The organism is Marinifilum sp. D737 (genome assembly GCF_026672275.1).
GTDB lineage: Bacteria > Bacteroidota > Bacteroidia > Bacteroidales > Marinifilaceae > Marinifilum.
In genome coordinates this window covers 1-100,453 of record NZ_JANQCD010000017.1, presented here as the reverse complement: position 1 = coordinate 100,453, position 100,453 = coordinate 1, and the positions used below count along the sequence as shown (strand labels likewise).

Here is a 100,453-nt window from a genome sequence, read left to right as displayed (position 1 = left end):
CCGATTATGAATTTTGTTGCATTTGGCTCCCAAATGCTTACAAATTCTATTTCGGGACGAAGCTTCCCCTCCCGAATACTTTCGGGATTTCTAAAGGTTTTCTGCGGGTAAGCAGCTTGTCCTTCCAATGCCCCATTGATCTGATATCATTTTCCATTTATTTTTTGATACAGCCCCGTGAAGATCGTAAGTCCTGTTTCGATAATTTCGTCAGGAAAATCATAATCGGGATGATGCAAGGCTGCCTGGTCTACTCCAGCTCCCAAGCCAAAAAATCCGCAGGTGTATTTCTGAGAGAAATAGCCAAAATCTTCGGACCACTTGAAGGGTTTATCCAGATATTGATACGAAAGATCGTGCTCTTCGGCCAAATCCTGAAGCATATCTACACATTCATCTTGATTTACCGTTGCAGGGAATTCTTCGTGATAGGCAATGCTGCATTCCAGATTTTCTTCGGCAGCAATTCTGTTTACAATCTCCTCCGACTTTTGGCTTAAAACCTTCATATCGGCATTCTCGAACGACCGTAGGGTAATGCCCATTTCGCCACTACCGGCTGAGGTTCCAAAGGACTGCTCTCCCATACGAATGTAGATAAAAGTAAGCAGGGTAAGATCAGTAAACAGGGCTTTGTTGTTGAGCAAATCGTTTAACTCACGACTAATTTTTGAGATGGCAATGGCCGGATTTCTTCCCTTTTCAGGCTCTGCTGCATGCGATGTTTTTCCTTTCAGTCGAATGGTCATTCCTTTCGATGCTGCAGAAAAACTTCCTCGTCGCAACAATATGGTATTGGTTTCCTGCCCGGGAACATTGTGCAGGGCAAACATGTAATCGGGGTTCAGATCGGCAAATTTAGGATGAAACAATACATCCTTTGCTCCCTGCTCCACCTCCTCGGCTGGTTGAAAGAGCAGAATTACCTTGCCCTTTCGCGGAGGATTTTCTGACAATTGCTGCGCCAAACCAGCCAGTATGGCCATGTGTCCATCATGTCCGCAGGCATGTGCTACTCCATTGTAAATTGAGGCATACTTTAGCCTCGTTTTTTCTTCTATTGGCAATGCATCCAACTCTGCACGAAATACAGTAGTCTTGCCTGCCTCGGTTCCTTCAAATACAAATGCTCTGCCTGTATCTCCCAAATGAATGATTTCATGAGGTTGATATTCGTCCATAAAATCGACAATGATTTGAGCAGTTTTGTATTCTTTGTTCGATAATTCGGGTTGTGAATGCAATTGGTGCCTTAAGGCTATGAGTTTTGTGTTCATTTTATTAGGCTTTGTGTGTTAAAGGTAAGTGAAAGATAGTGATAAATTGGGTTATTGCCTCATGCGAAATACCTCACCCTAGCCCTCTTTCACTATATTCATCGGGAGTGGAATGAGGTATAAAAAGAAAAAGCCCCACATAAAATGCGGGGCTGTATATAGAATCGTAACGATCTTATTTTTTAGGAGGCTTGTAACCTCTTTGTTTTGCAGCTTCTTCCAAACGTTGTTGGAATTTCGATTTCTTCACTGGCTTCTTCTTGTTTGCCTCGATAGTAGCCAATACTTTGTCTTCGTCAACCATGTATTTGCGGATTGCCCAAGTTTGAGCTACAGTAAACAATGTTGCAATAAAGTAGTAATACGAAAGACCTGATGCATAACCGTTAAACCAGAATAGGAACATTAGCGGCATTAAGTACATCATGGTTTGCATACCTGGCATTTGTTGCGACGACTGCATTTGGCTGTTCATACGAGTGTAAACCAAGTTGGTAATTGCCATCAACAAACAGAATAAACTGATGTGATCACCATAGAATGGAATATTGAATGGTAAATCTAAAATCGAATCGTATGATGATAAATCCTCAGCCCACAGGAAGCTTTCTTGTCGAAGCTCGATAGACGATGGGAAGAATCGGAACAGTGCAATCAGGATTGGGAACTGTACCAACATTGGCAAACAACCACCCATTGGGTTCACTCCTGCCTTTTTGTACAGTGCCATGGTTGCCTGCTGGCGCTCCATTGCCTTATCCTTAGGAATTCTTTCGTTGATTTCATCAATTTGTGGTTTCAACACCTTCATCTTCGCAGTCGACATGTACGACTTATAAGTTAAAGGAGCCAAAATCAATTTGATTAAGATGGTTAAAATTAAAATAATGATACCGTAGTTACCAATATGATTTTCCAAGAAGTTGAAAACAGGGATTACAAACCACTTGTTTACCCAGGCAAACATTTTCCATCCCAAATCAACTAATGAATGCAATTCAATATCCTTTCCATACTTACGTAAAGTTTTGTATTTGTTAGGACCAAAGTAGAATTCCATTGGGTAGTTCTCTAATTGAGATCCCTGGTATGGTAATGAAATTGCAGCTGAAAAGTTCTTCAAGATTGGAGAATTTTCATCCATATCAACCGACTTCAACTCGATTCCTTTGAAAGAATCATCAGCAATCAGTACTGATGAGAAAAATTGCTGCTTAAAACCAACCCATTTTACTTTTGTAGATAAGCTTTCCTCATCTTCTCCCGATGGAGACATACTATCTACATCATCCTCGAAAAATTTATAAGAGATATTGGTATACTGATTTTCGAACTTACGTCCTTTTTCCTGGCTAGGAATATCAGCTGCCCAGTTGAAAGTCAAATCTCTTTGATTCAAAGCAATTACATCCTGCATTCCTACTACATTGATATCAAAACCAAGCATGTAAGAATCTGGCTCCAATGAATACTTGTACTCAATGTATTTGCCTTCGCCAGCATTTAAACGCATGCTAACCACTTGTTGAGCTGTTGATGCATCAACTGTTTTAACCGAATTTAAAGGAGTAAAGTACAAATCCTGAGTATTGATCGCTTTGTTCTGAGCATAGAAAGCCAATCCGAATTTGGAATTTTTCTCACCCCAAAGCATCAACTTCTCTGCATCATGAGTTTTGTAATCTTTCAACTCAATGTTAGCAATCTTACCCCCTAAAGTATTGATGCTAATTTTCACCAATTTGTTTTCAAGGGTAATAACTTCCTCTTTTTGCTGAACTGCTCCGGCAAATGCTCCATATTCACTTTGAAGTGCGGCAGTATCTTGTTTCTTTTCTGCGTACTGCTTTTTTAAGGCCTCGACTCTTTCCGTTTCCAATTGCTCATTACGCAATCTTTCAACACGGGCAATCGAATCTCTGGTCTGCATGGCTTTGATTTCTTCCTCCGATGGTTTTGTCAGGTATGTATACCCGATCAAAATCGCACCGATGATAACCAAGCCCCAAATCGAATTTCTATCCATATTCTATTATTTAATCTTTTCTAAGTAATGTGTTATAATCTACAGATTACTTTTCCATTGCTACTTTTACAAACTCAACAAACAATGGTTGAGGTTTGATAACCGTACTCTTGTATTCTGGGTGGAATTGTACACCAACAAACCATTTGTGACCATCCAACTCAACCGCTTCAACCAAACCAGTATCCGGGTTCATACCTACAGCTTTCATACCTGCAGCTTCGAATTGCTCCAAATATTCGTTGTTGAATTCATAACGGTGACGATGACGTTCCGAAATTTCTTTCTGTTTGTATGCAGTAAATGCTTTCGAATCTTCTTTTAAGATACAGTCATAAGCTCCCAAACGCATAGTACCACCTTTTTCGGTTACATTCTTCTGCTCTTCCATTAGGTTGATAACCGGATGTGGAGTTTTAGGATTCATTTCCAGAGAATCTGCACCTTCCAATTTTAATACGTTACGCGCAAACTCGATTACTGCAACCTGCATCCCTAAACAAATACCCATGAATGGGATGTTGTTTTCGCGAGCATATTTTACAGCTAAAATCTTTCCTTCCAATCCGCGGTGACCGAATCCTGGGGCAACCAAAATACCTTTCAAGTCTTTCAACTCTTCCTGGTAATTGGCATCATTCAATTTCTCTGAATGAACCCATTGAATTTTCACCTTACACTCGTTCACCGATCCTGCATGAATAAATGATTCAGCAATCGATTTGTAAGCATCGTGTAGTTCAACATACTTTCCAACCAAACCAATCTTCACCTCTGCTTTCGGATTCTGAAGACGAGTCAGGAATTTTGTCCACTCTTTTAATTTTGGCTCTTTCTTCAAGTCAAGTCCAAGCTTTTCACAAACGGTTTGATCCAGCTTTTCTTCGCGCATTTTTAATGGTACTTCGTAAATGGTTGATACATCAATAGACTGAACTACTGCTTTTGGATCAACGTTACAGAACAATGCTACTTTTCTACGAACATCAGAAGTCAATTCGTGCTCTGTTCTTAATACCAATACTTCTGGTTGAACTCCTGTTTCCAACAACGACTTTACTGAGTGCTGTGTTGGTTTGGTTTTCAACTCGCCCGAAGCTGCAAGGTAAGGAACCAAAGTCAAGTGAATTACCAGAGCATCGTGTCCAAGTTCCCACTTTAACTGACGAACCGCCTCGATATATGGTAATGATTCAATATCACCTACAGTACCACCAATCTCAGTAATTACAACATCATACTTGTGTTTGGTTCCCAACAGTTTGATGTTTCTTTTAATTTCATCGGTGATATGAGGAATAATCTGAACTGTTTTTCCTAAGAAATCTCCTTTTCTCTCTTTATTGATTACGTTACGATAGATTCTACCTGTAGTAACGTTGTTCGCCTGAGATGTAGGAGCATTTGTAAAACGTTCGTAGTGTCCCAAATCCAAATCGGTTTCTGCACCATCATCGGTAACGAAACACTCACCATGCTCATATGGATTTAATGTTCCTGGATCTACATTCAAATATGGATCTAACTTTTGGTTAGTTACAGAGTACCCTCTAGCCTGCAATAATTTAGCTAGCGACGATGCTATAATTCCCTTTCCCAATGATGAGGTTACCCCACCTGTAACGAAGATGTATTTGGTTGTTGACACTTTATAAACTTTTTTAGTTGATTTATTAAAGCTGCAAAAGTAGTCAAATTATAGGTTTTTAGGAAACAAATTCAATGTTTCAAACTATCATTTGTCGATTTCTTTGCGCAAAGAATAAATTCTCAAACATGAAAAAAGCATTCCCCGCTTCGAGAAATGCTTTTGAACGCATCTATATAATACAATTTTATGATACTAAACCATCAATAACTTTGAGCTTTTCATTCAGGATAGCAAGATTTTGTTTTCCTCGCTCAATCTTCTCCTGAATCTCGCTCACTACATTCGAATTCTTTGATGAAGAGAAAAATCCCACATTGTTTTCCCACAGGGCGATATCACTTTCCAATTGCCTGATTTTATTTACAATCTTATTTCTCTCGATAATGATCTTATCCTCAGAATTGCTCATGGTCAAGAAAGTATCAATCTTTGACTTAAATTTCTGTACCTCCTTGTTGTCACTATCCATATTCATTCTATCATACAAACCATTAATGGCTTTTCTGAATGCTTCCTGCACCTTATCCTTCTTCTTATATGGCACGTGACCAATTTTCGACCACTCTTTTTGGAACTGACGCAATGCATTTAAATTACTATCATTATCTTCTCCAAGTTCGAATGTCTTCACTTTTTCTATTAATGCTTCCTTCAACTTCAAGTTCTCCACTTGTCCGGCATCCGCATTATCGAAATGTTCCGATTTATTATTAAAAAACTTATCGCAAGCGGCACGAAAACGAACCCAAAGGTCCTCGGAAACTTTTCTAGGCACAGGACCAATATTTTTCCATTCTTTCTGTATGGCAATCAATTTATCCGTAGTCTCTTTCCAATCCTGACTATCCTGTAGACTTTCCGCAATAGCACAAAGCTCCTTCTTTTTCTCCAAATTCACATTCAACTTCTCTTTCAAAGCCATGTAAAAGTCTCGCTTCCTATCGAAATATAAATCACAGGCCGCTCTAAACCTTTGATAAATTCTATTATTGTCTTTTTTGGGTGCGAAACCAATGGTTCTCCATTCTTTTTGAAGATCAATGATTTCTTTCGAGCTGGAATTCCATTCTTTATGAGAACCTATGGGTCGATTGGCTATTTCTTCTGCTTTTTCGCAAAGAACAGTCTTTTTGGCCAAATTATTTTTCTGCTCAGATTTCAAACCTTCGTAATACTCCTGATGTTTACGATTAATAACGGTTGTCGCTTCTTTAAATCTTGACCATAACTTTTCTTTCTCTTCACGTGGCACAGGTCCAATTTCTCTCCACTGTTCATGGTATTTTTGAAGTGTATTAAATGCCTTTACTATCGAGGATTCATTCAACAACTTCTCCGCTTCTTCGCAAAGTTTAATTTTCGAAGTCATGTTCTTTTTCAAATCCAGATCACGAAGCTCCTTATTGATTTTAATGTAATCATAGAAATTCTCAACATGATGGTGGTAGTTATCCCACAAGTTTTTTAACGCTTGTTGTGGTACCATTCCAATTTCGTGCCATTTCTTTTGTAAAGCCCTAAATTCATGGAAAGTTTTATCGAATGATTCTTTACGGTTTACCAGCTCTTTAATATCCTCAATGATCTGGTATTTCTTTTTTAGGTTATCTTCCTTCTCCTGTTCTACATTGCGGTTTAATTCTGATTTTTTCTCCTTAAACTTTTGCAACATTTCACGAACCTGAACTTCCAACTCATCCGTACCCATATCAAATTCCTCTTCAGCACCACCACCTGCAACAAACTTTTGCTTCGCAGCTTCAACTTCTTCTTTGTGCTTTTTGTAAAAGTTTTGTTTTATGGCCTCTACTTTTTCTTTTATTGCCGATAAGGATTCATTTTCGAGAAGTAATACCAAGCGATTCTTCAGTTCACCTTTCTCCATTAATGTGTAGTCAGGTTCTTTTTGAAGTTCTGAATTCTTCTCTGAATCAGAATTATCTTCTGAAAGGCTATCCTGTTTAGATTCCGAGGATTCTTTACTAAGATTATCTTCTTTTAAATTTTCGGTTTCATGAGAATCTGCAACATTATCTTTCGCTTCTAAATTTTCATTCAATTCATTCTCATGTGAGGGATTTGACAGGTCTGGTGCTTTCATGTAAATTGAGTTAGATTAAGTTTCGAACAAGGCAAAACTCGCGTTAACAATACCACCTAAAAGAAAACTTTTAAGCCTACTCTTACGAATTTAACTAATTAAGTGCTAATCCTCAAAGATTTTAAATATTTTCTTTCCCCTTAAAATAAAGAGGTTCATACAATGCATGAACCTCTTAACCAAAACAAACTAATTAACTAAGCTAAATTTCTCCTCTTATTCGGAAAAATACTTCTTCTTTAAACCTTACTCTTTATTATGAATATTACCCATTCGAGCCTTTTATTATTTCCTTTATTTGATCTCGATATTATGAACCTCAGGCTTTTTTTCTTCAACCTTTGGAAGAACAATATTTAACATCCCATTTATTACTTCGGCTGAAATGTTCTGCTGATTGATTGTATCAGCCAACTTGAAGCTACGCTCGAATTTGTACACTCCGAATTCTCTTCTCAGGTACTTTGTATCTTCCTTTGTGTCTTTTTTCTCTGCCGAAATTTTAATGGAACCATTTTCCACCTTAATGCTCACATCTTCTTTTGCAAAACCTGGAATAGCGACCTCTATTAAATAGTAATCTTTCTCTTCGACAACATTAGTTGCCGGACGAAAACCACTTTCTCTTTCAACAGCAGCTTTAAAACTATCCTGAGTTTCTTTAAACAATTGATTCATTAATTGATTTGTAAAAAAATCATTTGGTCTTTTTCCATATCTTAATAATGTCATAACTCTAATCTCCTATACTTTTTATTAATTCTTCGGATCCGGATTCCGATTGTTTACTTTTTCAAATTCGATGACCAATCTTCAAATGGCATACCATCACGAAAAACAATTCAAATCGTCAGTTTACCCCTCACTTCTTCATGTCATCTTGTCTCCTTTTGCACAAAACAACATGTCACTTTGTCCACTTTAAATGATTTACCATCTTCATTTTCTATTTTCTTGCATCACTTGTATGTGATATATACTTTTACACAAAATTTAGAATTAATGAGAATCGATATATTAACTGTTGTTCCAGAATTATTGGAAAGTCCTTTGAATCATTCTATAATTCAACGAGCAAAAGATAAAGGCGTAGTTGAAATACACATACACAACATCCGTGATTTTTCGGAAGACAAACACAATAAAGTTGATGATTACGCATTTAGTGGCGGAGCTGGCATGGTAATGCGATTAGAGCCAGTTGTTAAGGCAATTGAACATTTAACCGATCAAAGGGAGTATGATGAAATCATTTTTACTACCCCAGATGGTGAACAGTTCGAACAAAAAACTGCAAATACGCTATCACTAAAGGAGAATATTATAATCCTTTGTGGCCACTATAAAGGAATTGATCAAAGAATCAGAGATCATTTTATTACCAAAGAAATTTCGATAGGAGACTTTGTTCTTACCGGAGGTGAACTTGCTGCTGCAGTAATTACAGACAGTGTTGTTCGTTTGATTCCTGGAGCAATGAACGATGAAACTTCAGCTCTTACCGACTCTTTCCAAGACAATTTGTTGTCGCCTCCAATCTATACCAGACCTGCTGAGTTTAGAGGTTGGAAAGTACCGGAAATATTACTTTCGGGTGACCATAAAAAGATTGAGCAATGGCAAGAAGAACAAGCCTATTTAAGAACTAAAAAATTACGTCCTGATTTATTGGATGAATAAGAAAGGCTCCTTAAAGGAGCCTTTTCTTTTTATTAATAGTTTTTCGCTTTTTTCTCGAAATATGCTTGAGGATGTTCACATGCAGGACAGTTTTTAGGAGCTTTACTACCTTTATGTACGTAACCACATTTGCGACAATACCACTCTTCCTCTTCTTCCGATTCGAATACTTTCTCTGCTTCAAGATTACTTAAAAGCTTTAAGTATCTCTCTTCATGCATTTGTTCAACCTTAGCAATTAATTTAAATGCCGTAGCAACTTTTTTAAATCCTTCCTCTTCAGCAATACGTGCAAACTCAGGATACAATTCAGTATACTCTTCGTTTTCTCCACAAGCTGCTGCTTTTAAGTTTTCTGCTGTTGTACCTACTTTTCCAGCTGGATAAGCAGCTGTAATTTCTACATCACCACCTTCTAAAAAGCTAAAAAAGCGCTTAGCATGCTGCATTTCTTGCTCTGCAGTTTCTAAAAACAAAGCTGCAATTTGCTCGTAACCTTCCTTTTTTGCCTGCTTCGCAAAGTAAGTATATCTACCTCTAGCTTGAGATTCACCAGCAAATGCTTTCAAAAGGTTTTTTTCCGTTTCGGTTCCTTTTATACTTTTTTCCATGGTATTATTTTATTTTGATTCTGTTATACGAATATCTTGATTTTTTACTTCAACATAAAAGAAATCCAATACTAATCAAACAATTTATACTGATTACAAAAAAGCTTAGCATTCAAATCATGTCTGATTTCAAGTATTGTAAGAAAAATAATCACCAAACTAATTAAGTAAATAGATTAAATCAGGATGTATTTTTTAAAAAAAAGTACAATTATCCAAACACACCCCCTAATTTTAAAACCTTTGCGTTAATTTTTTAGTGTTTTTATTAAATATACCCCTATTTTTATTTGTTGTTTTGGATATTTTTTAACTATTTTTGAATCATACCCCCATTAGTTAGGGTTAGAATTAGAAATTAGTTGATTTGCACCAACACTTACCCCTTTTGTAAAGGGGTAAGTGTTATTTTTTTAGTAAAAACCACAATTTATTTAATCGAGATATTACTATTTACCTTAATTATTAATCTAAAACCCATTATTATGATGAGAACTAAAAAGTTAACCACCTTACTTATTGGAGTTATTATCAGCACAAGCTCCTTATTCGCTCAAAATGAAAAAGGCGAAATTTCCCTGGGGGCTGACCTTATGAGCAGATACATTTGGAGAGGTACTCAATTTTCAACTGGTCCTGTAATTCAACCAGGAATAGAATACAATAAGGGAGCATTTACAATTGGCGCATGGGGATCTTATTCCTTCGACGGTGATAATGACGGAGCAGAAGCAGACATTTACGTTTCGTATCGTTTTGCAGACGATTTATTTACTGTAAGCCTTACCGATTATTTCTTCCCAAATGATCAGATTGCAGCAAACAACTCTTATTTCGATTTCCAAAAAGAATCAACAGGTCACATTCTTGAAGGAAGTATTGCTTTTAATGGCACAAAAAGCTTTCCCATTAGCATTATGGCAGCAATGAACTTTTGGGGAGCAGATCAAGATGAAAATGGTGATCAGCAATATTCCTTATACATTGAACTAGGACATAGCTTTACCTATAAAGATGTAAATATTGACTTGTTTGCGGGTTTCACTCCTATCGATGCAGATGAGGACAAAGGAGAATCCGGTTTTTACGGGGATACAGCTGGTTTTGTAAACTTAGGCTTTACAGCATCAAAGGAATTAGCAATTACTGAAAAGTTTTCGCTTCCACTTTCAGCTTCTGTTATTGCTAACCCAATGGCCGAAAATCTATTTTTAGTGTTTGGAGTATCATTTTAATCGCAATATTTTTTCCAATTATTTAATTGATTAGCTTAGGACAAAGAAGGGCATTCAAAATTTTGAATGCCCTTCTTTCTTGTTCTTTTATATATCCTTTATGGTATTCTCATAAATTTATGAGATTGTAAAGAAATATTCCATTTCGGATTATTCTTCACGTACTCCACTATTGGTTTCACATTGTGAACATACTGACTCCATTCAGACTGAAGATACAATAAGCAATCTTCGCCTACATTTTTAGCCAACTCTTCTGCCCATTCGAAATCTTTTTCCAAATCGTAAATAATAACCTTAAGCTCATTGGCTTTTTGATAAGACGATGGTACTGGCAACTTATTTCTCTTTGGCGATAAACAAATCCAATCCCATTCCCCACTAATTTCGTATGCCCCGGAAGTTTCAAGGAAATTCTCAATATTGTGTTTCTTTAGTTCTGTACACAAAGGCTCCAAGTTATACAAAGATGGTTCACCACCAGTTACAACCACCGATTTAGCAGGAGATTCAACTGCTTTTCTCACCACCTCCTCAACTGAAATTAGTCTATGTTCTGCAGGATTCCATGAGATTTTACTATCACACCAACGACATCCAATATCACAACCACCAATACGAATAAAATATGCAGGCTTACCGGTATGATACCCCTCACCTTGAATGGTATAGAAATCCTCAACCAGAGGCAAATCTGTTCCTTTGTCGAATATTTCTTTGTACTTGTCTTTCAAAACCTTCTTCTTTTCTTGTAAAACAATTTTAAAGCTGTGGCTGTTTAGCAAATTGGGCTACAAAATTAGAAGCTTTTTAAGGAATTCAAAATCAAAGCAAGAGATTATTTGATATATCACCTCCAAGCTTAATTCTTAATCAATTGCTTCCAATCAATTTTATATACAGCTTGTGCCTGCTTTGTTGCTTCTGTATTTATAAGCAACTCATTGTCATCAGTAAAAACAACACCTTCTGTTTGAGCTCCTCCTAATGAACTCAAATCTAATCGTAAATATTTTCCTCCAAAGAAGTCAGAATCAAGAAAATTAAAAAAAAGAATCATGTAGGTTCTATAGTTTTTATAGCCAATCAAAGCTACAATCTTACCATCTCGACTAATATCTGCTCCCGTAACCATAAAATCGGTATCAAATTCGGCTTTTGGACTCAAATCGTGATGCTTAACAGATTTTTCCATCACATACATTCTGGTTTTATGATTTTCCCAATTCTTGGTAAAGAAATACAAAGAATCTCCATAAGATAGGAAAGCTTCACAATCAAAGTTATGATTGTGCTTTTTACGCTTGAACTCCTTCTGATCAGCCCACGTAAAACCAATCTCATCAGCCTTAATACTTACCTCAGGCTTGTCATTAATTTTAGATTTATCTACTCTGAAAACTTTTAAATTCTTGCGAGTTCCATTATTATTTCCAAATTCTCCAATGTAAAAATATTTCTCGTCTTCAGCCAAAGCCTCCCAGTCCAGATTCGAACCTCCCTCGATATGCAGTTGTTGCTTTAACTCTCCATTTTTATTGTAAGCATATAAGGTAGCAGCTCCTCCACTATCATTATTCACCCAAATCAAATCATTATGCCAAATCATTCCCGATTGCTCATCTACCTTCTTTGGCAATTGATCTGAAAGTAAAATTGGTTCGTATTTTACCCAGTTGTAATTTTCTTTCTCACCACTTATTAATTCCTCTTTATTTACTTGAGAAGATTGACGGCAAGAAACCAGTATAACAACTAACAGGCTTAATGTGTAGGTATAGTATTTCACAATATATTGTTTTAGTGCGAGGCAAATCTGTGAATTTTTATCGAATATTAAAAATATTTAGAATAAGTCAACTAAATATCTGCAATATGACTTTGCAACAACTCAAAAAGCTTAACTCTATCGATGGGCTTTGTAATATATGCAACACAACCAGAATCTATTGCTTTTTGCCTATCTCCTTTTAATGCATAAGCCGTTTGTGCAATAATTGGCACACTTGGTTTTTGTTCCAATATTTTTTTAGTTGCATGATATCCATCCAAATGAGGCATTTTAACATCCATCAAAACCAAATCAATTTCCGGATGCGATTGCACCATACCTACTGCAGCAACACCGTTCTTTGCCCACAAAATCTTTGCTTGGGTAGGAATTAATATCTCATCCAGTAAATCAAAATTTATCTCAACATCCTCGACAATCAAAATACTTTTACCTTTCAAGTTTGGTGACTTTATGGAGCTTAGCATTTCGCATTCCTTAGAGTCAGGTATGCTTACCACATCGTTTAATTTAAAATAGAAACACGATCCTTTGCCTTTTTCAGACTCCAACCAAAGTTCACCACCCAATAAATTTGCTATTTCTTTACAAATTGCCAAACCAAGGCCAACACCAGATTGCAATCCCCAATATGGCTCTTCTACCTGGCGGAAAATATCAAATATAACTTCTTTATGCTCTTCAGAAATACCAATTCCAGTATCCGACACAAAGAATACAATATTATTATCATGAATCTTGCATCCATAATCAATTTGCCCTGAATCTGTATACTTAATGGCATTATTTAGTAGATTTGTTATCAACTGCATTACTTTGGTCCTGTCCGAGGTAATAAAAATATCACATTCGCTGCAGGACTTAAAGTTGATTCCCAATTCTGTTTTATTGAACTTTTTCACCTCAGCTTTTACATACTGCTGGATGGTATTAAACATTTCAAGCAATGAAAACTGATCAATATTTAATTTCACCTCCTTAGCTTGCAATAACGAAACATCGAAAATAGATTCAATAATTTTTAGCAGGTGTTTGCCACTGGCTTTCACAATACCATTCCATTTCTCTATTTTATCGGGTGGCGATTCCGGTTTCAACAATGTACTAAACCCAATAATCGCATTCAAAGGCGTTCTTAACTCATGAGACATTGAAGCTAAAAATGTTGATTTTAACTGATCACTCTCTTCGGCCTTTTCTTTTGCAAAAATCAGTTCCTGTTCGTACCTCTTTCTACTAAGAACCCCAGCCAACATATCTGCAAAAGTTTTAATATGAATCACATCGGTTTTATTCCACTTTTTTGATTGAGTTACTACATCAAACACTACACAGCCAAGTATATTTTCCTGGGTAATTAACGGAAACACCAACAGAGACTTAACTACTTTCCTGGGATCATATTCGAAATTCCCAAATGCATGAGATGGTAATTTTTTAATATCATTTACTACAAAATTTTTATGCTTTCGAAACCTTTCTATCCACCAAGAAAAACCCTCGCTCAACATCAACTTTGGGTTATCAAACCGAGCTACCTTCTCATTGGAAAACCATTCATGTGTTCTTTCCAAATATTTTTGATTCTTGCTTACCAAGTACATGTAGGCTCTATCAGCCTTTGTATGACTGGCAATTTTCTCTATCGCGGCATCAATCGCTTTATTAATATCCTCAACAGAAGCACTCACTAGCTCGGCAGATATTTTACTGAGAAGTTTTTCGATCCTTGTCTTTCGGGCCAATTCACTCTCTGCTTTTTTCTGCTTGCTAATGTCGCGAACTACCGTCTGAATATACTTTTCCCCATTAAGATCGATAAGGTTTGCCGTTAACTCAACAGGAAACTCCAATCCATCCTTAGTGCAATGCCATGTACGCATAAAGAAACTACCCAATTCCTCAATAATTTCTCTTATTTCAGAGACTTTCTCTTTGCTCAATACACCTTTGCGAACAATATCTTTTGGACTTAGATTTCTAAATTCCTCTTTGGTATAACCATAACGATCAACAGCTGTATCATTTACTTCTATAAAATTCTCAAGACCTTCACCTTTCCATGGATGTACAAAAACTGCTTCATTTAAGGAATTAAACAACAAACGAAACTTACTCTCGCTCAATGTCAGCTTTTGCTCTACTAATTTTCTATCCGTTATATCAGTAATATATCCTTCTATAAACAAAGGTCTACCCAAACGATCTTTTATGGTTAGTCCTTGCTCGAAAACCCACTTTAGTTTCCCTGATTTTGTAATGATTCTATATTCCAGAGAAAATCGTTGGTCTTTTTCACCAGCCTCATCAACTTCTTTACTTACATATTCTCTATCATCGGGATGAATAACGTCATTATAAGATATACTCGCATTGTAATTCAACTCTTCAGAAGTATAACCTGTGAGTTCATTCACTCCTTCACTTACAAACAACATCGTCCAGTATTCATCAACCAAACAGCGATATGCCATCCCTTTTAGATTTCCAATTAAAGTCGTTAACCTTCTTGTAGCTTCAATCACTTTTCGCTGCGAACGTTTTTGCTCTGTGATGTCTCGTATGATTACCGTAACCTCTCTTTCTCCAATCGAACTTAAACGAAATTCATAAAAGCAAACACCCTTATTATCAATATTTTTTCGATAATCAAATATTTGAACTTGTCTTGAATCAAAAGCATCTTCCATAGCCTCCAAGAATTTTTCTCTCAACTCTTGATCGAACAATTTCCTGATATTCAAATGATCAATACTTTGGGGATATGTAAATAATCCATTAGGCTTTCCGTGCAAGTCAATAATCTTGCCATCTCGCGTTATCCGAATAATTAAATCAGGTATGGTTTCAAGCAAGGCTTTGGCTTTGGCTTCGCTATTTTTAATCTGCTGATCAGCATCAATTTTTGCTGTAATGTCCTCAAAAATCGTAAAAACCTTTGTAGGTTTACTGGTCTGCCTATCCAACATTGGCGTTGCTGTAACACTTATCCAAATGTAATCCTGCTTTTCCGGATTAAACACACCTAAAGTAGTCCGCGTAATTTCTTTTCGTGTATCCAATGCTAGTTTTGCAGGATGAGCATTTGCATCCATCGGGGAACCATCGGGCAAAATATTATTTATTCTTGGCTCAAAGCTGTCAACTCCGAGTAAATCTTTAATGGGCTGTCCCAATATATTCGATGCCGCTGGATTTGCATAACTTATTTTTCCATCTGCATCTCTGATAATAATACCCTGTCCTGTAGATTTAAAAAGTAGATTGTACTCGTCGTTGGTTCTGGTATTTTTAAGCTCATTTGCCAAATAAGTATTTTCAGAATCCAGAGCAGATATCTGCATTTGCAATTGCTCTATCTGTTCCTGATACTCAAACAGTCGCTTTTCAAATTCATCCGGCGATATATTCTCAAAACTTTCCGACATTCCTGATTTACATTAAATACCAAATTCGCAATCCATACTAAGTTAGTAAAAATCACGTCAAGTATTTAATCTAATTGGCAAAAGAGTTCAGGAATTAAATTAAATGTAGTATTCGGAACTATGCTTTATTTCTTTAATAACAAATGTACTATTCAGCACACCAATATTTTTTATTTTAGATAACTTATAACGAACAAATTCATGATAATCTTCAAGGCTTTTTACATGAATTTTTAAAATAAAATCGACCTGACCTGCCATGTGGTAACACTCTTGAACCTCCTTTAAATCCTGAATTTGCTCTTCAAATTCATCAATAAATGTCTCATCGTGATAACGCATGGAAACCTGACAAATGGCCGTAACACTTCGCTCAATTCTTTTTTTATCGAGAATGGCCACATATTTTTTAATGAATCCCTGATTTTCCAGTCTTCTGATTCTCTCATACACGGGCGAAGGAGTTAGATTCAGCATACTTGCAATCTCTTTTGCCGTTTTTTTTGAGTCGGTTTGCAATATTCTAAGAATGGTTTTATCTGTCTGATCAAGCTTATCCATAAAAGAAATTTTTACTCTGATTTATAACGTTTGCGGAAACGTAAAAGTAGTTTTATCTATTAAGCGTCACAATATCGGTAATTTTTACTTATTTAAACAAAAACACTATGTTTTTTATCGGAAAGACCTTTACTTTGTCAGTATATAACACTGGAAACAACAACAAATACTCATATAATGTCGGCTATTTAATAGCTAAACAAACACAACACACTTAACTAACAATTAGGGTTAATATGAACACCTTTATTCTCTCAGGATAAAGGTGTTTTTTTTAATTCATATTTTCCCAAAAATGAAAAACTCTCTTTTTTTTACCAAACAAAAATCATTTCATAAAAAATGCGCCTCAAAACTGAGACGCATCCTTATATTTTAATATCAGGTTCTATTTCTTTAAGTCGTAACCATCCATTTTTCCTTTCTTAAGTGCAGGAATTCCATCAATCATCCAAACCGGAGCAGGTTTTCCTTTCAAATAATAATCGAAGAATTGCATGGTTCTAATTGATAAGTCCATTCTATTCGGACGTTTTCTTAGGTTATGCTCCTCGTTGTTGTAAGTTAGCATCCAACATGGTTTTTGCAAACGTCGCATTGCTACAAACAACTCAATTCCCTGGTACCATGGCACTGCACCATCATTATCATTATGCATGATTAAAAGCGGAGTTTTAATTTTTGGCGCAAAGAAAACCGGCGAATTTTCGATGTACTGCAAAGTACTGTTCCAAAGTGTTCCTCCAATTCTACTTTGTGTGCGCTCGTATTGGAACATACGGCTCATTCCACTCCCCCAACGAATTCCACCATAAGCTGAAGTCATGTTACTAACCGGAGCTCCAGCCATTGCACATTTGTACAAGTCGGTTCTGGTTACCAAATAAGCAATTTGGTATCCACCCCAACTTTGTCCTTGCAAGGCAACATTTTCTTTATCGATAAAATCATAACGATCCATCATTGTCAATGTTCCGGTAACAATTGAACTATAAGCCGATTCGCCCGGATATCCAGGCTTGTGATAAGTGATATCCGGCATAAAAATAAGGTAGCCATTACTTACACAATAACTTGGATTAATGATAGACCAGTTTGGTTGTGGCACATGGTAATTGTGTAAACGATCGGAAGTTCTTTCGTAAAAATACACCAACATTGGGTATTTTTTGTTTGGGTCGAAATCTTCTGGTTTGTATAATAAACCTTGCAGCTTTTCTCCATCTCCCGATGTCCAGTCAACCAATTCAACACTTCCCCAGTTGATATTCTTCTGTTGCGGATTGGCATCAGACACTTGAGTTTGGTTGGCAAAATTCAAGTTACTGATCCAAAGGTTTGGATAATCAACGAAAGTTGATCTTTTAAACATGATTTGTTCAGCAGATTTTGCCTTCTCAACTGCATACAACTTTGTGTCCTCGAATAGAATTTCTTTCGGATCGTCTTCCTTTTGCAATTTAAAATAACCAGATTTTTTATTGAACTCGTGGAATGCCCCTAACAAAACCGGCTTCTTCAAATCAATAAACAATTCCTCATCGTCAAGTTTCACGTAATCGAAACGGATGTTGTTCCTGCGCCCATAACCGTTTGTTAGGTTTATTGCAGGCTTGGTTCCCGAAGGATCAATCATCCAAAAATCATAACGATCCTGAATAATTACATTCTTATCGCCTTTGGTCCACCCAACTAATCCATACGGGCTTGGATCGTTTGGAGTATCATGTGTTTCACTGTAGAAATTAGCATTGATTTTCTCAGTTAAAGCAATTGTTTTTTTGCTTTCAAGCTGGTAAGAATACCAAATACTATCCTGCGTTTCGTACCACAATAAATATTTCTGTGCAGGAGAAATGCTCACATCTGAATTTTTCTTTTCCAGGATTAATTCTCTTTTACCAGTGTTGGTATTTACAAGGTAATAATCGGAATACCAATCGTCCCACGAAGTTAATTGTTGATATGGCAGAGGTGAACTTCCCAATGCCAATTCAGAGTTTCCATGATCATACAATTCAACACTACGCATATCTTTATCTGCCAGCTGAACCAGTTTGTTGTTTTTGGTATGGTAAACAGCCATCCATGTGCGCTTTTTCTCTTTCTCGGCCTGAACTTTTTGCTGTGGCTGCAGCAATGGATCTTTCCAGTTCCATACATCTACATGGTATTTCTCCTCATCCAACAAACTATCCTTCACCTCTTTTTCCGGCTTTGGAGCAAGGCCAAAGTAAAGTTTCTCCCCATCTCTCGAGAAAGATATTCTTCCATTTTTACTTACTGTCCAATTCACCTGAACCTCACGAGACAAAGTATCAACAATACGCTTGCTATTGTTTTTCAGGTCGCCATAATACAATTCGTAACATTTGTTTTTGCTTGTATCGGCAGAGAAAATAAAGGAAATCTGGTCTCCATTTGCAGCAATTGTAGCTTTATCCGCTTCTCCCACTTTCTCGAATACCTGATTTACTTTCTCTGTTTTTCCATCGAAGGTTTTAACCAATACAGTTTGGGTGCTATCACCAACCGACTGAATAAAGTTTACAGCATTTCCATTTCTGGATAGCGCATAATTGGTTACATCTTCAAAGTTAAATTCCTTACCATTTACAAAGTTCTTGATAATAAGCTTACCCTTTTTAATCTTGTCTTTACCATTCTTTTGCTTAGGCTTTTTAACTTCTACAGAGTCCTTCGCTAAACTATCTTTTTTTTCCTTTGGCATTTCCAGGTAGTAAGCCATCCAATCCCCATTTTCCTCAGGCATTTGGAAAGACTTTAACTCTGGTAATTTCACCAATTCTTTATTGCTTAAATTCCAAATTCCAATAGAATCTTTTGGCAAATCCTTCTTGTCAACTTTATCTAATTTAGCCTGACGAACTGTGTCGTACTGAGCTTTAATTCTAAAAGTTAAGATTTCCGATTTTGGTGAAAATTCAGCATTAAAACCTCTGGCAATAGAATCTAACTTTTTCGTTTTTATCTGATACAAATAAAGAAATCCGTCCCCTTTTTGTGGATTTACTTCATAAGATATCCATTCTCCATTGTCAGAAACCTGCTGGTTCTTTAAATTTTTCCATCCATCGTAATCGGTATGCTTCAATGGAACTTTTTGCGCATAAGCTGTTGCCTGAACCATAAGCAAACAGACCAATACGGCTTTCAATAAATTTTTCATTTGTTTTTTAGTTGTAGGTTGATTTATAGGTTAATTTCCAATGAATCTAACGAGTACAAATAAAGCTCGGATTCATCAAGTCCTTCTTGTTATATTTTAATTCTATATTGGTATTATATTGCAATACTTTACCTCCCGAAGCTTTAACAATTGCATGACCAGCAGCTGTATCCCACTCCATAATCGGACCAAACCTTGGATAAACATCTGCCTCATTTTCCGCAATCATACAAAGTTTTAGTGAACTTCCTTTCGAAATTAACTTCACCTCTTTTTTATCTTGCTTCCAATTCACAATAAACTGTTTGGTTTCTTCATTCATATGCGATCGGGAACCAACAATAAATGTTTCACTGCGATTTTGTTCCAAAGGAAGTTTGTGAGCTTTTTGAACCAAGGCATCCAAATCTTTATCCCAATCTCTTATCTGATCCACTCGATAAGCACCTAATTCCATATCAGCAAAATACAGCTGTTCATATACAGGAACGTATATCACACCAGCCACTGGGGTTTCCTTAATAACCAGAGCAATATTCACCGTAAACTCATCATTCCGCTTTATGAATTCTTTGGTTCCGTCAAGCGGATCAACAATCCAACATTGCTCCCATTTCTGCCTCTCCTCATAATTCAAATGCTCACCTTCCTCGCTTAAAATAGGAATTCCCAAGTTTTCGATAACAGAAACTATGGCATTATGAGCTCTTTGGTCAGCTATGGTTAAAGGTGTATTATCCGATTTTAATTGTATCTCAAAATCTTTGGATTCATATACTTTCAGGATTTCTTCTCCTGCCAATAATGATGCCGAAATGGCTTCAATCAAAAGCTTTTTTCTTCTACTAAAATTCATGAATAGATTGTCGTAATATTACTTTATTCTATGCGCTTATCTATTAATAAAAATAAATGTATGACAGAATCAAAACTGTAAAAATCATGTAAATGATTGTTAGGGGAAATCCTATTTTGAAGAAATCTTTAAACGAATAACCTCCCGGACCGTAGACCATGATATTCGTTTGATATCCAATAGGAGTCATAAAATTAGCTGCAGCTGCAAAAGCCACAATTAGTACAAATGGCTCGGGATCCAAATGCAAGCTTAAGGCCATTGTTAATGAAATAGGGAAAACAATTGCCACAGCTGCCTTATTGGTAATGTAAGCAGCTAAAACAGAGGTAATCAAGTAAATTCCAAACAGCACTCCCACCTTACCCAATGGAAGAAATACGGATATTAATAAATCTGCAATAATCTCTGCCAATCCTGATTTTATCATGGCGGTTCCAAAAGCCAGCGAGAGGGATATGATCAGTGCCAAATTAAAATCTACCATCCTGGCAATATCCTTAGGGTTGGATATCTTCAAGCCCAAAATTACAATGATCATTACAATCAAGGTCATAAAGAGTGGTACAATATTTAAAGCGGATAATATTACTGCCAAGACTGTTCCTCCCAGCAATAAACCAATTTTATATCCTTCCTGCTTTCTGAATTCTTTTACTTTAGAGATAAAGTAAAAATCTTGAATACGATGCGTTCTTTCTACAAAGTCATCACCACCAAGCAACAACAGAACGTCACCAGCACGTAATTTTACCTCTCCAATTTTTCCACTAACTCTGCCTCCATTTCTATGGATTCCAATTACCGCAGCATCGAATTGCCCTCTAAAATTGGCCTCTTTTACAGTTTTTGAAATCAGGGTTGAATTGTGGGAAATAACAATTTCGACAACCTCGATATGCTTCTTATGAGTAAGCATGCCTACTGTTGGAAGCGTTAAACCTGAATTTGGCAGCACCAAATCTGCAATGGTTTCCGTGTCGCCAGCAAATAAGAGCCTATCTCCTTCCTCCAATCTAAATTCATGCGAAACTGCTGCAACTCTTACTCCTCCCCTGTTAATCTGGAAAAGATAAAGTCCTTTTAAGTTTCTAAGGTCTGCCTCTTCAATGGATTTCCCAATCAAATCGGAATTGGGTTTAACATGTGCTTCTACAATATATTTCCTGGTATTTTCAGAAAAATCGCCTAAAATATCCTCCTTTTCAGGAAGTAATTTTTTACTTACAAACAATAAATAAGCGGCCCCAATAAACATCATTGGCACTCCTACATAAGCAAAACTAAACATGCTTAAGGATTCCAAACCCGTTACAATGGTTTGGTCTTTAACCATACCGTTTACAATTAGGTTTGTTGATGTTCCGATAAGAGTTATACAACCACCCAAAATGGCTGCATAGGAAAGCGGAATTAGTAATTTTGATGGAGAAATATTGTTTCGCTTGCTCCAACTGTGCACGTAAGGCATCATTACAGCAACCAATGGAGTATTGTTTAAGAATGCTGAAAATCCACCAACCAAAAGCATCATTCGGGCCATAAAGGCTTTGTAGCCATTTGCTCGTTGAAATACTTTATCAAAGAGAGTTTCTACAATTCCCAAATCCCTAATAATGTCACCAATAAGAAGCAACATTAAAATTACAACAACCTGATCGTTGGCAAAGCCACTAAGAATTTCTGAAGGTGTTAAAATCCCACTTATCCCTAAAATCACCACACCTATTAAGAATGTAAAGGCAGGACCAATCCATTCTTTGTAGAAGGAAATAAGAATAAAAACCAATACGATTAATACAATGATCGCATCAAGTGAGAGCATAGATAAATTTTTGGGTACATTTCAAGATACGAATATACAAAAATACCTTCAGGTACGGATGTCTTTCTCACACCTTTGCATAAATGTTATACAAGCTATTTTTATGAAAGCAATTATTATACTTTTGTGATAAATTGAATATTACAATGATAGAGCTTAAGACAGATACAATTGTTAAGCATTTTAAAAATCGGAAAATCGAAATAGAAAGAAAGGTATTGGAAATTCCAAAATCAGAAATATTACATTTTCTGAACAAAGAAGAGTTCAATTCGCATTGTAGAAATGCTTGTCCAAACCACAATCGCAAATGGACTTGTCCGCCCAACTGTCCAAATTTTGAAGACTACTCAAAATCTTATTCAAAAATTCAATTGTTCCTATTTGTTACTTCAACAAAACAATTTGATTTTCTGTCTCAAGAAGAATGTTCACTTGGGGCATACAATTTTACCAAAGAAGAGCTACAAAATGATCTGCGTATAAATGAACCCATTGATGGCAAAATGATAGCAGCCAACAGTTGTGAAATTTGTACTAGCTGCTCAATAATCAAGGGAAAATCATGTTATTTCCCTGAAAAAATGCGCTATAACCTGGTAGCTTTCGGATTTAATGTAGGAAAAATACTCACTGATTTGTTTCAACATGAATTAAAATGGTCTGCAAAAAATATCATACCCGAATATGTAAGTAGTGTTGGAGCAATCTTAAAAAAATAGTCTGATATTATACAAAAACCTCCATGATGAATCAGGAATAACACCAACTGCAATGAAAGTATTTTACTTGATATGGGTAATCATCTATCAGCTTCAGCCACAAGTCGCAAAAGGTCGATCTCCAAAGACATTGGCTTCTGGCTACCGGCCTCAACCACTTCTTGATACTTACAATCAGTTGTTGGCAGTTGACCTTTGACCTTCGACAGTCGAAGGCGTTCGACCTTCCTGCTTTGCTGGTCCCGATCACCTGGAATTTTACGTCGAACTCACCTTTAATAGACTTTCAGAAAAAAAAGCTCCCTTTTGAGGAGCTTTTCATTTCATTAAAAATACCTTATTGTGGATTCCGAACCGATATCTGTTCACTTACCGACAATACTCTCTTGTTTTGATAAGATGTAGATTCTATGGCAATAAGTTTCACATTCTTTATCAGCTGAGTTCCTTTGCCAACTTTGAATTTGTATTCTGCAATGCCATTTTTTGATGGCAGTTCTCCAAAACCTTTAGCATCTGCAGGAAAATATTTTCCTTCTATCAGTTCTCCAATGTAGTAAACTACTTTTTTTCTACCATTGCTTAATCTAAATCTTAAAATATACTCTCCGCTTGTTTTTACTCTATCAATCTTATCGACAAGAATTTTTGGAGTAGATTTAAGCTTATTGGAATTGTTGATTTCTTTTAATCCTGTCGAAAGCATATTATCCTTATATACCATCTCGGATTTTAAATTTCCGGATTCCCAATATTTCCTCTGGTACCCATCCTTCTTACCAAGTTTGTAATCGGTTTCTCTGTATACTTTTCCACTTTTGTAATACCAAATTACCTTACCATGCTTTTTACCATCTTGATAAGGGATATCATACTGTTTTTCTCCACTCTTATAAAACGTATTACTTACCCCCACTTTTTTGCCATCCTTAAAAGTGACAATGGATTTGATATTTCCATTCTCGTACTTGTATTTCTTGACACCATTTTTGGGTTGTTTGTAAATAACTTGGTTTTCCTTTTTTACTTCTTCTTGCTTTTTTGTTTCCTGTTTTTTTGCTTCACGACTAATTGTCTTAATTGAATCAACTGCTGAAACAATCAAATCGCATGAGCTAAACATGATGACCACAAGGGACAAATGAATTATTTTTTTCATTTAAATGTTAGTTGGTTAGTTGGCTTCACAAGTTAACTAAAATTATCATAAATAATACTAAACACTTACTATTTCAGATAGTTTTCCATACAGCACATATCCTTCAACTTGATCGAAGCCCAAGGATTCAACCAGTTTTTTATATACCGCTACTTGTTTTACGTGAGATTTTAATTTCTTTTTTCCAAACTTGTAATCAATCACAATGGCATTTTTTCCTTTTCGGATCACCCTATCAGGACGGTACACTTCACCATTCCCTTTTAGAATATCTCTTTCATTCACAACTTCCCAATCTTTAGAGAACCATTTCGCAACCCGATCATCAGCCAGCAATGTTTTTGCAAATGCCAAGACTTCGCTAGCTTGTTTATCATCTAACTTTCCTTCAAATTGAAGTTGTGAAACTGCCTGGTCCAAATCTTCAGCATACTCTATTAATTGGAAAAGCTGATGCAAGATATTACCTCTACTCACAGGAGAAAAAGACTCCACTGATTCAGCTTCTGAAAAATCAAAATAATCTGCAGAATGAGATCGTAACTTTAACCTATCATCCAATAATGAGGCTGGATATTCTATCGACTTTTCTTTTGGAGCGGAAATACTTTTATTCTCCTGACTTGGTAAATTCCCCATCTCAAAATATTTATCCTCCTCGTTCCAAAACTCACCAAGAGATAGTATTTTATCGCCATAAAAATCACTTGAAAACTCATTTGCTTCCTTAAAAACAAAATGCAACAAATCTGCTACTGTTTTTAGCTCTTTGTTTTTGTTTATTGGCGAGTAGCTAATAAATACCTCTTCTGCCCTGGTTTGAGCTACATACAATAAATTCAGATTATCGATGTATGACTGCAGCTTCTCCTCGAAGTATTCCTGATAATATATGGTTTCGCGCAAGGAACTGCTGTAGCGAACTGGCAAAACATCTAAAATATCAAAACCTTCAACCTTAGGCTGGCACCATAAAATATTGGTATGTCGGGTATTATCCAAATCCCAATTTGCAAAAGGCAATATTACAGCTTTAAATTCCAAACCTTTAGATTTATGAATTGTCATGATTCGGATGGCATCCTGTTCATCGGATACCGAAATTACCTCTTTGTCTTTTCTCTCCTCCCAATATTGTACAAAGGAATTCAAATCTGGTGAATCACTTTTTGTAAACCCTAAAACCAAATCTTGAAATGCTTCCAGGAAAGGATAATCATCCGGGTTTTGATTCAAACCAAATATCTTAATCAACTTCTCGGTTAAATCGTACAATGGCTGACGTTTTAACTCTCCAATATGATCTTGGAATTCTTTTGGAAAAATGGAATTAAACTGATCCTCATCGGCAATCACATACAAATCATCAGTACTTGTTTTCTCAGATTCCTGAACGTACAAACGATACTCTTGCTTTAAGAAACCAATGTTTATTTTATCATCAGGATAAACCAAATAATGAAGCAAATGAACTAAAAAATTAACTGTCGATGAGTTCTTTAAATAAAGGGAATCATTGGAAATAACATCGTAATTGATACTCTCTTTTGCTTTTTCGCTTGCGCGATAGGCCATTAAGGTATCGGCTACCAAACCTCCCTCTTTGCCATTTCTTACCAAAATTGAAATGTCTCTTGCCTTGTAACCACTGGATTGTAATTCCTCTATTTTCAAAGGTAAATCTTCCAAAACCTGCTCTACCCAATCCGATTCATTTTCCTTTTCAAGAAAATGTGCTTTAACATATCCCGAGGCTCCTTCCCCTTTATCAGGGATATGCTGATATACATCCTGGTAAGCACTTACAATTTTTTGTTTCTCATCCTCCATTCGATCAGAAATCTCGGCAGGAATCGATTCATTGTAGTGATTTTGCATGATTTGAGCTCCCAATGCGAAAGTAGCATTGTTAAAATCAATCACATTCCTGCTACTTCTCCAATTGTAATTTAAACTTAAGCCATTCACTCCATAAGCGCTAAAGTCTGCATCCAACTGATTTGCCAATAGTTTCCAATCTCCATTTCGCCATCGGTAAATGGATTGCTTTACATCTCCTACTACCAGTGAATGTTGATCTTCAGCCAAAGAATTTCCAACCAATGGTCTGAAATTATCCCACTGCATAGATGATGTATCCTGAAACTCGTCAATCATAAAGTGCTTGTACACATTACCAATTTTCTCGTAAATGAAAGGAGAATCATTGTTTCCGATAATGTCTCTTAACAACCTGCTTGCATCTGATAAAAGGAAGATATTCTCCTCTTCGGAGTACTCACGAACTTTCTTCGAAAGGTCAGTAAGAATTCCCAAAGTATAGATGTAGCTTAGTGTTTTTTCGGTTGAATTGTACAACATCGATTGCTCATCGTAATAATTTACTACAGCTTTAAGAATATCATTCAGGCCAGCTGAAACTGCTGTTTCAACAGCCATCTTGGTTTCTTTTCCAGCTTTACCTGCAACCCATTTTTTGGGAGTATCAATTGCTGTCCTGGCTCTTGCGCCAGGTTCATATTTTCCTCCTTTTCCCAATCGTTCCAAATAGCCAGCTACTCCTGTTTTACCGTATGAAAAATCGGCAACACTTAAGGAGTGATTCTCCATAATTCGTGTTGCTTCTTCCCCTTTTTGGGCAAAAAATTGTTCAAATTCCTCCTTAATCTCATTCAGAATTTTTCGGTAAGAACTTAGAAACTTTTTATCAGATAATTTTTCGATCAAACTGTTCGAGAAGTTTTGGAAATCTTCCTTGAACACTTCACTTCCAAGCGTTAAAATATCCTGCTTAAAATTCCAGGTTTTTCCATCCCTGATCTTGGATTCTGCAAAAGATGAAAGCCAGCTTCTCAATTGTGAATCCTTGTCGACATCCTGCAACAAATGATCTATAACATCACTCAAAACAGAAGTCTGATCCAACTCGATATTGTAGCCCATTTGCAGGCCAATTTCACGGGTAAACGAACGCACAACCTTTTGAAAAAAACTATCAATGGTAGTTACCGAAAATCTTGAGTAATCATGAAGCATTCGATTCAATATCTCATTTGCTCTCCTCTTCAACTCTTCAGAATTAAGTTGATTCGCCTCACACAATTCTTGGGCATATGGCGATTTTTTCCCGGATGAGATGATATGAATCTCTTTTAAAATCCTCGATTTCATTTCATCGGTAGCTTTATTTGTAAAAGTAACCGCTAAAATATTCTTATAACTTAAAGGATCGCTGAAAACGATGCTTAAAAACTCACCAGTAAGTGTATACGTTTTTCCTGAGCCTGCTGATGCTCTATATATATTAAGTTGTGACATTCAAAATTGCTTTATGCCGAAAATACAAATAATCTTTTCAGTACAGTTCTTCATAAACTATAAAATTAATATCAGATCCTTTAATTGTAAAATTCATCTTTTTGATAAATAAATTTCATTAACCTAATATCCTGAATAGTTTAATTTTAAATAATCAATTGAAATTAAACAAAAATCTCTACAACCAAATAATAACAAATCATCCTACACTATTGGACAACACCTTTTATATATTAACAATAATTTCAACATAAAAACTCAACTAAACACACCTAACTCTTTGATATTGTATCATTAATCATTTTTAATTAACTTATTGAAAGTTTTTAAAACATTCACTTTAAACCAAGCAGTTATGAAAAGATTTTTTACTCTATTTCTTTGTTTTATATTTTTAACTGGCTTTACTTATAGCCAGAAAAAAGAAATTAATTCAGAGGGAAAATACAAAGGAATTATTCGAATTAAGTTTGAGCAAGCTGAAGATCAAAAAGTTCAAACCTTACATCAACTTCTTCAAGAAGCCAAAGATGTTAAACTCAAGCAAAAACCAGCTTTTGTTAAAACCAATTTTGAAAGTGTAAATAGGGTTAATGAGCAATTCAAAGCACACAAAATGAAAAGAGTTTATCGTCATGCAGGTAAACACGAAGCTCGACACAAAAAATTTGGCTTACACCTTTGGTACGAATTAGAATTTAATTCGTCAACTCCTGTAAAACAACTAATCGAGTCATACAATAACATTGCTGAAATTTCGATTGCAGAAGGTGTACATGCAGTGAAACATGTTGCAATGGATGATGGAAAGAAAATAGCTCCTACAGCATTGCCTTCCGGCACAAATGATCCACTATTTGGAGATCAGTGGCATTACGAAAATACTGGTCAAAATAATGGTACCCCCGGTGCTGATATTAGCTTACTGGAAGCCTGGCAAATTGAAACTGGAAATGCCAATGTAATTGTTGCCGTGGAAGATGGTGGTGTAGATTTCGATCATGTCGATTTAGCAGCGAACATGTGGGTAAATACAGGTGAAATACCTGGCAATGGTATTGATGATGACAACAATGGTTACGTTGATGATATATATGGTTACAACTTTGGTGATGACACTGGAGAAATATACGTAGGTGACCACGGAACACACGTTGCAGGAACCATTGCTGCTGTTAATAATAATGGTGTTGGCCTTAGTGGTATTGCAGGTGGTAGTGGCAATGGCGATGGTGTTAGAATCATGTCATGCAATGTATTTGCTGCATCAACTGGTGGGTTTGCTGAAGCATTTACCTACGCAGCAGATAATGGTGCCGTTATTTCCCAAAACAGTTGGAGTTACCGATTTCCATATTACTACGATCAGGCTGTGCTTGATGGAATCGATTATTTTATAGCAAATGCGGGTGGTCCAAACGCTCCAATGGATGGTGGCATTGTAATATTTGCTGCTGGTAACGACAATTCACAAAGCAGATACTATCCTGCTTATTATAACAAAGTGCTATCTGTAGCAGCAACAAATAAGAATGATGTTAGATCATACTACTCTAATTATGGCGATTGGGTTGACATTGCAGCTCCTGGTGGAGAATTGGAAAATACCAATGAAGATCCAACTGCAGTTCATAGCACATACCCTAACGATCAGTATGGAGTAATGCAAGGAACATCTATGGCTTGTCCACATGTTTCGGGTGTTGCAGCATTAATCGTTTCAAAATATGCAGGTAATATTACTCCTACCGAACTTTGGAATAAACTGGTTGATAATACTGATAATATTGATGCTTTACAAAGTGCAACACACGCAGGTAAACTAGGTAGTGGAAGACTAAACGCTTACAAAGCATTAAGTGATGATAATCTACCATCTGTTCCTTCGGGACTAACAGCAACCAACGTAAGCCAAACCTCTTTTACCATTGAATGGAACGCAGTGTCGGGTGCCACAAGCTACGATTTACAAGTAAGAGAACAAGGTGGAAGTTGGCAAGATTATAATACCACAGCTACAACTCATGATTACACCAATGCCACCGCCGGTACAACTTACGAATTCCGTGTTAGAGCTAATAATGACGCCGGATCGAGTGGTTATTCCGCAATTGCTAGTGTAACAACTGAAGCTGCTCCTACTGCTCCTGACACTCCTGCAAATCTTACTGCATCAGCAATTACCTACAACTCAATGACTATAAGTTGGGATGCTGTAACAGATGCGGATGATTACGATCTTGATGTTCGTCCGCAAGGTGGATCCTGGTCTACCATTAATCAAGCCGGGACTTCATATGATTATACTAGTCTTTCAGCTGAAACAACCTACGAATTCCGGGTTAGAGCTAACAATGAAATAGGTTCCAGTGCATATTCAGCTGTAGAATCTGCAACAACTCTTGAAGCTCCAACTGCTCCAGAAACTCCTGTAAACTTAATGGCTTCATCAATTACTTACAATTCGATGACCATAAGTTGGGATGCTGTAACAGATGCTGATGATTACGATCTACAGGTAAGAGAACAAAGCGGAAGCTGGACTACCATTAATCAAACGGGAACTTCGTATAACTATACAGGACTAGCGGGAGAAACAACTTATGAATTCCAGGTTAGAGCTAACAATGAAATAGGTTCCAGTGCATATTCAGCTGTGGAAGCAGCAACAACTCTTGAAGCTCCAACAGCTCCAGAAACTCCTGTAAACTTAATGGCTTCATCAATTACTTACAATTCGATGACCATAAGCTGGGATGCTGTAACAGATGCTGATGACTACGATCTTGATGTTCGTCCGCAAGGTGGATCCTGGACTACCATTAATCAAGCCGGAACTTCGTATAACTATACGGGACTAGCAGGAGAAACAACTTATGAATTCCGTGTTAGAGCTAACAATGAAATAGGTTCCAGTGCATATTCAGCTGTGGAAGCAACAACAACTCTTGAAGCTCCAACAGCTCCTGGTATTCCACAGAATGTAATTGCTTCAAACATTACCTACAATTCATTTACAATAAGCTGGGATGCTTTAGCTGATGCCGATGATTATGATCTTGATATTAGAATCGATGGTGGTAACTGGACATCATTCAATACAAGTGCAACATCTTACGATTATACAAATGCTGATGCCTCTACAAACTATGAATTCAGAGTAAGAGGGAATAATGAAGTTGGACCTGGTGAATATTCTAGCATTGGAAGCTTGACTACCGATCCTGTTCCAGCTCCAAACACCCCAACAGGATTAAGTGCATCAAACATCGCATCCACCTCATTTACACTCAACTGGAATTCCATGCAATTTGCCGATAACTATGATATTCAAATCAGAGAATTAGGTGGCGCCTGGGAATCTTATTCAACAGCATCAACCAGTTTCGACTATACCAGTGCTTTGGCCGAAACCACATACGAATATCAGGTAAGAGCAAGCAATTCAACTGGAGATAGTGATTATACTGCCATACAATCCTTAACTACATTAGGAGAATCTCCAACTCCTGAATATTGCGAATCTTACGGTCAAAATACTCAATATGAGTATATCGATTTGGTTGAGTTTGCAGACATGAGCAATCCTTCAGGAAATGATGGTGGTTATGGTGACTATACCGGACTAATCGCAAATGTTGCTCCGGGTGGTTCCTATACATTAAACTTCTCTTTGGCGTATACCAGAAGAACCTATGCAGCCAACTGGAAAATTTATATTGATTTTAATCGAGATGGTAACTTTAGCAGCAATGAATTGGTTGTTTCAGGATATACAATCAGTTCTGGCATATCATCTAAAAATGTAAATGTTCCTTCTGATGCTGCAATTGGACATACACGCATGAGAGTTATACTGAAGCACAGAAGAGCGGCTTCTGATGGCTGTCAAATCTTTAGCCAGGGTGAGGTTGAAGATTACACGGTAAACATTTCGAATACAGCTCCTGCAAATATTGCTAAAAATTCATCATTCGGATTACCATTAAGTGATACACCTCCTGTTGAAGAACTAAAACTTTATCCTAATCCTGCCAAAGACTATGTGAACCTGTTTATCCAGGGTAACATTCAGTCCAGAGTAAAAATTAGCTCGATTACTGGCAAGGTGATAAAAGTGTTAACACTGGACATTGAAAATAACACGCTTGATGTTTCAGACCTTCCTTCAGGAATTTACTTCATATCCATTGAAGATGAAGAAGGTGTGATGACAAAGAAACTACTAAAATTATAATTTGAAGGACTAAATTTAAAGGCAGGTGTTTTACACCTGCTTTTCTTTTTATTAAGCCTTAACTTTCGCAACTTTTTATCTTTCACAACGTTTCTATAATACAGCCTCTCTCAATATTGATTCAATCAATACTACAAGTGTTCTTTTAAGCATTAAAACGAATGAACTATGAAACATTTATTATTTATTCTGGTTGCTCTCTTTTCATTAGCGGCTTGCAGTTCATACTCTTCATTCAATCAACCTGAAATTGTAAATGATAATACAAGTGAGCTTGCAACAAACGAACTTACAGATAGTACAGAATACGAATTATTAATTTTAGATATTGGTTTCGAGAACTGGTTTGTCACACGAAATATGCCAGGCTCAGCACACTCCAATAGCTATTATAAAAATTGGAATCACAGGTATGTTATAGAGTGGAATATAAAACACTCACAAGGACACCCATATTTCGAGAATCATATCTACTACGATCCTTTCGAGGATTATGGTTTTGATATCAATTACAAGTTGTATCACTATTTTCAGTTTGTTGAAGAAAAAACTGGCGTCACCCTAGTTCAAAGGGGAAAATAAGTGCAAAAAAAAGCGGAAGACCATCAATCTTCCGCTTCTGTTTTTTATATCAATTCAATTAAAACTTGTAAGCCAAACCTACACCAACAATCTCCTTAAATTGAATTCTAGGACCTCTATTATTTCCTTCTACATCGTAATAATCAATATCATCATCGTAAACCAATGAAGTATTTACAGTTGCAGTCAAGAAACTGTTAATTTTCATGTTCAACAGTACTTCCCAGGTCACATCAATATTCCCAAAACTATCCGAATAACCGGTAAATAAATCCAGCGTACTTTTTAAATTTACATTTTCCATGATATCTTTATTCAATGATAATTTGGAATATGCACCAAATTCACTTCTGAATTTATCTCCAGGATCAACACCAAAAGCACCTTTATCCGAAAGATCATCATCATTTACCACAGTCATTTTTCCAGTAACTGGTGAAATGTATGCTGAAAACACATCACTTGGTTTGTAATCCATACCCACCGATAGGTTCATGTAGGCAGGAGCTAGAAAATTCGAAATTTTCACATCATCCACTCCTTCTTCACTACTGTAATTATAACCTTTGGCAAACTGCGTCTTAAAATCAAAAAGAGCTGTATAAAACCAATGCCCACCATTTTTATAACCATACTTGGTAAAGTATTCCAGTTTATCGATACTCTTACGCACTCCTTCGTCGCCTTGCTTTACCAATCCATATTCCAGGTTCAATTTATTCTCCCAACTGTTTTTTCCTTTGTTGTAATTGGCGAACAAATTTAATTGAGAATTTGTAGAAATCGCATTATCTCCACCACCAGACCAGTTGGTTAAAGATGTTTGAGAAAATGATATTGAAATCAACCCACCCTTTTTCCAATAGGATGTATCTTGTTTTTCCTGAGATATTGCAACAAAACAAATCATTGCAGCAATAAATGTTAAACCTAGTTTCTTCATGTGTTAAATTTTAGCTTTGTTTATTAGTTAGTTAGAGAGAGAAATCTCAGTCTTAAATTACAAACGAATTTAACGCAAATTATGCATCAAAAAAAAATTCATAAGAAATTTTATCATTGAAATTTACAATTGCCTATTAAAGAATATCTATGATCACTTTAAAACTTGTTATTACTTAACAACTCCTTACCCCAATTATTCTAATGAACAATTGTTGTCTGCGAGAACAACAAGTGCCCACAACCAAGTCGGGATTAACTCGCATGTATATTCATATGCAATAAAATAGATGAATCCTGCGAGTTAAAAATTGATTGTTTGCCACATCTGTAAAAAATGAATACTTTTGCTCCTTGAAAAAACAAGGAGATTTTATTTAATGAAGAAAAAAGTTGTAATCGGACTGTCGGGAGGAGTAGACTCAAGTGTTGCTGCACATTTGTTAATTGAGCAAGGCTATGAGGTTGAAGCTCTGTTCATGCAAAACTGGAATGATACAGTTGGATTAAAATCGGAAGAATGTCCGTTCGAAGAGGATGTTTTGTTTGCACAAATGGTTGCTAAAAAACTAAATATTCCTTTTCACTTTGTGGATTTGAGTACCGAATATCGTGCGCAAGTAATTGATTACATGTTTGCCGAATACGAAAAAGGGAAAACTCCTAATCCTGACGTATTGTGTAATCGTGAAATTAAATTTGATGTTTTCTTAAAGAAAGCATTGGAACTGGGTGCCGATTACGTTGCAACAGGACATTACTGCCAGAAAGAAACCATTGTTAAGGATGGCAAAGAAGTTCACCGTTTAATTGCTGGTGAAGACAACAACAAAGATCAGTCTTACTTTTTGTGTCAGCTTTCGCAGGAGCAATTGTCGAAGGCCATGTTTCCAATCGGACATATCGAAAAACCTGAGGTAAGAGAAATTGCCCGAAGAGAAAAATTGGCATCGGCCGAGAAAAAAGATTCACAGGGAATTTGTTTTGTGGGTAAGGTTGATTTGCCTGTATTTCTTCAGCAAAAGCTAAAGGCGAAAAAAGGAAGAATCATCGAAATATCTGCCGATAAGGCAAAAGAAATTATTCCACAATCAGAGGAATTGAAAGACATTGCACAACCCTATCAGTTTTCTCCTGAAATGGGAGAAGAGGTAGGAACACACAATGGAGCTCACTTTTTTACCGTAGGTCAGCGTAAGGGACTAAATGTTGGTGGAAAAGCAGAACCTTTGTTTGTTATTGGTACCGATGTAAAGGAAAACATTGTTTACGTGGGAATGGGACACGAACATCCACTTCTAATGCGCAAGGCTTTGTTTATTCCTAAGGAAGAAATCCACTTTATTCGCGAAGATTTGCGTCCGACAGAAAACTGTGAAAGAAGATACGATATCAGAATTCGTTATCGCCAACCTTTACAAGGCGGAAGCATTCATTTTAAAGAGGAAGGATTGTACATCCACTTTGATGAACCACAACGTGCCGTTGTTTCAGGACAGTTCGCTGCCTGGTACGATAAAGGTGAATTGATTGGTTCGGGTGTGATTGATTAAATTCTACGATAATATTTTAAAGCCATTCAGAAAATGAATGGCTTTTTTAATTCTCCTCTGGATTAAAATCTGTCTCATAGATTCTATAATCGAACCTACCAGACCTTACCTTTAGAGGATATTCATAATAGTCAGATAGAGCAAAGCCAAAGGTTCCTGATATAATTATGGAAGATTTGTCTTTGCTATGCCTTACATTTCTAAAATAAACCTGTCCAATTCCTTTATTATTGGTCGATGATAAATAATTAGCTTTTAGGTAAGCAAGATTGTTCGTCCCATCTAAACTGATTTTTTGCCCATTCAAATTGATTAAATCTTCAAACTGAATCATTCCAAGTTCAGTTAAATGAAACTCAATTGCCAACTGTTCTTTATCAACATTTCCTACGAACCTAAGTCTTAAGCTATCCTTTTCTTGCCAAACTTTTATGGAAGGTTTATCACTGGCATAATATGGGAAACCAATGGTTACAGACGATTCCCAAATATTATCACCAACATACGCTCCAGCTACATTGTTTCCATCTTCGGTATATTTAGGCAATCGAGGATCAATGGGATCGGGTACAAATTCGGCAGTACAGGATGCCAAAATTAAAACAACAAAACACAAAAACAGACCGAAATTATTTAATTGATATTTTTTCATTGCCGATATTAATTTTGATTCCAACTGCTACAGAAATATTTTTCAAATCATGAGCCTCATCCTTAAAATTGCCCAAATCATCTATTTCATGATAATCAAGCATAGGAAGAACCCCATAGGTAAATCTGGTGTACAAACTCCATCTTTTTTGATTAAAAAAACTAGCTCCAAAAATTAAAGCCAAATCAAATTTGTTGTAGGTATCTTTCCACTCCTCTACATTCGAATCTATCATCCAACTTGGCTCCAAGCCAGTTTGAAAGGAAACATTATCCGATAATGAATAATCGAATACCACAGGAAAAGACAAATAGTTAAACTTAAACTCGTACTCCTCCCCAAACTTCTGACGATAGCCTTTTCTACTAATGTTTAGCTCATTAATTAATGATAATTTTTCTGTATTTCGGAAAGGATAATACTGTATGGAAATACCATAATTATAGCCCAATAAAGCTTCCTTATTTTCTATTGATATATCATTACGTATGTTAGAGTAAGCCAAATTAGAATGTATGTATAATTGAGCTTCTGCTTTAACCGTAAATACAATCAGGAGGATTAGCAGGAATCCAAAGGTTTTTGCTTTCATACTATGTTTTCTTTGGCAATTATTCTTTTAACTAATTGATATATAAAATGATTATTAAAACTTAACACAATCATAAATGTAACGATAATATTTCTAACCTATCTAAGTGACTATTAATTAAGCTACATATAAATCAATGTTTTTCTGCATCACCAAGAGATCTTCACAAAAGTACCTGATGATTCATACAGTTTTTACCAACAAAAAAAGTGCACCTACTGGCACACTTTAATTTATTATTGATTTGTATTATTATGTCGAAATACGAAAAAACTTCAAGCACAAATTTCTCAAATGCTAAATTGATTCTCAATTGTTTTAGATCAATCTGTGTGAATTCGTGTAATACCGATTATTAATTTGTATAAGCCATCGGTGCGTTTCACTTCTAATGCCTAACAAATTATATATCGGCATTATACCTAATCTATTCGAGAGCTTAAAATAGCTCTCTATTTTTTTAATATGGTATAATTTGTGATTTACAGTTACTCTTTTAGCTTTTTCGAAACATACACGAAAAACTCAATTGCCGCAATAAAAAGCAAGGTATAGCCAAACAGCTCACTTCCCTCTTCCACTGCATTTTTTACCCAACGTTGCACTGGTTCCAACTTATCAACATCGAACAAGGCACGCCATACTTTCTTGGTTCCAAACAAACGTGAGAAAACAAATACACTTAAAAAACCTGCAATAAAGGTTCCGAATGCGGGTGTTGTAAAAAACTCCTCAAGGTTTTCCCAAATTTGCTGGCGTTTGCGATACACCAAAAAGATGGAAAACAGCATTACAAACAATGCAAATGGAAACCAGGCTCCGTGATAGATCTTATCGAAATAAACATCGAACTCGCGAATTAAGGCTACCAAAGCACCTCCTCCAAACAGGTAAGAAATGGCTTGATGTCCCCTGGAACGAATCCCCGCCAAAATAAACACAATACTGGTTAGCAACAAATACATTTGCTGCATCCACTCGGTTTGGGAACCTTCGCCAAATTTTCCCCCATCGATAAGAATACCTGCATCGCTTTTAATGATTAATGCCGATGCTACTACAGGAATGGCATATAGAATTACCCTAACTGCAGCAAAAATAATTGGTTTTAAATTCATCTCTTATATTTTTTAAAGTCTCAAAAGTCTAATAGTAAACACCTCTCTGTCCTACCGGACATCTCTCCTGAAGGAGAGAATTTTGGTCTGTGCAGACCATGAAGTGCAATTCATTATTCATTATTCATTATTATCTCTTCTGCTTTCTGCAGTTGCTCTGGTTTACCCAAATCGAACCACAAATCTGATTCATCATTGTAGGCCAACATTTTTTCAGTTTTTGCCAATCGCAGATACAAATCGATAATGGAGAATTTTCCCTCTTCTTCTATCAAATCAAAGAGTTTTGGATCGATTAAATGAATGCCACTAAATGCCAATGGCTCTGATTCATTCATATCAGCTCTAGCCTGCTTCACCTCTTCGGTCTTGCAATTCTTCCAACCCGTTAGCTGTTTCGCATGGTTGAAATACAAATAACGACTGCCTTCGCGCTTTCGCATCACCATACTTACCAAAGCTTTCGCTGATTTATGTTCTTTAATCAAATCAGCCAAATTAATGGAAGAAAGAATATCTACATTATAAATTAAGACTGGAGCTTCGGGAATGAATAATTCTTTCGCCTTCTTTAATCCTCCTCCAGTATCTAAAAGCGCTTCTCTTTCATCTGAAATGCGAATGTCGGCTCCAAAATAATTCTTCTCTTCTAAAAACTTCTCAATCAGATCTGCAAAATGATGCACGTTAATCACAATACGATCAACGCCTAAATCTATTAATTTTATAATGGCTCTTTCGAGCAGAGGTTTGCCGGCAAGTTCAACCAAAGCCTTTGGTTTGGTATTGGTATAAGGCTTTAACCTTGTGCCCAATCCTGCGGCAAATATCATTGCATTCAACATTCTTTTCAGGTTACAGTGATCAGTAAACAGTTATCAGTAACTATCTGTAAAATATTCTGTCTTTATCTATTTCTATCTTTTTCGCCTTGCAAAGTTTCTTGGCACTTTTCGCTACTCTATTGCATTTCGGACAAACAAATTGTTCCGTTTTACAAACCTTCTCCGCATACTCTTCCGGTGACAATTTACAACGCTTCTTACTCATTTTAACTCCCCTCTATTTCTCTTTCAATATGTCGCAAACTAACATTCACATCAAATTTTTCACGCAAATGTTTGGCTAAACTTTCGGCTGAAAAAACTGAGCGATGTCGACCTCCCGTACATCCAAAACTCACCTGTAAATTGGTAAATTTTCTCTTGATGTACTTGTCAACACTCATATCTACAATCGCATAAACCGATGTAAGGAATTCATCCATTTCACTCTTTTCCTTAAAAAAGTCAATTACCGGCTGATCTTTTCCTGTCATTTCCACATACTCCTTATACCTTCCCGGATTATGAATGGCACGACAATCGAAAACGAATCCTCCTCCATTGGTTGACTTGTCCAATGGTATTCCCCTGCGATAGGAGAAACTGTTGATTTCTACATGTAGTTTTACCTCTTCTTCCTGGCCTACTTGCTGTAAAAATTCCGAACCTACCACTTCATTTAGCGCTTTGGTTAACTCCGGTAATTCCACAGGCATATCCAATCTTCCCAATATGGTTTCCAGGTTCTTTAATGCATATGGAATCGATTTTAGGAAATGTTCTTTTCTTTCGTAAAATCCACGAAAACCATAAGCTCCCATGGCCTGCATAATGCGAATCAACACATATCCCTGGAAAAATGAGTTGAAGGCTTTCGAATCCACCTCTTGTACTTTCTGAACCTCTTGAAGATAATGGTCAAACAATTCATCTCTTACCTCCTGAGGCAAATCTGCTTTCGCATCGTATAGTAAGGATGCCAAATCGTACTGTAAAGCTCCTTTTCTTCCTCCCTGGTAATCGATAAACCATGGTTCACCATTCACCAACATGATATTTCTGGACTGAAAATCGCGATACAAGAAGTAATCTCTTGGTGCATCCAGGAGGTAATCCGAAAATTTCTGGAAGTCATTTTCCAGTAATTGCTCATCAAACGGAATCTTGGCCAATTTTAGGAAATAATACTTGAAGTAATGTAAATCCCAAATCATCGATTGCTTATCGAAGCTATCACGTGGATAACATGCCGAGAAATCCAATCCTTCTCCACCTTCAACCTGAAAACGCACCAGCTGACTGATGATTTTCTTGTAAATCAAGACCAAATCGGTAGCGAATCCTTCACCAACACGAAGGTGCAATATGTAATCGAACAGGGTGGTTTTTCCCAAATCCTGCAAAAGGTACAATCCATTTTCATCATCTTGATGATAGATTTCGGGAACTGGTAAATTTTTAGATAAAAAATGCTTGCTAAAACTTATGAAAGCATGATTCTCTTTTAGGTCGGCATTAAAGGCTCCAAGTACTGTTCTCTTTTCACCAATAATTCGTATATATTCCCGGTACGAACCAGATTGCGGAAGAAGTTCTGTTTCAACAACTTTATCTCCTGCCCATTTTTCAAACAAGCTGATTAACGCGTTTTTAGTTTCTTGTTTCAATTCAATATTTTTTTGAAGTTATCCTGATATGCGGATTTACAAATTTATAAAAAGATATAACACAGAAGTATTTCAATTAAAATTGCGGGTAACATATTCAAAACTTTAATTTTTTTAAGCTCTAAAATGCTTATCCCTAAAGCAATTATTAACACCCCTCCTATTCCTGTTATTTCATCGATTACAATTTGGGGAATAATGTCGCCAAACAAAGCTGCCAAAAGGGTTAAGCCTCCCTGGTAAATTAACAGGGGCACAACCGAAAACAAAACTCCTATTCCCATTACTGCCGCCAAGGCTACCGAGGATATGCCATCCATTAATGATTTGGTTAGCAATAAAGTTGGTTCTTTGCCCATGCCTTCCTCTAAGCTTCCAACAATGGTCATTGCACCCATGCAAAAAAGCATAAATGCAGTCAGTAAGCCTGTTGAAAAATTGGCATCTCCACTGCCAACTCTTTTCTTCAGGCCTTCACTTAAGTTCTCAACTCGTTCTTCCAAACGCAGCAACTCTCCCAACAAAGATCCCAACACCAAACTAAACACCATAATCAGCAATTCGTTTGCTTTTAGTGCCATGCTAATTCCCAGGTAAAGGGTAAATACACCAATTGCCTGGAATACAATTTTAAATAAACGTTCAGGAATTTTTGCCCGAAATAAAAGTCCGATGCTTCCTCCTAAAATTATTGCTCCAACGTTGACCAGAGTTCCTATCATAAATCTTCATTTTGATATCGAAACAACTAATTTAAATAAATTAATGGAAGCAAGGTATAGAATTACAAAAAGAGGCTGTCCAAAAAGTAATTCATCTGCATACTCAACGACTTTTACCCTTACATTCCCTAAAGGGAAGTCGTTTAAATCCAGGCTCCTTTTAGGGTTGTGGTAAAACTGAATTTCAATTGATTAACAAACGCACAACTCTTCTGCCTACTAATTATTAATAATGGCTTCAATATTTGCCCTGTCGTTAATATCAGGAAACTTTCTTAATATTTTCCTTGCCAGATCCTTAGCTTCTTTCCTTTGTCCATATTTCACACGTAAATTCAGCAAGGCTATATAATAATTTTGATCTTCCGGATTGATCTCAATGGCAGACTGCAAATATTTAACAGCTTGCTCTCTATCTTTCCTAAAATCGTACATCATGGCTACATTGTAGAAAATGCGTGGATTATCAGGAGATAATTTACTTGCCTTTAGCAGATACTCCATTGACTCATCATATCGTTGACGCTCCGATAAGAATAAGGCATAGGTAAACATGCTTGCACCATCGTTGGGAACATGTTTCAGGTAATCTTTCAATAAAATTTCTGCCTTTTTGTGCTCTCCTTTGTTGTTGTATAAAATTGCCAAATTGATTTTTACAGGATGCAGTAATTCATCTTGCTCAATGGCTCTTTCATAGAATTCCTCAGCCTTATCAGTCTGATTGCTATTGTAATAGAAATTTGCCAAATTAAATTTTCCTGAAGGGAAATCAGCATTGTATTCCAATGTTTCCAAATACTCTTTGGTCGCTTTTTTTAGCTGTTCGTGATATTTCTGAGGAATTTGATCTTTGGCAATCGCACTCAGTTTTGTTGCACTCGCCACTCGAATTGCTTTGGAAGGATCGCCAAGCATTTCCAGAACCTTATTGAATGATTGCTGGTCATCCATCTGAAGGTTTTGAATGGCGTTGTATCGAATATGACCATTGAAATTATTTAAGGCCTCGAACAAAATCTCTTTGCTTTGAGATTGATAATTGGCTCCGAGCAATTGAATTGCCGTGGCACGAATAATTTCAGGGTACACTTCATCATTATAGATGTGTACCAAACCATTAAAACCTTCCTGACTGCCTGTTTGCGCTTCTTTAAATACGGTTCCGTATTGTGCAGGACGACTGATCCCGTGCCATTTGTTTACGTAATCAATGGCCCATTTAGTTGATTTATCAGCATGGCACTGGTTACACGCATTCGGAGTTCCCAGCTTTTCCGTTAAGTCTGGTCGTGGAATTCTAAAACTGTGGTCGTTTCGGTAATCTGGTCCCATATAAAAACGTGCCGGCATGTGACAGTTGATACATCTTGTTCCTTCTCCAACTTCGAATTTAACGCCATCGTCAGCAATTACGGCCTTACCAATTTCCCCTTTCGATTTATGAAAATGATGATTGTAAGTATCGTAATCATCAGCGCGATGACATTGAGTACACAACCTGTTATCTTCAAACAAACGTTTTGTACTGTGAACATTGTGACAATCGTTGCACTTTACATCACGCATGTACATTTTACTCTGAGTGAATGATCCGTACACATAATCTTCATCCAAGATCTGACCATCAATAAAATAGTCTTCTCCTGTTGGCAAATCCGGAATGGTGTGATTGTAAAGATCTGCAGAGTGATGGTAATCGGATAAAGACCCTCGACGAGAATGACAACGCACGCAAAGATCAACATACTCCTTATTGTCAATTCCACTGGTTTTAACCACCAAGCCAAAATTGTTATCCGTTTCACGGGCATATTCAGCCTTGTTGGCCCACTCAAGGTGTTTGGAAGCTGGTCCGTGGCAAGCTTCGCAGCTCACATCTATTTCGCTCCACGTTGTGTGATAGGTATCGGTTTTAGAATCGTATCCTTTTACCAAATTGGTAGAATGACAATCTGCACACATCCCATTCCAGTTTTGAGCCTGGTTGGTCCAATGCAACCAATTGTCATGTTTGATGATTTCATCTTTGTACACGGCATTGGCCATATGATACCAAACACTATCCTTCGAATTCCATGTTAATGGCAAACACTGAAATCTTCCTTTGTCGAATTCAACCAAATATTGCTGTAATGGATAATATCCAAATACGTATTTAATTTCAAACTCCTGCAATGTACCATCTTCTCCATCTGTTAAAGCAAAAAAACGATTGTTCTTCTTGTACAACTTATGGGTCATTCCATTGTACTCAACTGTTTTATTGCTAAAATCTCCCAATACGGTAGAGTCATTGGCATGATCCATTGCCTTGTCGTGGTCAGACCCTACCCAATCGTTGTATTCGTTTAAATGACACTCAATACAAGTTTCCCGTCCTACATAAGTAGCTTCATGTGAAACATTCTGCTCACTGCCATAGGTTTTAAGCAGCAGATACATTGGAATCGAAAGTAATGCTACCAGTATAGCTAAAAAACTAATTCGTTCTGTTCTTTTTCGATTTTCCATTATGCGTAGGTTAACTGCGATTTGTTATAACTTGATCTTTTCACCGGCTTTCTGGTATCTACCAATATTTCCCCCTTTTCAATGCTTATAGGAAAAATATCTAAAGGTCGTGTAGCGGGTGCCGATAGTACTTCCCCAAATTTATTAAACTGTGAAGCATGACACGGACAATTAAATCCTCCGGTTTTAGAATTTGCATTTACCACACATCCCAGGTGTGTGCATTTTACCGACATGGCCAGAAATCCACCATCCTCAAATCTCTTCAGAAAAAATTGGCCAGTAGAAAATGGATATAGTCTATTTTTTTCGAATGAATCAGCTTTTCCTGCATTAAACAAATCTTTGGAAGAAGAAGTATCAATTTTATTTACTCCATCTTTCAGCAAAAATATTGCTTCTATCGATGCTGCAACTATTAATATGCGTTTTATGAATTTCCTTCGGTTCAGTTTCATCAGTCTCTCTATTCAAAAATTAAAATACCAGTTGCATTCCTTCCCCTCTTAGCAGTAGTGAAATGATTAACATGCATACATAAGACGATAACAAAATGCTGGTACACGCCATGATCATTTCAGTATTATTGGCCTTATGTTTTTTATACCAAAACAGCAAATATCCCGCAAGGGGTAAAATATACAGTAAAAATGGAATTACACCGGTACTTACTACACCAGGCAAACCGGAAAACCAAATATCGAAATGCAAGAAGTGATCTAAAGCATAGATTAATATGAAGGTAAATACAAAGCCAATTACACTTGATTGAATACTCATTTTCTTGCCAAGTGAAGAATTAAACCAAACTCCAATGTTTACATTCTTGTATCGAAAGTAAGGCAGGCCAAAAAAGAACAAGGCCACAGAAAATGGTACTATTACAGCACCAAAAAAAGGATGCAAATGCAATAGAAGTTCTTGAGCGCCCAAAAAGTACCAGGGTGCTTTACTTGGGTTAGGACTTTTTAAGGGATTGGCTTGTTCCAATAAGGGTGCTTCATAAAAGACCGATACGACAAATAATCCCCCAATTACAATACTGGCAAGCATGATCTCTTTCCACAATAGATTTGGAATAACATCTACAGTCTTTTTTTCTTCCGTTTTGGGCAATGCAACACCGCCAGCTTTACGCACCAGCCAGAAATGCACACTCATTAAAATCACAAAAAGCAAAGGAATAATTCCGGTATGCAGTGTATAGAAATTAATTAAGGTGTTGCCATCAACAGACTTGCTTCCACGTAGCAGGTATGCCAGCGAATCACCAATTAAAGGGATGTATTCTACAATTTGAGTAATTACAGTTACTGCCCAATAGGCCAATTGATCCCAAGGCAAAAGGTAGCCTGTAAAACTTGAGGCCAATACCAAGAAGAAGAGCAATAAGCCATAGGTCCAGTTTTCTGCTCTTTTCTGAAAAATACTTTGTGAGTAGTATACTCGAATCAAATGCAAAAAAGAGACAAGAACCATCAGTTTTGCCGATAGGTGATGTAAGTTTCGAATGAACTGTCCAAGCAAAGTATTGTCTCTAATTCCAATAATGGAATCATAAGCATGTTCTACTGTAGGGATGTAAGAAAACCTAAGAATTAAGCCGCTTAATGATATGATCACAAATAGCAAGGCAAGTATTCCTCCCAATCCAAATGTTCTGTTGAATTTTATCGCTCTGCTATCAATTTTATTTGGATGAAGATGTAGTATAAACCTCTCAAGAGATGAAGGGATTCTCTGCCCATTTTCCTTATTCGCCATTACTAAAACCTGCTTTTGATGTAAGGATACAAAGAAAGCGAAAATGCATTGAATGTGAAAAAAAGAAACAAAGCACTCTTTGAATAGGAATTACTTGTTGAAAGTTTGACACTGCCTGGATTTATTCCAGGCATATGCCATTAAAATGCGATTCATTGACATTTTCAAAAACCACACCCCATTGGAATTTTCATCAATTAGTTAAAAATATTCCAGGTAAAAAAAACGCTCTTCACCAAGGTAAAGAGCGTTTTTAATGGTTCAAGAGAACCTATATCAGTTGTATGTTATCCAAATAAACGGAAGCCTTTCTTTTTCTTCGACCTACCATTTTTGTTCCTTCCCTGTATTCCTTCGTAGATTTCACCCCAATCGGGTAAACCGCCATAGTTCATGTCATCGATGTACATGTCGGCTTTGATTTTACGGCTGATGCTCTCATCGAAAATCTCTTCCGGGTAGTTCTTGTTGATGGCGTAAAATTCCAAACCTTTGGAACGGCAATATGCTACGGCTTCGTCCAGCTCCCGGCCAGCACGATAGGTCCACAAAATCAACCTGTGTCCCTCTTCCTGCAATAGTTTAAGGGTTGATGTGGCAAAAGGAATCTCCTTCCCCAGTTTGGGATATTTTTGTTCTACTATGGTTCCGTCGAAATCTACTGCTATAATCATAAATAAAGTCTAAAAGTTGAATGGTCGAATAGTTTAATCCCGAAGCCTCGGGACCAGCATCCCGAATCATCGGGAGGAAGTAGAAAAGTAGAAAAGTGGAAAAGTATAATCCCGAATCCCCACCTCCTCATTATTCATTATTCATTATTCATTACTAATTATTCATTGCTAACTGCTAAAGTAGAAAAGTTAAATCCCGAAGCCTCGGGACCAGCATCCCTAATCATCGGGAGGAAGTTAAAGAACCAACTCCCAACCCCCACCTCTTCATTGTTTACTGATAACTGCTAACTGTTTACTGATAACTGCTAACTGTTTACTGATAACTGTTTACTGTATTAGTTTTTTGAGAATTTTGATAGCAATCTCTTACGCCAGTTGTGGTTCCCATGATCTTCGTCGTAGTAACCATTGCCATAGCCATAGCTGCCATAGTTGTTGCCATAGCCATAACCATTGTAAACGGCATCATTCAACACAATACCAATCTGAGAGATGCTCTCCTTTTCTGCCACCTGGTTGATGTATTTGATTTGGTTTTTGTTGGAATATCCCTGACGCAAAACGAACAGGTTGGCATCGGCATGTTTACCGGTTAAAATACCATCCGTAACCAAAGTTACAGGAGCATTATCCAATACGATATAATCAAACTCTTTCCTGGCTTCTTCAATGAATTTTCCAAATTCCTCATTACCTAACAATTCAGCAGGGTTTGGCGGAATAGGTCCTGAATTTACAAAGGATAGATTATTGATTTCTGTTTTGTGAACAATCTCTTTTAGTGTATGGTGACCAATTAGATATGTTGATAAACCAGATTTGTTGTCCACATTAAAAACCTTGTGTAAACGAGGTTTACGAAGGTCGCAACCCACCAACAATACTTTTTTGCTGTCCATGGCAATAATGGTTGCCAGGTTAACAGAATTGAATGTCTTTCCTTCTCCTGGAATCATGGAGTGAAGAGCCAGTACTTTACAATCCTTTTGTTGTTTGAACATGTATTGCAAATTGGTACGCAATCCCCGGAAGGATTCAGCGATACCCGAACGCGGATGCTTTACAATGGCCAATTCCGATTGGTAACTGTTGTGAGCAATCTCTCCCATAATTGGCAATTTGCTCTCCTTTTCAATGTCTTCTTTCGATTTGATGCTATCATTAAAATAGTCCCCAATTACAATGATTAAGAATGGCAATGCCAGCCCAAAAATCAATCCTACCATTAAGTTCAAAGCAGTTTTAGGACCTACTTTCTTTGCTGTTCTTACACGGGCAGGATCCAATACCCTGGCATCAGAAATGTTCGATGCAGTGGTAATGGCCGCTTCCGCTCTTTTCTTCAAAAGGAAAGTGTACAGCTCATTGTTCAAATCGAAACTTCGCTTGATGTTCACCATCTGTTGCTGAGTTTCGGGTAATGAAGCCAGCTGCATACTCACTTCGTCCATTTTTCTTTGTAGTGCCTTGAATTCTGTTTCCGTATTGTGCAATAAGTTTTTCACATTCTCTTCCAATACAGAAAGTGTATTTTTAATCTCCTCATTCAATAGAATCAAACTTGGATTCTTCTCTTTGGCAATTTGAGAAAGTGTAGTTTTACGAGAGTACAATTCTCCCAGCTTTACAATTTGAGCATTCAAAGCTGCATCGGCAATTCCCATAAAAGAAGGAGCTACAATCTTATCCATGCTTTCTGCATCATTCATATAGCTTAGCAGATTTTTGTAATACTCTACCTTCAATTTTATGGCTGTTTCCTGTGCATCCAATTCCGAAATTTTCTCAGAAACCATTTCTGCCTCCTTGCTCAAATCAATGGTTTTGTTTTTGGTACGAAAATCTGTAAAATTCTTACCTGCAGTTTTTAAGGAATCCACAATTCCACTTAGTTGATCATCTATAAAACGAACCGTATTCAAGGAAGTTTTGTTTTTTTGTTGCAAACCAAACTGCATGTACACTTTTGTTAGTTCGTTCAGATAATCTACCTGGCGAGCAGGTTTATTCCCTTGTATTTTTAATTGGATGAGATCTGATTTTTTATCTACAAGACTAACATTAAGTCGTCTTACATAACTCAACGCAAGACCTTCAATTTCGTTAAATACAAAATAATACTTGCCCGAAGGATTTTGCTTTTTCTTGTTAATGGTGAAAGAGAAGTATTCATTCTCAAATAATTTTCCAAATTGTCCATTGCCTGAAAACTCAATCTCTTTTATGCCCCCTTTTGAATATACTTTTCCATTTGCACTAATGTTATAGCTATTTTCACTCTCAGGAACAATATAAATCTCCAAGCCTGTTGGATTGATGATTCCTGTCGGAATCACAACTTCAAAAGGAGCATCCTTATACAAATCACTATCCAAAACAGTACCTTCCTTATACCAAGTAGTATTCCACTCCAGATTTTTCAGAGTTTGCAAGTTAATGGTATACGATTTTAAGATCCCTACATGGTTCTGAATATTGGTTTTACTCCCCAAATCCATGCCTTCAAACAGGTTCTCTACGCCCATTCCTTTCGATTCCTCCTCAACCAACACAACAGATTGGACATCGTAAACCTCTTTCGAATATTTGCTGATGGTGTATCCCAGTGCGATTCCCAAAAATCCACATAGCACAAACCAGTGCCATTTGGAAAGTAAACGATATAAAAAATCTTTGATGTTGGTTCCTTCTTCCATTTCGAAGAATTCCATCATTTCGTTCATGTTGTTGTTCATAGAGATAATGTATATTTCATGCCCGCACAGAGGCGGTTATTTTTTAATAAAGGTTTAGGGTTAAAAAGTGGAAAAGTTAAAGAGTAGAAGAGTAGAAGAGTAGAAGAGTAGAAGAGTATAAAAGTATAATTCGCTTAATAGTTCATGGATTTTTTTAGTTTAACTATACTTCCTGCTAGTAATTTACATTCGTTTCGCAATGCTTCAGCGTTTTCCTTCTCAATGTACTCCATATCTTCAGCCAGATAAAGCATGCTACGCACTTCGCCACATGACGATTTTGCAATGTCTAAAAAGCGTTTAAATTCGGAATTAGACTTTCTCTCAAATCCTTCAGCGATATTATTCATGACAGAAACTGCAGCCCGCTGAATCTGATCTTTAAACCCATAATCCCTGCAAATTTTGAACTGATTGTAGATATCATTAACAAGCTTTCGGGATTCCTGCCAAATCATTAAATCCTCAAAATATTTAACTGTAGCCATTTTTTCCGTTTTAACTTTTCTACTCTTCTACTCTTTAACTTTTCTACTTTTTAACCCTTATACTTTTTAACTTTTATACTTTTTAACTTTTGTACTTTTCTACTTTTATACTTTCCTACAACACATTCAAAATCAAAATCAGTGTCGAAATCGTAGACAGGAACAAGGTATACATTGGTGAATTCAATTTCACGTTCTTGTATTTGTCTGGTTCTACATAGACTACATCATTGGGCTGCAGGAAAAATGCATCTGAGGATAAGAATTTCTTGTTGGTTAAATCCAAACGATAGGTTTTTGCTCCCTTATCGGTGGTTCTCATCACCAATACTTTCTGGATTCTACCGTAATCGGTAATTCCATTGGCCATCGATATTCCGTCCAGAACGGTCATATTGTTGTTGTAATTGTAATACACTCCTGCCTTTTTCACCTCTCCCAGAACCGTAATTTTAAAACTCAAGAGTTTTACTTTTACGCTAGCATCCTTTATATATTCGTCTGCCCGAAGCTGAATGGCTTCCCTGGCCTGGTTTAAAGTTTTCCCGGCAACTCCTACCTTACCAATTACAGGCAGGCTTATGTCTCCTGACAAATCCACAAGAAAACCATTCAAATACTGAGAAGAAGGTTCTCCGAAGTTTTGCTGTGTACCTCCACTAGCCCCAGCGGTTTTGGTAGGATTGAACATAGCATTCACCTCGGGACTCATGGACTGGATGTCCACATACAAATTGTCGTTGGTTTTGATCACATATTCTGCAATGGTTCCAGGCATGCCTTCCAGCAATTCTTCATCACTGGTATTGTTCAAATAAACCAAATCCTTGCTGGTTTTACAGGATGAGAAAAATAATCCTGCCATCAAGAGAATAAAAAGGAATTGTTTGTTCATGTTTATTGTACTATAAATGTAAGTCTGCAAAAATAGGAAAAGTAAAGTAAGAATTATTAATAAATAGTTAAAAAGTCCAATGTCTAAAATCAATCCCTCTTCGCGTAAAGCCAGGGCGGAAAAGGAAGGTCCAAAAGTCTTGAAAAGTGAAGAGGTAAAAATGTGGAAACGTGAACACTTTTTAAAATCATAATAATCACAAAAGCCTTAACAATCTGCGACTTAAAAACTCAACCATCCAACTTCCAAAATCGACCTATCTATATAATCCTTATCAATTACTCAATGTTTACTGATAACTGATCCCTATGCTAAGCTGCCTTCCTTCTCCTTACCCATCCAAAAGGAAAAACAAATCGAATTACTCTTCTTCTTTTAGCCATATGAATTACCCACATGGTTAAGACTATTGCAAAACCAATAACTGCTGCAAACAAAATTTCCGAATGCCAATCTCTACCAAAATAACAAAGAACTACAAAAGCAATATTGCCAAATATAATTCTAAAACTGGCACCTTTGTGAGTGAACCCTGCTCGCAACAACAAATGATGAATGTGCGATTTGTCGGCATGGAAGGGAGATCGCTTGCGGGAAATGCGAACCATCATCACTCGAATTACATCAAATAATGGTACAATCAAAATTCCAAAGGCAACTGCCGGTGATGCTCCAATCTGCCATTTCAGATTTTCCGCTCCATTTAGCTGTATAAATTTCATCACAAAATAGCCCAAAACCAAGCCAACTATCATGGAACCCGTATCACCCATAAACAGTTTATTTCTCCTGCTGTATACATTAAAATAAAAGAAACTGCACAGGGCTCCCATTAAAGAGACTCCTATTAATGACTGGGTATAAAAACCATTAATCACAAACCATATTGTAAAACTTCCGGAACAAACCAAACCGACACCCGATGCCAATCCATCAATTCCGTCTATTAAATTGTAGGCATTGATAATTACCACCATGGCAAATACACTTATCAATAGACTAATGGGATAGTAAATTTCATGCAAGCCCAAAAAACCATGAAAATGATCCAAGCGAACATCGGCAAAGTAGACCATAATCAAGCTGACCACTACCTGGCCCGCCAACTTCTTTACAGGATCCAGAACCAATACATCATCCTTTATCCCAAAGAAAAAGAGGATGACCATACCGCCCATTAAACAATGGAAATCATTTGTATCTGTGCCATTCCCAAAAAAGTTCATGCCGAGCATAAGGCTGGCAAACAGAGCAACCCCTCCCAAGTTAGGCACCCATCCAGAATGAGAACTACGAGCAATTGACTCTGCACAAAGGTTTTTTGCCCTCGCAACCGTTACGATAGAGGGAATACTTAAGTAGGATGACATCCACGAAATTAGAAAGGCAAATGCCAAAAATAGAATATCTTCATGTGATAACATGATTAGAAAAGTTTTGTGGTTTAAATCGTAAATAAGGTTAGGTATTGGAGAATTAATCCAATAGTAAGATTGTATAAAGTACTTTAAAATACCTTACTGTATGAGGCTACAAGAATACCAATCAATTATTTATTGAGTAATAAATGATTGGATTCTTTTTATTATGAATAGATAAATCGTTTTATAATTTTCCTAAAATCAATTTCCAGGTAAATTTTACCAAATGCCATTGACGGAAAATTCGAATGGGCTGCTTTACCAAACGATAGGCCCACTCTAAATTATTTTTCACATACCAATGAGGTGCCCTTTTCACATTTTCAGTATATACATCAAAGCTGCCCCCCAAACCTTGATAAACAGCTGAATGAATCTTCTGCATATCTCGTATCAATAACTCCTGTTTAGGAGATCCCATTGCCACAAAAACAATGTCTGGCTTTTTTGCTGCCACATCTTTAATAAGGTCTTCACGTTCTTTTTCTGATTGCAAATATCCATTACGAAAACCAACAATATTAATCCCATGAAATTGTTTCTTTACTTGATCGATCGTTTGTATTATTACCTCTTGTTTTCCTCCAATTAGGTAAAAACTTTTTTCATAGTAATAGTATTTAACGACATCCAACCAAAGCTCACAACCTGGTATTTTAATCACATCTTTCAATCCCTTTTTTTTCAATGCCCAAACGGCACCCATTCCATCAGAATAACCAATATTCCGGTTAATTAATGATCGTGTTAAATCATTTGCATGCAAAATCTTTTCTGCATTAACAGCTATTAATGCTTTTTTTTGATCTCCTGCGAGCTTGATCAAAGATTCACGATCTGAGAATCCGAATGTTTTTACATCATTTAATGATCTGTAATTCATAATAAAAGTAGGTCTGAATATGATAAAAGATTACACAAAAAGGTTATCAATTATTTTGATTTGAATCCATTTTATTATTGTAATCAAATTATCTATAGTGAAGTTTTTTTAATTCCTGTCTAAAATATAGAAAGACATGGCGTAAAACATGAAGGCATTACTCCAACGCATGTAAGAAATTTTAGAACTGACACCTTTTTTTAACTGGTAATAGAAATAACCTTTCTTATCCTGCATGTTTTCAATGGTCCAATCCAAAACCTTATCCGCCAATTCCTGGTATTCTTTCATCTTTCCAAGTCTTGATAATGTAACCAGCAATTGACCAGGACAGTGAATATCTATTGGATAGGTCTTGTTGTGATAATATTTTGGTGTACCGTCATCCTCAAAAAAATTCTGAATATAGAACTGAAAACCTCTTTTAATATTTCCCTCAAAAGAACGGTCTCCGGTACACTTCTGGTAAGTAATTAAAGCATCCAAATTGTACCCAGTATGGAAACTATCTATCCAATTTTGGACAGGGAGTTCACCATAAACCCAAGAGCCATCTTCTTGTTGCGCATTGATACATGCCAAAACCGATTCTCGAGCTGCTTCAACAAACCGTTTCTGCTTAGAATATTGGTAACAAAGCGCCAGTGTTTTACTTCCTAACAGAGAGGCATTATACACAGTATCGTTTCCCTTCAAAGGAGAATAGGAAAAAAGAAAACCTTCCCGTTTTCGACTTCTATTTAAATCATTCAGGATAAATTCTGCACTTGACAAAGCAGTTTCTTTATATTTCCTGTTTCCTGTAACTTGGTATGCCTCAAGCAAAGCTTGCACCACAAATGAGGTGGCTACAACTGTTGGGGTATTTTTAGGAAATAAAAACAACCTTCGTGCTTGCCAATCGAAATTGTAGCCCCAACAAGCTCCTGAATAACCTGAAGAAACTTTCTCTAATAACAAATCGGCTAAAAATCGAATCTTCTCCTCAACTTCTACCTTTTGTATATCCAATTCTGAATAGGTATTCGCTTTGTACAAATTACAATATCCTTGAAGAAACAATCCCAATCCCTTGCAATTGTATTCTTTAGGAACCATAAATAGTTTTCGAAAATTAATAGGGCTCCTCTTAAAGCCTTGTATCATGATTAAACGACACAAGGCTGATTTTTTTAATGGAAGTGCTTGAAAAATTTTAGAGTTGAGACCGTCGTAAGGATCCCAACCTTTGAAATTTTGATTTTTACAATATGATTCTAAACTAACAAAGCTATTAGCAAAATAATTTTTCATACTCTTCATCAATTTTTTTAACAGAAACACTTGCAAGAAAATTGTTGCTCACGAAGTTTGAATTATATGTAGAAATAGCGGTATTTGGTATTTTCTCAATTAATTTCGATAAATATAGTCTATATTCCTCAACCTTATTACTAGACAAAATATAACCCATTTTTTCATTCTTAAAAAAATCAGGTAATGCTCCAACGGAATTACACACTATAGGTAATCCAAATCCCATGGCTTCAATTACAGATGTGGGCATTCCTTCATATTCAGAAGGAAATAAATACATATCAGCCTCACTATAACATTTCCCTTTTTCCTCACCCTTCACATATCCCTTAAATTCAACATCCTGAACCTGCTCCTTATCTACTCTTTTTTGTAGTGCCTCTAATTCACTACCTATACCTGCAATAATTAGCACAGTCTGTGGGTAATCTTTTTTTATCAACTTAAAAACATCTAAAGCTTTATGAATCCCTTTGTTTTTCGAAATAGTAGATAAAAATAAAATTCTAATTTTATCATCTGCGTTTAATTCTTTAGGCTTGAATGTTAATAAGGTATTATCAATAAAAGTATTGCCAAGACTTGTAACATTTTCAAATCCTTTTTCTATAAATTTATCCTGAAACGAAGAAGCCAGAAACTTTATATGATCCGCCTTAAAAAGGGTTCTTTTTAAAAACTTATTGTATTGATCCAATAAAAATTCATTATCTGGATTCCAACCATGCCAATGCACAAATACTTTTTTTTTAAATAATTTTGCAATCCAAATAAAAATAGCGTCTCTACGAATAGCATTCTTTCCTAAGGATGGATTAACATGAACGACATCTATTTTTTTAAATGCCAGTGTGAAGAAAAAACGAACAAAATCCCAAATGGTATAGACTATTTGTTGAATGGCATTTGCAGATTTCCCTATGGAAGTTAAATAGAATGCAACAAGGTCATTTTTACTATAATCAAACAACATCCTATTAAACTCAGAAACTCCACCTGCAACCGAAAACTTTGGAGTAAGCACCAATACTTTTACTATCATAAATTCTTAATAACGCTGCTTTTTTAATACAAATTGTTTGTACAAAAACATTAAATATTCTATCCACTTATTTTTATAAAAAACCCACTCTCCATTATATTGTACTTTCCGTCCTCGAGAGGCGTTTTTAAATGTATATACAGAATCTGTAGCATGATTACTTGGAGGAATTCTACCAAAGTCATAAGCTAAAAACCCCTCACTTGAAAGTTTTTTAAATATTTCATCATAAAGCACATATGACGAATTATTACTTCTTGAAGCTATACTATTCACTCTATAAATTGAATAACAATGCAAATTGTAGTGATAAAAGATTTGAGCAGAAAGTACAATGTCATCCTTCTTTGCATAAAACATTCTAATATTATCACTTCTGATCAATCTATAAATAGCCTCTGAGTCCAACGAATATTTTAATTTTTTTTGTTTTTTAGTGTCCTCAAATAACCTAACAAAAAGAATCGCGTCCTCTTTAGTAGGATTTAATATTTCTTCAACAATAACTCCTGCCTCTTTAGATTTTTTAACATTTCTTTTCCAATTCGAATCATAATTAAAGGAAGTAGCTAGGTTTAAATCTATGGATAGAGGACTTTTAGATAGTGCTAAAGGTCTTATAAAACCAGCTCGCCTAAAGCCAACTTCATATTCAACATCATACTCTGAAATGGAATCAATTTCAAAACCAATAAAGTCATGCTCAAGTAAAGAAAGCAATCGTTTCCTTATTGTTTTTTCTGTAAAATTTGATTTTATCAATGGAGTATCAATAATTAAAATATTTTTTGTGGAAAAAGGAACTTTTATTTTCTTACCAAAAAACATAATCATTGGATCTATTTCATTATCAACAAAAAAAAGAATTTCCTCTCTTCCTAAAGATAAATACTCATACCAATCTTTGGATTGACTATATGGTATTTGCAAAAATTTAGACTGAATTTCAAAATAACGAGCCTGTGATACTTTAATCATAATATTACTAATCAAACAAGAATATTCTATTTAAAATTTTTAAAAAAGTTATTTTATTTTCAACAATAAATCCGGATTTTAACTGTGATTTAAATGCGGGAATATTATCATTTAATACAATAACTATTGCCTTTTTCTTTTTTAATTCATATAATTTAAATAGTCTATATAAGTTCATTTTAGAATGATATTTTTTCCCTCTATAGTCTGGATGGCAATATGCATCTTGTAACAGTCCCTCATCTGCTCTAAAGGGAAACCTTTTAAAAAATCTAGTAGGAAATTGCAATTCTGCAGTATTTATCCAACAAGAATAAACCAACATATCATTTTTTATAATTCCAAATGCCCAATATTTTCCTGATTCAAATCGAGATTTTATTAACTCAAACTTTGACGCAGTAAAATCATTTGGATCACCTTTCTCAAAATCTGATAATGAAAGTTCCTCCACATCAGAAAAATCGAATTTTTCCATTTTACGATTTATCTCATCAATATCTATTCTGTTGACCATTAAATAATACGATTCGTAATCTATGCCTATTCGTCTTAATAAAAATTTCAAACTTCTACTGCAACTACTTTTTAAACCATATTGCTTAAATTTTGCCTTAATATTCATTTATCCTTATTTAAAAATAATTTTAACAATAGTACTCCAATTGAATCTGATGCATTCACTCCAATTCTTTTAATTCGTAAAAATGAATCATTCTTTTGGTTAAAACCTTTGTCTGTAGTATAAGAAATTTTAATTCCTGATTCAAACATCAGTTCATCACAATCATTATCATATAGACCATTAGGGTAAGCAAATTGTGAAACTGTTTTATTAATTTTTTCTGAAATAATTTTAATAGAAGACTGTAATTCCTTTTTCCTATTAATAGAATTTAAAAATAGGATTGGAGAATGAGTGTGTGTGTGTGAACCAATAACATAGCCATTCTCTGCCAATTCTTTAATCTCATTCCAATTCATCATGAGGCGTTTGTCGGGAAACTCTTTACTCAATTCATCTATCTTTTCAATAAATTTTGAATTCATTTTTTTTCCTGCATTCAATTTTACCAGTTCTTTTTCAGCTTCAATGGCATCTAGTTTGTTCTTCGTAACTAGAAATCGAACCTTATCATGCCAAAGCCAAGAATTAGTATTAGGGACTGAACTTACAATAAAGAAAACTGCAGGAATCTTGTATTTTTTTAATATTGGGTAAGCAATATCATAATTGTCTTTATAACCATCATCAAAAGTCAATAGTATATTAATAATTCCTCGAGCAGTATTTTTACAATAAAATTCTTCAGGATAACAAAATTGAAAATGCTTTTTTAGAAAACAGACTTGCTTTTCAAAATTTCTTTCATAGCCTATTTCTAGTATATCACCACGATTTATTTTATAATTGTTGTATCTTGAGAAGTTATGATAGTTTAAAACAATATAATATCTTTTCTTACGAAGAAGGTACTTTATTATGTGTACTCCTCCAAAAAAAAATAAAAAGCTCCCAAGAACATTCTTTATAAGGAATATTAAAAGTTTTTTCAATCTTGACATTATAATATAGATAGCTTTTTTTGAATATATAAACTAATAAAGCGATGTCTTGGACTATTTATTAAAGCAAGAATAATAGCGAGGAAAAAAGTAATTTTAAGACTAACTGAAAAATCGGAAGAATAAAAGAAGTATGTATAAATAAAGATCATAAATAATAATCGCCTTAATATAGAATTAAAACTAGATTTAAAGTATGAATTATTCCTAAAAATAACAACTGTAAATATTAAAATTACTAGCAAAGCTGAAATCCAACCTGCGGATATAATATCGCGAGTTAACCCAACAACACCATATCCAATACCCAAACTCTCTTTAGTTTGCTCATTCTTTATTGAACCAAATCCTACACCAGTTAGAAAAAAATTTAAATTGCTTGATTTTACTATTATTTGTTTTGTCGTGTTAGATCGTCCAATTGTATTTCCATATTGATCTGTTGCTGATTCATATTCTTTTACATAGTTAATTGCATTAGAAATCACACCTAATGAATTTTCATTGCCTGATAGATCATTGTTTAATCCACGTGAATTCGTAATTCCAAAAATTAACACAGGAAAAAATAAAACACCTAAAATCGTCATTGTTATAAATTTTTTCTGAAAAAACGTTTTAGATATATTACGATCAATCGAAAACATAAAAGTTATCAAAATAAAAATCGGGATAATAAAATAAATTGTCCTTTTTCCACTTGAATATCCTACTAAAAACACACTAGCCATAATTAATAAATATATTAGGTATATTTTTTTAGAATAAAATCTACTATTGAGATATATTAATAATACAATAGACGATATAAATAATGGAAAAATAGTAGCCGTTGTTCCTCCCAAGCTTGCCATTAAGCCGACATAACCTTCAACTCTCTCCCCTAATATTAATAAGTTATATACAGCACCTATACCTTGTAATAAGATTAGAAAAATTGAAAATTTCAATAATTTCAACCAATTTCTTATACCTAAAGAATAGCAATATAATTGCGCAAAAATGAGATAAAAATATACAAAATAACGAATGTACAGAATCGTATCAATAACCGAATTTGAATTCAAAAGACCAACTAAAAATTCAAATCCCAAATAACAAACAATCAACGATAAACCTGGAACAGAAATGTTTATTCTAAAATTCCAGAATATGAATAAAACAATTGAAAAATCAACAACATATCCTACTATTGGTGTTAAAAAAAACAATCGTTCCCACATACCTTGGGTGAAAACTAAAAACATACTTACTAAAAGTAATGTAAACTTTTCCTTACTCATAAAGTGCCACAAAAATTAAAAAGGTTGGCAGCTTGTTTCTCCCAAGTATAGTTTTTAGTCACAAAATCTCTGGATTCGCTATAGAAATTATCATTATTTAAAAGCTTGTTATCTAAAATTTTCTGTATTGCTATTGTCATTTCCGCAATTGGATCATTGGTTGTAGAATTAAAATAAAAAACCAAATCAGAATTTTGTCCGAAAACATCAGTAAAACTTTCCATATTTGGAGCTAAAACCTTTTTCCCCATAGCCAAATATTCCATTAATTTTATTGGACTAGAAACTCTCCAAGCCATAAAATGAGGAAATGGTAGCACTGGAAGATCTGCATTTGCAATATATTGGGGAATCATCTCAAGTGGAACCGGAGGCAATAATTGACACCACGAACTTAAATTATTATTCTCAATATATTTTTCAATCTCTTTGTCCACAGCTATTCCAACTTGGACGAGTTCTATATTATATCCTTTTTTAACTAATTTTTCTGCTGCTTTAATTAAATTAAGATTACCTCTTGAAATAGAAATACCTCCATGATAGAAAAGAGTAAATTTTTCATTAGTCTTTTCCCTGTTGTAATGTATTGGATTAAATAAATCAATATCTACTCCTGAACTCCAATTCACACTCCTATAGTTTTTCAACCTATATTCACTCATGATGTATTCCTCCATGAATGGTGTTATAAAACTGAACCCATGAAAATGTTTTATTGCTATTTGAAACTGACTATGAAAAGATTTCATATCCTTCTCAAAAGTATGTACACCTGTAGGTGTAGTCCTAATATCAGTGATAAATTTATTCTGTTGTTTTAAAATTTTATTAAAAAAAACAGCTGGCAACATGTGTCTAATCAGGTCTTGATTAACCATTATTACACTGTTCTTCCGAAACAAAACAATTGAAATAGCTTTAAAAACAACCAACATCTGAAATTCAATAGCTTTAATAAATCTTTTCCTAAAAAAACCCAAATATTTAATATTTTTATTAAATCCAAAATACTTTTTCTTCTTTTCAAAAGTGCAATAGTAAAATGCTTCAATATTATTATTTAGTGCATACTTTATCGGTTCAATTTCCGTAGAATAATTGGTTACTCTATCCAATTGTTTGGCTTCTATCCAATGGAATTTATTCATATGATTTAAAATAATGATATTACTTTGTCTAAATTCTTCTCAATTGAATGATTTTCTATTGCATATTGGTATGCTTTGTTAGACATATCTTCCCGAAGAATTTTGTTTTCTACCAATAATTCTATTTTACTTGATAATTCTTCTATCGTAGGACAAATAAAACCAATTTGTTGATTAGAAATAATTTCGTCAGGATTTGAATTCATACTTAAAACAACCACCTTTCTCATCCAAGCTTGTACAAATGTATTTGAAAACCCTTCATAATCACTCGTATTAATTAAGATGTGACTTTCTAAAAGATACTTATTTACTTCAGGATTACTCATTTCACCAAGATATTTGAAACTTGATATTTTTTCTGCTCTATCAATCAACTCATTGTATACTTCATCTGATCGACCTATCATCGTAAAATTGATGTTGGGTATTTTTTCAAATTTTTCAACCAATTTAACATACAGTTCTGGACGTTTTATTTTTTTAAAGTTTGCAATCCAAATTATTTTTATAATCTCATTATCTTTTTTGATATTATCTTCTTTACAAAATTGAGTAGATTGATTTATTCTAATACCTGTTCTATTAAAGTATTTTCTGAGTAACTCCTGTTGTATTTTGTTTTGAGTCAATATGTATGTAGCATTATTGTAAGCCACACTAACCAATTTCTTTTCAAAAACGTCTAATGGTTTTAATAAAGAAACTTTACCTTGAACACGCATAAGGTCGCTGTCAGATGCTACTGCTAAAATATGATTTACACTTTGCTGTTTTGCATAATTCGCTGCAAAACCACTCCATGAAGAATATAGACGAGTGTATATAGCATCTGGTTGAATTTCATTAAACTTTTGGAAAATACTTTTTCTATAAAGAATCCATCCTTTCCCCAATTTATTTTTCCCTTTTATCCTTTTTAACGGATGCAATTTAAGCTTAGTTACATTTGAAATTTGCTTGCCATTGTCTTCATACATAAAGTGAACTTCATAATTTTTATCTTTTAGCATATTTACTAAATATGAAATTTGAAGTTCAGCTCCACCCATTGTCTGTTCCCAGTGAGCAGGATGTAGGATAAGTACTTTTTTCATTCTATTCCTGCTTGTTTTAAAAAATCATCAAATCCGTTAAAAATTGCCTTATGTTGTTTCTTATAGTCCTCATAGGCAGGCCCCATTTGAAATTTTATTGGCAATTCAGAGCATATATCTTCACCATTTAAGAATAATCCAAATTCTTCCCAAAAATCTTGAATAACAGGTCGACGATTAAACCTAGTCTGTATACTTCTAGCGTAATCAAAAGCTTCTTCAATACATTTTTCTTTTCTTTTTATATAATACTCTTCCAAATCACTTATTACCTTGGCAGGCGAACCAACAGCAACACTATTTGAAGGAATATCTTTTGTTACAATAGATCCATTCCCTATGATACAATTATCTCCAATTTTAACCCCTTTTAGAACTGTTACATTCCTACCAAACACCACATTATTACCTATAGTAACTCTTCCTGAAGATGGTATAAACTCATTATATTTCCTTCTAATTACATACGTTCCCCAATCATGGGTTATTAAATTGAAATATCCATTGAAACTAATGTTACTTCCAATTGTAACTAAACTTGGTCGGGTTATATCAATAGAAATCGTATTTAACTTTCCGTGAAATTTTATATCATCTCCTATTTCAATACCATTTTTTCTTAAGAAATTAATGTACCTTTTTTCACTAATACGTGATATACGGAGTTCTAGATTTTTTATTTTAGATTTAATCAGTCGCTTAAGCATTTTTATATTTTAAGATTTGAGATTTTACGTTTTGAAAAATTTGAAAAAATAATTCATCCCTTGTAAGAACATAAATAAACAATAGACTTATTGAAAAAACACTTAACCATAATACTCCTGAAATATATAAATTTATCTCTACCAAATTTGTTGATATCATTGCAATTGTATATGCAATAAATGGTTTGTAAAATATTTTAAAGAATGTTATTAACTGTTTTTTTATTGTAAAGTCAATTATTCTTCCACAAAAATACATATCAATTACAACAGATATATAAGCAGCAGCAATTTGACCATACAGTATATTTACCAATGAAGATTTAGCGAAAATTATTAGCGCTACCAACTTTAAACCATTTCGAAAAAAAGTTAAATTTCTATAAATTTTTGAATTATTATGAATTTTAGCAATATTAGAATTTATTGTAACTAATGGGTAAATTAAAGCTATGAGCATAAAAAGTTGAAAAAATAATATTGAAGAAGTCCATTTTACTCCCAACAACAAAACAAACATAGGCTTTGCTATCCCAATAAACACTAATGTCATAACACTTTGTATCGTAACAAATTGAAAAAAAATATTGCGATACAAATTAATCTGTTTTGTATTGTCTTTTTCTTTTGCAATAATTGAATAACTAGTTGTTAAAACCACAGCATTTAACCCCTGTGTTGGAACTTCTTGCATTTTTTGTGCCTGCCTATAAAAGCCTAATGATGCAACAGGATGAAATTTTCCAATAATTACAGAATATAAATTATTTCCAAATTGATTGGTAATATATGATAGCATTAAATTAATTCCGAACCGATACATCTCTTTAAAACGATCAATTTTAAAACAGAAATATGGTCGCCACCTTTCTCTTACTAACAAGTAAAATATATTGGCTAAAGCAATAAAAATAGGTTGAAATGCTAATGCCCAATAACCATATCCATTTAATGCCATTAAATAAGTTAAGCTGATAGAAATAATACTTGAAACAAGTTGCATTTTTGCCAAAATATTAAATTTTAATTCTTTTCGGAGTGATGTTATAGCTGGTAATACAATACTTTTGAGCACTAGAGATAACGCTAAGATCCGTACAATTCCAATAAGTTCTTCATGTTTAAAAAAGTCTGATATCAAAGGGGCAGTTGTATAAATTATTAAATAGAATAACAATGAAGCACATAAATTAAATGTAGCAACTGTTCCAAAATCGTATTTATCTGAATTTTGTTTTCGAATTAGACTGTCTGCGAAACCAGATTCTGTAAAGTTCCATGCTAAGCCCATAATTATTGCTAACATAGCAATTAATCCATAGTCTTCTGGCATTAATACTCGAGCTATCAAAATATTACCAACAAATCCTAATGCCTGAGTTCCGAATTTGCCAATTGCTGACCAAATATAATGTTTAGAATTTGACATTATTTTCTTTTTTTCATTACGCGAGCTGGTACCCCTGCTACAATAGAGTATTCAGGTATATTTTTATTAACTACTGCACCTGCAGCAACAATACTACCTTTACCAACCGTAACTCCATCAAGTATTGAAACATTAGTGGCAATCCAAACATCATCTTCAATTGTAATACCTATGCATTCAGAACCTTGCTGTTTAATTAATTCATTTTTATTTTCATAGTTATGATTACTACCAACAATTACAACATTAGGAGCAATCGAACAAAATTTACCGATATTAACTTTATCTAAAATACTTGTATTTCTGTTTATAGTTGTTCCTTCACCAATATTAATATACTCCAATCCACGAATGAAAACATTCTCATGTATAAAAACATTATCTCCAATATTTATATTCTTTCCTTTAATATTGGTATAATCTCTTATACTTATATTCTCTCCTAGTTTTATTTGACCACTAAGCTTAACTTTTCTCCCGAATTTAATTTTATTAATATTACCAAATAACAAAAAGGATCTAAATCTACTTTTAAATCTTTCTAAAAGATATCTTAATTTATTTTCTATTCTAATTGATAACATCCCAGATAAATTTCACACAAACCTTTCTTATAAATTATATACATACCATTTACAAGCCTCTTGCAAACCACTTTGAATCGAATACTCCGGCTTATATCTCAACAACATTTTCCCTTTTTCAATAGAAGCCAAAGAGTGAGGTATATCACCTGCACGGTTAGGGCCGTGAAGGATTTCTACTTTGGCAATTTCCCGATCGAATTTGGAAAGGTTTTCTCTTAGAGATTGGGTTAATTCGTTGAGGTCGGTACGTTGGCCATAGGCAACGTTAAACACCTCTGAAATAATGTTTAATGATGAATGATTAAGGCTTAATGATTCATCAATTGCTTTATAATATTCAGCTTGTCTTTCTTTGATGACATCTGTTGGGGTAATGGCAGCCAATTGGTTGGCCTGTATTACATTTTCGATGTAAGTAAAATCGCGAGAGTAAGTCCCATCCCCATTGATTACCGGAGATTCGTGAGCCATTAATTTCTTTACGAACAAAGGAATTACGGCTGCGTATGCTCCGTTAGGATCTTGTCGTCTTCCAAATACATTAAAATAACGCAAACCAATGGTTTCAATGCCGTACAAGTCAGAGAAGTTTTTGGCATACAATTCATCTACATACTTGGTAATGGCATAAGGCGAAAGGGCATTGCCAATTTTGTGTTCTACCTTAGGCAGTGCTTTTGAGTCTCCATAAGTAGAAGAGGAAGCAGCATAGACAAAACGCTTTACTTTGGCTTCGGCCGCTGCATGCAGCATTTTTACAAATCCACCAATGTTTACATCGGTAGAGGTCATGGGGTCCTTAATGGAACGGGGTACAGAACCCAATGCAGCCTGGTGCAATACGTAATCACATCCTTCTACGGCCTTTTGGCAATCTTCGTAGTTTCGAATATCTCCTTCCACTAATGTGAAGTTGGGATTGCTTAAGAAGGCTTCAATATTGTGTCGATGGCCTGTCATGAAGTTATCCAAACATACCACATGGTTATTTTGTTGTAAAAGTGCTTCGCACAGGTTGGAACCGATGAATCCTGCTCCTCCTGTTACCAACACCTTGGAATCTTTTATCTTTCTTTCCATTTTCTTTGCTCAAATTATAAAGGATTGCCTGCGGCAACTTATTTTGTCCTCAAATAAGCACAAATCATCACCCGTTTTTTTTTCGGGAGTAGAAATCCGTTAAAACTAGCAGAATGCTTCTTTTATTCTGGCACTGCGTATTCGAACAGATTGCCGCGTCAGCTAACGCTTCCTCGCAATGACACTCATGAATGAAATTTGTGTCAATTGGTGTTTATCTGTGTATTCTATCTTTTTATTTGCAGACTACAAGCGTCCGTCTACCATTTCTCTATCCCAGATGCCCTTGATATCGTAAATCACAGCATTGTGCCCGTTGCGAAGAACAGAGAGATCCATCTCTTTGAATTCCTTGTGCGAAACGGCCAAAACAATACCATCATACTTTTCCTTGGTATAGTTGTCCACCAAGTCCAAGCCATACTCCTCTTTCACCTCTTCCTTGTCGGCCCATGGGTCGTACACATCAACCTGCGAACCGTACTCTTTCAGTTCGTTGATGACATCAATGGCTTTGGTGTTGCGAATATCAGGACAATTTTCTTTAAAAGTGATCCCCAAAACCAATAATTTGGCATTTTTTACTGCCTGTCCTTTTTTGATCATCAACTTCACCACCTGGGAAGCTACCCATTCGCCCATTCCATCGTTCAAGCGGCGACCGGAAAGAATAATTTCAGGATTGTAACCTGTTTCCTGTGCTTTTTGTGCCAGGTAGTAAGGATCCACACCAATACAGTGTCCCCCCACCAAACCTGGTGTAAAAGGAAGGAAGTTCCACTTGGTTCCTGCAGCTTCCAATACGGCACGGGTATCAATATTCATGTTCGAGAAGATTTTTGCCAACTCGTTCACAAAGGCAATGTTGATATCACGTTGTGAGTTTTCGATTACTTTGGCAGCTTCGGCGACCTTAATGCTTGGAGCCAGGTGAGTACCCGCCACAATTACCGATTGGTACAATTCGTCAACCTTCTTCCCGATTTCAACTGTAGAACCCGAAGTTACCTTTTTGATTTTGGTAACGGTGTGTTCCTTGTCGCCCGGGTTGATTCTTTCCGGAGAGTAACCAACAAAAAAGTCCTTATTGAAAACCATCCCAGAAACTCTTTCCAGTACAGGCACACAGTCCTCTTCGGTAGCCCCAGGATATACTGTTGATTCGTAAATCACAATGTCATCCTTCTTCAATACGGCTCCAATCGTTTCTGAAGCTTTTACCAATGGCGTTAAAACCGGACGATTGTTTTTGTCGGTTGGTGTTGGAACGGTAACGATAAAATAATTGCAATGAGCCAGGTCCTCTTTCTGTGTTGTTAAAAACAAACCATTGGCATTATCATTCGTTTTCACCAATACAGATTGCAGGTTGGCATCCTCTACTTCCAAAGTAGAGTCGGTTCCGCCATTCAATTCATCAACTCGTTCCTGCTTGATATCAAATCCAACAACAGAAAACTTTTTCGCAAATTCAACAGCCAGAGGCAGACCTACGTAGCCCATACCAATGATTGCAATTTTAGGATTGTTCATTTACTTATATTTTTTAAACAAAGTATTTACTACTTTATGTTTTGTGCTTTTATTAATTCAATTTATTTGTAATTCTACTGCACGCATCTCCATCGCCATAAGGGTTATTAGCTTTAGCCATAACCTCATAAGCTGCCTTGTTGTTTATCAACAAACTTACTTCGCTGGTAATTTTCTCGTATTCGGTACCCACCAGCTTTACGGTTCCTGCATTTACAGCCTCGGGACGTTCGGTAGTATCGCGCATCACCAATACTGGTTTTCCCAGTCCTGGTGCTTCTTCCTGAATTCCACCAGAATCCGTTAAAACCAGGTAAGACTTGTTCATGAGATAAACAAATGGAAGGTACTCTAAAGGCTCAATAAAGTGAGTATTGGATAAACTAGACTGTTCTCCGAATACTTCTTTTATTGCATTACGCACATTGGGATTCAAATGCATTGGATAAACAAAATCAACATCAGGGTGCTGTTCAGCCAGTGTTTTAATGGCATTGCAAATATTCAAAAATCCTTGTCCGAAATTTTCTCGTCGGTGCCCGGTAATCAATACCAGTTTTCGGTCATCGTTTGTTGGTTGTCCGTTATCTGCCCATTGTGAATTTTCAGCAGCTGTTTCCAATTGCTTCATCATGTAATGTTCAACTACTTCTTTTTTCAAGCCACTTGCCACAAGTTTTTGCTCTACTTCAGCTATCAAGTCGTAACGATTTTCAATCTGGTCAAGCACCATATAAAGGGCATCAATTACTGTATTCCCTGTTACAAATATATCTTCCTCTTTAACTCCTTCAGCCAACAAGTTTTGCTTGCTTAACTGGGTAGGAGCAAAATGATATTTTGCCAGGCGTCCTGTTAACTGTCGATTCGCCTCCTCAGGCCATGGACTGTATAAATTGTGCGTACGCAAACCAGCTTCAACATGTCCAACAGGAATTTGCTGATAAAATGCAGCGAGTGCAGAGGCTGTTGAGGTAGTGGTATCTCCATGAACCAATACCAAATCTGGTTTTGCTTCTGTTAACACATCTCGCACACCCAGAATAACTCGTGAAGTCACATCATACAAATCCTGCCCTTGTTTCATTAGATTCAGGTCATAATCTGGCGTAATCTCAAACAAATCCAATACCTGGTCCAACATTTCACGATGTTGTGCTGTTACACAAACAATGGTTTCGAACTGTTCTGGATTTTTCTGAAACTCCTTTACTAAGGGTGCCATTTTAATAGCCTCAGGACGAGTCCCAAATACCAACATTATCTTCTTCATATCTTAATTCTTTTCAGCAACCAATAGCGAATCTTGAAAATTTTCTTCAGGGATATGGCCATTTTTTAAATAAGCATCCTTATTAACACCACAAAAATCAAGAATTACTTTCTCTTCTCCATTTACCAAACCTTTAAATTCTTTGTGGTTTACCAAAAAGGCTACAATATCTGCCTTCTCATAGGCTTCCTTGTAATTGGTTAGTTTAAATACATTGTGTTCCTCTACATTGGGTTCTACCACCATCATTTCAGCATTATTGGCACGTTGCATTACCTTTTGAGCAATGTATTTGGCTGGTGATTCACGCAAGTCGTCAATATCCGGTTTAAAGGCCAGTCCCATTAAAGCAACTTTAGCTTCACGTCCATTTCTCAATTGAAATTCCAGCATGGCATTGTGTACTTTCTCGGCACACCAGAAAGCTTTGTAATTGTTAATTTTTCTGGCTTGTTCGATAATATTCGATTCGGCAGGATATTCAGATACAATGAACCACGGATCAACCGCAATACAGTGTCCACCGACACCACAACCCGGCTGCAGAATATTTACACGAGGGTGTTTGTTGGCCAAATTGATCAGTTCCCAAACATTAATGTCTGCTTTATCGCAAATCAATGACAATTCATTGGCAAAGGCAATCTGAACATCACGTGAAGAATTCTCGGTTAGCTTACACATTTCTGCAGTACGAGCATTGGTAGCATGCAGCTCACCTGTCACAAAAGCTCGATAGAAATCTATTGCTGCCTGGGTTGAAGCTTCGTCTACTCCGCCAATCACACGATCGTTGTTTACCAATTCAAAAATTACATTTCCCGGCAGCACTCTTTCAGGACAATAAGCAATATTTAATTTTCCTTTCAACTCAGGTCTCTCCGAATAGATCAATGCGGCCATTTTATCTGTAGTATGAACTGGTGATGTGGATTCAATCACATACAAGTCTCCTTCTTTCAACAAAGGAATCACTGCTTTGGTAGCAGACTCCACAAAAGTAATATCAGGCTCATGATCTCCCTTAAAAGGAGTAGGCACCACAATAAAATAAGCATCACACACTTCTGGTTTCAAAGCCGCACGCAACGAGCCATTCTCTACGACAGACTTCACCATCTCTTCCAGACCGGGCTCTACAATGTGAATTTTCCCCTGGTTGATGGTTTCAACAACACTAGGGTTTACATCAACACCCAATATCTTAATTCCATTGTGTGCAGCGATGGTTGCTGTTGGCAAACCAATATAGCCAAGACCCATGAAACAGGCTGATTCAATTCTTTTGCTCATTTTATTATTCTATAGTTTGAAATTGTGTATTATTTTTCTTTTCCGGATTTTCTTCTTTTTCCAGAAGTTCTTCTATTAATTGAGCCGCAATCCAGGTATTTCCCTTTTCCAGTTCTTGTATGGCTTTGCTTACAATTGCTTGTGGCATGCTTTTTTTTAATTAATAATTAGTAATTAAAAATGAAGAATGAGTAGTCTGTAATCATCAGTGACTTTTGATTGAAGAGATCCTTCGTCGCTCCACTTCCCTCAGGATAACTGTATGCTTTCAGCAATCAGTATAGTGACTTCTAATTTTAAAATGCAAAAACACTATCCTTATTAGTGGTACAGGAGTCATCAACAAAGTTGCACTCCCTATTTAAGGATAGTATTTTGATCTAATTTATTTTCTACGGTTTGCCTATCGTAAGTTCAAAGCCAATCCAACACAAGTATTTCTACTACCCGCTTCAATAAAAGCAATCCATCTGTGGTTGATTTTATAGCGAAGCCCCATGTGAGCACCAACAAATGCCTCTGGATCAATATCTGTTAAACCATTCGCGTCAACACCAAGATCTACACCGATGTACCAATCCCAATGGTTTGGATTGATTTTGTGCTGTTTCAAAAAGTGGTAGTTTGACCTTAAATTCAGAGTCCAAAAATTGCCTTCAGACAGGTCTGATTCCTGGGCATAAAGGTTACCCTGTGCTCCCAGGGAAAAACGTTCTGAAACCCTATAGTCGTACATTCCTTGCAAACCAAATTGTCCATCATATTCCGATCCTGTACTAATACCACCCGATAAAATGCTTTTTGCAAACATATTGTCCTTTAAAATGTAGCGAGATTTTATTACTGTTTGTGCATTTGTATTCACATTTAAAAGCGTACAAAGTACTGCTGTTAATAGAGAAAGATTAAAAAATTTCATTTTTGTCTGTTTTAGGTATTTATTAAATTTATAGTCAATAAGTTGAATTGTCGAATAGTCAAACAGCCTGATTTAAAAGATGAACAGTTCTGCAACAGACATCATACTTTCTTCGGAGCTCCAGAAAAACAGGAAAATTCCAAGGTACTTTTTACATTCCAAATATCCGGAAAAAGATTGGTCTTGTCGGCTTGCCAGGCATGGAATCTCTTCAACATGCAAGGCTTCATCAATTCCAAAAACTTTCAATTGGTTTTGCTCCAAACCAGCTTCTCCTTTTGCATTGTTTATCCAGGAGAGTTTTATCTTGCTTGCTTCTTGTTCCATGTGTAAACCCTCTATGCATTTCAGATCTCCCACTGCCAATTGCAATTTGTCAAAATCCGGATTTCCTTCGGCATCAAAAGCCTGTGTATTGATTTTGCAAAAGAGATTCTGTCCTGTCATTCCCCTGCGTTTGGCTTCGGGGTTCCAGTAGGGACGAATCAATTCATCGAGGTTTCGGCTTACAAAAGCAGATGCCGCACGAAACTTCCCTCTTTGATTGCACTGCTGTTCCGTTTGGGGATTGTGAACTTTCTTCGGTCTTCGTTTAAGGTATGGTTTTCCATTCCTGTGCGAGATGATGTGTTCATCCATAATTTCACGCAACAGGCTTTTGTTTAATTTTGTCATATCCCTTTAGAATTTCTTTGCCAGTTTCCAAATGGCTCCACAGCAATACCGTATTTTATCTGGACTTGATCCAGTATTGATCTTTTATCCAAGCATAAAAAAAAAGGTGTAAGCCCTTTCGGTTTTTTTTATTTTTAAGCACAAAGGATCATTAAGGTTTTCACCAGGAAACACAAAGGTATCCCCCATTAACAGTGATTTCGACCTTTTACCTCCTCCCGACCCCTCGGGATTTAACCTTTCTACTATTCTACTTTTATACTTTTATACTTTTCTACTATTCTACTTTTCCAGACTGCTAAACCTTAACAGCAAGAATCAACCAGTTTAATTTCTTCGGTCTGTATTTCGGTATGCACGCAAGCTCCGAGGGATTCAAAACGAAGCACCAAACGGTGTTTGCCACGAATTTCGAGGATCTCCCCTTGCACTCCTTTTAATGGACCAGCAAGTACTTCTACACGTTTCCCTGGTTTTAAATCGGTATTGGTCACTTCCAAACTTCTTGCCTCATCTTCCAGGAAGCTTTTTAAGGCATTGATTTGGCATTCATGAACCGGCACGGCTTTTCCTCTTATGCTTACATAGCAAACTGCATATTGGGAACCAATGGCCTGCTGGTATTCTTTCTTTGATACTTTTACAAAAACATAAGAGGAAAACAAGGGTGCTTCTACCCACTTTTTTCGATCACTCCAAATACGGAGCTCTTTTTTTAGTGGCAAATAGCTTTCAATTCCTTTTTCCTGTAATTCTAAGTGTAGTTTTTTTTCTGAACGAGACTTGGTATATATGGCATACCAAAAATACTCATGCTTGATTTTCTTCAGTAATGGTTCGTTTGTCATTCATCTTTCATCTCCGTATCCGTCCCCTTCCAGATAACAATTTTATATCTAATTAACAGTAGGCAACCAGTAGGTTTTACTCAAATATTCATACTCTTTTTGCATGTAAAATTTGAGCTCCTGATACAGCTTCGCCCCTTCAGTCCCATTTTCACACAGACTGTTTACCTTATTCTAAAATCCTTCTTGCAAAGTCTATTTTTCAATAAAAGAAAACAGACTGTTCCCTAAAAAAAAGCACTTCCTTTTTAAGGCATAACAAATATATCAGAAGCAAGCGTAAATAGGATAAATCACCACATACTATTGATTAAAGAGCCTAAGTGTAGGATCAACAACTTTTATAAAGCTGTCAAGTCTTTTGAAGGCCTGACAAAGAGAATCTGACCAAAAGGATGCGAAAAAGCGTAAAAACACTGTAGCGATAATTATATTTAATGTTTATTGCAACATAGCTTAAAACGATATAAATCAAAAACTATCTAGATTGATCAATACATCAACTTGCTATAAATTCTTAACAATTTTTAACATATAATAACAAAATCCCAATTTTAAGATTTAAAGATCTGATAATTATACTATTCAATAAAAACGTCAGATTTGAGGAGTTGAAGGAAATTTTTTGATGCATTTTGGTCCTGTTAGAAGAGAATTTTACAAGTCAGCAAACCAATCATCGGCTCGCCTGGTGCAAGACTGTTCAATTGAAGAAATGAAGTGAGAAAAGGAGGCGCGAAATGAAATGTTCTTTCATGGAAGAGCTCTTGATTTGTCAAATCTTTTCTCAAACCATTGTAATTTTATTTATGTTTCGCCCGGCGATCCCTGTGCCAGGAAACCATTCATTCCATTGCAGAAGAAAATCCTACTTGTGTAACTTTTAAAATACAGGCTATGACCAAACAAATCTTTTTCATTCGAAAGCATTGAATGTGTGAATCTTCCTATTTGAGAAACTTTATTTTAAGTTTTATTAAACTTTTATTACATTCGAATAGGAACTTCTTGCTTTGCATTGGGGTTTTAAAGTGAATATGAGAGGGGATGGCGTGGTTTCCATCCCTTTTTTTTTGCTGCAGGAAAATCATTTCTGACTTTCCGTGATAAATACTTTCAATCGAACTCAGCTTATTGGGAAAAATGCAGAATCAAGAAAGAAGCTCATATTTCTCAGCTACACATTGTACATCAATAACTTATCGCACCGCAATAAAGTTGCTCCCCGGAAGACTAAGCCTAATTTTAAACACACGATCGTAGTCTTCACACAATGAGCTTAGGTGTTACAAAATCCCAAGCAATGAATTGTCAAAACCCCTAATCTGTTTCATCAAATCATCTCTCAAAACCAAAAATCCACATATGATTTTGAGGAATTTTATCATTAATTTGGATTATTAAAATTTATTTTGATTATTTTAGTTTATCTTTTCACTAATCCTAGTTTTATGAAATTACACTACCCCCTAATGGTCTTGGTATTGGGCATTTTTGTTATTACACAATCCAATGCACAAAACCTGATACCGGTTAAGAAAAATGAATTCGTAAATCAAAACGAAAAATCCCTTCAGGCCTATGACAAAATTAAAGAAGCATTGAGCTTGTATGAGGAGGATTCTCAAAATGCAAACTCCTGCCTTGCATTGCTTTCTGAAGCCTACGCCATCAACAAAGAGAATGCTGAACTCAATTACAATATGGGGCTTTGTCATCTGATGTCAGACACAAAGGAAATGGCCCGAGATTATTTGCTCAAGGCTTATCAATTGGATCCGAAAGTAAGCGAAGATTTGTTGTTTCTTATGGGGCTTGCACATCAATACGAAGGAAATTTCCTAAAAGCCATTAAAATGTTCGACCAAAACATCGAAATCGCCATCAGTGCCAAAGGAAGTCAGAAAAGAAAATTCATTGCCCTGTGCGAGAAACACATTAGTGAGTGTAAGAATGCCATGCTGCTAGGTAGTATGCCTGTAAAACAAAACTTACAACTTTTAAATGGTGAGATCAACTCGGCATACAACGACCTGAACCCAATTGAAAGTGATGGCATGCTCTATTTCAGCTCTCAAAGAGCAGGCAATAAGAAACTGGAAAAGCCATATTACTCCCCAATGCATACTAAAAAAGCAAAAGCAGTTCCACTTTCCTTTGGCAAGGAAGTAAACCTGGCCATTGTTTCTATCCCTGAAAGAAAAAGTTTTATTTTTTATTCGGGACGATATGGAGATGGTGATATCCTTTTGGTCCACCAGAAAGCGGGAAAGTACATGCCTGCCGAAAGTTTGAATTTTATCAACCAGGCCTCTTCAAGGGAAGCTTCTGCTTGCATTGCAGGCAAGGAATTGTATTTTGTGAGCAATCGCAAAGGAGGCTATGGCGAATGTGACATTTATTACTGTACAAAAAACCAGGATGGAAAATGGACCGAAGCAAGAAATATTGGACGTGACATCAACACTCCATATGACGAAGGTGATGTTTTTGTGAGTCCGGATGGAAAAGAGCTTTACTTTTCTTCAAAAGGACACAACAGCATGGGAGGATACGACATTTTTAAATGTACTCGATTGGCAAATGGTTCCTGGGGGATTCCCGAGAATTTAGGTGCAGGAGTAAACAGTCCCTATCATGAAATTCAGTATTTCAAATCGAAATTCGGTAAGGAGTATATGGCTTCGGATCGCAAGGGAGGCATGGGAGGATTTGACATCTACCAGATCAAGGAAATCATAGAAAGGCCAATTGCCGAAAACAAAGCTTCGGAAACCAAGAATGTAATCCCACAAGAAAAGCCAAAAGAAATCCGTAAATACACCAAAGAACTGATCAAAGAGATGGTTCCTGAGCTGATTTATCGCGTGCAAATTTTGGCTTGTAAAAATGAAGCCAGTGCTGAACAGTTGTATCAGGTCTACAAAGGAAAAAGCATGATTGAACACCATAAAATCAAAGGCTGGCACAAATATGCCATTGGAAAATTCAACAATTACAACGACGCAGCAAACTTTAGAGACGCTTGTGGTGTTGAGGGTGCTTTTGTTGTGCTGTTCAGGGATGATGTTCCATTAAAAATGAGTGATTTATAAATCGTATCAAGCCCAAAGGCCAGAGAAGTAATTGTAAAAACTTTTCAAAAGCTTAGGCTTTCGATACACAATATTTCAACCCTTTATCCATAAGAAGGTCTGTCGATTTTCTTGAGGATAAGGGGTTTGTTACAGGATCCCTATGGCATTTCCAATTTTTTCCTTCACTCCGCTTATTTTTCTCTTTAAAGGCGTAAATCTTGAATTTGGTCAAGTTTAATTTTGATTAATCTTATCAGGGCACATTTTTTTCTTATCTTATGATATTCAATCTTTTGTTTTCAGGAAGATTGGATTCACAGAATTTCATTTGAAGCATATGAAAAGTATATTCTTAATACTGATTTTAAGCCTTAGCATTGGATTCGCACAAGGACAAGACTTGTTCAAAGGCAAATCCGAGAAGGCATATGTATTGAAATTTAAGAATGAAGACAAAATGCAAGCTGGAAAACAAAGTGCTGTAAAATGGCTTAAAGACACACAGATTGAGATTCGAGATGGTGGAAAAACCATTCTTGTCAACAACAAAAGCTTTCAAAAAAAAGAATTGCACTATTTATCCGATGTGGATAAAATCTATGGTTTGGATCAATATGATGATTATTCCTGGAATAAGGAACAAAACTGGCAATTCAATTATGAAGTGGTGGATTCGAACTTTTATGTTGTGATCACACAAAAATTGGGAAAAAGATTCCAGATGACCGTGTTTCATTTGGGGGATCGTCATCATTATTTTGAGCTACTCAAAAAGAACTGCCTTTTGCATTGAAAAACAACCCTTAAAACTTTTTGTTTGTTAACAAGATGTTTTATATTTTTAAGAGTGTAAATAATTTTAAGTATTAACCGTGGTTAATAGTTGTAAGGACCTCCCTGTATATTATGGGGAGGTCTTCTTATAGGCCAATGCAATTGAGATCCAGGCAAACCATCCATATTATTTGCCATTCCATCTGTTTGTTTTTTGCTTCCAAATCTTCCTGATCAGCCTGTTTGATTTCTTCAGATGAAAATGATTGATTGATTAATTTTAAAGCTTTGGTTTTGTTTTTTACCATTGGTTCAAAAACACTTTCAACCTGTTTTTTCGTCAGTCTCATACCTCCTCCAAACTGCTCAAAACACCCCTTCTAAACCTTCTTTTCCTTCCACAAAGGGTGAAAGTCTACTCAAAATAGAATATCTTATGCAGCAATGTATTGTAAGAATATTCATACAGAGCTTTTCCAGTTTTCTCCATGGAGCCTCTATTCTTATCGAAAGTTTCCGTAATCTGAAACATGTCAATCATATGGTTTTTCTCCCCATCTTCTTTCCAAATATGTTCGACTATCTTTATTATCATTTATTTGAATTAAACTGTCCCTTACCTCCTTGATAAAATCAAAAAAGAGTCCATTCAGAAATTTCTCATATTCTTCAGGACTCGAATAAGTGTACCCTGCTTTTAACTCCTTGTTTAACTCGCTAATGGTTTTTAGCAATTCATTTTTTAAGCAATTGAAATTTTCTTCAACAATTATTGTTTTCCCCCTATCTTATATTTAATTCTGATTGACAAAAGGCAATCCATTATAAAATCAACTAAAATAACATAAATATTGTTCTATGTAATCTAAAATTATACAGAATAAAATAAATGATTGTTAAAATAGAATCTTGCGTTAAAGCAGAAATGATTTCCCTCATCTCTTTTCTCAACCAATCCCTTTATGCAAGAAAACGGTACTTTTCCCGATATCAGAATCTCTTGGAATTGGATTTTGAGGCATCCCCCTCATATGATCAAGAAGTATCCCATAAAGGGTGAAAATAAAGTTATTCTGATTTTTTTGGAGCCCAGGATTAGCTCAAAAAAAAAATCGGAAATAACTTCAATTGAAAGTCTGGCTTTTAAACCTCAAATCCAGACTGCAAAAATTTTTCAGTCCGGTGATTTTCTATGCATTCACCCACCATGAGCTTCCCTATTTCCTCAGGCTTTTATGTAACTTATTAAAAGTATTTTCCATCTCCGAAACCAAATGTTTTGAAATCTCACAGTCTTTGGCAATACTTCTCCATTGAGAAATTGATTCACTTACCTGCTCCAGAATCCATTCAGGTCTTTTCATCCCAAAATGCCTGGCCAATTCGAGCAAGTGTTTTTCTCCTGGATTTCTGCTCTCACCTGCCACCATTGTACTATGTATTCCATAAGCTGAGCTTGAAAATGTAAGATCATAAGCAGGAGCCATTCTCCAACTCCCCTTTCCATCCATTAAAAAAGAAAAATTTTTACTGTGGTCATCTCTATTGTGAGAAAATACATTAAAAGCAGCCAAACGAAAAACTTTCTCATAGGCCTTTACATGTTTTTCCAAACGAAATGCACAATCCATCAAATGTCCGTAATCCATGGTACTCATTCTGAAATTATCGTGCATTAGCCCACAAGCTGTATGTACATGAAGCCTTCCCTTTTCTGTTCGGTCAAATCGTTTGGTTCCAAAATAAGCCTGACCGGACTCTCCAAGGAACAATCTGCACTCACTCATTTCAATTCCTGCCTTTAATGCCATTTGGTAATAGGCATATTCAATCTTCGCAATTTCTGAATTGTCCTGAGATGAAGGAAATTTAATCAACCAATCTTCAAATCCATCCGGCATTTGCTCGTATCCATGTATTAATTCATTGGTATCCCTATTGAATCCCAGCAAGATTTTCGGCCGTGCCCCACCAGAAGACCCTCCCAGTGCATAAAGCTCTTCTATCATCTCAGTGCTTTGTCCTTTTAAAACATGCTTCATTTCTCTGGCAATTACATCCAACTCCAGTTGTTTGTCGAAATCATGTTTCCCATCCAATTGAGGATGATAACAAAGTGCTCCCATTCCTGAACTTCCAACATAAGCCAATCTATCCATTGGTGTTATGCTGTAAATATCAATTCCTCTTCCACTCAAATTACGATCCAAGAGTAATCTTCCCCATCCATCGGGCAGAGAGTCATTAAAAACGCCATAAAGTCCTTCAAAAGGATCTTTTCCTGCCATGCTAATTTCATTTGTAAATGGAAGTTTTACTGGTGAAATGTTTAATCCCGATTGTAAGAATTCCTGGTGATATCGAAAATAGATTTCCCGATTGTTCATCACCAACTCTCCTACATTGTATGTTTTACCTTCCAAGGAAAGAGTCACCAAAATGTTTTTAACCTCATCCATGACCTATAAGTTTGAGGTAAATAAATTCTCTATATGGGATTGATCCTCCCGGGCTTGAAACAGCTTATTAAAATCCTCCAGGCGGTTGAGTAGGTGAGCCAACTTTAATAGTGATTCCAAGGAAATTTTTCCTGTGGATTCAAAACGTTTCAAACTTCCCAGAGAAACTCCGGAGCGTTCTGCCATTTCTGACTGAGACAATTTTAATCTTTTACGCAAAGCTTTGTGACGTTCTGCCAAAGCTTTACTCATTTCGTATGGTGTTGTAGAAACCGAATACATTTAGCTAATATTTTAGCTAAATATACAAATTAATACTAATATTGGATAATATTTAAGCTATTTATTGAGATAAAAAAGATACAAGCCTCCTTATGTCTCACCACTCCATTTGCAATGCACCTCCAAGCTCCTCGCAGTAAAGACAACTGCATTCATAAATATTTCTTCAATGGCGTGAAAGGCATAAGTCACTCGAATTTGTGCCACTCATATTGGTACAAAGAGGTTCTTTGTCAATTTTATTAATGGGAGGACCTCAAAGATAAGCATTTCAGTTTTCAGACTTTATAGACCTAAATTCATGGGCAAAAATTAATTTGTACTGGCAGGCAAAAACTTTTAAAAAATAAAATAATTATCTTAAATAATAAGTTGCATAATTATTTATTTTTTTAGAAATTACAGGGCTAATAAATTGAAAAACACCTGTCCATCTAATTAAGACCCCTTTTTTATGCACAACGAGATTTTAATCCGAATAGCTTGTATCACTATTCCTACCATTCTGCTAATTATTGCAATTCACTTTAATTTATATCGGAAGTTCTTTTACCTGCCAAATCAAATAATTCTTTGGCTACAGGCTCGAATGCTACGCAAAGTAAAGGCTGTAAAACTCCTGGAAAAAGATACCGATTTTGCTCCTTCATCGATTAGTGACAGTGAGGAATTTTATCTGACAAATGGCAATTATGAACAGAATTACGAGAATCGAAATACTGAATTGCCAGATGACATACTGGAAGAAAAGGTGAATTGTATAAGAAATTATTACAATGATATTCTCAATGCCAATGTAATCAATTCCATCCTATTGGAAAGTACCCAAAAAGGAATTGTAGAATCCTTAATTGAGGCCTACTCCTTCGAAGCCATAAAAAGAAATATCGAAAAACTGAACCGCAATTTATCATCGCAAAACAACTACCAGTTTAATGGTGACAAACTGGGGGTTTACAGCTATGAAAAAAAGAATGGGAAAGTGGAATTGGGTTTGTACAAAACAGATCATTTCACCTGGCTGGTTTTTAAAGAAATCTATAGGGAAAACAAGGCATTGTTCGATGAGCTGATCTTTCTGCTTGATCAATACAATAAAAAGTCGAAAAAATTCAGGTATATCTTTAAGTGTTTAAAGTATTTGTTTTCATCATTCGGCTTGGATATCAGCATTCACGGATATGACAGCAACAAAAAACACCATTTTCTTTTGTGTGCCAGATCTGGAAAAGTAGAAGAGATGAAAAATGGCCTGATCCATGTACCTGTAAACGAAACTTTTTCCATAACCGACTATGAACCTGAGTCAGATCACAACCTATACTGTTTGCATTCCTGTGTTAAACGTGGAATTGAAGAAGAAATTGGGTATCGTGCCAAAAACATCTCAAATGCCAATATCGAATTCCACGATTTTGCCATCGAAACCTTTAATGGTGAAATAGGCGTTAGTGCTTTGTATACATTGCCCAAAAGCATCAGCATTGAACAACTGCAAATTTATCCTGGTCAGGACAAATACCTTGAAATGGATGATTTACTCATTGTTCCATTCCCAAAATCACGCAATCCGTTTAAACTAATAAAACTGGTTAGCGATGAAAATAAAATTAAAGAATACGTTTACCGTGCCGGCAAAATGGATATCGCCTCCCTCAAATGGTTAAATTTTGCCCATCTTGTGATTCAGCGTTCTATCCTAAGACGATTAAAGCTCTCGATATACGGAGAATACTTTATTGCGGCACTTGTAAATATTATCATTGTTGCCGTACTTCTTACCTGGCGTTATCAGGTAGCTGAAACAGCGGGAATAAATCCAAACAATTCTTTTTCTGTTTTGAATTGGGAATTAATCCAAATCAATGGCTCATACAGCCATAAAATCATATTAATACTCGAAGAGTTTATATGGTGGTTTGTTGCAGCCATTGGCCTTGAAATTGGTGTCACCATCATACTTCACAATTTAAAAGACAGAAAAAACGGGAAGAGACGTTTCAAAAGTTTCAAACCCATTTTACCTCAGTGGCATGGCGATGTCAAAGTAATTCAATCAACCGGCTTTGTAAAAACAAATAAGGATGCAAATGCCAATTTAGGCTTAAACTTTATCATTACCGATCCAACAAATCAGCCTGAACAAAGCATATCCAATTTTCACCTGATGCAGAAACCTTATTGCTCCATCAGAAAAGAGGATCACAATACGGAATATCCAGTAAGCTATTTCCCTATATCCAGTAAATTGGACCTTTATCATGATAAGCTATTCTTTTTATTGTACCAATTGGAAAAGTACGATATCTCAAAATTGAGAGTTAAATTTCAGGTTAGCTATGAGCTTTCCCAAGGTAAAATCAAAATAATCAATTGTTCCTTTGTTGAAAATCTTACCGATTTGAAAATCAAAATTGACTCTGATTTTAACAGCAGGGATCCTTTCTTTAAAAAATGCTCTGAACAGCATAAAGATCAGTATCAAAATGCACAAGTTGGTAAATTGGTAATCGACACCAAGTTTCAGCTTTATGATCTTTTGGAATATCATGGCGACTTCTATTGGACTGTTCTTAACAGACCTGGAATGGATCAAAATGCAGAAAAAATACAAATTAACCAGAAGCATAAACCGCTATATAATAAAATTATAGAAGCATTGCAAAAAGAACAGCACAACATGAAGAAGGGCAAAAATTGTAAAACCTTTATTCTGGAAGGGGACTCTATTGATGTGGAGAAAGCATTGAACCAATTTTTAGCTTACGATAGCAATTTTAACCGCATCCACCCCTATGAAATTATGGGACTTCAACTGGCCCTTGTAAGAGAAGATGTTCTTATTGCAGACATTCAGTATTAACCAACAAGAACAAACCATACAGGATTTCAGCTTAAAGCTGATATCATAAATTAATGAATTCATGAAAAACATAAGTCCAAAAGCCATAATAGGAGAAAATGTAATTGTAGATGATTTTGTAGTTATAGCAGATCATGCCCAAATAGGAGACAATTGCAAAATTCACTACTTCTCGTTTGTTGATGAAGGGGTTAGCATCGGTAAGAACACAAAAATTCAGAACAATGTGATGATTCCTCATGGAGTTAGGCTTGAAGAAGGAGTTTTTGTAGGACCCAATGCCGTTTTCACCAATGACAAATACCCTCGTTCCATCACCACAGATGAAAAACTAAAGTCCTCAACCGACTGGACCTTAAGTGAAACCCTGGTAAAAAAAGGAGCATCCATAGGCGCAGGAGCCATTATTGTTTGTGGAATAAATCTGGGAGAATGGTGTATGGTTGCTGCCGGTTCGGTTGTCACAAAAAACGTACCCGATCATGCAATGGTAAAAGGAAATCCAGCCCGAATTTGTGGGTATGTAGACAAAACAGGTACTCCTATGAAACGAATCGAGGAAGAGGAAGATTATTGCCTGTACTACAGCGAAAAAGAGAATGCTGAGTATAAAATTACCAAGCATGCGAATGATCGCAAAATTGATCTCTAAAAGAAATATTTCTATTCAAAAAAATCCTGTGAGTTCGTACTCACAGGATTTTTTTGTGTCTCAATCTCAATACGCCGTAGCGCTCAATATACCTCAAGGCTTGGTTCTTCGGGTTTTCTCTTTTGGGATTTTGAGTCTCAATACGCCGTAGCGTTCAATATACCCCAAGACATAATTAATTCACTAAAAATTATGTGTTATGAAAAGTCTCAATACGCCGTAGCGCTCAATATACCCCAAGACACGGAATCAACCCTACACAATATTTTCAAAGAAAGTCTCAATACGCCGTAGCGCTCCATACACCTCAAGATTAAAGAAAATGAAGTTTCACAGAAACATTTTTTAATTCAGCTAGTGCGTCCTTATCTCAATTAAAATCGATTTACCTCTTATCCATTAATACATAACATTTTCTTACTTAATATATTAATAATTTATTTTTTTTTCTAATTTTAGTGAACATTAAAAAAAGTATAAAATCATTATCAAGATTTTACTCCTTAGTATAATATCAATTATAAAGCTTGGATTATCTATTAAAAAAATATCAACCAGAGATATGATGGAAACCAAAATATTCCTATTAGGTGGTTATGACCTCGAAATGATAACAATAAAAAAACTACTATTAGACAATGGATATAATGAAGGTACAGAGATATTTGACCAAAAACTAAACTGGGGCGCTAATCTAAGCTCCTATGTTCATGTACTTGAATTGAATCCTGAAGCAAAAATATATGGTATTGAATTAAATGAAGATATTGAAACACCAAACAACTATATTTCTATAGACCACCACAACGAAAAAACACACTACCCTACTTCTTTGGAGCAAGTGGCAGAATTGTTGAATATTGAATTAAATAAATATCAAAAACTGGTTGCAGCCAATGATGCCAACTATATTCCAGGCATGCAGGAATTAGGTGCGACTAAAGAACAAATTGCTGACATTAGAAAAAATGACAGAGCTGCACAAGGAGTTAGTCCAGAAGACGAACTACTTGCAATAGAGGCAATAAAAAACAAAAGCATAAAAAATGATATTACAATAGTTAAATCTGAAACTTCGAAGTTTAGCACCATAAGCGATAGACTTTTTGGACAATATAAAGAACTGATTGTTTATACTGACGACCAATTGTGTTATTATGGAACTATTAAAACTAACATCCTTATCAAAAAATACTTCAATTTAATCCATAAAAAAACTGCCTATTACGGTGGCAACAAAAGTTTTTTCGGAATCACAAATAGTAAAACCCAAACTGAGCAAAATATTGAATACTATGTCGAAGAAATCTGTAATCTATAGCAAACACATCTTTCTATTTCCCTTTAGATGGGATTCAGTTACTGAAAATGAAACCAACCTAGAAAACCTTTCAATAAATAAGAGAATAAATATTAATCAGTTTGAAAAAGCACTGAATAAAGAAAATTGGGATTTTTATTCAGCCAAGGATCAATCTCTTAAAGGGTATTATATTGATGAATTTGTAAATTATAACGAGTATGTATACTTCTATGACTACGTTAGAGATGCCTTATATGATGAAATAGAAAATCGAGAAAATATTGTAAAGCATTTCACTTATAATCTCGGACAGGATGCCAGCTACCATATTCATATTAAAACTGATGAGAAGACTACAGGTGTATACCAACTAAATATGAAGAAAATTTTCCTTCATGTTTTTAGCAATGGCGTTGGTTTACTATCATATCATCTTGAGAATAACATTTACAAAGAAAAAGAATCTATTCTACAAATTAATGATTTTGGAAGAAGAATATATCCTCAATTTTTATCGAGTGACGGAAAGGATTCTACAAGCATTATCAAAAGAAGTTTTTTAGCAGATAAAATACAACTGAACATTAATGGGAAAAACATAATAGAAGATTTTAGCAGATATAATTTGCAACAGAATTGCCACGATGACATGTTAACCATTGCCAGCCATCCCATTCAATTGCCAAATTTTATATTAGAGCTTTTTAATACCAATGATCAGGTCATATTTCACAGCTCAACTCGTAATTTACAATATGGACAAATTTGCATTCGTCCTATTATTGATGATCGTATGTTTACGATTTGCTGGTTTGGAAATGATTGGATGATCAATGAATTGAAAGAACATAGACAAGCTGGATTTGATACGGAATACAATTATCACACCAATGAGTTTTGGTACAAGTATATTTTCATAGATGGGAAAAGTTTGACATGCGCCAATAAAAATATGCTTCGCCGTGAAAACATGAAGCATACATATGAACGATTTACTGAAGATGGCACCCTATGGGGAGTATCCAGATATTCACTGGTAGGATTAACCAATACAGAATATTTTGGAAGAGAAATCATATCAACACATGCAACTACAATATATTATCAAATGGTAGTGTTATGTCTGATGCAACGTGCATCTGTTTTAAAGTATTCAAACGAGGTTGCCCGAATTTCCAGAAACATAAAGGAAAAACATCCGGAAATTGAAGAAATCAACGAGTCATATTTAAAATTTATAAACAAGATGTATTTCCGCGAAATTACAGCACAAGATCAAGGAATAGAACTTTATGATATGCTTCAGGAGAACATGAGAATTGAAAGAGAAATTGCAGATCTTAAAAGAGAAATAGATGAAATTTACCAGTTTGCCTCTTTGGCTTACGATAAAATACAACAAGAAATCGATCGAGATCAAAATGAACTAATTACAAAAATTACCATAATAGGTGTTTTATTTCTTCCTCCTTCCCTATTGGCGGGAATTCTTGGAATCAATATAATGCCTAAATATGAAGAAATCCCATCCCTTCTTTTTAATGGAGAAATCTATATCCCATTTGTATTCGGAATAGGAACGATCGTAGTCATTTCTTTGTTATTAACCTGGTTATTAATTAACGTATTTAAACTCAAAATCTTCAAAAGAAACAACTCTGCCAAAATTGATAAACAATAAAACCATGCATAAACTAAGCTTTACACTAAAACAGCATACCCCTATTATTCACTTCCAGCCGACACAGGATGGAGCTACATTACGGGCTACAGAACTAAAACCCAAACTGGATAAATTCTTAATTGAGAAATTTAAACAAGAAGGCACCGATTATGAAGAATGGCTTATTCCTGGGCAACAGGGGGCTTTGGATTATAAAGTAAAAATAATTCCTCTGATTAATAAAAAAACACATAAAGTAATTGCTTATACTCCAAAAGACAAAGAAGATGCTATAAGCTCATACAACAATATCAATGATAATCGGATAATTATACAAACCTTCTTTTTCCCTCTTAAGGAAATGATCGAAAAGAAAATCCGTCAATTCTTTGTTTTACACAATTTTGGCAAAAGGCAAAGTAAAGGTTATGGTTGTTATTCTGTGGAAGATTCAAACATTACAGATATCCTAAAAAACTGCAAACTTGATGTATATGTCAAAAACTATAATAATAATGGTGATGAGTATAATCTAAAATCAGATACTCAATTAGACGATTATTTCTACAAAAATGTAATTAGTAGAGATTGGAGTTTAATAAAAAGTGGAAAGAACTTTCACGGATATGAAAAATCACAATTATTCTATCATTTTAACGACAAAGGACTTAAATGGGATAAACCATTTATTAAAAGAAAATTAATGGAACATTTGAGCAAACGAAATGAAAAGATTTTCCTAATGAGTAAATATGAGAACCGAAAATATCAAAATAAAGTATTGTATGATACCAATGATGAGATTTTTAGGTTTGGAAGAGCAATGTTAGGTCTTGCTGAGCATTATGAATTTAAGGCAACAAATAATCGATTATTTCATGTAGAAGTAAAGCATGAAAACATTGAAAGGTTTAAATCTCCTGTTACATTTAAAGTATATGATGGGAAAATATACCTCATTGTAAATAAACTTCCACAAGAGCTAATAAACGATACTGAGGGCTTCTCATTTAACGTAAAAGAATACCAAGGGAATGGATCAAATAAACAACTCTTAAGTGAATTTAAACTATCAGGAATCCTAAAGCTCCCATCTTTTCATGAATTCAATTTGGATGAATTCATGAACAAAGCGCTGGTTAACAACAAGCTAAACTACAAAAAACTAGTATGAAATACACAGCAATAACCATAGGCCCCACTTTAAAAACACTACAGTTAGCACGTAAAACCCGTGAGCTATGGGGCGCAAGCTATTTGCTTAGTTACATTTGCAAAGAACTCATTCAGCAAATTAGAATTAAGGACAATAAGTGTAGCTTTATTGTACCATATGTACCTAAAGATGAGATCACAGATTTCTACAAACCACAAATTGGTGCAGGTCTATTTCCTGATCGTATTATATTTGAAGATAATTTGCCCGAAGGAAGTTTGGAAGAAATTAAAACTGAATTATTAACGACCCTTGCTGAGCGAATTACTAATAAAATAAAAGAAGATGAAGACAAGGTTGCAAAGTATTTAAATCAATATTTTAGAATAGAACACATAACTAAAGAGTACAATGATATTCTACCTGTAATCTCTATTCAGAATTATTTAGATACAGCCGAACTACAGTGTAAGTTAGTTGAAAACGACTCGCAAAATTACATTTCTACTTTTTTAAACAAGATTACCAACTCATTTTTAACCGAAGAAGCATTTTCAAGAGAGGTAATAAAAGATGGCGATATAAGAGGAAAGTGCTTCCCTTCGATACCAGAATTGGCAAGTGCACAATTTCGAACCATAAATTCTGATGTTTGGGAAATTGCACAAAAGGATCTTTACGAAAAATTAAACCAAAAAAAAGAAGAGACAAGAGAAAATTTATTTTACGATATTTTTAAAGGGCACGACAATACCAAAAATGATTTTAGAACCTATCACAAATACGTGGCCATAGTGCAAGCTGATGGCGATAGCGTTGGTGAATTAATAAGATCATTTGAAAATGGTGAAGTTGAAAAATCAAAAATAGAAATAGCCGACTTATCGAAAAACCTCTTTGAGTTTGCCAAGCAATCGGTTGAAAAAATAAGCAAGTACGGTGGAGAATGTATTTATGCAGGCGGTGACGATTTGTTATTTATGGCTCCGGTAGTGGGTTCACAAAAAGAAAATAACAACTACCAGAATATTTTCGACCTAATCAATACTTTATCGACTGATTTTCAACAAAGATTACCAGAACAAAATATAATTAAAGAAGGAACAAGCATCAATGTAAAACCAACTTTATCATTTGGCGTTTCGATAAGCTATTATAAATTTCCTTTACAAGAGGCACTTTCAGAAGCTACATCCCAACTGTTTGAAAAAGCGAAAAAAACCGAGGGTAAAAATGCTGTTGCATTAAGAGTATTAAAACATAGCGGACAATATTTCGATACCATATTTAAGAAAAACACCGAAGCTTACAACATCTTCTGTTATTTAATGTCGATTTATACCCAACAAAACGATGATAATAATTTCTTAATGTCGGTAATTAAAAAAATTTACGACAATACCGATCGTATTATTGCCATTTACGAAAATGAGAACAAAGACTCTGAAAAATTCAGACAAAGGTTACAATTTACTTTTAATTCAGAGTTCAATAACGACATTCATACGATTTACGAAGATTTAACTACCGGCATTATCAACCTAACAGTAAGTGCATTCAAAATTCAAACTCCTGCCAATGCTATGAAAATGGTTTATGCAGCACTTCGATTTATTAAATTTTTAATCAGAAAGGATACCGATGAGTAAACTATATAAAATACAGCTCATTCCACAAGGATCTTTTTTCTTTGGGAATGAAAATACTTTTGGCGATAATAATCAGAACTACTTTGTTCGTTCTAACTATTTCCCTCAGCAAACTTCTTTGCTAGGTATGTTGCGCTACGAATTGTTAAAATCCTCTCCTGAAGTTTTTAAAAACAATAAAATAACAGATAAGGTAGGAGCAATTAACCTAATTGGAGCCCAAAGTTTTGTCAATGAAAAAAAACGAGGAGATTTTGGAATCATAAAAAACATTTATCCGGTTTTTATTGAAGATTATAAGCATGGAATTAATTGGTTTGTAAAACCTAACGACGAGTCACAGTTAAACAACAAGGATGTTTTGATACCAAACACATTAAAGAAAAATGCAAATCACTTTTTACTCGAAAATTACGATCCCAAAATAGGCTTTACTCCCCTACTGGCTCGCAAAGTTCAAAATCCCAAAAAGGACGAAAAAAAAGACAACAACTTCATGAAATTTGATTTTGAACAGGATGAAAATGGAATAAGAACAAAAAAAAGCGGACCGTTCATTACTTGTGAACAAGTTGGTATTCGAAAATCTATTGGTAAATACAGAGCTGATAAAGAAGAGTCTGCCGACAACAAAAAAGGCTTTTACAAGCAAGTTACGTTCAAGTTGGATGATAATTACTGTTTTAGTTTTTTTGCCGAATTAAACGATACAATACTTGATACGCAAAAAGAGCGCTACATTCAGCTTGGAGGTGAAAAAAGTACCTTTAAAATGGATATTGTAGAAATTGATACAACTGACATTTCAAATTCAATCGAAAACACCTATTATATTACTGCAAAAGCCCCTGAAATCTACAAAAAAGTGATACTCCTATCCGATGCATTTTTAAATCTGAATCAAATAGAAAAGTCATGTTTTCACATTAGTAATACCGTCTCTTTTCGTTGCATAAGCACTACAGTTAAAGAAACCAGTGATTATGTGAACATGAGTAAAAGCAAAGGAAGTAGTCTTTACAAATCGAAAAATATAAACCTAATTTCTAAAGGCAGTGTTTTCTTTTTTGATGCAAAAACTGAAAATGAAACCATTTTGGAAATATTTAAAAATGAATGTTTTCAACAAATTGGTTACAACCATATTCAAATAATTAAGCCAGAAAAATAACATTTCAATACACTAATCATGAATAAAAAAAGATACACCATTGAATGTCTAACCAATTTACATGTTGGCAGCGGAGATATTAACTATGGAACCATTGACAGACTGGTACAACGCGATGCGGTTACCGATTTACCAACCATACATGCATCGGGCTTAAAAGGTGCATTGAAAGAATTCTTTGATGCCAACAACGAAATAAACAACGATTTTTTTAGCATAGTTTTTGGCAGTGTCCCAAACTCAAGAAAAACAAAGAGTAACAAGCAAAATATTGGTTCTTATATTTTTAACGATAGCCATCTGCTTGCCTTACCATTGCGTGCTAACGACGCTCCATACTATATGGCTACTTGCCCCGAAGTATTCAACAAATTTACCAATGCCAATGTACCGGATATCAACAAAGCAGTTTTAATTGGCGGCGAGAGAAAAAATAGCCAGATTGAAGATTTGGAAGAAAATGATTTTGAAGAAAAAGATCCATTTACAGAAGAAACTACCAAATTATTAAAAGATCAGCTTGGCACAAAAATTATTGTACTTCCTTTTAAAGAATTTAAAAAATACTGCAATAACCTGCCTGCAATAGCAAGAAACTATCTTGAAAATGGAGAAAGTAAAAACCTATGGTACGAAGAAGTAGTTCCTTCGAAAAGCATATTCTGGACAGATATTATTGATGGAACAGAAACAAACGAAATTAATAAGAAAATTGAAGATACTTTTAGCAAAATAGAAGAATCTTCGGTTCAGATTGGTGCCAATGCTTCAATAGGTTACGGACAGTGTAAATTTAAATCTGTTTAAAAGAAAAGGAAAATGAAAAAATTAAGCAGTGATGATTACAAAAAAGCATTTGACATTGTCAAAAGAGTTTTAACAATAGAAAATGACGATAACAAAGTAGAAAAAAGCACTAAATCTTACATTTCTTCAATTGGTGCATCGGTTCGTTGTTCGGGTTTAACTGCAACAGTAGCGGCCTACATTGCAACCGAAGGAAAAGAGAAAGTAATAAAAGCCCTTGGACAATTTATTGACAGTTCTATTGACAAGCATGAAACTGTTTTGGAAAAAGTAATTGCCAAAGAAATTTCTACCGAACAATTCGAAAATGCGATCGTAGCTATTAAACTAGCCATTCGTACATTTGATGAAAAATAATCAACAGATGGGAAATACAAATTATCCAAATTATGGCTATCTGTTTTATTATGACTATTACAATAGTGAAAACAATAGTGTAAGTAAAAATAATAAAGCTCATGATGCAATTTTAAACGCAAAAGTTTCTAAGAAAGAATTCGAAGGACTACAATTAAAAACCATATATCCTGGCTTGGTCCTTGGTACTGGATACACACATAATTTAAAAGGAGCAGATGGTTTTAAAATTGGGTTTTATTTTGATCATACAAGTGGACTACCGGTAATTCCAGGAGCCTCGATAAAAGGAGCTTTGCGTAATGCCTTTCCTGGCAGACAAAGTAAAATTTATAAGAATCCGAAAAATAAATTGGTACAAAAAAGACGAGCAAAAAAAATTGAAGAAGCCAAATACAATTACATGGCTTCTATTTTACCTTCTGAAAAAATAAAAAACCTTAATCAGACAGAAATTGAAAATTTAATAGATGAAATTGAATTGGAAATATTCGAAGGAAAAGTAAAAGAAGAAGGCAAAGAGAAAAAGTTACCAACAGCAAAAAGAGACACTTTTTTTAATGCTGAAATTATTAAAGGAAACAAAAATGGTGAAATATTTGGTGATGACTACATTACACATCACAAAGACCCATTGAAGAATCCTACCCCCTTGATGTTTTTAAAAATATTACCCAATGTTACATGGGGTTTTAATTTTAAATTACACGATGGAAAGATATCAGCTAAGGAAAAAGAGATATTATTTGAAAAGATAATTCTTTATTTCGGCCTTGGTGCCAAAACCAATCTTGGTTATGGCCAATTTGAATAAAACCATATCAACTTATAAAAGAAAAGGGTTAGACTAAATTTAGTCTAACCCTTTTCTTTTATAAAGGTCTTGCTACACAATACGCCGTAGCGCTCAATATACCTCAAGGCAATGGTAACACTGGCGATTCTATCGTTAACTCTGTCTCAATACGCCGTAGCGCTCAATATACCTCAAGGCAATTATTATAAATTAGCAGTATCTCAAATCTCTCCGTCTCAATACGCCGTAGCGCTCAATATACCTCAAGGCAAACAAAGATATTTTGAAAAATTACAAAATCCAAGCGTCTCAATACGCCGTAGCGCTCAATATACCTCAAGGCATAGATATGTATAAGTTATGCAAACCAAACCTTAGTCTCAATACGCCGTAGCGCTCAATATACCTCAAGGCAGCAATTATTTACAAATTATTCACCCTTTAAAGTCTCAATACGCCGTAGCGCTCAATATACCTCAAGGCAATATTATTATAAATATAAAAACCCTAAATTATGTCTCAATACGCCGTAGCGCTCAAACCTTTCCCGTTTTTAAATGCAATCAATATTTTCATTCTACCTTGTTCTTTCAGCAGTTTTGCATTAATTCCAAGTCAATTTTCCCAAACCATAGGAGCTGTATTTGCCAATGCCTAGATGGCGAATTAAAGCCAAAAGTTCGGTGTAAGGCAAAATATTTTCGCTTAAACCAGTAAACTCTCCTACAATTGCATCAACTTTTATTTTTTTGCCATATCGCTTGTTTTTCCATACTTCGAAACGATGGGTATGAATCTCATAGTTCATTTCAGGCAATGCCATATTTTCTATTTTCGAAAGAGGAGAACCACAATAAAATTGAGCCAGCAAATTATACTTTGTATGTGCCTGCTGCAACAGCTGTTCCACTAGCTTCTCTTCAATTAAATGTTTTCCCGATTGCAAATGAAGCGGTGTGTGCGTTCTTAATTTTACAAGCTTAGAATCAGGAACTTCCGAAATATTTTCCAACGAAAAACGATTGTCCATGGCTGTATCTTGCTTGTTGGGCAATACACTTTCAAAACTATCCAGCAAAAAGTTGCTTACAATCGAATGTTCTGCATATTTGTGCATCTGGTTAAAAGCCATTATGATGTTGGGTAAATGTTTGTTGGCCGATCCGATTAAGGCAAGATGAAACTCCATTTTTTCGGCCTTTGTGTATTCTGTTTTTTCATTTAATGCTGGCGATAGTACATATCCTATGGGTGGATTGGTGTATTTGCCTCTCCAAAAATGGCCATCGGGCAAAACAGGTTTAAAAAGCTGGCAATAGGAACAGTTTTCTTTATTGCAGCGAATGTGTTTTGTACCAGCATGTCCGTTGGCATTGTAGAGCACCTGCCCAAACAAGCCATGAAAAAATGCAAATGGCGATGTTGGCAGTTCAAAATGATCTGTTCTAAGCTTTAGTACGATTTTATATTGGTAAAAAAAGAGTTTATTGTATTCTTGATTCATAAAATTCTTCGCTTATTGGATTATCGCTTGATGTAATACGAACTGTCAATAAAAGGATGATTCACACTAGCTGCAATCACATCTTTTGGCTTGATTTCGAATCCATGAAGCAATCGCTCAATATCATCCTGGTTAAATTTTAAAAGCTGTTCATCTCCAGCCTCAACATCTTCTCTTACCATGCGGTTGGCATGAATCTGCTTTAATTTTTCGAACAGGTTTCGACACACTCTACCGTTTCCAAAATTCATATCCTTTTCCTCAATCAAAGTCTGAAAATATTCCGAAACAATTGTCATACAATCTTCACTCATGCTAAAGGATTCTTTCTGCATAAAGTTGATGAAGATCTCCAGCAATTCATCCGAAGAGTAATCCGGAAAGTTGATCATATGAGGGAAACGACTTGCCAGTCCCGGATTGGCCGTAAGGAATTCTTCCATATTGTTGGTATAACCAGCCAATATCACACAAGTTGTATCCTTAATCTGTTCCATTTCATCTACCAAAACATTAATGGCATCCGTACCAAAATCTCTCGGACTATCGGGCTTGTACAAACTGTAGGCTTCATCAATAAACAAAATTCCTCCTTTTGCTTGTCTGATTAAACGTCTCATATTTTGTTCGGTATCACCAATATATTGTCCCACTATACTTTGGCGACTTGCCGCTACCAAATGTCCTTTAGACAGTACCCCAATCGTTTTGTATATTTCTCCTAAAATGGAAGCCAAGGTGGTTTTTCCCGTTCCCGGATTTCCCATAAAAATAGAATTCAAGGAAATGGCGTTGTTATTTCCTTTCAGGCGGTTTACCTTTACCAGGTTAGTTAGTGAGGTAACACTTTCCTTAACGGATTGCAAACCTGTTAAATCATTTAGTTTTTTCATGATTTCAGGCAAAGACTTCTGATCGTCTTCTGTGTATTGATCCTTTATGCTTTCCTGAAGATCCTGTTTACTAATGAAATTGTCTCCATCATCAATACTCGTTGTTATTCGTAAGGTATAATGATATCGAGCTTCGCCGGCCAACATGGTTGAAACACCAACATTAAAATCTTTTGTGCTTAAGTAAGATTTCATGTACTCAAAGTACTTTACAGCCAATGCAAGTGCTTCTGTACTTACTTCCAAACCATAAGCTTTTACTTCTTCAACAAAATGTTTCACAAGCATATCAACAGAAACACTATCAAAATGGAAAACATTTTGAAAGCAGATTCTTAATGTTGGTGAAATTGCAGAAAGACGATCCCATCCTTGTTCACTTAGTGACAGTAAAAACAGATTATTGGATTGTTCGATAATATGATTGCATAGACTTTCAATCATCTCCTCCTTTTTAAATGGATCTTGAATCAGCTGATCTCTATTATCATTTTTGTCCATATTTTCGATCAACACAACTGAATTTTCCATGTCCGACAATTTCCCCTCCAAATCACATTTATCAGTCAAATTGCTAAAATCTATTTTTGAAACATTTATATCCTCAAAAAAACTTGATGCAAACATCTTTGTTAATTCGTATGTATCAATATTTTTGTCGTTAACAAAAACACAATTCAAACGCATGGAAAAGAAGTCTTTCTGTTTGGCAAGACTTTCTGCTACCTGTTGAGTATTCTTCACAAAAGAAAGGTAGGATTGAGGAGCCATATCCATTACATCAATAGTAGCCCTCTTCAGTTCTTCTTCATCAACTCCTAAACCCATTGCCAATCGCCATAAAGTTCTTCCATAGCCAGTATCTACTTCTTCTTCCTTCTTTTCAGGCACAATACGGTTTAAGTCAAAAGTTTTCAAAGTAGTAAAATGCGCTTCCCGAAATATCTCCCGAAAATCTGAAAACTCCTCTTTATACCACTTCATGCTTTTGGAACCAATCACAATTGACCTAACAATCTGTTTGTTACTACTTGATGGATACTTTTTAATATCTCTATAATAATTGGTGTTAGCATAGGCAATCTCAATTACTACATCCTTAAGCTTATCATCATCTAAATCATCATGTAAAAAATGTACCGGAAAAATATACTTGCCATCTTTGCTTACCAAGATCATATCAAAACTCTTCCCTGTAAACACACATTTAAAATTTAAACGATTTGCATTTTCACAAACTAATTTGAGATACGGAATTTTCCACTCCTTATCCCATTCGTACAATAATTCTTCACAAGTCCCCAGAGCTTCCTCTATTTCTCCACACCAAAAACTATGATTTACTTCTTCAATGTCTTCAAAATAATCATCTATCATCTCTCACTTGTATTTTCTAATGGTTTAAAAATATTGGGAACATAGTGCTTCTGAATACTTGTAGCAATGATTTGAGCCACCTCTTTTTTCGACATTCTAAGGTTTTCACCAAAATGATAAATCAGATCCAATTCGCCTTTAAAAATATCGTGATCCGAAAGTGCAATTCGAATAATAAAATCGATCAGTGCATATTTTTCAGAAGGGTTAATCTCCAAAATTTCTGTAATGGCCTGATTACAGAATCGTACCACATCCTTTTGGGCAATATCAAACATAAACTCTTTAGGAAACATGCTAAACTCCGACAAGGCCATAATAATTTCCTTGTACTCATCCTCATTAATCACATTATCAACCTGTGCCAATATGATTCCAGCTGTTGCTATAAATATTTTGCGATGATAGTCGATATTGGAATTTCCCGTTTTGATCAGGATACCAATCAGTTCGTCCATTTCCGAATCCAGAATTTCATCATCACCACCCAATAGTCCTTTTTCTGCATAAGTCTGCGATTTTGCAAACAATTCAATGGCTTTTACCCTTATGGGGTTTATGGGATGAGATAAGATATCTGTCCTGGCATTATCCTTAAAGTAAGCCAGTGTTTTTTCATTCTCTTGACTATACTGCACAGGATTAAACATTACTCTTTTCGATGATAATCCTGATGACAATTTGAAAAAACTACTGAGTGTTTTCTCGGCATTCTTACATACCAAATATCCAAAACGATCCGCCGTTAGTTCCGATACCTTGTGCCACAAATTGAGTTTGTGACGCAACATTAAAGGCATATTCAATTCGGGAGGATACACAAACTGCACCAACATGGCAATACGCGCATTTCCACTAATCAAATGACCTATTTCATGTCCTATTACAAAACGCAACTCATCATTATCAAATTTCTCTACCAAAGCAGAATTCAGATTGATAATGTGGTTGGTATCATCATGACTACGAGCCAAAGAAAAAGCATTGAGTTCCGCAGAATTGGTAATGTAAAAGTCTATGGGCTCATCAAACTGCAATTCTTCCTGCACGTTCCTACATAGGCTATATAAGTCTGGTGCCATTTGAGGTCCCAATTTAAAAGAGTGTCCTTCGAGAATATACTTCCAGTTGTTTTCTATTTTTTCTATTTGAGCTTCTTTGATGACTTGTTCAACAATATCGCCCTGTATCAGCTCATTCAACTCTTGTCCTAAGGCAATTTCCAGAGGAATTCGAATTTTTTCGTAATTCATTTTTTTGTTAATGGTACCGTAAGTTATATGATCATTTTTATTCAAAACCCCGTTCAATTATCCAAATAAACAACTCTCAAAAACCACCCCCTACTTCGTTCAAAATAAAATCACGAAATCCAACAAAACAAATCCTAGTATTAACTTCAAACTATCTGGATAATCAAATGGATTTCCAATTTAGCAATTATACATGAATTATTGATATGATAATGATATATATTCTAAAAGCAAGTTGCTTTTACAAGTATTTTAGAAAAACCTGAATTCCTTGAATCACATCTAATTAACATTTTACCATACGCTATACTTTTTAAATATCTTTAGATTTCCTTTTTTCCTCTAACTTTTTCTGCAAATCACTCATATCATCAGAGATCTTCTTATCTAAAATCCTGGCGTAAATTTGAGTTGTCTTCAAAGAAGTATGCCCTAAAATCTTTGATACTGTTTCAATAGGAACTTCATTTGATAAAGTAACTGAAGTTGCAAAAGTGTGACAAGCCATATGCATGCTTACATTTTTATCGATTGCATGTGTCAGCAATTTATTTCAAATAACCATTCAACCTCTGATTGGATATAACGGGAAGCAATCTCCCAGTTCCGGAAATGGATGAATCCTCTTGAAACGATTCCAAGATCTCTTTTGCTTTTGGTAACAATGGGATTCTACATCTCGTATCCTTCCTGTTTCTGTCAGCTACCAGGCATTCATTTCCATCATCACCAATAGCCAAATGCCTATGGTGTAGTTTGAAAATATCTGAATACAAGCATCCTGTATAACAGGCAAAAAAATATATTTTTCACCATATCGAGTCTTTTGGTAGGATCCAATCTAACCTTATACTTGCCATATGGATTCTTCTCCATATACTCTAAGAATATGACTAAATTTAAAATTCGCATTAAATGCTTGTGATAGTTCCATGCGGTATTTTGATGAACTTTAAGTAACAATCGAACTTATCCGGAAAGTGGTAATTGATCTTTCCCACTGGGAAATCATTGATTTTGTATTCGAATTAACAAACTCTTCCACTCTACCTTTCGATGACTTAAACTACTTTTAAGTTTCCATGAAAAACTTTTATGTAGTTTGTCTTATACTATCCAGGTAATAATTAAAAACACTTACACTACCTACATACCTTCCTTTAGCAAGCTTAAATATTCTACTTTTTATATCAGAAGCATTCTCATAATCAATGATGAATCTAACACCAAAATACATGGAAATTTGCATGTGAAAATTACGCAACATGTTTCATTTAGAGAATATCAAATGCGACCAATTCGCATCAGCCAGTTAAGCAGAAGAAATCAAGATTGTGAAATTTTGGTGTGGTCTCGAAATGATCCCTCCTAAATATGCATTTTAAATGCTTTCATTGACATTTTCAAAAACAAAAATGCACTTATTTCAATGAAAATAAGTGCATTTAGTTTCTATCGTGCTTAACAAAGGTGCCCAAGGCGGGAGTCGAACCCGCACGCCCAATCGGACACATGGCCCTCAACCATGCCTGTCTACCAATTCCAGCACTTGGGCAAGGCAAGCAAAATTAACAAAAAAGAAATAATTGCAAAAGATTTTTAATGCCATACAAATAAAAGCATCCAATTAATTCTGCTAACTTGCGTATTGGAGAATACTTTCATGTTTATATCTTTGCGCAAATAAAAATTTCGATATGGCTACTCAGAAAAAGGACTACTCCTATTTAGATAAAATCGCATTGCAAGCAGATAAATGGGATGAATTGAATAAGAATGAATTGCAAGTAATGGCTTTTAGAACCTGCTTTTTATACGGTGAAAGTCGCAACAAAAATATTATTCCCGTTCTGTTTCGCATGTTTGAATATTTAATTGAAAACACTACGAGTGAGGAACGAACAAAACTACTTACAGCCCTTAGCTCTGTTATCAGAAAAAATAATCCGAAAGCGATTATGGCTTTGTTTCCTTTCATTCAGGTTGAGACCGATGGGCAAATTGTTCGAACTGCCAGTCAATTTTTCATTAATCTTTCTGTTTTATCAAATAAAGAGTTCCATTCGGGAACAAACATTCTATTGGAATTGATTAAAGATGCACCGGAAGATAGAAATTCAGCTTATATCATTCTTGGCTTAACTGATATTGAAAATGAAAAAATCAATCAAATGCTAAGAGCAGTAAAACCACAACTAGGCAATGAAGTAATTAGCATACTTCACAACAATGGAGTCCAGTTCTAACCACATCTGTACAAATATCTAGATTTATACATCTTTTAACACAACAATTAAACACTGCAAGGTATTTTTTTATAGTTTTGATTTAGAATTTATTTTTTGACAATAAAAAACTATTAACTAAAATGAACATTGCAAAATCAATGATTTTACTGTTTGTGGTATTATTTGCTACAAATAAAATTCAAGCACAAAATGATTTAAACCAAGCTTTGGATCAAGCCAAAAAAGAAAACAAATTTGTTTTCATGAACTTCTCTGGTTCCGATTGGTGTAAATCGTGTATCATACTTAAAAAAACAATCTTAAACACAGATGAGTTTAAAGATTTTGCCAGAAATGAGCTTGTCATATTAAATGTTGATTTCCCTCGTGCAAAGAAAAACCAACTAAGCAAAGAACAAGTTAAAATAAACGAGGCCCTTGCCGAAAAGTATAACAAAAAAGGACAGTTTCCTACCATTGTAATTCTGAATAAAGAAGGCGAAGTATTGGGAAAAACCGGATACAAAAAACTTAATCCCAATCAATACATCGATCACATCAAATCATTCTTAAAATAATAGAATGAGACGATTACTGATAATAACACTTCTTCTTGGGCTGACTTGCATCTCAAACGGACAAAACAAAACGCACAAAAAGGTTCTGCTTTTGATGGGTTCCCGATTCGAAATTACAGCAATTTCGGAGGATGCAACAAAAGCAAATGAGGCAATTGAAGCTGGAATAAATGAAATCAAAAGGATTGAAAAGTTGATTTCTTCCTGGGATTCCAATTCACAAACTTCAGCAATTGTTCGCAATGCAGGCATAAAGGCAGTTCAGGTAAATCGTGAATTATTCAATCTAATCAGAAGAAGTAAGAAAATATCTGATTTAACGCATGGTGCCTTTGATATTAGCTATGCATCAATGGACAAAATCTGGAAATTCGACGGCAGCATGACTCAAATGCCAGATTCAGCCAGCGTAGCAAAATCCGTATCAAAAATAAACTACAAAGACATTATCCTTGACAACGAGAATACAAGTGTTTTTCTCAAGAAAAAAGGCATGAAAATTGGCTTTGGAGCAATCGGTAAAGGATATGCGGCCAATAAAGCTCTCGAAGTAATGTCGAAAATGGAATTAATCGGTGCTTTGGTAAATGCTTCGGGCGATTTGATTACCTGGGGGAAAGATGAAGATGGCGAAGATTGGAAAATTGGAATATCAAACCCCAAAGAAAAAGATAAGATTTTTTCCTGGCTAAGCATTGGAGAAACCGCTGTTGTAACCTCAGGAAACTATGAGAAATTTGTCTCCTTCGACGGAAAAAGATATTCTCACATTATTGATCCAAGAACAGGTTATCCGGTAAGTGGATTAAGTAGCGTTACCATCATTTGTCCGAATGCCGAATTGGCAGACGCGCTTGCTACTTCTGTTTTTGTATTAGGCGCAAAAAGTGGCTTACAATTAATCAACAAACTAAATGGTATTGAATGTATTTTGGTTACCGATGATCAGAAAATGCTTACCTCTGCCAATTTAAAATTAGAATATCATAAAACAAGCTATAAAAATAACTCACATCAAATTCAAATAGGAAAATTCAATGAGTAAAAGAAAAATCAAATTAATGCTATTTGGACTGCTTGCTGTAGTTGCCATGAACAGTTGTGTTTCGGTGGCGGCATATCAAAAAGCATATCTTAACGATGCTGAAATGGCATTGCAAGCAAAAAAACTAGAAGTTTACGAAACCAATTTCCAGGCGTACCGCGAAGGTGCCGCTGGTGCTAATGGTGGAAAATCGGGAGGAGGTTGCGGATGCAATTAAAAGCTTTATTAAGCCTGTTGTTGTTATTAGGAATTGGCATGACAGGATTCTCTCAAACCGATAAAAACAGTATCGACGATAAACAAGAAGATGGTCGCAAAAAGGTAAAAACTAAGAAATCACCCGAAGATTTTAAAGATACCGAAGTGAACTTCTTATTCAACTATTACGAACAAGATGGAGATCACTCACCTGTTACTGGTGGTATAGGAACCGAAGAGTTGGATAATATCGCGCCAAGTTTTGTGGTTCATGTTCCTTTGGATTCATTATCGGCTCTTGATTTAAACTTTGGAGTAGACATCTATTCATCAGCATCAACTGATAATATCGATTATTTTGATATTGATAAATCATCAGCTTCGAGTAAAGATGCAAGAGCTCATATCAATATGGCTTACTCACACACTTTAGCCAAATCAGGAAATGCATACAGTATTTTAGGTGGATTCTCAAGTGAATACGATGTTACATCATTCAATTTTGGTGGATCATACACTTTCAATTCTGAGGATCAAAACCGTTCGCTAACTCTTGATGCATTGTTCATGAACGACAGCTGGAATTTACTTTATCCAACCGAATTAAGAACCGGTACTGAATGGTTGAAAGATGACGTGAGAACAACTCTAAAATTTGGACTGTCCTACTCTCAGGTAATCAACAAAAGACTGCAAGCTTTGTTTTCAGCCGAAGTAGTATCGCAAAGCGGATTACTATCAACACCGTTCCATAGAGTATTCTTTGATGATGCAAACATCAATGATGATATGGCTACTTTAAAAGGATTAAGTCATGTGGAGCAATTGGATGATAGCAGGTTAAAAATTCCAATCTCTATGCGCTGGAACTATTATTTGAGTGACTTTGTACGCTTAAAAACATTCTACCGATTCTATACCGACAGCTGGGGAATATCAGCTCATACAGCTAGCATTGAATTGCCAATGATGATTTCTCAATCATTCATTATTTCACCTTTTTTCAGGTACCACACTCAAACTGCTGCTGATGATTTTTATGAATTCGGTCAGGCAAGCGCTACCAACACACCTGAATTTTATACTTCAGATTACGATCTTTCGGATTTCGACAGTTATAAACTTGGTGTTGGTTTTCAATATTCGCCTGTTATGGGAATTGGGAAGTTTAAATCGCCATTTAGAAAGGGAAAAGTTGCCCAATTTAAAAGTGTAGGCCTAAGAACAGCTTATTACGACAGAAGCGATGGATTAAACGCCTGGCTAGTGAGCCTTGATTTTGGATTCACATTCTAATTGATATATCGAAAAGACTTCCGGAAGGGAGTCTTTTTTTGTGCTTAAAAATGAACTCCCATCCTACTTTTAACCTGAGTTCGATGTGAAATTCGACACTGTTTGATCTGGTTTTGAGCAGAAATTTACACAAATACGTGAAGGAATATCGGGATATTTCAAACAGATTTGAGGGAATTTATGCCAAAAACAGGCGAATCTTTAAAGGAAAGTTTTCGTGTATCGATAGCTATCAGGAGTGTAATTTTGTTATTGTGCGAATGTGAAATTAGAACTATGCCTTAGTGCATCATTACATTCCCCATTGAATTTCACAACTTTTCTACCTTTTCAAACTTTTCAAGACTTTCCAGAAAAAAAGCTGCTCCAAAAAATGAAGCAGCTTTAATAATGCTAGTTTGTACAGTAAAAACATCCTCCTAAGAGGAAATCTCTTCAAAAGAGCGAGAAACGAGACTCGAACTCGCGACCCTAACCTTGGCAAGGTTATGCTCTACCAACTGAGCTATTCTCGCAATTTCTTTTTTTATTGAAACGGAAAAGAAAAACCGTTTTGAGCGAGAAACGAGACTCGAACTCGCGACCCTAACCTTGGCAAGGTTATGCTCTACCAACTG

Annotated in this window: 83 protein-coding genes, 2 tRNA genes and 1 CRISPR repeat array; of the genes, 24 read left to right on the top strand and 61 right to left on the bottom strand. The window is 35.4% G+C overall.

Annotated elements, in window-relative coordinates; genetic code table 11:
• Positions 1–146 precede the first annotated feature (146 nt).
• From NQ163_RS11805 to NQ163_RS11785, 5 genes are all read right to left on the bottom strand, one after another.
• Entirely contained in the window at positions 147–1,277 is a 1,131-nt protein-coding gene (locus tag NQ163_RS11805; RefSeq protein WP_268190524.1) for an amidohydrolase, read from the bottom strand.
• 175 nt (positions 1,278–1,452) lie between these two features.
• Positions 1,453–3,303 (bottom strand): membrane protein insertase YidC, encoded by a 1,851-nt coding sequence (gene yidC, locus NQ163_RS11800; RefSeq protein ID WP_268190523.1) that lies wholly within the window; start codon positions 3,301–3,303, stop codon positions 1,453–1,455.
• A gap of 46 nt (positions 3,304–3,349) precedes the next feature.
• Positions 3,350–4,951 carry a CTP synthase gene (locus tag NQ163_RS11795; RefSeq protein WP_268190522.1) on the bottom strand — a complete coding sequence of 534 codons (1,602 nt, stop codon included), beginning with the start codon at positions 4,949–4,951 and terminating at the stop codon, positions 3,350–3,352.
• A gap of 187 nt (positions 4,952–5,138) precedes the next feature.
• On the bottom strand, positions 5,139–7,055 hold the full coding sequence (locus NQ163_RS11790) for a DUF349 domain-containing protein (protein WP_268190521.1): 1,917 nt from the start codon (positions 7,053–7,055) through the stop codon (positions 5,139–5,141).
• Positions 7,056–7,349: 294 nt separating this feature from the next.
• Entirely contained in the window at positions 7,350–7,787 is a 438-nt protein-coding gene (locus NQ163_RS11785; protein ID WP_268190520.1) for an Hsp20/alpha crystallin family protein, read from the bottom strand.
• A gap of 270 nt (positions 7,788–8,057) precedes the next feature.
• On the opposite strand from NQ163_RS11785, the gene trmD reads away from it, so the two are divergent.
• Positions 8,058–8,735, top strand: coding sequence for a tRNA (guanosine(37)-N1)-methyltransferase TrmD (gene trmD / locus NQ163_RS11780; RefSeq protein ID WP_120239071.1), 678 nt, complete (start codon positions 8,058–8,060; stop codon positions 8,733–8,735).
• Between the two features lie 32 nt (positions 8,736–8,767).
• Here trmD and rbr read toward each other — a convergent pair whose 3' ends face one another.
• Complete coding sequence (gene rbr, locus NQ163_RS11775; RefSeq protein WP_120239070.1) at positions 8,768–9,346, bottom strand: rubrerythrin; 579 nt, start codon at positions 9,344–9,346, stop codon at positions 8,768–8,770.
• Positions 9,347–9,831: 485 nt separating this feature from the next.
• Here rbr and NQ163_RS11770 point away from each other — a divergent pair, with 485 nt between their 5' ends.
• Complete coding sequence (locus NQ163_RS11770; RefSeq protein WP_268190519.1) at positions 9,832–10,581, top strand: hypothetical protein; 750 nt, start codon at positions 9,832–9,834, stop codon at positions 10,579–10,581.
• 98 nt (positions 10,582–10,679) lie between these two features.
• Here the strand turns inward: NQ163_RS11770 and NQ163_RS11765 are convergent, their stop codons facing one another.
• The 7 genes from NQ163_RS11765 to NQ163_RS11735 form a co-directional block, all read right to left on the bottom strand.
• Complete coding sequence (locus NQ163_RS11765) at positions 10,680–11,315, bottom strand: 7-carboxy-7-deazaguanine synthase QueE (protein ID WP_268190518.1); 636 nt, start codon at positions 11,313–11,315, stop codon at positions 10,680–10,682.
• 128 nt (positions 11,316–11,443) lie between these two features.
• A complete protein-coding gene (locus tag NQ163_RS11760; protein WP_268190517.1) occupies positions 11,444–12,370 on the bottom strand; it encodes a hypothetical protein in 927 nt (308 codons plus the stop codon).
• Positions 12,371–12,441: 71 nt separating this feature from the next.
• On the bottom strand, positions 12,442–15,801 hold the full coding sequence (locus NQ163_RS11755; protein ID WP_268190516.1) for a PAS domain S-box protein: 3,360 nt from the start codon (positions 15,799–15,801) through the stop codon (positions 12,442–12,444).
• Between the two features lie 99 nt (positions 15,802–15,900).
• Complete coding sequence (locus NQ163_RS11750; protein WP_268190515.1) at positions 15,901–16,362, bottom strand: Lrp/AsnC family transcriptional regulator; 462 nt, start codon at positions 16,360–16,362, stop codon at positions 15,901–15,903.
• 388 nt (positions 16,363–16,750) lie between these two features.
• Positions 16,751–19,552 (bottom strand): alpha/beta hydrolase family protein, encoded by a 2,802-nt coding sequence (locus tag NQ163_RS11745; RefSeq protein WP_268190514.1) that lies wholly within the window; start codon positions 19,550–19,552, stop codon positions 16,751–16,753.
• 46 nt (positions 19,553–19,598) lie between these two features.
• A complete protein-coding gene (gene cysQ, locus NQ163_RS11740) occupies positions 19,599–20,408 on the bottom strand; it encodes a 3'(2'),5'-bisphosphate nucleotidase CysQ (RefSeq protein WP_268190513.1) in 810 nt (269 codons plus the stop codon).
• Between the two features lie 43 nt (positions 20,409–20,451).
• Positions 20,452–22,233, bottom strand: coding sequence for an SLC13 family permease (locus NQ163_RS11735; RefSeq protein ID WP_268190512.1), 1,782 nt, complete (start codon positions 22,231–22,233; stop codon positions 20,452–20,454).
• Between the two features lie 146 nt (positions 22,234–22,379).
• Here NQ163_RS11735 and NQ163_RS11730 point away from each other — a divergent pair, with 146 nt between their 5' ends.
• Together NQ163_RS11730 and NQ163_RS11725 are read left to right on the top strand one after the other, a co-directional pair.
• Complete coding sequence (locus tag NQ163_RS11730) at positions 22,380–22,955, top strand: DUF2284 domain-containing protein (protein WP_268190511.1); 576 nt, start codon at positions 22,380–22,382, stop codon at positions 22,953–22,955.
• 52 nt (positions 22,956–23,007) lie between these two features.
• A complete protein-coding gene (locus tag NQ163_RS11725; protein ID WP_268190510.1) occupies positions 23,008–23,154 on the top strand; it encodes a hypothetical protein in 147 nt (48 codons plus the stop codon).
• 138 nt (positions 23,155–23,292) lie between these two features.
• Here NQ163_RS11725 and NQ163_RS11720 read toward each other — a convergent pair whose 3' ends face one another.
• Positions 23,293–24,114 carry a toxin-antitoxin system YwqK family antitoxin gene (locus tag NQ163_RS11720; protein WP_268190509.1) on the bottom strand — a complete coding sequence of 274 codons (822 nt, stop codon included), beginning with the start codon at positions 24,112–24,114 and terminating at the stop codon, positions 23,293–23,295.
• Positions 24,115–24,171: 57 nt separating this feature from the next.
• Entirely contained in the window at positions 24,172–27,432 is a 3,261-nt protein-coding gene (locus tag NQ163_RS11715; RefSeq protein WP_268190508.1) for a UvrD-helicase domain-containing protein, read from the bottom strand.
• A gap of 355 nt (positions 27,433–27,787) precedes the next feature.
• Between NQ163_RS11715 and NQ163_RS11710 the strand changes: the two genes are divergently transcribed.
• Positions 27,788–31,669, top strand: coding sequence for a fibronectin type III domain-containing protein (locus NQ163_RS11710; protein WP_268190507.1), 3,882 nt, complete (start codon positions 27,788–27,790; stop codon positions 31,667–31,669).
• Positions 31,670–31,837: 168 nt separating this feature from the next.
• Positions 31,838–32,251 carry a DUF6146 family protein gene (locus NQ163_RS11705; protein WP_268190506.1) on the top strand — a complete coding sequence of 138 codons (414 nt, stop codon included), beginning with the start codon at positions 31,838–31,840 and terminating at the stop codon, positions 32,249–32,251.
• Positions 32,252–32,309: 58 nt separating this feature from the next.
• Here NQ163_RS11705 and NQ163_RS11700 read toward each other — a convergent pair whose 3' ends face one another.
• A complete protein-coding gene (locus tag NQ163_RS11700; RefSeq protein WP_268190505.1) occupies positions 32,310–33,194 on the bottom strand; it encodes a DUF3078 domain-containing protein in 885 nt (294 codons plus the stop codon).
• 379 nt (positions 33,195–33,573) lie between these two features.
• On the opposite strand from NQ163_RS11700, the gene mnmA reads away from it, so the two are divergent.
• Entirely contained in the window at positions 33,574–34,746 is a 1,173-nt protein-coding gene (gene mnmA / locus NQ163_RS11695) for a tRNA 2-thiouridine(34) synthase MnmA (protein ID WP_268190504.1), read from the top strand.
• 46 nt (positions 34,747–34,792) lie between these two features.
• Here the strand turns inward: mnmA and NQ163_RS11690 are convergent, their stop codons facing one another.
• From NQ163_RS11690 to NQ163_RS11525, 34 genes are all read right to left on the bottom strand, one after another.
• On the bottom strand, positions 34,793–35,398 hold the full coding sequence (locus NQ163_RS11690; protein ID WP_268190503.1) for a hypothetical protein: 606 nt from the start codon (positions 35,396–35,398) through the stop codon (positions 34,793–34,795).
• On the bottom strand, positions 35,376–35,990 hold the full coding sequence (locus NQ163_RS11685) for an outer membrane beta-barrel protein (protein WP_268190502.1): 615 nt from the start codon (positions 35,988–35,990) through the stop codon (positions 35,376–35,378). The genes NQ163_RS11690 and NQ163_RS11685 overlap by 23 nt, the downstream gene beginning before the upstream one ends.
• Positions 35,991–36,478: 488 nt before the next feature.
• Positions 36,479–37,108, bottom strand: a complete 630-nt coding sequence (locus tag NQ163_RS11680) for a hypothetical protein (protein WP_268190501.1) — start codon at positions 37,106–37,108, stop codon at positions 36,479–36,481.
• A 113-nt stretch (positions 37,109–37,221) separates the two neighbouring features.
• Positions 37,222–37,941 (bottom strand): nucleotidyltransferase family protein, encoded by a 720-nt coding sequence (locus NQ163_RS11675; protein WP_268190500.1) that lies wholly within the window; start codon positions 37,939–37,941, stop codon positions 37,222–37,224.
• 218 nt (positions 37,942–38,159) lie between these two features.
• On the bottom strand, positions 38,160–39,599 hold the full coding sequence (locus NQ163_RS11670) for a RapZ C-terminal domain-containing protein (RefSeq protein WP_268190499.1): 1,440 nt from the start codon (positions 39,597–39,599) through the stop codon (positions 38,160–38,162).
• Between the two features lie 44 nt (positions 39,600–39,643).
• Complete coding sequence (locus tag NQ163_RS11665; protein ID WP_268190498.1) at positions 39,644–40,321, bottom strand: DUF554 domain-containing protein; 678 nt, start codon at positions 40,319–40,321, stop codon at positions 39,644–39,646.
• A 219-nt stretch (positions 40,322–40,540) separates the two neighbouring features.
• The gene (locus tag NQ163_RS11660) at positions 40,541–42,835 is read right to left on the bottom strand and encodes a multiheme c-type cytochrome (protein ID WP_268190497.1); all 2,295 of its coding nucleotides are present in this window, start codon (positions 42,833–42,835) and stop codon (positions 40,541–40,543) included.
• Complete coding sequence (locus NQ163_RS11655; RefSeq protein WP_268190496.1) at positions 42,835–43,293, bottom strand: QcrA and Rieske domain-containing protein; 459 nt, start codon at positions 43,291–43,293, stop codon at positions 42,835–42,837. Before NQ163_RS11655 ends, NQ163_RS11660 begins: the two co-directional genes overlap by 1 nt.
• Positions 43,294–43,312: 19 nt before the next feature.
• Positions 43,313–44,599: a cytochrome b N-terminal domain-containing protein gene (locus NQ163_RS11650; protein ID WP_268190495.1), complete on the bottom strand. Its 1,287-nt coding sequence runs from the start codon at positions 44,597–44,599 to the stop codon at positions 43,313–43,315.
• Positions 44,600–44,886: 287 nt separating this feature from the next.
• Positions 44,887–45,273, bottom strand: a complete 387-nt coding sequence (locus NQ163_RS11645) for a BT0820 family HAD-type phosphatase (RefSeq protein WP_268190494.1) — start codon at positions 45,271–45,273, stop codon at positions 44,887–44,889.
• A gap of 338 nt (positions 45,274–45,611) precedes the next feature.
• Positions 45,612–48,011, bottom strand: a complete 2,400-nt coding sequence (locus tag NQ163_RS11640; RefSeq protein ID WP_268190493.1) for a GumC family protein — start codon at positions 48,009–48,011, stop codon at positions 45,612–45,614.
• 134 nt (positions 48,012–48,145) lie between these two features.
• Positions 48,146–48,499: a four helix bundle protein gene (locus NQ163_RS11635; RefSeq protein ID WP_268190492.1), complete on the bottom strand. Its 354-nt coding sequence runs from the start codon at positions 48,497–48,499 to the stop codon at positions 48,146–48,148.
• Between the two features lie 115 nt (positions 48,500–48,614).
• The gene (locus NQ163_RS11630; RefSeq protein WP_268190491.1) at positions 48,615–49,394 is read right to left on the bottom strand and encodes a polysaccharide biosynthesis/export family protein; all 780 of its coding nucleotides are present in this window, start codon (positions 49,392–49,394) and stop codon (positions 48,615–48,617) included.
• A gap of 311 nt (positions 49,395–49,705) precedes the next feature.
• Positions 49,706–50,818 (bottom strand): MraY family glycosyltransferase, encoded by a 1,113-nt coding sequence (locus NQ163_RS11625; protein WP_268190490.1) that lies wholly within the window; start codon positions 50,816–50,818, stop codon positions 49,706–49,708.
• 181 nt (positions 50,819–50,999) lie between these two features.
• Positions 51,000–51,698: a WecB/TagA/CpsF family glycosyltransferase gene (locus tag NQ163_RS11620; protein WP_268190489.1), complete on the bottom strand. Its 699-nt coding sequence runs from the start codon at positions 51,696–51,698 to the stop codon at positions 51,000–51,002.
• A 108-nt stretch (positions 51,699–51,806) separates the two neighbouring features.
• Positions 51,807–52,991: a hypothetical protein gene (locus NQ163_RS11615; protein WP_268190488.1), complete on the bottom strand. Its 1,185-nt coding sequence runs from the start codon at positions 52,989–52,991 to the stop codon at positions 51,807–51,809.
• Positions 52,972–54,036: a glycosyltransferase family 4 protein gene (locus tag NQ163_RS11610; protein WP_268190487.1), complete on the bottom strand. Its 1,065-nt coding sequence runs from the start codon at positions 54,034–54,036 to the stop codon at positions 52,972–52,974. The genes NQ163_RS11615 and NQ163_RS11610 overlap by 20 nt, the downstream gene beginning before the upstream one ends.
• A gap of 6 nt (positions 54,037–54,042) precedes the next feature.
• Positions 54,043–55,014 carry a GNAT family N-acetyltransferase gene (locus NQ163_RS11605; RefSeq protein WP_268190486.1) on the bottom strand — a complete coding sequence of 324 codons (972 nt, stop codon included), beginning with the start codon at positions 55,012–55,014 and terminating at the stop codon, positions 54,043–54,045.
• A gap of 7 nt (positions 55,015–55,021) precedes the next feature.
• Positions 55,022–55,639: a hypothetical protein gene (locus NQ163_RS11600; RefSeq protein ID WP_268190485.1), complete on the bottom strand. Its 618-nt coding sequence runs from the start codon at positions 55,637–55,639 to the stop codon at positions 55,022–55,024.
• Complete coding sequence (locus tag NQ163_RS11595) at positions 55,636–56,571, bottom strand: polysaccharide deacetylase family protein (RefSeq protein ID WP_268190484.1); 936 nt, start codon at positions 56,569–56,571, stop codon at positions 55,636–55,638. The genes NQ163_RS11600 and NQ163_RS11595 overlap by 4 nt, the downstream gene beginning before the upstream one ends.
• 8 nt (positions 56,572–56,579) lie before the next feature.
• The gene (locus tag NQ163_RS11590) at positions 56,580–57,863 is read right to left on the bottom strand and encodes an O-antigen polymerase (protein ID WP_268190483.1); all 1,284 of its coding nucleotides are present in this window, start codon (positions 57,861–57,863) and stop codon (positions 56,580–56,582) included.
• A complete protein-coding gene (locus NQ163_RS11585; RefSeq protein WP_268190482.1) occupies positions 57,860–59,014 on the bottom strand; it encodes a glycosyltransferase in 1,155 nt (384 codons plus the stop codon). The genes NQ163_RS11590 and NQ163_RS11585 overlap by 4 nt, the downstream gene beginning before the upstream one ends.
• Before the next feature lie 5 nt (positions 59,015–59,019).
• Positions 59,020–60,111 carry a glycosyltransferase family 4 protein gene (locus NQ163_RS11580; RefSeq protein ID WP_268190481.1) on the bottom strand — a complete coding sequence of 364 codons (1,092 nt, stop codon included), beginning with the start codon at positions 60,109–60,111 and terminating at the stop codon, positions 59,020–59,022.
• Positions 60,108–60,818: an acyltransferase gene (locus NQ163_RS20755; RefSeq protein ID WP_326493327.1), complete on the bottom strand. Its 711-nt coding sequence runs from the start codon at positions 60,816–60,818 to the stop codon at positions 60,108–60,110. The genes NQ163_RS11580 and NQ163_RS20755 overlap by 4 nt, the downstream gene beginning before the upstream one ends.
• Complete coding sequence (locus tag NQ163_RS11570; RefSeq protein WP_268190480.1) at positions 60,811–62,247, bottom strand: lipopolysaccharide biosynthesis protein; 1,437 nt, start codon at positions 62,245–62,247, stop codon at positions 60,811–60,813. The genes NQ163_RS20755 and NQ163_RS11570 overlap by 8 nt, the downstream gene beginning before the upstream one ends.
• Positions 62,247–62,831 (bottom strand): acyltransferase, encoded by a 585-nt coding sequence (locus NQ163_RS11565; RefSeq protein ID WP_268190479.1) that lies wholly within the window; start codon positions 62,829–62,831, stop codon positions 62,247–62,249. The genes NQ163_RS11570 and NQ163_RS11565 overlap by 1 nt, the downstream gene beginning before the upstream one ends.
• A 27-nt stretch (positions 62,832–62,858) precedes the next feature.
• Positions 62,859–63,914 (bottom strand): SDR family oxidoreductase, encoded by a 1,056-nt coding sequence (locus NQ163_RS11560; protein WP_268190478.1) that lies wholly within the window; start codon positions 63,912–63,914, stop codon positions 62,859–62,861.
• A 246-nt stretch (positions 63,915–64,160) separates the two neighbouring features.
• Complete coding sequence (locus tag NQ163_RS11555; RefSeq protein WP_268190477.1) at positions 64,161–65,447, bottom strand: nucleotide sugar dehydrogenase; 1,287 nt, start codon at positions 65,445–65,447, stop codon at positions 64,161–64,163.
• A gap of 52 nt (positions 65,448–65,499) precedes the next feature.
• Entirely contained in the window at positions 65,500–66,720 is a 1,221-nt protein-coding gene (gene wecB, locus NQ163_RS11550; protein ID WP_268190476.1) for a non-hydrolyzing UDP-N-acetylglucosamine 2-epimerase, read from the bottom strand.
• 3 nt (positions 66,721–66,723) lie between these two features.
• On the bottom strand, positions 66,724–68,013 hold the full coding sequence (gene wecC / locus NQ163_RS11545; RefSeq protein WP_326493326.1) for a UDP-N-acetyl-D-mannosamine dehydrogenase: 1,290 nt from the start codon (positions 68,011–68,013) through the stop codon (positions 66,724–66,726).
• Positions 68,014–68,017: 4 nt separating this feature from the next.
• Entirely contained in the window at positions 68,018–68,161 is a 144-nt protein-coding gene (locus NQ163_RS11540) for a hypothetical protein (RefSeq protein WP_268190475.1), read from the bottom strand.
• A gap of 255 nt (positions 68,162–68,416) precedes the next feature.
• Positions 68,417–68,932: a hypothetical protein gene (locus NQ163_RS11535; RefSeq protein ID WP_268190474.1), complete on the bottom strand. Its 516-nt coding sequence runs from the start codon at positions 68,930–68,932 to the stop codon at positions 68,417–68,419.
• Positions 68,933–69,004: 72 nt separating this feature from the next.
• The gene (locus NQ163_RS11530) at positions 69,005–69,607 is read right to left on the bottom strand and encodes a DUF6266 family protein (protein ID WP_268190473.1); all 603 of its coding nucleotides are present in this window, start codon (positions 69,605–69,607) and stop codon (positions 69,005–69,007) included.
• A 305-nt stretch (positions 69,608–69,912) separates the two neighbouring features.
• Complete coding sequence (locus NQ163_RS11525; protein WP_268190472.1) at positions 69,913–70,455, bottom strand: UpxY family transcription antiterminator; 543 nt, start codon at positions 70,453–70,455, stop codon at positions 69,913–69,915.
• A gap of 1,451 nt (positions 70,456–71,906) precedes the next feature.
• On the opposite strand from NQ163_RS11525, the gene NQ163_RS11520 reads away from it, so the two are divergent.
• Both NQ163_RS11520 and NQ163_RS11515 read left to right on the top strand, forming a co-directional pair.
• Entirely contained in the window at positions 71,907–73,550 is a 1,644-nt protein-coding gene (locus NQ163_RS11520; RefSeq protein WP_268190471.1) for an SPOR domain-containing protein, read from the top strand.
• Positions 73,551–73,869: 319 nt separating this feature from the next.
• A complete protein-coding gene (locus tag NQ163_RS11515) occupies positions 73,870–74,325 on the top strand; it encodes a hypothetical protein (protein WP_268190470.1) in 456 nt (151 codons plus the stop codon).
• A gap of 127 nt (positions 74,326–74,452) precedes the next feature.
• Here NQ163_RS11515 and NQ163_RS11510 read toward each other — a convergent pair whose 3' ends face one another.
• The 4 genes from NQ163_RS11510 to NQ163_RS11495 all read right to left on the bottom strand — a co-directional run bounded on the left by NQ163_RS11510 (position 74,453) and on the right by NQ163_RS11495 (position 77,047).
• Positions 74,453–74,656, bottom strand: a complete 204-nt coding sequence (locus NQ163_RS11510; RefSeq protein WP_268190469.1) for a hypothetical protein — start codon at positions 74,654–74,656, stop codon at positions 74,453–74,455.
• Between the two features lie 65 nt (positions 74,657–74,721).
• Positions 74,722–74,901 (bottom strand): hypothetical protein, encoded by a 180-nt coding sequence (locus NQ163_RS11505; protein WP_268190468.1) that lies wholly within the window; start codon positions 74,899–74,901, stop codon positions 74,722–74,724.
• A 622-nt stretch (positions 74,902–75,523) separates the two neighbouring features.
• Entirely contained in the window at positions 75,524–76,765 is a 1,242-nt protein-coding gene (locus tag NQ163_RS11500) for a type II toxin-antitoxin system HipA family toxin (protein ID WP_268190467.1), read from the bottom strand.
• Between the two features lie 3 nt (positions 76,766–76,768).
• Positions 76,769–77,047, bottom strand: coding sequence for a helix-turn-helix domain-containing protein (locus NQ163_RS11495; RefSeq protein ID WP_268190466.1), 279 nt, complete (start codon positions 77,045–77,047; stop codon positions 76,769–76,771).
• Positions 77,048–77,501: 454 nt separating this feature from the next.
• Between NQ163_RS11495 and NQ163_RS11490 the strand changes: the two genes are divergently transcribed.
• The 10 genes from NQ163_RS11490 to cmr6 all read left to right on the top strand — a co-directional run bounded on the left by NQ163_RS11490 (position 77,502) and on the right by cmr6 (position 89,482).
• On the top strand, positions 77,502–79,910 hold the full coding sequence (locus NQ163_RS11490; RefSeq protein WP_268190465.1) for a hypothetical protein: 2,409 nt from the start codon (positions 77,502–77,504) through the stop codon (positions 79,908–79,910).
• Positions 79,911–79,971: 61 nt separating this feature from the next.
• On the top strand, positions 79,972–80,562 hold the full coding sequence (locus NQ163_RS11485) for an acyltransferase (RefSeq protein ID WP_268190464.1): 591 nt from the start codon (positions 79,972–79,974) through the stop codon (positions 80,560–80,562).
• A 565-nt stretch (positions 80,563–81,127) separates the two neighbouring features.
• Complete coding sequence (locus NQ163_RS11480) at positions 81,128–81,883, top strand: hypothetical protein (protein WP_268190463.1); 756 nt, start codon at positions 81,128–81,130, stop codon at positions 81,881–81,883.
• Positions 81,858–83,546, top strand: a complete 1,689-nt coding sequence (locus NQ163_RS11475) for a CorA family divalent cation transporter (protein WP_268190462.1) — start codon at positions 81,858–81,860, stop codon at positions 83,544–83,546. The genes NQ163_RS11480 and NQ163_RS11475 overlap by 26 nt, the downstream gene beginning before the upstream one ends.
• 4 nt (positions 83,547–83,550) lie before the next feature.
• Positions 83,551–84,702: a hypothetical protein gene (locus NQ163_RS11470; RefSeq protein ID WP_268190461.1), complete on the top strand. Its 1,152-nt coding sequence runs from the start codon at positions 83,551–83,553 to the stop codon at positions 84,700–84,702.
• Entirely contained in the window at positions 84,699–86,333 is a 1,635-nt protein-coding gene (gene cas10, locus NQ163_RS11465) for a type III-B CRISPR-associated protein Cas10/Cmr2 (RefSeq protein ID WP_268190460.1), read from the top strand. Before NQ163_RS11470 ends, cas10 begins: the two co-directional genes overlap by 4 nt.
• Positions 86,326–87,504, top strand: a complete 1,179-nt coding sequence (locus tag NQ163_RS11460; RefSeq protein ID WP_268190459.1) for a type III-B CRISPR module-associated Cmr3 family protein — start codon at positions 86,326–86,328, stop codon at positions 87,502–87,504. Before cas10 ends, NQ163_RS11460 begins: the two co-directional genes overlap by 8 nt.
• Before the next feature lie 18 nt (positions 87,505–87,522).
• Positions 87,523–88,311 carry a type III-B CRISPR module RAMP protein Cmr4 gene (gene cmr4, locus NQ163_RS11455; protein WP_268190458.1) on the top strand — a complete coding sequence of 263 codons (789 nt, stop codon included), beginning with the start codon at positions 87,523–87,525 and terminating at the stop codon, positions 88,309–88,311.
• Positions 88,312–88,323: 12 nt separating this feature from the next.
• Entirely contained in the window at positions 88,324–88,668 is a 345-nt protein-coding gene (locus NQ163_RS11450; protein ID WP_268190457.1) for a type III-B CRISPR module-associated protein Cmr5, read from the top strand.
• A gap of 7 nt (positions 88,669–88,675) precedes the next feature.
• Positions 88,676–89,482 carry a type III-B CRISPR module RAMP protein Cmr6 gene (gene cmr6 / locus NQ163_RS11445; protein WP_268190456.1) on the top strand — a complete coding sequence of 269 codons (807 nt, stop codon included), beginning with the start codon at positions 88,676–88,678 and terminating at the stop codon, positions 89,480–89,482.
• A 73-nt stretch (positions 89,483–89,555) separates the two neighbouring features.
• Positions 89,556–89,948: direct repeats of the CRISPR family, unit length 38 nt; unit sequence GTCTCAATACGCCGTAGCGCTCAATATACCTCAAGGCA.
• Between the two features lie 120 nt (positions 89,949–90,068).
• Here the strand turns inward: cmr6 and NQ163_RS11440 are convergent.
• From NQ163_RS11440 to NQ163_RS11415, 6 genes are all read right to left on the bottom strand, one after another.
• A complete protein-coding gene (locus tag NQ163_RS11440; RefSeq protein WP_268190455.1) occupies positions 90,069–90,968 on the bottom strand; it encodes a CRISPR system precrRNA processing endoribonuclease RAMP protein Cas6 in 900 nt (299 codons plus the stop codon).
• Positions 90,969–90,988: 20 nt separating this feature from the next.
• Complete coding sequence (locus NQ163_RS11435; RefSeq protein WP_268190454.1) at positions 90,989–93,238, bottom strand: AAA family ATPase; 2,250 nt, start codon at positions 93,236–93,238, stop codon at positions 90,989–90,991.
• On the bottom strand, positions 93,235–94,491 hold the full coding sequence (locus NQ163_RS11430; protein WP_268190453.1) for a M48 family metallopeptidase: 1,257 nt from the start codon (positions 94,489–94,491) through the stop codon (positions 93,235–93,237). Before NQ163_RS11430 ends, NQ163_RS11435 begins: the two co-directional genes overlap by 4 nt.
• 313 nt (positions 94,492–94,804) lie before the next feature.
• On the bottom strand, positions 94,805–95,038 hold the full coding sequence (locus tag NQ163_RS11425; protein ID WP_268190452.1) for a tyrosine-type recombinase/integrase: 234 nt from the start codon (positions 95,036–95,038) through the stop codon (positions 94,805–94,807).
• A gap of 546 nt (positions 95,039–95,584) precedes the next feature.
• Positions 95,585–95,758 carry a hypothetical protein gene (locus NQ163_RS11420; RefSeq protein WP_268190451.1) on the bottom strand — a complete coding sequence of 58 codons (174 nt, stop codon included), beginning with the start codon at positions 95,756–95,758 and terminating at the stop codon, positions 95,585–95,587.
• Positions 95,759–95,962: 204 nt separating this feature from the next.
• Positions 95,963–96,046, bottom strand: a tRNA-Leu gene (locus tag NQ163_RS11415).
• A gap of 142 nt (positions 96,047–96,188) precedes the next feature.
• Here NQ163_RS11415 and NQ163_RS11410 point away from each other — a divergent pair.
• The 5 genes from NQ163_RS11410 (at position 96,189) to NQ163_RS11390 (ending at position 99,836) form a co-directional block, all read left to right on the top strand.
• Complete coding sequence (locus NQ163_RS11410; RefSeq protein ID WP_268190450.1) at positions 96,189–96,737, top strand: hypothetical protein; 549 nt, start codon at positions 96,189–96,191, stop codon at positions 96,735–96,737.
• 122 nt (positions 96,738–96,859) lie between these two features.
• Entirely contained in the window at positions 96,860–97,297 is a 438-nt protein-coding gene (locus tag NQ163_RS11405) for a thioredoxin family protein (protein WP_268190449.1), read from the top strand.
• Between the two features lie 4 nt (positions 97,298–97,301).
• Entirely contained in the window at positions 97,302–98,342 is a 1,041-nt protein-coding gene (locus NQ163_RS11400; protein WP_268190448.1) for an FAD:protein FMN transferase, read from the top strand.
• Entirely contained in the window at positions 98,335–98,559 is a 225-nt protein-coding gene (locus NQ163_RS11395) for a DUF4266 domain-containing protein (protein WP_054722606.1), read from the top strand. Before NQ163_RS11400 ends, NQ163_RS11395 begins: the two co-directional genes overlap by 8 nt.
• Entirely contained in the window at positions 98,550–99,836 is a 1,287-nt protein-coding gene (locus tag NQ163_RS11390; protein ID WP_268190447.1) for a DUF3570 domain-containing protein, read from the top strand. The genes NQ163_RS11395 and NQ163_RS11390 overlap by 10 nt, the downstream gene beginning before the upstream one ends.
• A gap of 442 nt (positions 99,837–100,278) precedes the next feature.
• On the opposite strand, the gene NQ163_RS11385 is transcribed toward NQ163_RS11390, so the two are convergent.
• Positions 100,279–100,351 (bottom strand) — tRNA-Gly (locus NQ163_RS11385).
• Positions 100,352–100,453 lie beyond the last annotated feature (102 nt).

What these genes read in the sequence shown, in the direction of transcription:
- NQ163_RS11805 (WP_268190524.1), bottom strand. Translation starts at nt 1,277, where the DNA reads ATGAACACAAAACTCATAGCCTTAAGGCACCAATTGCATTCACAACCC.
- yidC (WP_268190523.1), bottom strand. Translation starts at nt 3,303, where the DNA reads ATGGATAGAAATTCGATTTGGGGCTTGGTTATCATCGGTGCGATTTTG.
- NQ163_RS11790 (WP_268190521.1), bottom strand. Translation starts at nt 7,055, where the DNA reads ATGAAAGCACCAGACCTGTCAAATCCCTCACATGAGAATGAATTGAAT.
- NQ163_RS11785 (WP_268190520.1), bottom strand. Translation starts at nt 7,787, where the DNA reads ATGACATTATTAAGATATGGAAAAAGACCAAATGATTTTTTTACAAAT.
- trmD (WP_120239071.1), top strand. Translation starts at nt 8,058, where the DNA reads ATGAGAATCGATATATTAACTGTTGTTCCAGAATTATTGGAAAGTCCT.
- rbr (WP_120239070.1), bottom strand. Translation starts at nt 9,346, where the DNA reads ATGGAAAAAAGTATAAAAGGAACCGAAACGGAAAAAAACCTTTTGAAA.
- NQ163_RS11770 (WP_268190519.1), top strand. Translation starts at nt 9,832, where the DNA reads ATGATGAGAACTAAAAAGTTAACCACCTTACTTATTGGAGTTATTATC.
- NQ163_RS11755 (WP_268190516.1), bottom strand. Translation starts at nt 15,801, where the DNA reads ATGTCGGAAAGTTTTGAGAATATATCGCCGGATGAATTTGAAAAGCGA.
- NQ163_RS11750 (WP_268190515.1), bottom strand. Translation starts at nt 16,362, where the DNA reads ATGGATAAGCTTGATCAGACAGATAAAACCATTCTTAGAATATTGCAA.
- NQ163_RS11745 (WP_268190514.1), bottom strand. Translation starts at nt 19,552, where the DNA reads ATGAAAAATTTATTGAAAGCCGTATTGGTCTGTTTGCTTATGGTTCAG.
- cysQ (WP_268190513.1), bottom strand. Translation starts at nt 20,408, where the DNA reads ATGAATTTTAGTAGAAGAAAAAAGCTTTTGATTGAAGCCATTTCGGCA.
- NQ163_RS11735 (WP_268190512.1), bottom strand. Translation starts at nt 22,233, where the DNA reads ATGCTCTCACTTGATGCGATCATTGTATTAATCGTATTGGTTTTTATT.
- NQ163_RS11730 (WP_268190511.1), top strand. Translation starts at nt 22,380, where the DNA reads ATGATAGAGCTTAAGACAGATACAATTGTTAAGCATTTTAAAAATCGG.
- NQ163_RS11725 (WP_268190510.1), top strand. Translation starts at nt 23,008, where the DNA reads ATGAAAGTATTTTACTTGATATGGGTAATCATCTATCAGCTTCAGCCA.
- NQ163_RS11720 (WP_268190509.1), bottom strand. Translation starts at nt 24,114, where the DNA reads ATGAAAAAAATAATTCATTTGTCCCTTGTGGTCATCATGTTTAGCTCA.
- NQ163_RS11715 (WP_268190508.1), bottom strand. Translation starts at nt 27,432, where the DNA reads ATGTCACAACTTAATATATATAGAGCATCAGCAGGCTCAGGAAAAACG.
- NQ163_RS11710 (WP_268190507.1), top strand. Translation starts at nt 27,788, where the DNA reads ATGAAAAGATTTTTTACTCTATTTCTTTGTTTTATATTTTTAACTGGC.
- NQ163_RS11705 (WP_268190506.1), top strand. Translation starts at nt 31,838, where the DNA reads ATGAAACATTTATTATTTATTCTGGTTGCTCTCTTTTCATTAGCGGCT.
- NQ163_RS11700 (WP_268190505.1), bottom strand. Translation starts at nt 33,194, where the DNA reads ATGAAGAAACTAGGTTTAACATTTATTGCTGCAATGATTTGTTTTGTT.
- mnmA (WP_268190504.1), top strand. Translation starts at nt 33,574, where the DNA reads ATGAAGAAAAAAGTTGTAATCGGACTGTCGGGAGGAGTAGACTCAAGT.
- NQ163_RS11690 (WP_268190503.1), bottom strand. Translation starts at nt 35,398, where the DNA reads ATGAAAAAATATCAATTAAATAATTTCGGTCTGTTTTTGTGTTTTGTT.
- NQ163_RS11685 (WP_268190502.1), bottom strand. Translation starts at nt 35,990, where the DNA reads ATGAAAGCAAAAACCTTTGGATTCCTGCTAATCCTCCTGATTGTATTT.
- NQ163_RS11680 (WP_268190501.1), bottom strand. Translation starts at nt 37,108, where the DNA reads ATGAATTTAAAACCAATTATTTTTGCTGCAGTTAGGGTAATTCTATAT.
- NQ163_RS11675 (WP_268190500.1), bottom strand. Translation starts at nt 37,941, where the DNA reads ATGATATTTGCCGCAGGATTGGGCACAAGGTTAAAGCCTTATACCAAT.
- NQ163_RS11665 (WP_268190498.1), bottom strand. Translation starts at nt 40,321, where the DNA reads ATGATAGGAACTCTGGTCAACGTTGGAGCAATAATTTTAGGAGGAAGC.
- NQ163_RS11660 (WP_268190497.1), bottom strand. Translation starts at nt 42,835, where the DNA reads ATGGAAAATCGAAAAAGAACAGAACGAATTAGTTTTTTAGCTATACTG.
- NQ163_RS11655 (WP_268190496.1), bottom strand. Translation starts at nt 43,293, where the DNA reads ATGAAACTGAACCGAAGGAAATTCATAAAACGCATATTAATAGTTGCA.
- NQ163_RS11650 (WP_268190495.1), bottom strand. Translation starts at nt 44,599, where the DNA reads ATGGCGAATAAGGAAAATGGGCAGAGAATCCCTTCATCTCTTGAGAGG.
- NQ163_RS11645 (WP_268190494.1), bottom strand. Translation starts at nt 45,273, where the DNA reads ATGATTATAGCAGTAGATTTCGACGGAACCATAGTAGAACAAAAATAT.
- NQ163_RS11640 (WP_268190493.1), bottom strand. Translation starts at nt 48,011, where the DNA reads ATGAACAACAACATGAACGAAATGATGGAATTCTTCGAAATGGAAGAA.
- NQ163_RS11635 (WP_268190492.1), bottom strand. Translation starts at nt 48,499, where the DNA reads ATGGCTACAGTTAAATATTTTGAGGATTTAATGATTTGGCAGGAATCC.
- NQ163_RS11630 (WP_268190491.1), bottom strand. Translation starts at nt 49,394, where the DNA reads ATGAACAAACAATTCCTTTTTATTCTCTTGATGGCAGGATTATTTTTC.
- NQ163_RS11625 (WP_268190490.1), bottom strand. Translation starts at nt 50,818, where the DNA reads ATGTTATCACATGAAGATATTCTATTTTTGGCATTTGCCTTTCTAATT.
- NQ163_RS11620 (WP_268190489.1), bottom strand. Translation starts at nt 51,698, where the DNA reads ATGAATTACAGATCATTAAATGATGTAAAAACATTCGGATTCTCAGAT.
- NQ163_RS11615 (WP_268190488.1), bottom strand. Translation starts at nt 52,991, where the DNA reads ATGAAAAATTATTTTGCTAATAGCTTTGTTAGTTTAGAATCATATTGT.
- NQ163_RS11610 (WP_268190487.1), bottom strand. Translation starts at nt 54,036, where the DNA reads ATGATAGTAAAAGTATTGGTGCTTACTCCAAAGTTTTCGGTTGCAGGT.
- NQ163_RS11605 (WP_268190486.1), bottom strand. Translation starts at nt 55,014, where the DNA reads ATGATTAAAGTATCACAGGCTCGTTATTTTGAAATTCAGTCTAAATTT.
- NQ163_RS11600 (WP_268190485.1), bottom strand. Translation starts at nt 55,639, where the DNA reads ATGAATATTAAGGCAAAATTTAAGCAATATGGTTTAAAAAGTAGTTGC.
- NQ163_RS11590 (WP_268190483.1), bottom strand. Translation starts at nt 57,863, where the DNA reads ATGAGTAAGGAAAAGTTTACATTACTTTTAGTAAGTATGTTTTTAGTT.
- NQ163_RS11585 (WP_268190482.1), bottom strand. Translation starts at nt 59,014, where the DNA reads ATGAATAAATTCCATTGGATAGAAGCCAAACAATTGGATAGAGTAACC.
- NQ163_RS11580 (WP_268190481.1), bottom strand. Translation starts at nt 60,111, where the DNA reads ATGAAAAAAGTACTTATCCTACATCCTGCTCACTGGGAACAGACAATG.
- NQ163_RS20755 (WP_326493327.1), bottom strand. Translation starts at nt 60,818, where the DNA reads ATGCTTAAGCGACTGATTAAATCTAAAATAAAAAATCTAGAACTCCGT.
- NQ163_RS11570 (WP_268190480.1), bottom strand. Translation starts at nt 62,247, where the DNA reads ATGTCAAATTCTAAACATTATATTTGGTCAGCAATTGGCAAATTCGGA.
- NQ163_RS11565 (WP_268190479.1), bottom strand. Translation starts at nt 62,831, where the DNA reads ATGTTATCAATTAGAATAGAAAATAAATTAAGATATCTTTTAGAAAGA.
- NQ163_RS11560 (WP_268190478.1), bottom strand. Translation starts at nt 63,914, where the DNA reads ATGGAAAGAAAGATAAAAGATTCCAAGGTGTTGGTAACAGGAGGAGCA.
- NQ163_RS11555 (WP_268190477.1), bottom strand. Translation starts at nt 65,447, where the DNA reads ATGAACAATCCTAAAATTGCAATCATTGGTATGGGCTACGTAGGTCTG.
- wecB (WP_268190476.1), bottom strand. Translation starts at nt 66,720, where the DNA reads ATGAAGAAGATAATGTTGGTATTTGGGACTCGTCCTGAGGCTATTAAA.
- wecC (WP_326493326.1), bottom strand. Translation starts at nt 68,013, where the DNA reads ATGAGCAAAAGAATTGAATCAGCCTGTTTCATGGGTCTTGGCTATATT.
- NQ163_RS11540 (WP_268190475.1), bottom strand. Translation starts at nt 68,161, where the DNA reads ATGCCACAAGCAATTGTAAGCAAAGCCATACAAGAACTGGAAAAGGGA.
- NQ163_RS11535 (WP_268190474.1), bottom strand. Translation starts at nt 68,932, where the DNA reads ATGAAATTTTTTAATCTTTCTCTATTAACAGCAGTACTTTGTACGCTT.
- NQ163_RS11530 (WP_268190473.1), bottom strand. Translation starts at nt 69,607, where the DNA reads ATGACAAAATTAAACAAAAGCCTGTTGCGTGAAATTATGGATGAACAC.
- NQ163_RS11525 (WP_268190472.1), bottom strand. Translation starts at nt 70,455, where the DNA reads ATGACAAACGAACCATTACTGAAGAAAATCAAGCATGAGTATTTTTGG.
- NQ163_RS11520 (WP_268190471.1), top strand. Translation starts at nt 71,907, where the DNA reads ATGAAATTACACTACCCCCTAATGGTCTTGGTATTGGGCATTTTTGTT.
- NQ163_RS11515 (WP_268190470.1), top strand. Translation starts at nt 73,870, where the DNA reads ATGAAAAGTATATTCTTAATACTGATTTTAAGCCTTAGCATTGGATTC.
- NQ163_RS11510 (WP_268190469.1), bottom strand. Translation starts at nt 74,656, where the DNA reads ATGAGACTGACGAAAAAACAGGTTGAAAGTGTTTTTGAACCAATGGTA.
- NQ163_RS11505 (WP_268190468.1), bottom strand. Translation starts at nt 74,901, where the DNA reads ATGATAATAAAGATAGTCGAACATATTTGGAAAGAAGATGGGGAGAAA.
- NQ163_RS11500 (WP_268190467.1), bottom strand. Translation starts at nt 76,765, where the DNA reads ATGGATGAGGTTAAAAACATTTTGGTGACTCTTTCCTTGGAAGGTAAA.
- NQ163_RS11495 (WP_268190466.1), bottom strand. Translation starts at nt 77,047, where the DNA reads ATGTATTCGGTTTCTACAACACCATACGAAATGAGTAAAGCTTTGGCA.
- NQ163_RS11490 (WP_268190465.1), top strand. Translation starts at nt 77,502, where the DNA reads ATGCACAACGAGATTTTAATCCGAATAGCTTGTATCACTATTCCTACC.
- NQ163_RS11485 (WP_268190464.1), top strand. Translation starts at nt 79,972, where the DNA reads ATGAAAAACATAAGTCCAAAAGCCATAATAGGAGAAAATGTAATTGTA.
- NQ163_RS11480 (WP_268190463.1), top strand. Translation starts at nt 81,128, where the DNA reads ATGGAAACCAAAATATTCCTATTAGGTGGTTATGACCTCGAAATGATA.
- NQ163_RS11475 (WP_268190462.1), top strand. Translation starts at nt 81,858, where the DNA reads ATGTCGAAGAAATCTGTAATCTATAGCAAACACATCTTTCTATTTCCC.
- NQ163_RS11470 (WP_268190461.1), top strand. Translation starts at nt 83,551, where the DNA reads ATGCATAAACTAAGCTTTACACTAAAACAGCATACCCCTATTATTCAC.
- cas10 (WP_268190460.1), top strand. Translation starts at nt 84,699, where the DNA reads ATGAAATACACAGCAATAACCATAGGCCCCACTTTAAAAACACTACAG.
- NQ163_RS11460 (WP_268190459.1), top strand. Translation starts at nt 86,326, where the DNA reads ATGAGTAAACTATATAAAATACAGCTCATTCCACAAGGATCTTTTTTC.
- cmr4 (WP_268190458.1), top strand. Translation starts at nt 87,523, where the DNA reads ATGAATAAAAAAAGATACACCATTGAATGTCTAACCAATTTACATGTT.
- NQ163_RS11450 (WP_268190457.1), top strand. Translation starts at nt 88,324, where the DNA reads ATGAAAAAATTAAGCAGTGATGATTACAAAAAAGCATTTGACATTGTC.
- cmr6 (WP_268190456.1), top strand. Translation starts at nt 88,676, where the DNA reads ATGGGAAATACAAATTATCCAAATTATGGCTATCTGTTTTATTATGAC.
- NQ163_RS11440 (WP_268190455.1), bottom strand. Translation starts at nt 90,968, where the DNA reads ATGAATCAAGAATACAATAAACTCTTTTTTTACCAATATAAAATCGTA.
- NQ163_RS11435 (WP_268190454.1), bottom strand. Translation starts at nt 93,238, where the DNA reads ATGATAGATGATTATTTTGAAGACATTGAAGAAGTAAATCATAGTTTT.
- NQ163_RS11430 (WP_268190453.1), bottom strand. Translation starts at nt 94,491, where the DNA reads ATGAATTACGAAAAAATTCGAATTCCTCTGGAAATTGCCTTAGGACAA.
- NQ163_RS11420 (WP_268190451.1), bottom strand. Translation starts at nt 95,758, where the DNA reads ATGTTGCGTAATTTTCACATGCAAATTTCCATGTATTTTGGTGTTAGA.
- NQ163_RS11410 (WP_268190450.1), top strand. Translation starts at nt 96,189, where the DNA reads ATGGCTACTCAGAAAAAGGACTACTCCTATTTAGATAAAATCGCATTG.
- NQ163_RS11405 (WP_268190449.1), top strand. Translation starts at nt 96,860, where the DNA reads ATGAACATTGCAAAATCAATGATTTTACTGTTTGTGGTATTATTTGCT.
- NQ163_RS11400 (WP_268190448.1), top strand. Translation starts at nt 97,302, where the DNA reads ATGAGACGATTACTGATAATAACACTTCTTCTTGGGCTGACTTGCATC.
- NQ163_RS11395 (WP_054722606.1), top strand. Translation starts at nt 98,335, where the DNA reads ATGAGTAAAAGAAAAATCAAATTAATGCTATTTGGACTGCTTGCTGTA.
- NQ163_RS11390 (WP_268190447.1), top strand. Translation starts at nt 98,550, where the DNA reads ATGCAATTAAAAGCTTTATTAAGCCTGTTGTTGTTATTAGGAATTGGC.